The organism is Pedobacter vanadiisoli (assembly GCF_042684385.1).
Classification (GTDB): domain Bacteria; phylum Bacteroidota; class Bacteroidia; order Sphingobacteriales; family Sphingobacteriaceae; genus Pedobacter; species Pedobacter vanadiisoli.
In genome coordinates this window covers 346029-461371 of record NZ_JBHULL010000008.1, presented here as the reverse complement: position 1 = coordinate 461371, position 115343 = coordinate 346029, and the positions used below count along the sequence as shown (strand labels likewise).

The window sequence follows — 115343 nt, the reverse complement described above, 5'->3', positions numbered from 1 at the left end:
AAAGAACATACCATGAAAATGATAAATCCTAATGGTTGATACCATACATTCCAATTAAGACCATGTTGTTGTGCTACGATTTCTTTTAAGCTTAAAGTATTGGTCATCAAAAGCAAAGCAATGATTGATAGACCCATAGCAATTTCGTAACTGATATTTTGCGATGCAGCACGGATGGCACTTAATAAAGAATATTTGTTATTAGAGGCCCAGCCACCAATCATTACGCCGTAAACACCAAGCGAAACAACACCAAAGATATATAAAACGCCTACATTGATATCAGTAACCTGTAATGAAATGGTTTTTCCGGCAATTAATACGGGTGTTCCCCATGGAATAACTGCTGTACCAATACAGGCGCAAAGTAATGCCAAACCAGGTCCTACAATAAATAGCCATCTGTTCGAGGTGGTAGGAATAATTTCTTCCTTCATAAACATCTTAACCCCATCGGCAAGTGGCTGCAAAATTCCAAAGGGGCCGGCTCTATCCGGGCCTAAACGATCCTGTAAAAATGCAGCAACCTTACGCTCAGCATAGGTAGAATACATGGCAATTACCAAACTGATACCGAAAATTACCGCTACCAGAATAAATTTTTCTATAATAAAACCTGTATCCATTAGTATTTTACTGTTTTATGTAATTCAATTTCGTTTGCGGCCTGTAATGCTGCATTTGGTTTAATTACCGGCAATGGTTTTAAAGTTTCGTAGTGGTTAGATGCAATTACCGAAGTATCATCAATATGCGTTGGATGTTCGATAACCCAGTCAGATGTTGCTTTTTTATCGAAACGACAGGTATTGCAGATAAACTCTTCAACCTCTCCAAACTGGTCTTTACGTGCGGTAACACGGATAACGTCTTCTCCTTTGTACCAAAGGGTTACTTTACCGTTGCATTTTTCATGGTCGCAGTTTCGGTGTGCATCAACTGGTTTGGTAAACCAAACGCGGTTTTTGAAACGGAAAGTTTTATCGGTTAAAGCACCAACGGGGCAAACATCAATTACGTTTCCGGAGAAATCGTTATCAACAGCCTGCTGGATGTAAGTAGAAATTTCTGAATGATCGCCACGGTTCAAAATGCCATGAACACGTTTGTTGGTAATCTGATCGGCAGTAAAAACACAACGGTAGCATAAAATGCAACGGTTCATGTGTAACTGGATCTTATCACCAATATCAATACGTTCGAAAGTACGGCGCTCAAACTCATAACGAGTTTTTTGCAGACCGTGCTCGTAACCTAAATTCTGTAAATCGCACTCCCCTGCCTGATCACAAACCGGACAGTCCAATGGATGGTTAATCAATAAAATTTCCACTACACCGGCGCGTGCTTCCAAAACTTCAGGCGAAGTAATGTTAAGCACTTCCATCCCATCCATTACGGTTGTACGGCAAGATGCAACCAATTTTGGCATAGGCCGTGGATCTTTCTCCGAACCCTTTGTTACCTTAACAATACAGGTACGGCATTTACCACCACTGCCTTGTAACTTAGAATAATAGCACATGGCTGGCGGAACGATATCACCCCCGATTTGCCTTGCAGCATTCAGGATGGTGGTTCCGTTATCAACCTCTACTGTTATACCATCTATCGTAACCTTAACTTTTTCACTCATGGTTAATGATATTCTTTTATTTTTCCCTTGGTTCGTGTCAGCACGAATCAGTTGTATTTATTTAGCTTTCGTTTCATAAAGACACGAAATAGCTCGATTTTATTTCTCTTCCGTTACCGGGGCTTTTTCAATCGGCGTAGCATAGTTTGCTAAACCGTAATTCTGGCTCTGGCTCTTCACCGGTTCTTTAATGTGCCATTCAAACTCATCCCTGAAATGACGTATAGCACTGGCAACCGGCCATGCTGCAGCATCTCCTAACGGACAAATGGTATTTCCTTCAATTTTACGCTGAACATCCCATAACAAATCCACATCGTCCATCGTACCATGTCCGTGCTCAATTTTGTGCAGGATTTTTTCCATCCATCCAGTACCTTCACGGCAAGGTGAACACTGGCCGCAACTTTCGTGGTGATAGAAACGAGAGAAATTCCAGGTATTACGAACAATACACTGATCTTCATCAAAAGCAATAAAACCACCCGATCCCAACATGGTTCCGGTAGCAAAACCACCTTCAGATAACGACTCGTAACTCATTAAACGAGGTTCGCCATTTGCTAATTTTAATGTGAGGTTGGCCGGTAAAACAGGAACAGAAGAACCGCCTGCAACTGTTGCCTTAAGGCGTTTTCCGTTAGCAATACCACCACAATATTCATCAGAGTAGATAAATTCTTCTACTGGTAAACCGAGTTCGATTTCGTAAACACCTGGTTTTACTAAATTACCGGATGCCGATATTAATTTGGTACCCGTACTTCTACCAATACCGATTTTCGCATATTCATCACCACCATCGTTAATAATCGGCACCACTGCAGCAATCGATTCTACGTTATTTACTACAGTCGGACAACCATATAAACCTGCAATTGCAGGGAAAGGTGGTTTAATACGTGGATTACCTCTTTTGCCTTCAAGCGATTCTAACAAAGCAGTTTCTTCACCGCAAATGTAGGCACCGCCACCCGGCTGAACATATAATTCTAAATCGTAACCGGTTCCCAAAATGTTTTTACCTAACCATCCTGCCGCTTTTGCTTCAGCAATTGCTTTCTCCAGGATACGGATCTGAGGCATCATCTCTCCACGAACGTAGATGTATGAAACCTTCGCTCCTAAAGCAAAACTTGAAACAATCATGCCTTCAATTAAAGCATGTGGAATGTAAGTCATCAGGTAACGGTCTTTAAAGGTTCCCGGCTCAGACTCATCGGCGTTGCAAACCAGGTAACGGGCAACACCTTCAGGCTTAGCCAAAAAACTCCATTTCATTCCTGTTGGGAAACCCGCACCACCGCGACCGCGCAAGCCAGATTTCTTAACCTCTTCAACAACCTCTTCAGGAGTTAAAGTTTTAAGGGCTTTTTCAACGGCACGGTACCCGCCTTTCTGGCGATAGACCTCAAGTGTATTGATGCCTGGTACGTTTATATGCTCAAGTAATAATTTGCGACTCATTGTTTATAGATATGAGATGTGAGATATGAGATTTTAGACCAACTGCCTATTCTCATATCTCATATCTAGTTTCTCAAATCTTATTTATTTTTCAAATCTTCAATCAATTTATCTACACTATCTGTAGTCAGGTTTTCGTAGAAAGTATATTCCGGACTGATTTGTAAAACCGGACCGAAACCACAGGCAGCCAAGCATTCAACTCCTCTAAAGCTGAAAAGGCCATCAGGGGTAACTTCACCTTCTTTAACACCTAATTTATCTTCTAAGTGGCTTAATATTTTCTCGGCACCTACCAGGCAACAAGGTCCGGTACGGCAAACCTCCAAAGCGTATTTACCCTGAGGTTTTAAAAAGTACATGGTATAAAATGTTGCTACCTCATACACCTCAATTGGCTGAATATTTAAATATGCAGCTACCTGATCCATTGCCGATGTTGGTACCCAAAGAAATTCGGCCTGCACCAAATGCAACAATGGCAGCAAAGCTGATTTTTGTTTTCCTTCCGGATAACGGCTTTTTATCTCATCAAATTTGGCCAGCAATTCTGATGAAAACGTTACAGGTGTTTGTTCTTCTACTTTAAGCATCTAATTCTCCTGCAATAATGTTCATACTACTCATGTTGATAATGGCATCAGACAATAACATGCCCTCGCTCATCGGCGCAAACATCTGGTAATTTATAAAACTTGGTCTGCGGAAGTGTAAACGATAAGGGGTACGGCCTCCATCATTGATCAGATAGAAACCCAACTCGCCGTTTCCGCCTTCTACAGCGTGATAAACTTCTGCTTTTGGCGCATCAATTTCGCCCATCACAATTTTAAAGTGATAGATCAGTGCTTCCATATTGTTGTAAACTTCTTGTTTAGGAGGCAGGTAAAAATCAGGAACATCAGCGTGGAAAATACCTTTTTCTTCCGATTTTAATTTCTCCATGGCCTGCTCAATAATGCGGACACTCTGCCACATTTCTTCGTTACGAACCAGGTAACGGTCGTAAATATCGCCACTGGTACCAACCGGAACTTCGAAATCGAAATCCTGGTAAGAAGAATATGGGTCGCTCACGCGAACGTCATAATCAACACCGGTAGCACGTAAAAGAGGGCCTGTCCAGCTGTATTCTAAAGCAGTTTCTTTGGTAACTTCTGCAACTCCTGCAGTCCTGTCAATAAAGATACGGTTGCGGGTTAACAGGTTCTCGAATTCTTTTAATGCTGCAGGAAATTCTTTTAAGAATTTATTGATTTTGGCGAAAGCGATATCGTTAAAATCTCTTTCAAAACCGCCAATACGACCAATATTTGTGGTTAAACGTGCACCACAAACCTCCTCAAAAATCTCGTAAATGTGTTCACGAAACTGAAATAAGTATAGGAAAGTGGTCGTTGCTCCTGTATCCTGACCAATAATCGTGTTACAGATAATATGATCGGCAATACGCGAAAGCTCCATAACGATTACCCGAAGATAATCTACACGTTTTGGCATTTTAATATTCAGCAACTTCTCCACCGTCATGTGCCAGCCCATATTGTTTATAGGTGATGAACAATAGTTCAAACGGTCGGTAAGTGGTGTAATCTGATAGAACGGGCGGTGTTCGGCAATCTTTTCGAAAGCACGGTGAATATACCCAATAGTTGAAACGCCGCTTACAATACGTTCGCCATCTAATTGCAAAACGTTTTGAAAAACACCGTGGGTTGCAGGGTGTGTTGGACCTAAATTTAAGGTTACCAGCTCACTTTGCGGGTCGTTATCTGTAAATACCGGATGGTTATGGTTCATAAAATTACCTTCCAAAAAATTCGTCTTTTTTATCTACCCTGTTCGGGTCTTCCAATGGGTATTGTTTCAACATTGGGTGCACACCTAAATCGTCCATATTCAGGATACGGCGCAAATCAGGATGTCCTTCAAATTTAACCCCGAACAAATCGTAAGTTTCGCGCTCCATCCAGTTGGCACCTTTCCAAACCGTTGTTGCAGTTGGGATGGTTGGATTTTGCTCTGAAATAAAAACTTTGACTCTAATCCTCACTTTTTCTACCATGTTGTGCAAATGGTAAACCACTGCAATACCATGATCTTTGCCAGGGTAATGAACTGCTGTAATATCAGTTAGAAAATTGAATTTTAATTCTTCTTTAAGATATGAAAGCACATTGATGACCACATCTTTATAGGTTACAAAAGTTAATAAACCATAAGGTTCAGAAACGGCAGTAACTCTTTCACCAAACCTTTCAGTCAGCTTAACGTGGATATCGTTATTTAAAGTTGTTTCTTCCATTATTTAATGCCGTATTGACCTAAAAGTTCTTTGTAATAATCAGAATTTCTTCTTCTGCCAGATTCGTTTTTCACGAGATCCTGAATACGCTGAAAGCCATCAAGAATAGCCTCTGGTCTTGGCGGGCAGCCAGGAACATAAACATCAACAGGAATAACTTCATCGATACCCTGCAATACAGAATAAGTATCAAAAATACCACCACTGCTTGCACAGGCCCCAACTGCCATTACCCAACGTGGCTCTGCCATTTGGATATACACTTGTTTCAATACCGGAGCCATCTTTTTTGCGATGGTACCCATAACCATTAAAACATCAGCCTGACGAGGAGAAAAACTTAAGCGTTCGGCACCGAAACGACCTAAATCGTAGTGAGAACCCATGGTAGCCATAAATTCGATTCCACAACAAGAAGTTGCAAACGGCAATGGCCATAATGAATTTGAGCGGGCCAAACCAATCACTTTATCTAAAGAGGTGGCAAAATAGCCAGGCCCTTCGGTTCCTGGAGGCGCATCAACTATATTAATTTCACTCATGTTTATAAACAAAAAATGCTCATCCCTTTGCAGAATGAGCAACAAATTTACAATATTTTAAAGGCAATTAAACTAGCTTTACTCGATTTAGAACCTTTCTAAATAACAAAAATCTGACGTAGTTAGTGTAGTTGATACACATTCGGTTTGCAGTTGGCATTTTTCAGTTTACAATTTATAAATCAAGAACCACCGACTGCCAATTATGAACTGAAAATGATGAACTGAATTAGTTCCAGTCCAGAACTTTCTTTTTAATTACGTAGATAAATCCCAGTAACAAAGTACCCATGAAGATGAACATTTCAATCATCCCATCCATCTTTAATGCACGGAAATTAACCGCCCAGGGATACATAAAGATTACCTCCACATCGAAAAGCACAAACAAAATCGCTACAACGAAATATTTGATAGAGAAAGGTTGGCGTGCATTACCAATTGATTTAATACCAGCCTCAAAAGTTTCCAGTTTATCGGCTGTTTTACGTTTCGGACCCAATAAGTGAGTGGCTACCAACGTGAGTACAACAAAACCTAAAGCAACAATTACTTGAAATATAATTGGTAGAAAATCTATAGCCGAACTTTGCGCTTGCATATTAATTTATTTTATGGTTGCAAAAGTAAAAGAAAAAGGCAGAGTAACCAAACTCTGCCTTTTCTAAATTATTTAACTTTAAATTATTTTCCTTTACCTTTTGCAGGAGCAGGCGCTGCCAATTCTTTCAATTTAGCTGCTGCGAAAGTTCCGCTAGGGTAAACAGCTACACTTTTGTTAAAATATTCTCTAGCTTTTTCTTTGTCCTTATAGAAATAATAACCACCAATGGTATCATAAGCTTCAGATAATTTTTTAGCATTTGCTGTTGCTAATTCTGGCTTCTCAGTGATTTTTTTGATGTACTCTTCATAAAAAGGAATCATTAAACCTTTAGGGTCTTTTTCATCGTCTAATAAACTATTGATACGTGCTCTTGTTAGATAAGCATCATAAGTTTCAGGAGCCAACTGGGTTACTTTAGCAATTGATGAGTCGGCTTTTACCAAGATATCTTTTGAAGGGTTTTGCTTTGCAGTTAATTTAGCTGCATAATCGAAGTAATTAGCCATCGCATTATAATAATAGTTATATAACGCACCTTTTCCATTTGGATTAGCTTTTATCGCTTTTTCGTAAACTTGCGAAGATTTAGCATATTTTTTTGCGTCATAGAAACTCTTAGCTACTTCTGCCAATGCATCAGCATTTGTTGAGTCTTTTTCTACCGCTTTAGTAATGTTAATCAAAGCTAAGCTATCTTGACCTGCCTTTAACTGTGCTTTACCTAGGTATAAATAATCAAAACCAAGGATTTTATTTGGATCTTTCTCTTTTGAGAAAAATTCATTCATGCTAGTTAAAGCAGCTGGATAATTTTTATTCTCATAAGCAGCCCAACCTTTCATCCTTGATACAATAGCGCTTTTAGGGTCATTTGCAGGAGCCTGAATAGTTGATGCAACCTGTTCTAAAGCTGGAAAATCTTTTGCATAAAACAAGAATTGAGCAAAACGCAACTGAGATTCTAAAGATTTATCAGTTAAATCCATGTATTTTTTATAGTTCTCGATTGCTTTAGCCGCTTTTTCCTTATCAGTACCAAAGCTACTCCATTGCAAGTACAACTCACCCAATTCGCGGTAAGCCGGACCATAATTCGCGTCAGCTGCAATTACATCCTGTAGTTCTTTTTCTCCTTCAGGAAAAGCTCTCGATTCTTTGTACATTTTACCAATCTGAGTTTTAGCTCTTCTGTTATTTGGATCAATGTCATTAACACGCATGTATGGACCTAATGCTTCAGAATTTTTCTTTTGTAAAGCATAAGCATCGCCCTGTGCCAAGAATACTTCTGCATCTTTATCTTTCGCATCTAATTCATCTGCTTTGGTAATGTTAGCCAGTGCATTTGTAAAGTCAGGTTTTGACACATCGTCACTCGGTTTATCCTGAGCTAAATAAGCCTTACCGATATACAGATAAGTTTTGTAATCTTTCGGAGCCAAAGCCACCGCTTTATCAAAATTGGTTTTTGCAGAAGTTGGATTGTTTGATAGCATATCTGCTTCACCCAAACCAATCAGGTTTAAGTTATTCTTAGGATCGGCGGTAATGCCTTTTGTAAACACCGCTCTCGCCGAGTCGATATAACCAGTTTTTAAGTAAACCAAACCAAGATTGTAATAATTATTACCATCTGATGCTTTTGAGCTCACCAATGATTTAAGCATTGATGATGCTTTTTGGTACTGTTCAGCGTCAATGGCTTTTTTCGCGTCATTTAAATCTTGAGCAAAAACTGCAGAACCCATCAACACCAAACCTACATTTAAGGTTATTGCTTTCTTTAAAATTTTCATCGGATATTCTGTTTTTTTATTTAATAAAAATGAAGTGTCTCTTTAGATTTACTTCGTGGTTCAATTTATAATTTTTTATCTTAATTTCACTTTGTCAGGTGAAGTTCTCTGGGCATTAACTTATGTGGCCCCAGTCCAGATTTAAGTACAATCAATTGTCCTCTCTGGCTTCTTAACCATGTTGCAAATCCTGTGCCTAAACCATCTCTTCCCTCACAATCTATAATATTTATATTTCTCAAGAAAGGATAAACACCATTGATCAAATTATCCTGGGTTGGCTTATAAAACTGGTCATCTCCAACTTCGCCCTTCAAATTTTTCACTCCCAATACTTTTATCTGCGACAGGTATTGACTCGCTTCAGTATTCTGATCTGCAATCCAATTTACGCCCAAAATACCAATAAAATTCTTATCTTCTGCAATAAGTTTAATGACTTCTTTGCTAGAATTTTTAGAGTAAACACCTGTAGCTGGAAATTGATTGATTTTAGCAAGTTCCTTAAAGTATTGAAAAGTGCTTGAATAAGCGTTATCGAACACCAATTTTTTTTCTGATTTCTTCCCCTGTAATATATCGATCACTTCTTTAACGGTAATGGTGCTGTCAATATTGCCCTGATTGGTAATTAAAGCAATACCATCAATCGCAAAACGCGAAGAGTTAATCTTAATATTTCGCTGATTGTAATACTTTTCTTCAGCTTTGGTTAACAACCTTGGTAAAACAATTACCCTTACGCTATCATTCAAAAATGCAGGCAATAATTTCTCCTCGGGTTTTACGGTAGTCTGAAACTTTGCATCCGGATAATCCAAACTAAAAATATCGATCTGATTTTGAACAATCGGTCCGACACTTTCATCAACCAATATTTTTAAGGTCCCGCTGGTTCTGGTCTCTTTAACTGCATCAGCCTTATTTTTACTTTTGCAGGATACGAGTAAAGCTATTACACAAAATATTAAGAGGAAATTTTTCATTGAGGTGATTAATCGCGCCTACCCAGGCTTAAAAGTCTTACAAAAGCATAAATAATTAAGAAGATGCCGATTGCGATACGGCCCCATTGCGGAATAGTGCTTAAGCGGAGGGCTATTGGTTCGTAAAAGATGAATGCAAAGCCCAATACCACATAAAAGACAAACATGATAAGGCCTAAAATGAGCAAAAACCGCTGTTTAGGCGATTTTTGCTTAAAAATATCAAAATTTAACATCTACTATTAGTTCAATGTAAAGTTAACGTTGATGTTGTATTTTACCCTTACCGGCTTACCGTTTTGAATACCTGGGTTCCAACGCGGACTGGCTTTCAATACACGGATGGCCTCTTCATCGGTTCCACTACCTAAACCACGGGTTACTGTGATATCAGTTAGTTTACCATCTTTTTCCACAACGAAAGATAAAAATACTTTACCCTGAACGTTGTTTTCTTGTGCCATTGGCGGGTATTTTATTGCTCCTCCTAAGTACTTATAGAATTTAGCAATACCTCCCGGGAATTCTGGTTGTTTCTCGATACTAACAAAGTCATAAACCTTATTGTCATCAACTGCAACCGCAGCTTCCCTTTTTGGTCCTTCACCTACTGGCTCAGCAATTACAATATCAGCAGTTGGGTCACCTTTGATATCTCTCTGACCTGGATCAGCTTCTTTCAATTTTTCAACCGTAGGTGGTTCATCACGAACCTCGATATCCGGTTTTACAATTGGAGGTGGCATTTTTACCTGGTCAACCTTTGGTGGCGGTGGCTCTACCGGTGGTGGCGGAGGTGTTTCCGGGTTTACCGGTGGCGGTGGAGCTAAAATTACTTCCTGTGCTTTTACCTGCTCTTCTTCATGATCCATTGAACCTTTGATCAGGCTATAGATTTTTGGAGAGAAAAATAAAACAAGGAAGATTATAGATCCAATAATTAAGGCTCTTGTAGTGGTTGCACCATTGGTTTTACGCAATTGGTATGCACCATAGTTTTTGTTTTTATCGGCAAAAACCACTTCAAGCCATTCTTTTCTGAATATATCTAACTTCGACATAACTATTGGTTTTACTGATTATAAAATTCCTTTTTCTTTCATGAACTGCTTCTCATTGTCAAGGATGTTATCATCATCAATCTGACGAACCTTTACTTTAAGAATTTCCAACTCGTCCATAATATCAACAAAGTTCTGAAAGGTAGCACCCGATGTTGGTTTTACAAGCACAACAAAGTCGCCCGCAACACCTGAAGCATCAGCTGTTTTTCTATTTTTTACAATAGCATCTTCTATCTGTGAACCTGATTCGATTGTTGGTGCGCTCTCGCCAGCTACTCCCATGTACCATGCTACTTTATTGTTTTTACCCAATAAGATGGTCATCGTTTTACTCGCTTTCAGCTCTAACCTGTTTTCAGGTAACTTTTCGTTTTTATCCGGTTTTGCAATATCCATCGCCTGTGGCGTAGAGATTACTGTTGTTAAGATAAAGAATGTTACCAAAAGAAACATTAGATCCACCATGGGGGTCATATCAACCCTTGGCGTGGCTTTCTTCCCGCCTGTGTTTAATTCTGCCATTTCTTATTTCTTTTTAGCTTCAGAGTTAGTTACCAACAAGAATTTGTTTACACTTTGTTTCTGAAGTACATCAATAATCTTTTTAACTACAGGATATTCTTCCTTTGCATCACCTTTGATACTGATACGCATATCCTGATTGTTGATCTCTTTAGTAGCTTTACGCGCATTTAAAACCCATGCATTCAACTGGTTGTCAGTCGAATCTGAAGGTATACCCGGCTGAACTCCAGGTTTCATACGATCGCCACCATTCATAGCAATAAGCGACTTCAAGCTCTGGATCGGCACACCGAAACTCCCTATGTTTGAGAAACGCTGAATTTCTGTTGGAGTGAACGATATTTTATACTGTTCGCCCATTAGCTCTAATGTTTTCGCTCTTACTTTTGTACCTGCTACTTCAAAGAAAACTTTACCCTGCCCAATGGTTAATATCGCATTGTTTTCTACTGGTACCTTAAACTCATACGTTGATGAAGGTGTAGAAACAGTTAATGGTTCTGGTTGCCTTGCTGTAGCAGTTAAGATGAAGAAAGTAAGTAACAACGATGCCACATCACACATGGCGGTCATGTCTGTTACTGTACTTGTTCTTTTAACTTTAATTCTAGGCATAATATTTTTACTAGTTTTTTAATAATGATGATCTTTTTTCCGGTTTTCCATAAAGCCGGTAAAAATTTTTTCAAAATTCTTATTTATGCGAACTAGCGTATGTTTGAACGATGCTGAAACCAGCCTCATCGATTGCGTAAGTTAACTTGTCGATTTTAGAAGTTAATACGTTGTACATGATAATTGCCACAGTAGATACCAAGATACCAGTTGCAGTATTGATAAGTGCCTCAGAGATACCTACCGCAAGTGCTGATTGATCTGGAGCACCAGAGTTTGCCAAACCGGCGAATGCACGGATCATACCTGTTACTGTACCCAATAAACCTACCAATGTACCGATTGATACCAAAGTTGCAATTACAGTTAAGTTTTGCTCTAACATTGGCATTTCTAAAGCTGTAGCTTCTTCAACCTCTTTTTGGATGGCAACAATTGATTGCTCAACATCCATGTTGGTATCAGCTTCAACTTCGCTATATTTTTTCAAACCAGATTTAATTACGTTAGCAACTGAACCTTGTTGTTTATCACACTCAGCTTTTGCAGCTTCGATGTTTCCTGCGCTTAATAAGCCTTGTACTTTACGGATGAAAGTATCTAAGCTAGTTTTTCCACTCGCTTTACCAATAACGATAATACGCTCGATAGAGAATACAATTACTACCAATAGTAATCCAACCAAGATCGCTACGATAGGGCCTCCTTTGTATGCTGTTCCAAGATAGTTACCAGGTAATGGTAATTTTTCTCTGTCGCCATCGATAAAGTTGCTTCCTTCTCCGAATACGAATCTCCAAACACAGAATCCAATAACAATACAGATTGGAATAACGAATGTTGCAAATACATTTGAAGCGCTAGAAGAGCTCTCTTTTTTAACAGTTGTTGGTTTTGGTGCGTTTGCCATTTTTTTTGAATTTTTAGTTTTAGTTCTTGTTTTTAATTTTTAGCTGTTTTTTCCTATTGTATACACACAACGTTTCTTAACCGAAATTGTTGCGAAAAACAAATTTATAAATTGATTTTAAATTACAAATTAATAAATCAACAAGCAATTAAATCGTTACTTAGAATTTTGTTCCGGCAAATCATCTAGGGTGTATAACAAAAAAATTGCCCCAGCCGAGGCAATTCTTTCACAATAAAAACTAAAAAAAAATCGAATTGCAAATTTTTTGCTCAAAAAATGCATTTTAAACTACTTTTAACATAATTTTAACGCTTCATGTCTGCTTTTTGACACTTTTGTCAGTTCGAACTGCTTAAAATTTTCTTCGAAGGCATCAGATAGTTGATAGGCCTTTAAAAAATATTCTTCCTGGTTATCCCATGTTTTAGAAGGATCTAAAATATCGTCCGGAACACCCGGACAATTTAGCGGCATCATCAATTTAAATACATGGTGTTGTTTATAATGGTTGTGGTTTAAACTACCGTTCAAAGCAGCCCTGATCATGGCGCGCGTATAGCTTAATTTCATCCTTTTACCCACCCCATAGGCTCCCCCACTCCATCCGGTATTTACCAGCCAAACGTTTACCTCATGTCTTTTCATCTTATCGCCCAATAAAGCCGCATACCTGGAAGGATGCAGTGGCAGGAAAGCTTTGCCAAAGCAAGCCGAAAAAGTGAGCTGTGGCTCAGTAACCCCAGCTTCCGTTCCGGCAACTTTTGCGGTATAACCACTCATAAAGTGGAACATGGCCTGTTCAACATTTAATTTGGAAATAGGTGGCAGTACCCCAAATGCATCAGCTGTCAGGAAAAAAATATTTTTCGGCACTGCCGCTACAGAGGGCAGGATCGCATTATCAATATAGTCTATCGGATAAGCAACACGTGTATTTTCCGTTTTATCAATGTTGGAGTAATCCACATCTTTTGTTCCCGGGAAGAAGTTGATGTTTTCTAATAAGGAACCAAATTTAATCGCCTTAAATATCTGGGGTTCTTTTTCCTCTGTTAAATCAACACATTTTGCATAACAGCCGCCCTCGAAGTTGAATACAGAATCATTACCCCAGCCATGCTCGTCATCACCGATTAAACCACGTTCGGGATCGGCAGACAAAGTGGTTTTGCCCGTTCCGGACAAGCCGAAAAATATAGCTGTATCGCCATCTTTACCCACATTGGCCGAACAATGCATGGAAAGCGTATTTTTATATATAGGAAGTATAAAATTCAACACCGAAAATATTCCTTTTTTAATCTCTCCGGTATAGCCTGTACCACCTATAAGGATCATCTTCCTTGTAAAATTGATAATGGAGAAATTTCCCTGGCGGGTGCCATCCACCGAGGGATCGGCCGTAAAACCAGGCGCCGCAATAATAGTCCATTCGGGCGTGATCCCCAGCTGATGTGCTTCCGGGCGGATAAATAAATGATGAGCAAAAAGATTCTGATAAGCGGTTTCAGTAATTACCCTGATGGAAATCGAATAATCCGGATCTGCGCATGCCGAAGAATCGCGTACATAAATTGTTTTGTTACCTAGATAACCGGTAAGCTTACCATATAACTGGTCGAATTTTTCGGGGCTGATTTTAATATTTACATCACCCCACCAAACCTGATCTTCGGTTACCTCATCGCATACAATAAAACGGTCTTTAGGCGAACGTCCGGTAAATTTTCCCGTATCAATAGCCAGTGCACCGGATGCAGCCATGGTACCTTCATTATTTAATAAGGCTTCATCAATCAGCTCCTCTGGAGATAACTGGTACTTTACAGCAATGTTACCGCCTAGATTTAAATAACCTAAATCTGGCGTTTGCAGTTTCTTTTTGCTCATAACAATAAGTTAGTTAGTGCAGCAAAGGTAAAGACTTATCTTTCACAAAAACGAGTTTTAAAACGTAATTTTTTACATATTGTAGCAAATACACTATGACTTAAAATACTAACAATCAGAATATTAATTATATTTTTTGAACATAAAAAAATTTAAAAAAATACACTAAGTAAAAGATGGAAAATGATTTTAACCTGATTAATTTATCTTAAAATCAATTCATAAGGGATCTATCTCCTAAATGAGTATACCGGCTATCGCGCAGCTCTACAGTGAACTTAAGATCAATCGCAGGGCTGCAATGGTGTGAGCATTACCCAATATCACTTCGAATAAAAAGCCAGGGCATTAACTATTATATAAAAAACTAAGATGGAGAAGTAACCACAAAACCGCTCACCGCGCCATCGGGAAGTACCAGAAAGGAATATGGCTATTTCATTTGTTTAAACGTTTTAATAGAAATTTCGAAATAAAAATTAAAAAACATTTGCATTTTAAAAAAATAATCTCCTACTTTACAGTGTACAAAGTACACCAAGTAATGACAAATTTTAACACTTCAATTATTTCAACAATTATTATTACCACCGGTATAAACCAGCGGGACTAAATTGTTGTAGTTGAAAGAAACATAAAAAACACAAAAAGCGTCCCGATAAAAATCGGGACGCTTTTTTTTTAAACCCATGCTGAATGAAACCTGTACAAATGAGCATTAAACCACAGATCGGTACGGCAACAGACAGTTAAACCCAATATAGACTAATGAAAGTACTCAAATTCGGCGGCACATCCGTAGGTTCGGCCGAGAACATTAAAACCCTCTTGCGCCTGGTTGGCGAAGAAAAACAGAAGAACAATCCAGTAGTTGTATTATCGGCAATGAGCGGTGTAACCAATTTGCTAACCGATATGGCCGAAAAGGCTGAACGGGGCGAAGATTACGATGCACATTTAAAAGAAATTGAGGCAAAACATTTTGCCGTGATCCGCACGTTGTTGCCGGCAGCGGCGCAAAATCCTGTATTTACACGCTTAAAGATCTTTTTTAACGAATTGGAAGACCTGCTGCAGGCTGTAACCAATCTGCGCGAACTAAGTTTACAGACCAAGGATCAGATTATAAGTTACGGTGAGCGCTGCTCTACTTTTATGATCAGCCACATTGCTTCGCAGCAATTTGGCGATACCCTTTATGTGAACGGTGCAGATTACATCAAAACGGATAGCAATTTTGGTCAGGCAAAGGTCGACACCGAACTTACTGAAATGCTGATCAACAATTTTTATCAGGAAAATAAAAACAAGGTACTTTTTGTTACCGGTTTTATTGCCAGCAATGCTGCCGGACGGGTAACCACCCTGGGCCGTGGCGGATCTGACTATACCGCGGCAGTTTGGGGCGCAGCCTTAAATGCCGAAGAAATAGAAATCTGGACCGATGTAAACGGCATGATGACTGCAGACCCGCGGATTGTAAAAAAAGCTTTTTCTTTACCAGAATTAAGCTATACTGAAGCCATGGAACTGAGTTATTTTGGAGCGAAAGTAATTTACCCTCCTACCATGATCCCTGCTTTCATGAAAAAAATCCCGATTGTGATTAAAAATACTTTCGAGCCGGATTTTGCAGGAACCTATATCAAAAGCGACGTAAAATCGTCGAACTTACCCATTAAAGGCATTTCATCTATCGATCATATCAGCATCATCAACCTCAGCGGTAGCGGTATGGTTGGTAAAGCCGGTTTTAGCGGTCGCTTATTCTCACTACTCTCGCGTGAGCAGATCAACGTGGTTTTGATTACACAATCGTCATCAGAACACAGCATTACTTTTGCAGTTAAACCAACGGATGCTTCACAGGCCATTTCCTTGATCAAAAAAGAATTTGAACTTGAATTAGACGCCAAAAAGCTCGAATTACCGGAAGTTGAAAATAACCTGGCCGTTTTGGCCATTGTAGGCGAAAACATGAAACGTACCCCGGGTATGAGTGGTCGTTTGTTTAGTGCACTTGGCCGTAATGGTATCAACGTAAGGGCCATTGCACAGGGCTCTTCAGAGTATAACATCTCGGTTATCATCAGTAAAGACGATTTATCAAAAGCTGTAAATGCCGTGCACGATGCGTTTTTTACGGACCTGAAAAGAACCTTGAACATCTTTTGCCTGGGAACCGGAAACATTGGCAAAACTCTATTCAACCAGTTAAAAGAACAAATGCCTTTCCTGGCGGCCAATAACGACCTTCAGGTAAAGGTAGCCGGGATAAGCAATACACGTAAAATGATTTTTAACGCAGATGGCTTATCTCTCGACAGCTGGGAGGCAGAATTAGCTGACCATGGAGAACCGGCCAATCTGGCTGAATTTGTAGCTAAAATGAAAGCCATGAACCTGCCCAACTGTGTTTTTGTTGATAATACTGCAGCTGAAGCGCCAATTGAATTTTACCAGGGCATATTCGAAAGCAGTATTTCGGTAGTAACCTGTAATAAGAAAGGTAATTCGGCCGATTTTGCGCAATACAAATCGTTTAAAGATACCGCGCGAAAATTTGGGGTAGATTTTTATTACGAAACCAATGTGGGCGCCGGTTTACCAATTATCCGCACCTTAAAAGAATTAATGATGAGCGGCGATAAAGTGGCGCGCATCGAAGCCATATTATCGGGAACTATTTCTTACATCTTTAATAACTTTAAGGGTGAAGCCGGGTTTTATGAAACGGTAAAGGAAGCACAGGAACTGGGCTATACCGAACCCGATCCGCGTGATGATTTAAATGGAAAAGATTTTATGCGCAAAATGCTGATCCTGGCACGCGATGCTGGGTACCCTTTAGAAGCCAGCGACGTAAAAATCGATAATATTTTACCGGATGCCTGTTTAAATGCAACATCGGTAGAAGATTTCTATTCAGAATTACAGGCCAATGCCGCCTACTTTGAAGATCTGAAAAATACCGCCGCCAAGGATGGGAAGGTTTTACGATATATCGGCAAATTGGAAAACGGAAATGTAGAAATCAGTTTGCAAATGGTTGATGACAGTCATCCTTTCTTTATGCTTTCAGGAAGTGATAATATTATTTCTTTCACCACCGATCGTTATAAATCGCGTCCATTGGTAGTAAAAGGTCCGGGTGCAGGAGCAGAAGTTACGGCAGCGGGTGTTTTTGCCGATATCATTAATGTAGGAACTTTGAGCAATTAGAGATATGCATACAGTTTTAGCACAAAAAAATGAAATCATCCGCCTGGTGAACCAGGCAATGACTGATTTTGAAAACATTAGCGAAGAAGCCTGGAATGACAAGCCACAACCGCACAAATGGTCGAAAAAGGAATTGCTGGGTCATTTGATTGATAGTGCATCCAATAATATCCGCCGCCTCATTGTCGGCCAATACGAGCAGGGGGTTAAAATCATTTATCAACAGGATGAGTGGGTCGCCTATCAAAATTACCAGGCAGCTGATTTTGCAGAAATAAAGACCCTTTGGAAACTTTCGAATGACCAGATTTGCCGGGTTATTGAAAATATCCCTCCGGAAAAACTGCAAAACACCTGCGACACCGGAAAAGGAAAGACAGAGCTGCACAACCTTTCCTATTTTATTGAAGATTATGTTGTGCATTTAAAATATCATTTAAACCAAATCACTGCTTAACCTAGCGCTAAGCTAATTAATAATGAAAAATAGTATAAAAGTTTTCGCCCCAGCCACTGTTGCCAACGTAGTTTGTGGTTTCGATGTACTGGGATTTGCCGTTAATGAACCGGGCGATGAAGTTGAAATGCGTTTCACCGATACACCTGGCGTGGTGATTAAAAGAATTACCGGCGATGATGGCCGTTTGCCCTTAGATGCTGCAAAAAACACTGTTAGTGCCAGCGTACAGCACTACCTGAAACACGTAAACCGTTTGGATGTAGGCGTAGAAATTGAACTGCACAAAAAGATGCCTATTGGCAGTGGCCTAGGTTCGAGTTCAGCGAGTACAGTTGCCGGGTTATTTGCCATTAACAAATTAATGGGCGATTTGCTGACCACCAAAGAACTGGTTCCGTTTGCTATGAAAGGTGAAGAACTGGCCTGTGGTTATGGCCACGCCGATAATGTTGCACCTGCTTTACTGGGCGGATTTGTATTAGTTAGAAGCTACGAGCCGCTCGATGTAATTTCTTTGCCTACACCTGCAGGCATGTATGCAGCAATCGTTTATCCTGAGGTAGATGTGCCTACCAAAGATGCCCGCCAGATGATCCGCAGTAAAGTATTGTTAAAAGATGCGGTTACCCAATGGGGAAATGTAGCCGGACTGGTGAGCGGCTTGTTTATGAACGATTTTGATCTGATCGGGAGAAGTATGAAAGATGTACTGGTAGAGCCAACCCGATCGATCTTAATTCCGGGCTTTGAAGAAATGAGGACCCTGGCCATGGAAAATGGGGCCATTGGTTTCGGAATTTCAGGATCAGGCCCATCAGTGTTCGCCTTAACCAAAGATGAAGAAACTGCTAGAAAAATCACAAAATCTCAACAACAACATTTACATAAAATAAATATTAACAGCAAAGCTTTTGTTTCTCCTGTAAACGCGGAAGGACCAAGAGTGATGTAAGTAAGGTGTAAGGTAAAAGGCATAAGGCGTGGGACATACCTACTGCTCAGCCATAAACCTTACACCCTAAACCTTATACCTTAAAATGAAACTATACTCAACCAACAATAAAGATTTACGCGTTTCTTTTAAAGAAGCCGTTTTTAACAGCATGCCACAGGATAAGGGATTATATATGCCTGTCGAAATTCCACAGCTGGATGCTGCTTTTATCGAAAATATTGAACAGTATACTTTACCCGAAATCGCGTATCAGGTAGCTTCTGTATTGCTGAAAGATGAAATTCCGGCAGCTGACTTAAAGGACCTTATAGCTGATGCCATTAATTTTGAGGCACCAGCTGTTAAATTAGATGATAAAACCTTCGTTTTAGAGCTTTTCCATGGTCCGTCTTTGGCTTTTAAAGATTTTGGCGCCCGCTTTATGAGCCGTGTAATGGCCTATTTCTTAAAAGATGGCGAACAACTTTTAGATGTGCTGGTTGCTACTTCAGGCGATACCGGCGGTGCAGTAGCTTTGGGATTCTTAGGTGTACCCAATACCAGGGTAACGATACTATATCCAGAAGGGAAAGTGAGCCCGATACAAGAGCTGCAGTTAACCACCAACGGAGAAAACATCCGTGCCATTGAGGTTAAAGGAACTTTTGACGATTGCCAGGCTTTGGTAAAACAGGCTTTTGCCGATGCTGAACTAAATGCGAAATTCCGTCTCACCTCGGCCAACTCGATTAATATTTCGAGGTTAATCCCACAAACGTTCTATTATTTCAATACTTATGTACAGCTGAAAAAACAAGGGCTCAGTGATATAGTTTTCTCTGTACCAAGCGGAAACTTCGGCAATATTGGAGCAGGTTTACTGGCTTACAAACTGGGCTTACCTGTAAAACAATTTATTGCAGCTACCAATGTTAACGATACCGTTCCGCGCTTTTTAGAAACCGGCAACTATGAAACCAAACCTTCTACCCAAACCTATTCGAACGCGATGGATGTTGGTGCACCAAGCAATTGGGTAAGGATTATGGATTTATTTAACCAGGATGTTGAAGCTTTGAAAAAAGTGGTTACTGCTTATCGTTTTACCGACGAAGAGACGCTGGCCGGAATCAAAGCAATCGACAATCAGTTTAATTACGTGGCCTGTCCGCATACTGCCATTGCCTATTTAGCAGTAGAAAAATACAGAAATGAAAATCCGGCAGATGAAAGTGCTGCAGTATTTTTATCTACGGCGCATGCCTGCAAATTTCCGGATATCTTCCCGGAAGAGATTGCTGCCAAAATCGAAATCCCCGAACAGGTAAAAACTTTAGAAAGCAAAGCAAAACATGCTGATCAGTTAGGTGTGGATTTTGAAGGGTTTAAGGCGTATCTGCTAAAAGGGTAATAGTATGCTGTTAGGGATTTGTAATTTCTACTGTTGAAAAGATTTTAATCCTTTTAGAAATTAATCTAAACCAGATTACACATCAAAAAAACGATTGGTCCGGATTTTGCAATCCGGACCAATTTAAATTATTTAATTAACCGAAGCGAAAGCTGTAGAAGTAATACTAACATTATTAAATGTAGCGCTCCCCGAGCTGGTGGTAATCGCTTGCCCATTAAATCTAAAAGTGCGTGTACCTGGGGCCGCAGTATAAATAATAACCGTATAGGTACCTGCAGTCAACGGGCCATACGAACCTCCACTTGGACCAAAATAAGCACTAATTGGAGTAGGTCCGTACAGGTAAATAGATCCGTTATCGCCGGTTCCATTACTTAAATTTAAACCAATGCTAAAAAATTTACTGGCACTGTTTTCAGCCTTAGTCTTTTGCAAAGGTAACATAGCCAGCACTGTACAAAACAGGAATAATTGAATAAGCTTTTTCATAATAATTGTTTTTTAATTGTAGATTTATATCGGTTAGTTTTATAAAAATAAAAATTTAAGCGTTATACAGGATCTTTTTATATATAAAAAATAAAAAAGGCCAGAACATTACTCCTGGCCTGAATCAGCTATAAGACTAAAAAACTACTTTGTATTTCTGGATTTTAGACTGTTTAATTCTGCCTTTAATTGCTCTATTTGCTCTTGCTGCTCTTTTATACTGGCTACCAAAAGCGGTACCAGGCTTTCGTAGTCTACTTTGGTAATGGTGGCGTTTTTAAAAGCATTTTTGCCTGAACTGTACGCTTTTGCCTGTACCGAAACAATACCCGGAACAGCGGCCTTTGCATCAGCGCCTACAAAACCATATTGCGGCCTTGCAGATAATTTTAATTTTTCGGCCCAGGCTGTATCATAATTAAAACTTACAGGCTCCAGTTTAGTAACCTGCCCTATGGCATTTTCGATAGACTTAACATTCTGTTGCACAACTTCTTGCGCATTTAATTTTAAAGAGGCAGCGGCTAACAGCACTGCAAATGAAATTGCTCGTTTCATATATATTATATTGTAATTTTTGAAATAGGAAATTGGTTCCGTTTCTGTGAAACAGGAAATAAATCTAAAAGGTGTGTTTATATGGAAGGAGGTGGGGTTAAAACCTCTGGAAAGTAAGCCAACTGGAAAGAATGACCAGGGATAATTACCTTTTTTGAAATTTGAAGCGGGAAATATAACGCTCCTTGAAATACGACCTGCTGTACTGTATATTCACTTTCTACTTTTTTTTCTTCCTTCTCAGCTGCATCGTCATTTGTAGACAAAAGCTCAATATTGTTGATAACATGACTTAAATATGAAACCACATGGCTCGCTTTTAAGAAAAAAGCAGTTACCACGCAAACAATCAGTATATATTTAAGGCTATCGGACTTCATTTTTACAAATATAAATGATATACCATTAAAACAATAATTTTTAAGGTTAGCGTTCTGCAAGAATTTCAAGCATGGCATTCGTAGCGAGCTTAACATCAGCGACAGAGGTCTGCCAGTTTACAAAAGCAGCACGTATTCCTTTTTTCCCATTATAAAATGTTGGAGTCATGAATACTTTTCCTTTCGTGTTTAACTTTTCCAGGAATGTTACAACCAAACTTTCATCTGTTAACGAAAAACAAACGGTATTTAAACGTACCGGTGCTAGTAATTCGAAGGCCGGATGATTGTTAATGAAACCGGCAAACAGCAAAGCCATTTCAATATTGCTTTCCACAATTTCCTGATAGCCTTTTTTTCCATAGCTGGTAAGGGTAAACCAGGCAGGCAATGCTTTTAAACGCCTTGAGTTTTCTGGTAAGAAATTAAGGTAGCTAAAGTTTTCCATCGGATCGCCCAAATAAGCTGCATTTGAATTCTGAAACGTTTCTACCTGTAACAATTGGTGTTTTTCTTTCACGAAAAATACCGCACTTTCATAAGGTACATTTAACCATTTGTGACAATCAACGGTAATACTATCGGCATTTTCCCAACCTTTAAGCAGATGGCGGTATCTTGGTGAACAAGATGCAAAGCCGCCAAAAGCTGCATCGATGTGCCACCAGAAATTATATTTTTCCTTTAAGGTATTAATCGATTCAAAATCATCAAAATCTACTGTATTTACCGTTCCACCACTCGAGATTAAAATAAAAGGTTCGCCGTTTAAGGCTTTTATTTTTAATTCCAGATCAGCAACATCCAGCGCTTCGCGATTGCCTTCCATTACTTTTACCTGAATAAAATTACCGCTTCCTAAACCCAGCATCGACAAGGATTTTACAGACGATGAATGTGGGGTAGCCGATAATACTTTTATGGTTCCAGATACCCCTTCCCTTGCAAAATCTTTACCCAACTGTTTCCCGATCCATTGCCTGGCCACAGCCAAACAGGTAAAATTAGACATGGTTGCCCCGGTTACAAAACCACCAAAATAATCTTTGGGTAAGTTAAACAGGGAAAGCAACAACTGGATGGTTTCAAGCTCGATAACAGCAGAAATATCGCCAGTACCTATCGCACTCTGCGTATTTTGATCATAGATGGTCGATAGCCAATCGCCGGCAATGGCGGCAGGAGTTGTTCCTCCGGTAACAAAGCCCCAATACCTTGGGCCAGATGAAGCCACCATAAGAGGCTCGAAACGCTCGTTAAATTGGGCTAAGGCATTCTTAGCTCCTATACCTTCTTCATTTAAATCATAAACAATTCCCACTTCTGCGGAACTTGATGTTGTACGCTCTTGAATATGGTTTAAATAATCTATACCCTGTTGTTTAACTGCTGTGAGTAAAACATCAAGGTTTTGTTGGTCGGTATTTAGGTTATTCATTGATTTATTTCAATTTGCCGTTATGCTGATAGTTAAGGTTGCGGGATAATTCAGCCTGATGGCTCACTTATTAAAATATAGCTTTGGCAATCTTTTTGGTCTGCTCAGGGCGACCCATGGTATAAAAATGTAATACAGGTGCACCAAAGTCAATCAGTTCTTTACATTGTTTAATCATAGCTTCCGTACCTATTTCTTTTGCCTCGTTATTGTTTTTAGCGTGGGCCAATGCATCTGTTAACTCATCGGGTAAATCGATGTGAAAAACCTTAGGGAGCACATTTAACTGCGACAGGGTACTGATAGGTTTTAACCCCGGAATAATAGGAATGTTAATATCATTTTCCCGGCATTTCTTTACAAAATCGAAATACTTCTGGTTATCGAAAAACATCTGCGTTACGATAAACTCTGCACCTGCCTCTACCTTCTTTTTCAGGTATTTGAAATCGGTGCTCATATTAGGGGCCTCAAAGTGTTTTTCCGGATAGCCGGCAACACCGATACAAAAATCACTTTTAAAGGTTTCTACATCTTCGTGCAGGAATTTACCTTCGTTATGGTTCTTGATGTGTTCAATCAGGTCGGTAGCATAACTATGTCCGCCGGGAGTAGGAACAAAATTCCCATCCGCTTTACGGGCGTCACCGCGCAAGGCCAGTACGTTATCAATGCCTAAAAACTGCAGGTCAATCAGCGCATTTTCTGTTTCTTCTTTAGTAAAACCACCACAAATGAGATGCGGAACAGCATCAACCTTGTATTTGTGGATAATGGCTGCACAAATGGCAATGGTTCCCGGGCGTTTGCGGTAAGAAACCTTTTGCAATAAGCCATTTTCCTGTTCTTTATAAATATAATCTTCGCGGAGCGATGTTACATCGATAAAAGGCGGATTAAACTCCAAAAGTGGCTCTATGGCATCGTAAACCCATTGGATGCTCTGCCCTTTTACAGGCGGTAATAATTCAAAAGAAAATAAGGTTTTACCCTTCGCGTTTTTTATATGGTCTGTAATCTTCATATTCTAATTTAGTTGTCATGCTGAATGCAAATGAGGCATCTCGAACATAATGGCAGTTTTTATTTGTTGATGACTGCTGGCATCAAAATTATTATCCTTCACTCAGAGATCCTTTGTTGTCCTCAGGATGACAAAGTAAAGGGATTAATAAGCTAAATTCGGACTTAACCATCGCTCCACTTCTTCAATTGGCATATTCTTTCTGATGGAGTAGTCTTCAATCTGATCTTTGGTAATTTTTCCCAATCCGAAATACCTTGAATCCGGGTGTGCGAAATAAAATCCGCTTACCGCAGCAGTTGGGTACATGGCATAACTTTCCGTTAAACGAAGGCCAATTTTATTTTCGGCATCAAGTAATTCGAATAAGGTCCCTTTTTCAGTATGCTCCGGACAGGCCGGATAACCCGGTGCAGGGCGGATCCCCACATACTCTTCCTTGATCAGTTCCTGGTTAGTCAGTTTTTCATCCTGTGCGTAACCCCAATATTCTTTACGTACACGTTCGTGCATGCGTTCTGCAAAAGCCTCTGCCAAACGATCGGCCAGTGCTTTTGCCATGATGCTGTTATAATCATCATAATTGGATTCGAATTCATTCACCAACTCATCAATCCCAATACCTGCAGTTAAGGCAAAACCACCAAAATAATCCTGGATTCCACTTTCTTTTGGCGCAATAAAATCAGATAAAGCATAATAGGGCTGCCCATCTACTTTTTCGGCCTGCTGGCGGAGGGTGTGGATTTTGACTAGTTTGGAGTTTGGGGTTTGGGGTTGGGAGTCTCCCAACTCAGCACTCTCAACTCTCAACTCGATGTCGTCTTCAACCGAATTTGCTGGCCAGAAACCGATTACAGCCCTTGCGGTTAGCAGTTTTTCATCGAGGATGCGTTTTAGCAAAACCTGTGCATCATCAAAAAGTTTCCTTGCTTCGTCGCCTACATTTTTATCGTCGAAAATTTTCGGATAACTTCCACGCAGCTCCCAGGTATGGAAAAATGGTGTCCAATCGATATAAGGAACCAGTTCTTCCAGGGGATAATTATCGAAAACCCTTGTTCCGGTAAATTCGGGAACAGGTAGGCTGGGTTGAAAATCAATCTTAAACTTATTATTCCGTGCTTCTTCAAGCGTTTTAAAACGTTTATCAGATCGTTTATTCAAATGCGCTTCACGGGCTTTATCATATTCGGCCCGGATGCCTGCAATATATTCATCCCTGGTATCGGGATTCATCAAAGTGCTGCAAACCGTAACACTCCTCGAAGCATCCAGCACATGAATAGCTGGTCCAGAGTAATTTGGTGCCACCTTTACTGCAGCGTGGATCCTGGAGGTAGTTGCTCCACCGATGATCAATGGAATGGTAAAACCTTCCCGCTCCATTTCTTTGGCGAAGTGAACCATCTCATCCAATGATGGCGTAATCAACCCGCTTAAACCAATAATATCAGCATTTATTTCTTTTGCCTTTTTGATGATATCCTGTGCAGGAACCATCACCCCCATATCTACAATTTCGAAATTGTTACAGGCCAGTACTACACCAACAATATTTTTACCGATATCATGTACATCGCCTTTCACTGTAGCCATCAACACTTTACCTGCTGAAGAATTCTGATCCTGGTCGGGGTTGCTCAGTTTCTCCTGCTCAATATAAGGCAACAGGTAAGCCACTGCTTTTTTCATTACCCTGGCCGATTTTACCACTTGCGGAAGGAACATTTTTCCGGCGCCAAACAGGTCGCCTACAATGTTCATCCCATCCATCAACGGCCCTTCGATAACCTGTATCGGACGGTCGTATTTTTGCCTTGCTTCTTCAACGTCATCATCCAGGTACTCAACAAGGCCTTTTACCAATGAATGTGATAGTCTTTCCTCAACTGTTCCTTTACGCCACTCCTCATCTTTAACCACTTCTTTGCCTTTGGTTTTTACCGTATCGGCATATTCGACCAGGCGTTCAGTTGCATCTTCCCTACGGTTTAAGAGCACGTCTTCTACCCTTTCCAGCAATTCAGGTGGAATTTCCTGGTAAACCTCTAACATCCCTGCATTTACGATTCCCATATCTAAACCAGCCTTAATAGCGTGATAAAGAAAGGCCGAGTGCATGGCTTCGCGCACCACATTATTTCCCCTGAAAGAGAACGAAATGTTAGAAACCCCTCCGCTCACTTTAGCGTATGGCAGGTTTTCTTTGATCCAACGGGTTGCATTAATAAAATCAACCGCGTAATTATTGTGCTCTTCCAATCCGGTGGCCACCGTTAAAATATTCGGGTCGAAAATAATATCCTCTGCCGGGAAACCGATTTCGTTTACCAGGATATCGTAACTGCGCTTACAGATTTCTATCCTTCGTTCGTAATTATCTGCCTGCCCCTGTTCATCAAAGGCCATTACCACTACCGCAGCTCCATACTGCATAATTTTACGGGCACTTTCTCTGAATTTATCTTCGCCTTCTTTTAAGGAAATGGAGTTTACGATACCTTTTCCCTGCAGGCATTTTAAGCCATTTTCGATCACCGACCATTTCGATGAATCGACCATGATCGGAAGTTTGGCAATATCCGGTTCGGAAGCAATCAGGTTCAGGAATTTGGTCATGGCCGCTTCTGAATCCAGCATCCCTTCATCCATATTCACATCAATTACCTGTGCACCACCTTCAACCTGTTGCAGGGCAACGGCCAATGCAGCTTCGTAATCGCCGCCCAGAATCAGTTTTGAGAATTTCGGAGATCCGGTAATATTGGTTCTTTCACCAATATTTACAAAAATACTATCTGGGGTAATGGTTACAGGTTCCAATCCACTTAAACGCATGTAAGGCTCAATAACCGGTACTTTCCGTGGCGCTGCTTTTCTTGCGTTTTTAGCAATACAGCCAATGTGTTCCGGAGTGGTACCACAGCAGCCACCCACAATGTTAACAAATCCAGAGGCAATAAAATCATCAACCAGGTGTGCGGTTTCATGCGGTTGCTCATCGTAAGCACCAAATTCGTTTGGCAAACCGGCGTTAGGATAGGCTGATACATAACAGCCCGCTTTTGCAGCCAGTTCCTCAATATGCGGACGCATTTCTTTAGCGCCCAAAGCACAGTTAAAACCGATACTTAAAGGGTTGGCATGCCTTACAGAGTTTAAGAAAGCTTCAGCCGTTTGGCCTGAAAGTGTTCTTCCGGAGGCATCGGTAATGGTTCCCGAAATCATGATTTCAAGTTTACGGCCAATTACCTCCTCATATTTTTTAATGGCTACAATAGCCACTTTGGCATTTAAAGTATCAAAAATGGTTTCGATCAATAAAACATCTGAGCCTCCATCAACCAGGCCACGTACCTGCTCGTAATAGGCTTCTTCCAGCTCATCAAAATAAACTGCCCTGAAACCGGGGTCGTTTACGTTTGGCGACATCGAAAGGGTACGGTTTGTTGGGCCAATGGCACCCGCGACAAAACATTTGCGATCGGGATTTGCGGCCATGAATTCTTCTGCAGCTTCTTTTGCCACACGCGCACCTTCAAAACTCAGTTCGTAAGAAAGGTCTTCCATCTGGTAATCGGCCATGGAAATGCGCTGCGTACTGAAGGTATTGGTTTCGATAATATCGGCACCAGCCGCCAGGTACTCCAGGTGTATGGATTTTATAATATCCGGACGCGTGATGTTGAGCAAATCGTTATTGCCTTTCACATCACAGGGATGATTTTTAAAACGTTCTCCCCTAAAATCTTCTTCGGTTAATGTATAACGCTGAATCATGGTACCCATAGCCCCATCAATCACCAAAATACGTTTCTCTAATTCTTCTCTTATGCTCATTCTTGTTGTTAGATATGAGACGTGAGATGTTTGATATAAGATGTTAGATGTGAGATACGAGAATGGATAGACACAGTGTCCCAAATCTCAAATCTATTGTCTCAAATCTATTACTTTAAATCTATTGTCTCAAATCTCAAAAAAAGGCTTATTTAAAAAGTTGGTACGTGAATCGTAATCCTAAACTTATCTGTTTCCGCTATTTGCAGAATAGAATTTAGCACCTTGTAAGGTTACAGGTTGCTAAGACTTCGTTGGGTCTAATCCCTCCGTCTTTCTTAATAAGCATACAAAAATGCAACAAAGCAACATCAATTCCAAAAATTATCGCTTTGCAACCAAATAAAATTACAAAGGCCATGCAAAACTGCACGGCCTTAAGAATATTGTTCTGTTTTTGGAGGTTATCTTCTGCTACCGAAAATACGCAATAGCGACAAAAACAAATTAATAAAAGTGATATAAAGCGATAAAGCGCCTAAAATAGCAAGCTTTTTACCTTCATTTACAGCCAAAGTATTACCATTTTCGTCTAATCCCTGACCAATTCTTTTTAGTTCCTGTACTTTATAAGCAGTTAATGCCGTAAAAACAGCAACACCTATAAATCCCATAATGTAACTTAAAGTGGAGCTTCCTAAAAAGAAATTGATGAAACTGATGATTACCAAACCAATTACTCCGGCAAATAATATTGGTCCAAACTTACTTAAATCTGTATCTGTCGTATATCCCATTATAGCCATCACAGCAAATATTGCCGCTGCCGCAGCAAAACATATTACAACTGATGGCAAAGAATAAATTAACAAGATAAAGCTGAGCATTACCCCAGTTAATACAGAGTATAGCAAAAATACGCCTATTAATGCTTGATATGACATTCTTTGCATGCCAGCACCTAATAGTAATACTAAGCCAAGCGGGGCGAATATTGCAATATAACCGAGCACGGTAAATCCACCTTTCCCTGTTTCAGGATTAGATGTTACAAGATAATTCATTACGGCTGGTGTACTTGCTATAAAATATGCTGCTCCGGTAGAAACTACCAATGCAACAAACATCCATAAAAATACATTCCCAAAAAAACGTTTAGATTCAGGCCTAGTCTGTACAAAAACACTGTTGTCCTGATATTGATAATTTTGTTGTTCCATTTTAAATTTGTGTATTTAACTATATAAAAATAAATATTTAGTTCAGTCTTTTTGTCAGTAGTTCTTCAACTTTTTTAAAAACCTGCAGGGGTTTCAAAGTGCGCCATGGCAGGCTATCAAACGCACCGCCAAAGTTAATGTAATAATCGATATTATTATCGCGAAATTCAGCGATAACGTGTTCCTGAAAATTCACCCCAACAATCCAGCCATCTTCTACTTCCTGAAACCATTCTTCATAATAACTGTCATCAGAGGCATGAAAATTCAGCACATTTTCACCGATCAGGATAAATTTATTAATGCCTTCATCCATCATGAGCTCTAAAATATCGCGTTTCAGCAGCATGATATCGTTATTAATGGCATCGTTCCATTCGCCAATAAACTCTATAATGGTATAACCACGGTCGTAATCGGCATATAACACTTTTATGTAAAGTGTATTGGAACCAAACTCATCCCATTGCGGGTGCAATAAAAAATTATAAATCTGCTTATCGAAATAAAGCTCTGAATATTCGGTATTATAAAACGGCGAACGTTCATCTTCTGCCGAAATATAATCATCTCTCCACTGGTAATAAGGCTCTATCTCGTGCATATTTTAATTATTGAAGGATTGAATTTTGAATGAATAATGTTAGGTCATTTCTGCACCGCATCACTCTATCTTTCATTCAATCATACTATTCTCCTCTTATTTCTTAATGTCCTGCTTCTACTGCTTTCCGTACACTTCCGTAACGGTTTAGTAGTATGGCGGCTTCATCATAGGCAATATTCAGTTCATCGGCAACCATTTGCGTTCCACGGTCTACCAGTTTATGGTTGGTTAACTGCATATCAACCATTTTATTACCAACTACGCGCCCCAGCTGAACCATAACCGTAGTGCTTAACATGTTTAACACCATTTTCTGTGCTGTACCCGATTTCATACGGGTAGATCCGGTAACAAACTCTGGCCCAACTACTACTTCCACCGGGAAATCAGATTCAGCAGCTATTGGCCCACCGGTATTACAAACAATACAGCCTGTTAAAATACCATGCTTACGTGCCGTGTTTAATCCGCCGATTACATATGGAGTAGTGCCTGAGGCTGCCAACCCCACTAAACAATCTTTTTCATTGATATTAAATTCCTGAAGATCTTTCCAGGCCTGTTCGGCATCATCTTCAGCAAATTCTACCGCTCTCCTGATGGCAGTGTCTCCGCCGGCAATAATTCCTACTACCCAATCAAAAGGAACTCCATAAGTAGGCGGGCATTCTGAAGCATCTACTACACCCAAACGACCACTGGTACCGGCGCCGATATAAAAAAGACGACCGCCTTTTTTCATTCGCTCGGCAACAGCAGACGTTAATTTTTCGATCTGCGGCAAAGATTTTTCGACGGCAAATGCCACGGTTTTATCTTCGTTATTAATGCCCTGCAAAATTTCTAATACCGACATCTGATCAATGTGGTCATAGTTAGATTCTTGCTCGGTAACTCTATTCATAAATTTAATTTTGATAAAATTCGGTAAATTCTTTCTAAAAACTACGTTAAAAAAACAAAAATATCACTTCAAGCAACCAAGTAACGTTTCCCTGACGTTAATTTTTGTTAAAATATTATAAACAAAAGACACTTAAATGCAATTATAAAATACATCAACCCGCTAATTTTCATAAATTTGCAATAACGCTGATGAAAAAAAATACCCGTACCAATATACTGATCGCTGTAAGCTATTCTGTAATCTTAATAGCCGGGATGTTTTTGGGTATAAAATTCATTAAAGATCAGGGCTTTGGCGTTAAAAAAAGTACTCAGCTGGCCAGCAGTAATAGCGACGAAAAATTAAACGAAATCTTACACATCATCAACGGCAATTATGTTGATGACATCAATACTGATTCGCTTCAAAACTTACCTATCGACAGCGTTTTACACCAGCTTGATCCGCATAGTGTTTATTTGCCTCCAACCGATGCGCAAGACATGTCTGACAACCTGGAAGGAAACTTTGAGGGTGTAGGTATAGAATACTACATGCTTAACGATACCATGATGGTTACCAGCGTGGTAAAAGATGGGCCCGCTTACCAGGCAGGCATAAAACTTGGAGACAAAATTTTAAGTATTGATACTGCAACGGTAAGTGGCAGAAACTTACCAAAAGATCAGTTAACGGGGCGTTTTAAAGGCAAAGCCGGAACCGGGGTGAGTGTGGTACTCTTACACCCGGGAGCTACACAAAGTAACCGTATTATGGTTACCCGTGGAAAAGTAAACATCAGCAGCATTGATGCTGCCTATATGATCAATAATGAAACGGGTTATGTGCGCATTAGTAAGTTTGGAGCCAATACTGATAACGATTTCTCTGTAGCAGCCAACAGCCTTAAAGCCAAGGGAATGAAAAAACTCATCCTCGATCTTCGCGATAATGGTGGCGGCTATTTTACCGCAGCAACAGGATTGGCCGACCAATTTTTACCTGAAAATAAGCTGATTGTTTATACACAGGGTAAACACGAACCACGTACTGATTATTTTTCGACAGGTGCAGGTACATTCCAAAATGGAAAACTTGCCGTTTTGATCAATGAAAATACAGCTTCTGCAAGCGAAATCGTAGCTGGGGCTATCCAAGACCTAGGAAGGGGAATAATTGTTGGCCGCCGTTCTTTTGGAAAGGGCCTGGTGCAAGAACAATTTGCCTTTGGCGACGGCTCTGCACTTAACTTAACCATTGCCCGGTATTATACCCCATCGGGCCGGAGTATCCAGAAATCTTACAAAAAAGGTTATGATGCCTATAAACATGAACTGGATGAACGCATGATGGATGGGGAACTAACCGGCGACCGTACTTCATTTCAGGATTCTATAGAGAAAACAGAAGGTGTAAATATCCAGCCCGGCAAAAAAATTAAACCGCTGGGGGGCATCCAGCCTGATATCTTTGTTAAGTTAGACACCAATGGCTATAATAAATTCTACAGCAACCTGGTGAGTAAAAAAGTGCTTTCTGACTATGTTTTTAATGTATTGACCGCAAAATACAGCGCCAGTTTTGTAGAACAGAACATCAACATCTTCACCATAAACGATAACGATTTTAAAGATTTTATCGGTTTCCTTCAGCGCAAAAATGTGCCGATTGACCGTTTTCAATTATACAATGCCAAAAACGTAATCTTAAATGATTTAAAAGCGTTGCTTTGCAGGTATTATTTAGGCGATGTTGGTTATTATAAGGCCGCAAACCAAACCGACAATACCGTAAGGCAGGCATTGCTTAACCTGCAATAGCCATATTTTATACTTTACCAGGTTTAAAGAAGCTATGTTAAATATAATTATATTTTTAAAATCAACACAAAAACAGCATAATATTCTTATTCAGTCAAAAAAATAAAAATTATATTCCGAACCATTAACTTTGCCTGTAAATCATATTTTTATGGAAACAAACAGATTACAGGCAGAAGATCAGGAGGTTTTAGACCATTTGTTAGAAAAAGTTAAGGAGCAAACGGGATTGTTTCTTGGTTATCCCGTTTCTAAAGACTTCGATTATCAAACCCTGTATGATTTCTTAAAATACCCGATGAACAATCTGGGCGATCCTTTTGTGGCTTCCACATACGGCGTTGGATCGCGTGAGCTGGAAAAAGAAGTAGTACAATTTTTTGCCGAACTGTTTCGTGCCCCTAAAGATAACTGGTGGGGCTATGTAACCAACGGCGGCTCAGAAGGTAATCTTTACGGACTGTACCTTGCCCGCGAACTGCATCCAAAAGCAATGGTTTATTATTCTGAGGCCACCCATTACAGTGTACAAAAAAACCTGCATTTGCTCAATATGGGCAACATCGTAATCCGTACACAGGAAAATGGCGAAATCGATTATGAAGATTTGGAATATACCATCAGGATGAACCGCCATATGCCCGTAATCATTATGGCCAATATTGGCACTACCATGACCGAAGCCCGTGATGATGTGGCTAGGATTAAAGCTATATTAAAAAAACTAGCCATTCAACATTATTATATCCATGCTGATGCGGCGCTTTCCGGTACCTACAGTGCATTAATTGAACCAAGACCAGCATTTGATTTTGAAGATGGCGCAGACAGCATTGCCATTAGCGGCCACAAATTTTTTGGCTCGCCAATGCCTTGCGGAGTAGTAGTTGCTAAAAAATCGAACCGCGACAGGATTGCCCGTTCGGTAGCCTATATTGGCAGTGTTGATACTACCATTACCGGATCGAGAAATGGCCATAGTCCTTTATTTTTATGGCACACCATTAAACGTTTGGGGATACCAGGTTTAAAAAGCAGGGCCATGCACAGCTTAGCAACTGCAGCTTATACCGAAATGAAACTTAAAGAGATCGGTATTGCTGCCTGGCGAAATCAGGATGCCATTACTGTAAATTTCCCAACCCCATCTGCAACGATCTGTAAAAAATGGCAACTAGCCGCAGAACAAGGGCATTCGCATATTATCTGCATGCCAAATGTAATGCAATCGCATATCGATCTGTTGATTGCCGACCTTGAAGCTGAAATGATATTGAGGGATTGACTTTATAAAAACATTTCAATAAGCACAACTGTTTAACCCGATACTAAATTAGTTTTTATACATTTAAACAGGTCTAGATGAAAATAATAATTGTAGGTGCAACAGGCACACTGGGCAAAAGGGTGGCTGAAGCTTTTGCACAAAAACACGAGATAATCCGTGTAGGAAATACCAAAGGCGATGTTCAGGCAGATATTACCAATGAAGCATCCATTAAAAATATGTTCGAGCAGATTGGCACTTTCGATGCCCTGATCAGTACCAGCGGAAAAGGTCCTTTTGTGCCCGCAAGTAAGATGACAGGAGAAGTATTTAAGGATGGCCTGCTGGATAAATTATTGGGCCAGGTTAATCTTGTGCTTATCGGTCAGCATTACATTAATAAAGGGGGCTCATTCACATTAACTTCTGGTATACTGGCCGAACATCCTGTTGCTGCAGGTGCAGCACTGAGTGCCATAAACGGTGGTTTAAATGCATTTGCTCTGGCTGCTGCTCCGGAACTCGAAAATGGGATACGCATAAACGTTATCAGCCCTAACGTGGTCGAAGATTCACCGGCTTATTTCGATGCCTTTCCAGGTGAAATTCCCGTTACCATGGAGAAAGTAGTTAAAGCTTATGAGAAAAGTGTATTGGGCATTGTAACAGGCCAGGTAATAAAGGTTTATTGATTAGGTCAGGCGTTTTGAAAAAATCTGAAAACTCCGTTTTTTTTAATAAAAGCTTATTATAAAATTTTGTTTATTAAAAACCCAAAGCTTTATATTGGCCTAACCAAGAAACCCGAGCATGATAGAAACAGAACGCCTCATTTTAAGACCGTTAACACATGATCAGCTTTTAAAATATATTAAAGATGACCATTCTTTAGAACAGGAGTTTGGCCTTTTGCCAACCAAGAAAAACATTTCTCCTTCTCTTAGAGATGCTTTGGAACAAACGATTTTACCTAACGTTTTTGACAAGGACAAGGATTATCTCTACCATACTTTATGGACAATTATATCTAAACCCGACCATAGAATGGTAGGTGATATCTGCTTTGTTGGGGAGCCTGATCCAAACGGAGAAATCGAAATAGGTTATGGCACTTATGAGGAATTCAGGGGTAAAGGTTTTATGACTGAGGCCGTGGGAAGATTGATAGCATGGGCCAGGGAACAACCCAAGGTGAAATCGGTTTTTGCCGCTACAACCAAAGATAACGTGGCTTCTTATTCTGTTTTAGAAAAAAACAACTTTATCCATATTGAGGAGGTTGATGACATGTTAAGCTGGAAAATTGAATTGAAGTAATTTAAATCAATTGCATCCGTTTGCATTGAAAGCATTTACCTTTCTTGAATCGATTATTAAAATTTACCCTATGCGTCACCTTTTTTCCTTTTTATTTTGTCTATCTGCATTTGTTTCTTTTGGACAAAATCCAAAATTAAAAATCAAACATTTAACCGGCAATCTATATACCTATACCACATACAACACCTATAAAGGTACCTTAACGGATGCAAATGCCGTGTATCTGGTTACCAATAAAGGTGTTGCCGTAATCGATGCCCCTTGGGATAGCACACAATTCCAGCCATTTTTAGATAGTATACAGGCCAAACACCACCAAAAAGTGGTGCTGGCCATTGCCACACATTCGCATGGCGACCGTGCAGGAGGCTTAGCATTTTTTAAAAGCAAGGGTATAAAAACATATACCAGTAAATTAACCGATGAGATATTGAAAACCAACAAGGAACCACGAGCCGCTTATGCTTTTACCAACGATACCACTTTTACAGTAGGACAGTATAAAATAAACACCTATTATGCCGGCAAGGGGCATACAAAAGACAATTTGGTAGTGTGGTTTCCAAAAGACAAAGTTTTATTTGGCGGCTGCCTGATTAAAAGCACTGAAGCTGATAACCTGGGCTATGTTGGAGAGGCAGATTTAGCCGCATGGCCAAAAAGCATCGAAAAGTTAAAGCAGAAATATCCAGACACCAAATTTGTTATTACAGGGCACGATGCATGGGGCAATCGTGAATCTTTAGATCATACACTAAAGCTTTTGAGGGAGAAATAAAGGGCCGAACAGATTTTTGGTCTTTATAGTGCGATCTCAAACAGACTTAAACTGATTCCTTCATAGTGCTTAGGTAGCCCGTTGGTTCTATCCATGGTTACTAGCCCAACATAATCAAAGCCACAACCTGTATAATATTCGAGCAGTTTTTTATTATCTGCCCAGGTGTCCATTCTGATAAATTTAAGACCCTTCTTCATGGCGTAATCTTTTGCCCATTTGATAATTTCCTTTACAAAAGCATAACCCCGGAATTCGGGATGGGTTACAATTCTGTGAATATAAATCGCATCCTGATCGCGCACTCCCCAAATTAACGGATCGTTAAACGTAACGGCAAATACACAGGCTACTACCCCATCAACAAGAATTTTATATTGGCGGTTTTCATCGATTTCGGCCTGCACCATTTCCCGGCCAAAGCCTTGCCAGTGTTTGTTAAATACTTTCTTTTGATAGGCAATAGCCATGTCATAAAACCCGAAAATGATATCGATATCAGCCGCCTCGCTGTTTAGAACTTGTAACTGCATAAACAAAGGTAAGGGTAAATTTTATCTCCCCGTTGATTGGGGATTTGGAATTTAGTCTTTCGTGGATTTCAAATCCACAGAAACAGCATGCCGAGATTACAAATCTCAGCGAACAAAGGCGTATTGCCAGTAATTAAATGATTCTTCACTGCGTTTAGAATAACAAAAAACAAAACAGGGCTGTTTCTTTTAAGAAACAACCCTGTTTTAATTGTTGAGTATCCCTACCTTAAACCTTCCTCCTTTAACTCCTTCACACCTAACCTATTTTTGCCTGAAATAAATCTGGATAGGAGCACCGGAAAAATCGAAGTTTTCCCTTAATTTATTCTCCAGGAAACGTTTATATGGATCTTTGATGTACTGTGGCAAGTTGCAGAAAAAGGCAAACATTGGCGAAGTTCCGTTAATCTGCGTGATGTATTTAATCTTAATATGTTTTCCTTTTAATGCCGGTGGCGGGAATTTATCGATCAGCGGCAACATTACATCATTTAATTTAGATGTAGGAATTTTCTTACTACGGTTTTTGTAAACATCCAAAGCCGCTTCAACAGCTTTAAAGATACGCTGTTTGTTTAGTACGGAGGTGAAAATGATCGGCACATCGGTAAACGGACGGATACGCTCCTGAATCTCATCTTCGAAAGCTTTCATCGTTTGTGTATTTTTTTCGATCAGATCCCATTTGTTTACCAGGATTACAATACCTTTTTTGTTCTTCTCGGCCAGGTGGAAAATATTGATATCCTGACTTTCAATCCCTTCTACCGCATCGATCATTAATACCACAACATCGGCTTCTTCTAAAGCTTTAATGGTACGCATTACGGAATAAAACTCCAGGTTTTCTTTAACCTTGGTTTTTTTACGTAATCCGGCAGTATCAATCAGCATAAATTCGTGACCGAATTGATTATAGTGGATTTTAATAGAATCGCGGGTTGTACCGGCATTTGCGGTAACAATATTACGTTCTTTACCAATCAATGCATTAACCAGGGAAGATTTACCTACATTCGGACGCCCAGCAATGGTAATTTTAGGCAACTGGTTTTCTTCTTCCTGGATATCTTCGAAATTTTTAACAATCTCGTCCAGTAATTCGCCCGTTCCGGAGCCTGTCATTGACGATAAAGGGTATACCTCACCTAATCCGAAACCATAAAAAGTATGTATTTCGTTATACAAAGCGGTATTATCCACTTTATTTGCGCAAACAAAAACTGGTTTATTACTTCTGCGCAATACCTGAGCAATATCGTCATCTAAATCGGTAATGCCTGTTGTTACATCTACCATAAAGATCAATACAGTAGCCTCTTCTATGGCAATCATTACCTGTTCGCGGATAGCAGCTTCATAAACATCTTCAGAGTTGGCTACATAACCACCGGTATCGATTACAGTAAATTGTTTATCAATCCACTCGCCCACACCATAGTGCCTGTCGCGGGTTACACCGCTCATGTCATCTACAATGGCCTTACGGCTTTCTGTTAATCTATTAAAAAGGGTACTCTTACCTACGTTCGGCCTGCCTACGATAGCTATAATATTACTCATGGGTGTTCTTTTGATAGTTAATGGCTATAGTTAATGGTCGTGGTGTTCAGGCAAGCTGCTCAAACTAATTGGCTATCAGCCATTGACTATCAACTACTAACCGATTTATTTCGGGCTGCAAAGGTACGGTTATTTTTCGTAACCTCTATTAATATTAATTTTTATACTTTTCTAAAAGTCCTTTTATTACTTCTTCGGTTAATTGGTTTCCCTGCAATAACGGGAAGCCCTCCCACCTTACAATTCCTTTCGGATCGATAAGGATAGCATGCGGAATGCCCTTAACCTGAAGCGAGTCTTTTACTACTCCCTTAGTATCTATGGCTTCGAAATAGTCGATCTTTGGATTATCAAAAGCTTCTACTTTTTCTGCAGTCTCATCAGAAAGCCCGATAATAGCCAGTTTATCCGCATATTTTTTCTGAAGGTCGTTCAAGGTCGGAATATAAGCCCGGCAAGGCCCACACCAGGTTGCCCAAAAATCGATCAGTACAAATTTTCCTTTGGTATCGGGCTGTTTTGAAATCCATTTCTCCACAACCAGGTCTGGTGCTTTTTCATTCAGGATTGATTTAGCCCACAATCTTTTACCATTGTTTGATTCCTGGGCGGCAACAACCGCACTCAAAAACAACAAAAAGATGGTTATGCTTTTCTTCATCCTTAAAAATCGAAATTAATTATCGTATCCGAAACTTTTTAAGTAGTTCTTTTTACTTCTCCAATCGGGAATAACCTTAACAAACAATTCGAGGAATACCCTGGTATCTAAAAACTTCTCGATTTCGAGCCTGGCTTCTGTACCTACTTTCTTTAACATGCTGCCACCGGTACCAATCAGGATATTTTTCTGCGAATCGCGCTCCACCACCACTTCGGCACTGATGCGCACCATTAAACCCTTACCGTTTTTAAGCGGCTCTTCTTTAAAACTCTTTACAATAACCTCTGTACTGTAAGGAATTTCTTTCTGGTAGTTTAAAAATATCTTTTCACGTACAATTTCAGAAACAAAGAAACGCTCAGAACGGTCGGTTAAATCTTCCTTATCATAGTATGGCGGATGCTCAGGCAACATTTCCAAAACACGGTCAAGCAAACCATTAACATTATGCTTATGTAGTGCAGAAATAGCGTAAATGGCAACCGGATTTAATTTTTCGTTCCAGTAAGCAATTTTCGCATCCACCTGCTCTTGCGTAGCCTGATCGATCTTATTAATTAAGACAATTGTTGGAATATTATGGTTCAGGATTTTCTCCAGAACGTCATCTTCATCGTGCTCCTCATTAATGTCAGTTACAAACAAAAGTACGTCGGCATCGGTTAAAGATCCGTTAACAAAGCTCATCATACTTTCTTGTAAACTGTATTTTGGCTTAATTATACCTGGTGTATCAGAGAAAACGATCTGATATTCTTCTTCATTCACAATACCCAAAATACGGTGCCTCGTGGTTTGCGCCTTAGGGGTTATAATACTAAGCCGCTCGCCTACAAGCACATTCATGAGGGTAGATTTACCTACATTTGGTTTACCTATTATACTAACAAAACCTGCTTTATGCGCCATTAAAATATTTTTTAAAAAAAATTTGCAGTACAAAGAAACGAATTATATCTTTGCATTCCAATTCGGAAACAGCGTTAAGGATTTAATTCAAGATAAAAACGAATTGTATAGAATGCGGGGTGGAGCAGTTGGTAGCTCGTCGGGCTCATAACCCGAAGGTCGCACGTTCGAGTCGTGTCCCCGCTACCAATTCAGTTGGGAGTTGAGAGTTTTTAGTTGGGAGTTACTCCAAACTAACAGCTCCAAAGTCAAAACTAAGATTATGGCCCGTTCGTCTAGGGGTGAGGACGCCAGATTTTCATTCTGGAAACAGGGGTTCGATTCCCCTACGGGCTACATAACCGGAATTTATTCCAAAAATTACAGGGCTGCTCCAAAAAGAGCGGCCTTTTTTATTTCAATTTCAATACATTATTTCAAATAACCTCATTCACGTAGGGATTTCTGCAGATGAAATTTGCTCATGTGATCTGGTTTTTGTTTTCAGGTCTACACCTCCTCATTGCCATATTGGAAATAAAACAATATCTTTATGATTAATTGGATTGTCATAACCATGGCAGGTTTTGATTTGCGCTTTTATGTTACCGGTCATTTGCAACAAGGTTAATCTAAATTTCATGTACATATTCGCTTTCGTCATTCTGATAACTTTCTCTAAAAAGATAAATGACATGGTAAGAGATCTTAGAAGAAAAGATATGGGTAAACTAAAAGCAGATGGCTTCTTTTTAATGCTGATGATCATAACTGTACTATTGGTTTACCTGGCACTTTCGAAATTCAGCCCTAATGTTTAAGTTACAGCCAATCACCTAATTATTACCTGATCTATCTTTTTTTGACTCAGGCTGAATACCCATCCAAAAGGCCTTTTACCAGCATTTTCCATTGTGGGTAAGAAAGTCCGAATTTAGCAGCCAGGCCCACAATAAGATTACGCCCCCTATCTAACAACTTACCTTCTGAAATATTAGGCAGTTCATTTCTACCGTGTTCTTCGGCTGTTATTATAGCGCCTTTTCTCCTGATCAGGAAAGTGGAAGTCGCCTCATCTTGTAAGAAATGTGCTGCAACTCCTTCATCTGATAAGGGAAATTCGGCTGGTCTGACCCGCATGGCCAAAAATTGTTCGTCTGCTTTGTTTTGAGATACGATTTCCTCGATTTTAACCCAATCATAGCCTGCTCCTGATGAAGGCTCCGGACCAGGAATATCAATGCGGATATAATCTCCTTTTTCAGCTTTGCGGGCAACTTTAGATCCGCCCGCATCAAATAATACAAATGCAGACATGCCCGAAATTTCTCCCCAGCTGTTTACAGCCAATAAACGATCGCTCGCTAACTCGAAACACTTTTTCGCAGCTATTTCATCTGACGCCACCCTCTCCTCCACCACATCCATCTGGCTACCTTTTTCCTGCTCAGGAATTACCGCTTCTGCTTTTTTCGATTTCATATTGGAGTCCTCCTGCTGTAAAAACCATCCCGAATGGTTAAAAGTTTGCAATTATGATCCTGACGATCTTTTTAAGACAAAAAAATCACCAGGCACTGAAGCTGGTAGATGTCCTGATTTGGTGCCCGGTAAATAACTATACTGTAGCGCATGGCACGTATAAATACGGGGAATGATATAAATACCCTAAATGTAAAAAGCCTAAACCAATACTCCATAAAGTTGTAATTAATAGGAATATAAATGATAATATGATATTAAGATCAAATGCATTTGTAATCGCATTAATGTTTCAGCGAAAAACTGTCACCAAAGCAAAAACAATAAATTAATTGCCATAAATAAACAAGACACATGAAAACATAAATACAAAATATTTACCTCATCACCCTAAATCTAAACTTATGAACAGAACAGAATTCAGTAAACTCGTCATTATTAATTCAAGCTCTTTACAAATGCACGCTATGCAATTTACCAAAGACCTGGATGATGCAAATGATCTTGTGCAGGATACCCTGGTAAAGGCCATTCGTTTCTTTCATAAATTTCAGGAAGGCACCAATCTGAAGGGCTGGTTGTTTGTAATTATGCGTAATACCTTTGTTAACCAGTACAGAAGCGACAGCAGGAGAAAATCCATAATAAGCAATGAGGAGGAAATTAACGATTCAAGCCTCAACCATAGCGCCGAATATAATGCAGCAGAGAACAAGCTGTTAATGGACGATATTAATAAGGCACTTTCAAAGTTACCCAATCAGTATAAAATTCCTTTTATCAGGCATTTTGAGGGTTATAAATATTGTGAAATTGCAGAAGAACTGGATCTGCCCCTGGGCACTATTAAAACGCATATCCACCAGGCTAGAATTATGCTCAAGAAACAGCTTAAGCGTTATTCGATAAGCCATAGCGGGTAATAAAAATGGCCTGTTGTAAATACCCCGTTCCTGGCTTTACAGTACCACTGGTAAAGAAATAAATAATGAACAGAACTTTTTTCTCTTGAAGTTGTTATAACTGGCATATAAGTCTTTTAGCTGGAATAGGCCCTCGCATTGCTACCAGGTCCAACACTGCATCAGCATTTTAACGCCATTCGAAAAAACAGGAAATAAAATTGAGTCACACTCAATAGGATTATTATTAATAATGTTTTGATTTTGAGGCTAAAAAAAACACGAAGAAAAGGACTGAGTAAAATCTCGAAAGAAGCAATTTTAACAGCACTCCGTTTAAGGGCAGAACAATTATCGGTTAAACAGCATGAATCTGACGACCAAAGGGGGACCGGAGAAATTGCAGCCTTATTAAATGAGCTGGAAATCCACGAGCTTGAACTGGAGATGCAAAAGGATGAGCTTAAGGCATCTTACAAGACTACAGAAATGGAGCATTCCAGATTCGTTGATTTTTTTGATTCTGCTCCGATCAGTTATTTCATATTAGATGATCAATGCGTTGTTAAAGAACTCAATCACGTTGCTTCTGAATTACTCGGGCAACAAAAATGGGAGGTTAAAGGCAGGCATTTTCCTTACTGGTTATTACCGGATGCACGGGAAGATTTTTATGAATTTATAAAAAAGATTAAATATTCAGACGGAAGAGACCGCTATGAAACAAGATTAAAAACAAGAGAAGAAAAGGTACTTTTTGTTCAGGTTGGTGGCACGGCAATAAAAAATCCTGGTACAGAGCAAATAGATTATTACATTACCTTAACCGACATTACGGAATCTAAAAATGTAGCCCAAAGCCTTAAAGATACAACCGAAAGGTTAAATCAAATACTTAAGGCATCACTTATGGGTACCTGGGGAATCTGGCCAAAGCAAAATCGGGTTTTCCTCGATGAATTCAGTAAAAATATATTACTAATTAACCACCAGGAGTTTAATAATACTACTGAAGCACTTTTAAAGCTGATTGTACCGCAAGACCACCAAAAAGTATATTCTATCTGTAAAATAAACGATTGTTCAAGGGAAGTAGACCTGGAGTTAGGTTTGCGAACCCAAAAGAATGAGCAGGTAACCATCCTGGTTAAAGGCAAAGAGGTTATTTCAAATGAAGGGGAGCATTATTTCACGGGTATTTTACTGGATATTTCGGAAAGGAAACGTTCAATTGCAAAAGAATATGAAGATAAAAGTGAGCAGCAACGGCTTTTAATCCAGGCTTCAATCAATGCCCAGGAAAAGGAGAGAAATAAAATCAGTGCTGCTCTTCACGATAGCATTTGCCAATTGCTTTATGGCATCCGCTTTAATTTCCATCGTTTAAAAAAAGTGGAATACCAGCAAGAAGAACTTAATCATATTACCATTTTAATTGACGAAGTTATCAGGGAGATCAGGGCGATCTCTTATGAGCTCACTCCCTCTATCCTTAAAGATTTTGGCTTTACCGCAGGTATAAAAGAAATGGCAGAACGGCTTAGCCACGAGACCTTCAAAATCAGCTGTAAAATAAATCATAACGCCGATAATTTACCTGCCAATGTGCAACTCTATATATTCCGGATTATACAGGAATTATTGAACAATAGCATAAAACATGCAGCAGCAAGTGAAGTTCAAATTACAGTATGCCTTGAAAATAACTTAGCCAGTATAGTGTTTTCAGATAATGGAAAAGGTTTTGAAGAAGATATTGATTTAGCCTTGCGCAAAGGTTCGGGGCTCAGGGGAATCAAAAACAGGGTATCGATGCTGAACGGAGAACTTAACATCTATAACCAGGCCGGTGCAAAGTTTAGGTTATCTTTTAACTTTTCAGATTTTAATGAAGTTTTTCCATGATAAATAAAGATGAAGCTAAATATTTTTTAACCTAAATAATAGAAATTGAAAATCATACTCGCAGAAGACCATGTTATTGTACGCAATGGCATTAAGATACTACTTGAGTCGCAGCCAGAAATTTCAGTAGTTGCTGAAGCAGCTAATGGTCTTGAAGTACTCTCCTACTTTGAAAATGGTGGCGACGGAGATATCGTACTTGCTGACATCAATATGCCGGAAATGAATGGTATCAGTCTGACAAAAGAACTCAATTTTTTGAAACCACAGGTGCATGTAATTATACTCTCCATGCTGGATAATGAAAAATATGTAGCTCAGGCTTTTATGGAAGGGGCATCGGGTTATTTACTAAAAAGTATTGGAGAAGATGAGCTTTCCTTTGCACTTAAATGGGTTTCAAAGGGAGGGCAATACCTTTGTGCTGAATTATCTCAAAAACTATTGGGGCAACTCATTAAAAATGCATCAAGACAAGCCGAAGAACAGAACATGCAAATCGATTTCTCACTAAGGGAAATGGAAGTGCTCAACCTTATTGCAGAAGGTTATACCAACAACGAAATGGCCGATAAGCTTTTTCTAAGCAAACGGACTGTTGAAGGGCACAGACAAGCGCTGATAGATAAAACCGGGTCTAAAAATACAGCTGCGCTGATCAGGTTTGCAATCCAAAATGGTTTCCTTCATTAATTAAATCAGCTCAAGAGATGCTTTCATCAGCTGGTGCTCTTCAGCAAGAAATTTTCCTGTTTTTTACCTGTACAATAACTTTACTGCGTCTGCAATTTCGACCGCAGCTATAAAAACCACAAGAAGAATAATGAAACTGAAATCACGATAATCTGATTTTCATCTGTAAAAACCTATAATACTTCCTGAATTTCCTTAAAATCCGTATTAATTCCCTAAATAACGGGTATTTGTTACGTTTCAAGAGCTAAATGATAACCTTAAATTTATATTATATCTATAGCCCATGAAAATAAATCACTCAATATCGCCCCCAGCCTTTACCGGGACGCAATTAGGAAAAAAAATCCTGCTGATTGAAAATGATTTGCCATTGCGCGAACTTTTGATAGAAATATTCGTCGATTACCACTTTATCGTAAAAGGTTTTGAATATACAGAGAACCTGTATGAACTGGCCGTACGTTTTAAACCCGATATCATTATCCTCGATTATCTGCTTCCAAAAATAAATGGCGATGAACTTTGCAGGCAAATAAAGACAAAAGCCTCAACAGCCACCATTCCAATAATCCTTTTTTCAGCTTTTAATAATGCAGTAAAATCAAACGAAACCCGCAATTGGGATGCTTTTCTTGCCAAACCTTTTGATTTGGATGTACTAATCAACACGGTTAAAACACTAATTTTTAAGCAAAAAAGCAAAAATAAGCTGCATTCTTCTTCTCGCACACATAGGCCTTACCTAAATCCTTTGTAAAACTAATGTATTTGTAGCAAACCGTTTTACAAGACTTTTGATAGAAGCGGTAAGTTTCATGATTAAAAAAGCATATAATTTATCCTGTATCCCTTTAATTGAATCCTGTTTAGTTTAACTGAACTGATCATACCCTTGTGTTCTACAGTTTTTTATAAATGCCGGGCAGTAAAAAGCGCATCGCATTGGAAATATTCAAAAGGCAGACGTATTAAATACGTGATTATATTTTTCCCTAAACCTTTTTAAAAAAGTGGCTGTTCTTTCATTAAACAATTATTCATTTAAACAAAAACGATATGGCAAATCAAAAAAACAATGCAGAAATGCCGAATGCGCATCTGCACGAACTATTTGTAGATGAACTGAGAGATATTCTTGGTGCAGAAAAGCAGCTTCTAAAAGGATTAAAAAAACTTGCCGGAGCTGCCGAAAGTGAAAAAGTCAGAGAAGCTTTTGAAACACATTACAACCAGACAGAGGGCCAGATAGAGCGTTTAAAAGAAGTATTTTCTTCAATTGATCTCACGGCAAGAGGAAAAAAATGTAAAGCAATGGAGGGACTTTTAGAAGAGGCAGATGAAATAATTGAAAGTTTTTCTGAACAACCTGAAGTGCTGGATGCAGCACTGATCTCTGCCGCTCAAAAAGTAGAGCATTACGAGATTGCAAGCTATGGCTGTTTGGTTACTTATGCCAAATTAATGGGGCATACAGATGCAGAACAATTGTTGGCAGCAACACTTGCAGAAGAAAAAGATACTGATGCGCTGCTTAGTGAAATAGCGATGAGTGAAGCTAATGTAGGAGCAACTGCTTAATTTCATCAACCAAATTATTTTGCCCCCTTTCGGCCGATTTTCAAGGATAGCGGAATTGACTATGGCTCAAAGCCATTGATCGCTATTTATTTTGGCCAAAAGGGGTTAATAGTTTTGGCTTAGCAGGTACCTTACCTTTCGGAAGTTTTGCTTAGCGGTATCTCTATCATTTTTTTAAAGAAAAATAAAAACTTAGGAGCAACAAAAATAATTCACTAAAAATCAAGCAGATAATTCAAAACACCAAATAAAAATCCGTGAAGTCTTTTGAAAGCTGAAAATAATATATACTTTTGCACTCCCTCAAACAGAGGGTTGATTAAGATAAAGTGCGGGGTGGAGCAGTTGGTAGCTCGTCGGGCTCATAACCCGAAGGTCGCACGTTCGAGTCGTGTCCCCGCTACCGATTCAGTTGGGAGTTGAGAGTTTTTAGTTGGGAGTTACTCCAAACTAATAGCTTCAAAGTCAAAACTAAGATTATGGCCCGTTCGTCTAGGGGTGAGGACGCCAGATTTTCATTCTGGAAACAGGGGTTCGATTCCCCTACGGGCTACAAACGGAAATTATTTCCCAAAACAGAAAAGGGTTGCTCCAAAAGAGCAACCCTTTTTTATTCGCTATCAGCTAGCCTTTCCATTTGAGTAGAAACAATTAGCTTAAGAAATGACCTGACAGGTTAGAATGTGAATCCTACCGCTTTTTTACAGAAAGCTTGTAACATCCACCTATATTATTTTGTCATATTGAACATGAAGTATTGTTATATCACATTATTGAGTTTGTTAGCTGTAACTGCCTGCGCCCAGGTCAACCCGCGTTTGGCAAAGACTATTGACAGTTTATACCAGGAAGATCAGGCTGTACAACTGAAATTAAAAGCTATGAGTGAAAGAAACGCGCCGAAGGACAGCTTAAAACTGCAGGATTCCTTGAAGAAACAAACTTATGTACGTGGTATACAAGCTGCCAAAGCGATCTATAATCAATATGGATATCCGACAGCGCAGATGGTAGGTGCAGATGCCGCGCACCATTTCTTTGTCCTGATCCAACATGCAGATAGTGACCCAAAATTCCAGGTAACGATGTTACCTGTACTCGACGAGCAATCTAAAAAAGGCAACATTACCCGTAAAGACTACGCCTATTTATATGACCGCGTACAGCGGAATACCGGCGGCAAACAATTATATGGCACCCAGCCAAGTTATGATAAAACCGGTAACCTGTTCGATGCCAACAATAAGATCATCTTTCCAGCAGACCTGGCCGATCCTCAACACGTAGATGATAGGCGAAAGGAAGTGGGGCTGGAACCCTTAGAAAAATACTACGAGGCCATTCTGCAAATGCTGGGCAGGCCCAGAAAGATATCATAATGTGAACAGTCAGTTGTATAATAAGGTTAGCAAACTTATCCAGGATGCCCGCTGCTGGTATTCCAGCAGAGCAATTTAGTTGTCAGATAGCCTTGTTCCTATAGCTTGGCTCTATTTTCGACCAGCAGTTTTTGTCTGAAATTTATCACCTCCTCCCAAGCAAGCCCCTCACTCTCATACATGAAAGAATAAGCCTAAGCTTCACTCATCCATTTAATGGCCCTGATGCCAGGCATAAAAAGATACATGCCGCCCTTTAATGTATTGAAAGTGGGCATTCCAATATAGCGCTTTGGTAAAGGATCAGCAGGCATCGTAAAAGTTCCCTTGCCTTCGTTTAGTCCTATCATAGGATCTTTTTCATTTTTGAGGCTAACAAAGTTTCCGTTGTTCACCCATTCTTTTTGCAAAAATTCAAGGGTCTCCATTGCTTTAGCACTGAATGCGATGAAGTAAAGCCCCCGCTCTTTACCGTCATCATTAGTGCTGCCATTTGGCAATACAGGCCCATAACCTACTCCTTTGCGTATAATGCGGTGCAGGTTCACATCAGACATTACCGCCATTTTACTGTCGCGCGGGTTCATCCGGCGCATATGGCTCGAGTAAGGCACTAACTTACCATTTTGGTCATTGCTGAAATCAAAATCATTGTTCTTCCTGGTATCTGCACCCAATGCCGCATTATCCTTAAAAGGACACATATTGAGTGGTGCTCCGCTGCGCCATCTGCCTACCATCTTTGCAGCAAGCAATTCCTGCTCATCTTTCGATTTTGCTTGTTGGATAAGGTATTTATTGAATGCTGCCACGTGGCTGTGATATTTTCTAAAAATTACAAATGTGCCATTCTTGGCAAATTCCATTGGTTGTGGCATAGGATAATGGTTGCCGGCTTCGTTGACATAGCCCATAATAAATTCACCGGCCTTTATGGGCCGTTCTTTTGAATTTAATTGCACTGCCCCGCTACCTTCAATTTCCGGATTGCTGATGCCATCGCGAAAGCCAAAATGATTGAAATTCCCCTCTATTGGTGTATCAAAATCGGCTTGAAAACGCAATTTAACACCCTTGTGTTTTTTCAATACCCGAAGCGCAAGCACTTTTTTGGAGTTCAGATCATCCATGTCCTTTGCAAAGATGGAAACGGCAATATGGTTACCTTTCGTCTTAAAAACAGCATCCCATTTTTCGGGGGCATTCTCATTGATATCCATTAGTTTTTCGCTGTGGGCAGCCATTCCCTTTTTAAAGGCATCAGGAAAACTCTCCATTGTGGAATGCGGAAGTCCAAGTTTCTTTAACCCCTCGTAAGTAAAGGCAATGGCAAGCCATGCATCATCATTATCCCACCAATTTTTGGCATTGGTAACATAAGGTACTATTTCTTTCAAAAATGCTTTGGCAGATACAGTGTCTAGAATTTCCAAAAAAACATTTACACCGTGATAAGGCAGAGGTCTATCGCGCAACATAATGGCTTGAATATCCTGCAAGTCTATTTTTTCGGCAGTGCGTTTAAATAATTTTTTTAAAAACATAACACTATTAAACTTAGAGAATTTGATGCTCAAAATATTTTGGCAGATCTTCAGCTTCTTGTGAAAACAAAATATATCCTGGCTTCATTGTATTTTTTCTTGAAGCTTTACAATTCCAAAAGTTTGTTTAAGCCATCGCCAATTTTTTCTAATCTCGTGGTGTCGGCAACTGTAAGTTTTGGATGGCTTACAAACCAGGCAGAAGCCGTAATTTGTTTGCTAAGTATAAATTCTTTTACGGTTGGAGATTTAATACCAGGCCAACCTTCAATATTTCCGAAAATTAAATCCATCATCTCCGGTATTTTGGTCGCAAAGTCATTGATATACGTATCCCAATCGCCATCATAGCAAGTACAGAAGAGTAACTTGGTATCGTTTTCTAAAAATACAAAGCGCATATCGTGAAGTGTGCCTACTTTTCTGGCGCCTGTAAGGTTGCCCTTTAATGTTTCAAAAATTAACCGCAGATTTCGGGCCCCATCGGGTTTCAAATCTGTGATAATGGTCAATTCAGAAAGTTCGCCACTACGCAACCCGGCGTCCCCGGCGCTGATTACATCGTGTGCTTTGTCCAGCGGTTCACCAAGAGTAGCTAAATATAATTTCAGCTTTAGTGCCACATCCTGTGTGAGTTGTTTGATATTCATATCCATTGAATTAGAGATAAATAAATTTAACTGAAAGAAATAATTTTCGTACTTACTGCTTTACCCAGTACATGGTTTTTGAAAAAATGCCTTTATGTGCTACTACTTTCAGCTTATTGCCCTGCAGGTAAATTTCGCAGTTGCCTTTCTAGCTGGTTTCGTGGTTTTCTACAGTGCCCTTCCATTCATCTTTTTCAAAGTGTACATTATAAAGCGTTGGACGGCCTTTGGGATCAACACCTGAAAATTTTCCGTTACTAATAGAAATGGTGATAATGACACCATTTTCGGTTTTCCATTTACCTGCAAAATTATCATTGGTGGATTGGGCAAAGCCAATAGCTGTTATAAACATCGCTATAAGGCAGAATAATACTTTCTTCATGATCTATTATTTTAATGATTCTGATACGGCAAAGTAAATTCAAAAAATCTGCAGTGTTTTTAATATATCTTAAAAAATGATTGATAGATTTGCTTTAAACAGATCAGCTTGGGATGGAATTGATAAAATATTTAAGTACAGTAGCAAAACTTTCCCCTAGTGAAGCAGAACACGTAGACCGGTTATTTTCAAAAAAGGAGTGTGCGAAAAATGTATTATTGGAACGGCCGGGAAACTTCTCTAAACAGGTATATTTTATTGAAAAGGGGCTGTTAAGAGCTTTTTATTACAAAGAAGAAAAAGACATCACGCATACCTTCTTTGATGAAGATAGTTTTATAGTGGCTTTTGAAAGCATTTTTTTTAATCGTGCACATCCTTATGGATTGGAGGTTATAGAGCAGTCAAGCGTACGGGCTATTTCTTACGCGCAGCTGGATGCATTATGTAATACCAGCCCTGCATTTAACAACCACAGACTATTTGTTGCCTTAAAGGTTATAAGCCGGTTGTCAGAAAAGATTTATTCTTTACAGTTCCATTCGGCAGGTCAACGGTACAAAGATTTATTAAATACGATGCCAAACATTTTATTGCGTGTTCCATTGGGGCATATTGCTTCCTACCTGGGCATTACACAACAAACATTAAGTGTAATACGGGCGGGAAAATAGAAATGGCATTTTTTTAAGTAAATCTTTAATTGTAAACCTAATAAGCTTCGGAAAAAAGCTTATTATGATTTATTTAAAATGCTGCTACATGGTGAAAAACCAATGCAAAAATATATCGAAGAAGCCAGGTTGCCACAGGCCTGCTGAAATGGCCACCTATAATATTTTCCTTTAGCAACAATATCGATCAATTGGCTCAGACCAAATGCTACTGAGGATTAAGGTATAAATAAAACAAACAGAATGTTAGATGAAATTAATATCAGAACCGAACTAAAGCCAGGAGATTTATCGTATGTGATCTACAAACAAACCCTGCTGTATCAGCAAGAACACAGCCTGCGGATTGAGTTTGAATCTTATGCCTTTGCCGGCATGCATGAATTTTGTGAGAGTTATGATCCTGAAAAAGACAGGGTTTGGGTTTGTGAGCACAAGAAAAAGATCATTGGCTTCATTTTACTCATGCACCGCGAAAATAACGCTTCGCAACTCCGTTTTTTTTATATCGATGTTGAATACAGGGGCATTGGCCTGGGTAAAAAGCTCATGCAGCTCTATATGGATTTTTTCAAAGAAAAAGGTTACCAATCTTCTTATTTGTGGACCTTCCAGGGATTGGACACCGCCATTTCCTTATATACGAGGCATGGCTTTAAACTTACAGAAGAAAAACTATCCAAGGCTTTAGGAAAACTGGTAAATGAGCAACGTTATGATTTATCGATCGATGAAGGAAGCTCTTTCCACCTTAAAGCCGAATAATGCTCCTCGTTCGAATTTTCAACATTTCTATCTAATTTAAGCATTTTTTCACTAATAATAAGGGTCTATATTGACCGTTATACAAGAAATTAAGTTATTTTTTTACTATTTTACAGGTTAATCGGCCACTTTATTCAAAAAAACCTTGCTATAAGTCACTTTTTATATAAATTAGTACAACTAAACGACTGTGGTTAAGTGAAGTCTACACCCATTATTGCTGAAAAGGAATTACTAACTGGACTAAAGGCCGGGGATAAGGTCGCCTTTAAACAGTTATACGAGGTATATTCCGGTAGACTTGCAAGTAAGTTGATTTATCTGTTAAAATCTGAGGAATTAGCCCAGGATGTTTTACAAGATGTATTCCTAAAGATCTGGATCAACCGCGAAATGATCGATACCGAACTCAGTTTTGGTGCATTTCTTTATAAGATAGCTACAAACCTGTCTAAAAATGTAATCCGCAAAAATGTATACGATCAGCTAATGCGCCATCAGATTGGCCAGGAAGAGGTTTACCACCCTATGGAAGAAGGAGATGACGCCGAACAGGCAAAGGCCATTCTGGACCAGGCTATGGATCAGCTTACAGACAGGCAACGGGAAGTTTACACCTTACATAAACTGGAAGGGCTCAGTTACCAGGAAATCAGCGAAAAGCTAAACATCAGTCTTTCTGCCATCAATCATCACATTCAAAAAGCCAATAAACAATTAAAGGCTGTCCTAAAATCGAGGTCATTTGAAATATTTATCCTCCTGCTGCCCAGCTTATTAAAAAAATAATTTAACAAGGGGTGCTATTTTTTCTTTTTCATGTGTATTCTACTTAAAAGGGCACAATCTCCCCTAGTTTAACATGAACAAACCAAGCAGAATTAACCTTTTATTTGACCAGTATCTTAACAATACCATCGCTGAAGATGAATTGGCCGAGTTATACCAATATTTTGAGGATAAGGGGCATGGGGCACAATTAGATGAAATAATCGGCCAGTATTTTGATTCGACATTACATACTGCTCATATAAAGTCTAAAGAAATTGGAGATTTAGCCTGGCAGGAAATTGCTCAACAGATAGAAGATACAGCACCGGTTAAAAAGCTAAGGTTATTTTCAATGTTCAAATTCGTGGCCGCAGCAGCTGCAATCGTGATTTTATTCTTCAGCATCTTTTACATCTATCAATTAAATCATACTCAGCACAATATCAGAATAGCTGCAGCCCATGATATTCCACCGGGAACCCATCGGGCAACATTACAGGCTGCCAATGGAAAGGTATACCAGTTAGTTGGCAGCAAAGAAGAAATTATTGCTGGCGAAAAAGCGATCCGTTATAAGGATGGTACTGTGCTGGAAACAGAAGCTCATGTCGAAACCTTTACTTTAAGCACACCAAAAGGTGGCCAATACCGCATTACCTTAAATGATGGTACCAAAGTATGGCTGAATGCTGCCTCATCACTTTCTTACCCAAGCCAGTTTACCGATAAAGAAAGACGTGTAGTGGTTCAGGGAGAAGCCTATTTTGAGGTAGCGCATAATGCCCGGAAACCTTTCATTGTCAGCACCGGAACGCAAGAAATAAAGGTATTGGGAACTATTTTTAATGTTAATGCCTATAAAAACGAAGGGATGACGGTTACCACCCTTGTTAATGGCCGGGTGCAACTCAATAGCCCAAATATTTCAAAAGCAGCATATTTGAACCCGGGAGAACAATCCGTACTTGACCAAAATACTTTCCGAATTACGCCCGTAGATGCAAGTTTTTACACCGCCTGGAAAGACGGAGAGTTCATTTTTAAAGCTACTCCGATTACCGAGGTACTCCGCCAGATTGAGCGCTGGTACAACCTGGATATTGATTACAGCGGCATACCTGAAGATATCCAGATCCACGCTTCCATACAGCGCGATAAACCTTTATCTGCCGTACTCACTGCGCTCGAAAAAATCACCAATCTAAAATTTGAAATTAAAGGAAGGAGCATGAAGCTGATGAGATAAACTGTACTAAACAGGCTAAACCAGGGTAAGGACAAAACTAATCCATCCCGTAGCCTGAAACCTAAAACCAATCAACAACCAATAACCAACAAACTAATCACATTATGAACGATTTCCTTTTTCGTAAGGAGTATAGCGGGCGTATGCCCAACCATGAAATTGATGGCAAGGTGGCCAAGACTGATCTGTCATTTTCTTTTCAATGGATCATCATTTTATTTTTTCTATTCGCTATTTCATTTTCAAACCAGGTACAGGCACAAACTGTAACTCTTGATCTCAAGAACGCGACAATTATTAAGGCAACAACAGAAATAAGGAAGCAAACCAAGTATGATTTCACCTATAACGATCTCATATTAAAGAAAGCAAAACCTGTTACCATAAAACTCGTTAAAGAACCGCTGAACAGCGCATTAAAAAAGTTGTTTTCAGGTCAGGATCTTGATTATGAAATCAAAGATCGGATCATCATTATTACGGAAAGAAAGGCTAGCGTGGCTAATGATAATAACACTTTGAATAGTCCCGTAAACGGAAGTGTAACCAATGAATTTGGTAAGCCGATGGAGGGTGTTACCGTAAGGGTGAAGGGTACAAAGTTCTCTACTCAAACTGATAATAGTGGTCATTTTACCATTCCTGCTCAATATGCAAGCAGTATGCTTGAAATTAATCATTTGGGGTATTATCATTTGGAGATTCCTGCACAACGGGCACGTGTAGTTTCACTTAAAATATCTGCATCCGATTTAAAGGAAGTCCTGGTCAGAACAGGTTATGAGGAGATTAATAGCCGTCAGCTAACCAGTTCAGTCTATACTGTTAAAGCCGAAGACATTCTTACACCCGGTGTTAATACCATTGATAAGCTACTGGAGGGAAGGGTACCTGGTCTGGTTTTTATGCAAAACTCAGGACAGGTTGGCGCTGCACCAAAGATTAGGATCCGTGGAACATCCACCATTTTAGGCAACCGCGAACCGCTGTGGGTTCTGGATGGAATCGTACTCCAAGATCCTGTAAACATCGATCCTCAATCTATTAACGATTTAGATTTTGTAAACTTATTAGGTAACGCCATTGCAGGATTAAACCCTGAAGACATTGATCAGATTGATGTGCTTAAGGACGCTTCTGCGACAGCTTTATACGGAGCCAAAGCAGGTAACGGTGTAATTGTAATTACTACAAAAAAAGGCAAACCTGGTAAACCAACTATTTCTTATTCGGCCAATACTACTTTCAACAGACGCCCGCGTTATTCTGACCAAAACATGTATATGATGAATTCTCAGGAGCGTATGGATGTTTCGCAGGAAATGGTAGAAAGAAGAATGCAATACAATAATATTACGCAGTTTTCTGGCTATGAGGATGTACTTCAGCAATATTATAAAGGAACCATCAATTATGATGAATTTAAACGCCAGAAAGATTACTATGCCAATGTCAATACAGACTGGTTAGGTTTGATCACTCAAGATTCCTATTCTCAAAATCATACCTTAACCCTTTCCGGAGGTTCTAACCGAATTAAGTTTTATTCTTCCTTAGGTTATTTAAATGAGAATGGAACAATTAGGGGAGAATATAACAAGCGCTATTCATCAGTGGTAAACGTAACCGCTGATTATGATAATTTTCTGGCTCAGGTAAGTTTTGCAGGTAACTATTCTTCGAGAAATTATTCTCCTTCTGATCTAGGTATCATGAATTATGCCTATAACACCAGTAGAACCCTGCCTGCTTACAATCCAGATGGCAGCTATTTTTATTATCCGGTTACCACCCCTTCAGGTCAAATCTTTAATTACAATATCCTGAAAGACAAAGAATACAGCGCTGATCATACCGATTTGCTTGCGAGTAACCTGAAAGCCTTAATAAGACTTAAAATTACCCCTAAGTTTAATTTGGAAGGTACCTTTGCTTATGCCATCAGCAACAACGACAGGCAATTATATTACACAAAAGATTCTTACTACATCAATAAACTTCGTGCTGATTTTAGCTTAAGAAGTGATTTGGCTCCGGTGGGGGGTGAGTGGACAAAAAGTGAAGTCCGTAATAACAACTATACAGGCCGTTTACAGGCAAACTATGCAACCACCTTTGGTGCTGAAAAAAGACACTCCCTTACCATTTCAGGAGGTACGGAAATAAAATCAAATGAATATAATGGTTTTGACATCACAAGAAGAGGATATTTCCCGGAAATGGGTGGTTACTTTGATATTGTACCGACTACTTATTCAGGATATTATAACCAATGGATGTCTACCAAGGCTGCTTTAGGATCATTCAACAGGCAGCTTACAAACGAATTTGCCTGGTACGGTACAACTGGGTATTCTTACCATGATAAATATATTTTCAATTTCCATTTACGTGGTGAACAATCTAACCTTTTCGGAACACGTTCAAATAATAAATTGCTACCTATTTACGCTTTTTCTGGTAGGTGGAACATGAGAGAAGATGTAGCCAGAAATACTTCGTGGATAAGTGATCTGGCCTTAAAGGCATCTTGGGGCTGGCAAGGCAATATGCTTCCGGGGCAGTCGCCATATATGATCATTAAACAAAATCCATCTACAGATCCTTATTATAATTCTCCATCTGCAACTATTTCTAATTATCCAAATCCTGACCTCACATGGGAAAGAACGTCTTCATCCAACGTTGCGCTAGATTTCGCGCTATTTGGCAATAAAGTAACCGGATCTGTGGGTTATTTCTATAAAAGAACTCAGGATGCCTTTCTGAATAAAACAGTATCAGAAATCAATGGTGTCCAATCTTACGTCATCAACAGCGGTACAATAGAAAATAAAGGGGTTGAAGTAGCTTTAAGTGTTACGGCCATTAATAATGTGGGTTTGGATAAGACTAGACGCGGTTTTGTTTGGCGTTTTGATCCGCAATTGGGCCAGGTGCTGAATAAAATTATTAACCAAGCCATTAACAACAGAAATAACGTACTTATAGACAACATCAGTTACGCCAATTACCTTAGCGGTAATGTTCAGCTGGCTGGTAAACCTATCAATACCTTTTATTCTTACAAGTTTAAAGGTTTGAGCCCTGTTGACGGTTCGCCCATTTTCTATGGGTTAGAAGCTGAAAAATCAGCAGAATATCAAAAACGTTATTTGGCTATGGATCGGCAAGACGTTTACATGGAAATCATGAGTGAATCAGGTCGTCGCGAGCCTTATATTCAGGGTGGCTTATCCAATTACTTTGGTTATAGAAATTTTGGATTATCCTTTAACCTCACTTATTCATTAGGAAACAAAATCCGATTGATGAAAATTGCTTCGGGTTATGCCACAACCAGTGCCTATCCGCAGCAGAACCTGCGTAAAGAATTTGTATACCGTTGGCGCAGGCCAGGTGATGAAGCTTATACCAACATCCCAGGTCTTCAGGTATCTGCTAATGTAATTAATCCATGGTGGTCAAACTATCCGATAAGTAGCCTTCAATTAGGCGGTAGTGCTTACGATATGTACGATAATTCTGATATCAGATTGGTGAGCGGAGATTACTTAAAATTACAATCGGCATCTTTCCGATACAATTTTTCAGAATCTTTAATGCGTAAATTAAAATTGAGTTCGGCCTATGTTAGCCTTACCGGCACCAATTTATTCACCCTTAGCAGCAAAATGTTAAAGGGACAGGATCCAACTCAATCAGGCTCTACACCAAACATCAATCTATCCATTAGACCTACTTATACCGCAAGTCTTAATGTTTCATTTTAAAAGAAAACAAGCTATGAAATATCTTTTAACCCTTTTAACATGCCTCCTGCTCCTGAGCTCTTGCAGCAAGTTTTTGGAAGAATATTCTACAGATCAGAAATACCTGGAAACCACCGATGACCTGAACAAGGTGATGATTGGCGAGGCTTTCATGAATAATGTATATAGTTTATCTTTTTATAATCCAGCAACCATGGGCAATATCGCTTCAGAGACCGACTTTTCTGCCCCATGGCTCCATGTGATGGATGATGATAGCGAAGCATTTGTACTTGGAGCTGCTGACAGAGATCAGTCTACTCCGCTTTACATGCTTTCTGGCTTTCACAACTGGGGGCAAAATCCAGCAGTTAATATTTCGGGCTTCGCCTGGACCGATGTAATGTGGAAAAAAGTCTACAAACGCATTGGCGCCATCAATGCGCTAATTTATCAAGGTTCACAAATTGCTACAAAAAATCCAACGGATGCAAACCTACAACATTTACGTGGCGAAGCCTATTTTCTTCGGGCCTATTACTATTTTTTATTGCAAAATATCTACGGATCTCCTTATCGTAAGGCAACTGCTTCAACAGATGAAGGAGTGCCATTAAAGATTTCAGAAAAAGTAGAAGATATCTATTTCAAAAGAACCAATAACGAAACCGTGTATAAACAGATTGAGGAAGATCTAAATCAAGCTGCAGATTTACTTCAAGGTTACAATCCTACAACTAAAATCAGGGTAGGTATTGCGGCTGTTAGATGTTTACAAAGCCGGGTATATCTGTTTACCGAACAATATGATAAGGTATTGCAAGTAACTAATGGGTATGACAATATGGGTTACAGCATCATTGATTTAAAGCGTTATGTGGCAAAGAGTAACTTTACTTATCGCAGCTCTACAGAAACCATATTCACCATGGGAACAAATTCTATTCCCGCCGTTTTTCCCAACGATTCTTTAGCATCTTATGCTCCCGTGAATCGTCTTGCATCTAGTTTTAAGGCTTCTGATAATCTGATCCAGAGCTTTAGCACTAACGATCTTCGATTGAATGCCTGTTTTATGCTATCGGCAAAAAGCAAAGCATATCTTCCGGCTAAATGGCGTACCTGGTCAACCTACAATGATCCTGAGCAGGTATCTTGCATCTTTTCTTTCCGTTTGCCAGAAATGTTGCTTAACCGTGCAGAAGCGCAAGCCATGCTTGGTGCAGATGGTGAGGCATGGAGCGAAATTCAGAAACTGCAGGCTATGCGCTTTAACAATAATGGAGGTAGCCAGCAACCGGCATCTAACCAGGCACTGGTTAATTTTATCCGGGATGAACGTAGGCGGGAATTTTGCTTTGAAGGGCATCGTTGGTTCGATTTGAGGCGGTACGAGGTCAATTCAAAGTATCCGCTTGGTGAAGGTTTTACCATTAAACACCCTACTTACAGTTATGATGCGCAAACCAATACTTACACCCGCGCAGGCAGTTATGTTTTAAATTCTATTGCCCAGGATGCCGCAAGCTGGCAAGTACCCATCCCTAATTATGCTATAGAATTTAACAGGGGATCGTTAACTAACCCAATTCGCAGCATCCGTAATATTCAACCTTAACTTGATCAAGATGAAAAATATTTTATTTGTGATAACAGCATGCTTTACGCTTACGCTGGTTTCATGCAGAAAAGAGCCTTTTACCGTATTCCCGGATTATGATAAAAACTGGTTGGCCATGGAAGATAATCCTAATGATGCGACAATCCATGCCAATTTCCAGTTTTATAAGGAAACCGGCATCCCGGTATTTGTTAATGATACCATTGGTTCACAAAAGCGTGTAGATGTTTTTGGGAAAACTTATACTTATTACGAAGTTTTATCATTAAGCTATTCGCTTGGTGGCATACAAAGTGGTCCGCCACCTGTGGTACAATCATTCACTTACTGTAATAAAACAGATGTGCCTAATGCACTAACGTTTTTAAGAACTGAAATTATACCCATAATAACAGGTAAAATCCATGTTCCAAGTATTCTTTTGGTTGAAAACATGAATACCAATGCTTTCGGAAGCTATGCTTATAAAGGATTTAATACCGTAGTAGTTGCTCAAGTTTCAAAAATCCCAGCAATGAGCGCAGCTACCAAAGCGGATTACAAAGCTGCCATATTAAGGTCTATGCTTACCAATTCAGTATTGGATAATAAATATGCGAGTATCCTGGATAAGTTTTATGCTGTTTCCAGAAAATATGTAACCGGTCGGGATGCTTATGGGTTAAATTCTTTCTACTTAACAAGCACTTATATTGTGGGCTTACCAGCCCCTTTCACCTTTCAGGCATTAGGTTTTCTTGGGCCAGACACCAGAATTACCTCATCATCACCCATATCTACCTGGCTAGATGTGAGTATGTATATAGAAGCCGCTATGGTGAATACTGATGATCAATTCAAACAAAAATATGCTGCATATCCCAATATCCTAACTAAATACGGTTACATCCGCCAAATTTTAAATGATTTGGGTATAAAATAATCATAACAAAGAATATAATCACTTGTCGGTAAGCACTATTGCGCTTGCCGACCTCAAAACAATTACTAACTTATAATGAAAAAAACACTAATTTTTTCTGTGATGCTGGCGGTATCTGCATCATCATGGGCACAAACCGCTGTTATTAAAGGAAAATTCCATAAGCTTTTGCCAAATGGCAGGGAAACCCAGGAGGTTTTCTTTTCTAAACCTGAAGATGGTGAAATTCAGGTTATTCTCCCGATGGTAAAAAGCAGACAAGACCAAATTTTCCGTGGCGAAGTGAAGAAGGAAGATCTGAATACCATCCGTTATGTAGGGGTATTTGATGAACAGTATGCTGTTTACCTGAAAGCTGGCGAGGAGCTGAATGTAGATGCCGGTGACGGACAAATTGTTTATTCAGGCAATATCAATAAAGAAAACCAAGTATTTGCAGACTGGTATAAAATGATAAAGCCATTGAGAAACTATGGTTATACCAAAGATGGCTATCGGTTACCATCTGCCGGTTATCTGAAAATCATCGATTCGCTTAAAGCCCCCGTAGAACAGTTTATCAAAAATATCAATACCGGAAATACAGCTTTCGATAAACAGGCTAAATATTTTTTAACTTATAGTTATAAATATGATGTGATTATCCCTACCGCTTCTGGTTTGAACATCGGAAAGAAAGATGAATATCCTGAGAGTCTGGTAAAATTTTATAATGATGAAAAATGGACGGACGCCAATATCTGGAACTTGCCTATGGGTTATCATTACATGCTTTACTTCGCCTTTGTGAAACATATCATCTATAATTCGAAACAAGGTATGGCTGCAGATATGCTTATCCCGGAAATTTCTAATAAAGAACTGAAAGCTAAATTTATTGTGGCACAGGCAGAAAGAGGTGCAAACATGAACTTTGTTCAATACCTGGAACGCAATGAGCAGTATATGCAAACCAACCAACAGCGAGACAAAATGAAAGCAATGTTGAAAAGAGCCCGTATGCAACAACCTGGTGGAGATTGGATTGACTTTTCTTATCCTGATGCAACCGGTAAGATGCACAAATTGTCAGAAAACCTTGGCAAAGTTGTGTTGATTGACGTTTGGGCAACCTGGTGTGCACCCTGCCTAAAAGAACAACCTGCTTTGGAGGAACTTGAAAAGTCTTTTGAGGGCAAAGATGTTGTTTTCATCAGTCTTTCTATTGATACAGATAAAGCCAAATGGCAGAAAATGGTGGAAGAGAAAAAATTATCAGGTTTACATTTATTCACTAATAATCAAGGGTCGGTAGTTAGCGACTATGAAGTAACAGAAATTCCCAGATTTATTTTGTTTGATAAAAATGGTAAAACGGTAAACATTAATGCCCCGAGACCATCAGAAGCTAAATTAAAAACCCTTATTGAATCTACACTTAAAGGAGAAAACTTAAAAACAAAATGAGAAAATTAGTTATTATAGCTTTAATCTGCTTTACTGCATTAAGCTGGAGGTCTGGATTCGCCCAGGGAATAAATTTCGAAACAACCAGCCTTGCTGTGGCTATGGGAAAAGCAGGAAATCCGGCTGAACCAAAATTGATTTTAATAGACTGCTATACCACCTGGTGTATTCCATGTATAGAAATGTCACAACAAGAATTTCCTAAAAAAGTTGCTGGCGACTATTTTAATCCCAGGTTTGTATCTATCAAATTTGACATGGAAAAGGGAGAAGGCAAGGAGATCGGTAAGAAATACAATGTTACAGCGTATCCCACCTTTCTCATTTTAAATGCTCAAGGTCAGGAAATCAACAGGATCGTTGGTAAAGCAACAGCCGAAGAATTTATAGAAAAGGCAAAAAGTGCGCTGGATCCTAAAAACTCTTTGGCTGGTTTAAAAGCTGCTTATGAGGAGAGCAAAAATATGCAAACAGGATTTCCTTATGCCTTGGCGCTTTATCAAAGTTCAAAAGATCCTTCTCCTGTTCTTGAAGAACTATTCGACAATGCACAGGATTTTGAACGGTTCAGCAAAGCTTATTTGGAGTTGGCTTTTGGCATTACGAAGTTTGGTAGTCCTTTCTTCAGAAAATTAATGTTAGAGAAAGCAAATATTGATGCGGCCTGGGGTACCGAAGTAACAAATCGAATCATATTCGATAAAATACGTAAAGATATGTACCAAATTGCTAATGAAACTGCAGCAAAGTACAATATCGTTTATACTCCAAAAGAAGTGGAGGAGATTGCCTACACGATATCATTGCTGAAGTTACCTAAAGATAAAGCTGAAACACATATGTGCCGACTTGCACTTTATGTAATTAACCAGGATTTAGATGGATTAATTGCCTACTATAAGCGTCATATTGCACTGATACCAAATACTGACGTATTCAAAGACATGTTAGATGGGATGCTAATGCAAAAGATGGCTAAAGCTAATGAGAAGCAAAAAATCGCAATCAAAGAATATTTTAGTGGATTAGTGAAGATTCATGATAGGGAAGCGCAAAGGTATCGCTCTCTGGCTGAAAATCTGAATAAGACAGCCGGTAAATAGGTAACGCGTAAGATTGTAAGAAAGATGTTAGCAAAAAAAACACTTAAAAAAGGCATAAGTATAGCAACAGGTATATTTTTACTTGCTGTTGGTACTACCCATGCCCAGACCTTTACCGACGATGCAAAGATTTTAACCGACTACCAAAAGTCATTAGATTCTTTATTTCTTAAGGTGAAAACTATTACCGCTATCGATGCACAAACTCAATTGGCAGAAAATACGGGCTCTATTTCCCTGAATCTGATGAAGCCGAATAAAAAGGCACAAACCGGGAACGAAATCTATGAGCATGCAAAATCTGCAACGGTAACCGTAGGTATTGCCTACCTCTGCCCAAGATGCAGCAATTCCCACATCAGCGAATCTTCGGGATATGTAATAGATCAGAAAGGTATTGTGGTAACAAATTACCATGTAGCCGCAATGTATGCGAATATCAAAGATGGAAATAAGCCGCTGGGACTTACGGTTAGGATGGCTGATGGAAAAACCTACGCAGTAAAAAGTATACTTGCCTGTTCAAAAACCAACGATTTAGCGGTACTTGAATTACTAACCGGGGGAGAGAAAATTCCTGCTTTGTCATTAGCCCAAGCTGGCAAGGTAGGTGATCAGGTGTATGTGTTAGGCCACCCCAAAGGTATGCACTACTTTTTTAGTGAAGGGATAGTAACCAACAAGTACATGGAAGAGGCAGGAGAGCATGACAAGAAGTTTTTCCGTGAAATGATGGCTATTTCGGCTGATTATGCTACTGGTTCAAGCGGTGGCCCGGTCATGGATCGTTATGGTAATGTAATTGGTACAGTATCCAATACCAAAATGTTTACCCATAGCGAAATGAATCCCAGCGTGCAGATGGTAGTGAAGAATACCGTACCTGTAGAATCACTATGGAAACTGGTTAATACCGGATCAAATCACTAAAATTATAAACAAAACTGTTTAGTCTTACCACCAAGCTCAGATACCCGCGATTAAAAACCGCGGGTATTTTAATTTAATTTCTAAAAAACGAGCCTATTAGCACTTGAAAGCTATAGCTCAAATGGCTCAAACCACCCTAAAATTGTCTGTTATAGGCACCTTATTTCAAAGTAGCTTATTTAGATTTGTTTAGCAAAATTTTAAACTGATGCAAACATATAATAAAGCCGGGTATGAAAAGGTAAATGGCATTAACATGTATTATGAAATTTACGATGAGGGAGAAATTCCACTGGTATTGATACATGGTGGCGGTTCAACCATTCAATCTACATTCAGGAGGTTTATTCCGTTCTTAGTAAAATCTGGCCGCGTTATAGCTGTAGAGCTTCAGGCGCATGGGCGTACCAGCGACCGTGAGCAGGCAGAATCTTTTGAACAGGATGCGAAAGATGTGATTACGTTATTAAATCAGCTAAAAATAGCAAAGGCCAACTTTTTAGGTTTCAGCAATGGTGGTACAACCACTTTGCATATTGCAGCACATCATCCGGCGGTGGTGAATAAAATCATTGTTATTTCGGCCAATTACCAAAGAGAAGGCTTAATTGATGGCTTCTATAATGGCTTTGGAGACGCAACCATAGCACATATGCCCGAGCCGCTTAAAGCGGCTTTTTTAGCTGTAAATCCTGATCAAAATGCATTACAGACAATGTTCGAAAAGGACAAGCAGCGTATGCTGGATTTTACCGATCTGAGCGATAATGACCTGAAGGGCATTACTTCTGATACACTTCTAATGGTTGGGGATAAAGATGTAATTAAACCCGAACATATAGTTAAAATGTCAGGATTGATTACAAATGCCCAACTGGTTATTTTACCCGGTGTGCATGGCGCCATGATTGGCGAAAACCTTAATCCCAATGTAAGTGACAAAACGATACAGATTACTGCCTACCTGGTGGATACTTTTTTAAACCAATAGGTAAGCTGTGAGGAGCTGAACAGGTTAATCCATATAAAAATTACCCCCGTCTGATGAAGCATTTAATATCTTTACCAGATGGAACACGTATTGGATAATCCGATTTATTATGCCCTATCATCTGCACACAGCCATATGGCAAAAGGATCTGATCGGGTAAAGTACTATGTTGAAGACATCACCGCATTTGCCGGTTTAAAAGATAATTCGCAGGACGATCTAAATACCCTTTATCAGATCAGTCCTGCAGAAAGCTTTTTCATATTTTTCTCAAAAACACCTGTAGAAATACCTGAGCAGTGGAAACTGTTAACCCAAATCGATATGTTTCAGTTGGTTTTTCGAGGCAAGGAAATGCCAATAGCAGACGTAAGAGGTATAACAGACCTCGATCTGAAACATGTTACAGAAATGATCGACCTGGTAGAGCTGACCAAACCAGGACCATTTCTGGCCAAAACCATCGCACTCAGCAATTACACGGGTATATTTGTTAATGACAAATTAGCCTCGATGGCCGGGCACCGTTTTTTCCCAAGTCCCTATCGCGAAATAAGTGCGGTTTGTACCCATCCCGATCATTTGGGTAAAGGTTATGCATTTAAAATTTTGCAGGAACAGATTAAAAGAATACTGCTCCGTTCAGAAATACCTTTCCTGCATGTTAGAAACGACAATGAGGGTGCAATTAAACTTTATCAGAAACTGGGTTTCGAGATCAGGACAGATATGATTGCATACGTTATCAAAAAAGAAGCTCAAACCAAATAGAGAATGGTTCTAAATAGAAATCTCGCCAAAAATTGCGGTTTCTATGTCTTAGTTTTGCAGCAAACAAACACATACATGTCTAAAACAAAACTTACCATTAACAATAACGGCTCAGTTAAAATTGAGGGCGATTTCGAAATTGTGGATAGAGACGGAAATGCTTATGGCTTACAGGGTAGAGAAGTAGTTTCGATCTGCCGTTGTGGTTTATCCAAAAACAAACCTTTTTGCGATGGCGCACATAAAGGCCATTTTGAACACGAAGCAGTTGCATTCGACCTTCCCCCTAAAAAAGTTTAATAAATAGCAATTAAAAGCATCAATCTATTAAGATTGGTGCTTTTTTGTTTTATGCTCAACAAAGAAAATTATTAACCGATCTGTATCCAAAGCAGGTTGGCCAAGCAGGAAAAACTCGGCTTAAAACTCAATTTACCTGGTTGATCGGTTCGCTACATTTTTACTGGAACTTTTTATACAATTCAATGTTAAATGAATAGATAACCTGTTCATTATGGCAAAAGAGAAGAAAAAAAGCAAAAGGAAAAAAGATAAAAAGAAAGGCAAGAAAAAGAATAAGTTAGGCGTTAAAAATTCGCTGGTAAACAATATTAACGCCCGAAAGAAAAAAGGCAAATCAAGATCAAAGAAGAATTCAAAAATTAGTAAAAAAGCATACAAAAAAATGCAAGAAGGCTGGAAGAAATAATTAGCGGCTTATGTGCTTGCTCAGTGAAGGGTAGATAATGATAAAATTCGGCTATCTTTGTACAAAATAAAATCGATGGCGGTATTACATAAAAAAGAAGAAAAAATTCAGGCAGTACTGGGTAGGTTGCCTAAAAAATATACAGACGAACAATTTGTAGAGATGTTCATTAAGCTTTACTCTAAAGATTGGGGCAAAATTAAATCAGCGTATATCAAACAATCGCAGGATAAAGAGCCTGGAGCCATCATTAATATGCCTAAACCAGAGGTATACTTACGACAGATCCTCTCCACTTACCTGCAACAGGATCATGCTCCTAAGGCTGTAGAAATTAAAGAAGAGCCTGTTACCGAAGTTACAAAAACGAAAGTACCTGCAAAGAAAAAGACCGAAGCCGCTGAACAAAACCAGGCAGTTGAAAAGAAAGCAAAAACAGCGATTAAAAAAACAACAATAAAAAAATAAAAAATATTTTTCATCAGATATAATAAATCACCTTTTTGGTTGTTTATATATATGAGAGCGTTAATTTAGATGACGGGGATAGGTCGGTATGATTTATCCCCGTTCTTTTTTTAAGCTTTTTTCCCTTTTTATCTTCTCTGTTATTCTGATCGAAGCGAAGAATCTTGAGCTTTCAGTTCATACCATAATTCATTTACATAGGCCTGGTTTTACATCCAATTGTAAACTTTATTCTTTTAATTGGCATATCGGGAAAAGTCGATATACATTTGCAGCATGGATCAAGTAGAAATATTTAAAGCCCTTTCGAACAAAACGCGTTTAGAAATTCTAGGCTGGCTGAAGGAACCTGCAATACACTTCCCTGATCAGCCAAATCCCAACTTCGAAGCTGTTGGTGTTTGTGTGGGTCAGATTCAGATTAAAAGTGGCTTGTCTCAGAGTACCATTTCAGAATACCTTTCTATTCTGCAACGTGCTGATTTAATAAGCTCTACCCGTGTCGGACAATGGACTTATTACAAGCGTAACCAGGAAGGTTTGGAAAAATTAAGTAAAATCATCAATACAGAATTGTAATTTAGAAATATATGAACACAGATAGTTTATTCAGGCCTTTTAGCCTTAAAACATTAAATATCAAAAACAGAATAGTAATGGCACCTATGACGAGGTCATTTTCTCCGGGAGGTGTACCAACAGCCGAGGTTGCAGCTTATTACGCAAAGAGAGCAGCTGGAGAAGTAGGCTTAATTTTATCTGAAGGAACAGTAATTAACCGTCCATCTTCATCTGCAGATCCTAACATCCCGCATTTTTACGGCACCGAAGCATTAGCAGGCTGGGAGAATGTGATTAAAAGTGTGCACCAGGCTGGCGGACAAATGGGTCCACAGATCTGGCACCAGGGTATTCATGCCAATCATGCTTCCGGTTGGTTACCAAGTGCTCCATTTGAAGGCCCCTCATCTTTTAACAGTCCGGGATTCGAAAACGGCGTAGCGATGACCGATGCTGCCATTGCTGATACCATAGCTGCTTTTGGTCAGGCTGCTGCAGATGCTAAAGCCCTGGGTTTCGATACCGTTGAAATACATGGTGCACATCAATACCTGATTGACCAGTTTTTCTGGGATGCGACCAATAACCGTACGGATATTTATGGTGGTAAAACATTGGCAGAACGTACCCGTTTTGCAGTTGAGGTAATTAAAGAAGTGCGCAAAAGAGTTGGAGAAGATTTCGCTTTGATTATTCGCTTATCACAATTTAAGCCTGCTGCTTACGATTTCAAACTGGCTAAAAACGAACAGGAATTGGAACAATGGTTAACCCCGTTGGCGGAAGCAGGAATTGATATTTTCCATTGTTCGCAACGCCGTTTCTGGGAGCCTGAGTTTGAAGGCTCTGACTTAAATTTTGCTGGATGGGCCAAAAAAGTAACAGGAAAAACCACAATCTCAGTGGGCTCAGTTGGTTTAGACGGCGATTTCTTTGGTGCCTTCGCAGGTCAAAGCTCGCAGCCTAGCTCACTAGACGAACTGGTACGTAGAATGGACCGGGGCGACTTCGATTTAATAGCAGTTGGCCGTCCGCTTCTGGCAGATCCGAACTGGGTAGAAAAAATTAAACACAACCGCACAGAAGATTTGAAAGGCTTTAGCAAAGAAGCTTTAGCACAATTGGTTTAATTCCCTATTTTTTTCTTTTTAAGTTTAGAAGAGCATCCCTTTCGGGATGCTTTTTTTGTTAGTTGTGATGTCAGATGTTACATATAATTCTGGATTTAAATCTCATTTATCTTTTACAGAAGCACTGATAAGAATGAAATCTTTTCCTTATAATCAGTTTTGCAAAAAGTATAAAAAACGCTTTAATTAGCGGTAGGCCCTTCAACAAGCTCAGGGTGACATTTCCGCTTTTATGGTATCAATCCCAGCCTTTTTCCTTAAATTCACCCCAATAAAATTGATTATCCCATGTCGAACATTAAACTCATTATAGAAGAAAGACCTGCAAATATTGGTAATTTCATGGTTGGCAGGCTCCTCCCTTTCAGGGAGAAACGTATGGTCGGCCCATTTTCCTTTATTGACCATATGGGACCTGCTGCAATGAGCGATCATGAAAATCTCGATGTTCCACCCCACCCGCATATCGGCTTATCTACTTTAACCTTTTTGTTCGAGGGCGAGGTTGCACATAAAGATAGTTTAGGATCAGATATTGTGATTAAACCCGGGCAGGTAAACTGGATGACATCAGGCAGCGGTATTGTACACTCAGAAAGAACACCGGAGTACCTGCGTCACTCCGATAAAATGTTACATGGTTTACAAATCTGGGTGGCTTTACCTAAGGCCCTGGAACAAATGGAACCAGAATTTTTCCATGTGGAAGCTACCGATATCCCTGCATGGGAGCAAGATGGCGTTGCTGTTAAATTAATTGCAGGAGAAGCTTTTGGCCGTAAATCGCCCGTGCCTGTTTATAGTCCGCTGTATTTTTTAGAGTTAAAAAGTACCGATCGCCAAAAGGTAAATATCGGCAGCTCTCTCTTCGGAGAAAGTGCGCTGTATATTTTAGAAGGCGCTATTGAGAGTGATGGGCATATTTTCGAACCCCGGCAGATTTTAATTGCCAACGATGCCAAACTCTGCGAATTTACCATGCAGGCAAATACCACGATTTACATTTTCGGTGGCGAACCTTTTCCTGAAGAACGCTTTATTTACTGGAATTTTGTGGCCTCGGACAGAGAATTGATTGAAAAAGCAAAGCAAAAATGGTTAGAACAAAGCTTTAAACCTGTACCAGGTGAAACAGACTTTGTGCCTTTGCCCGATCCAATCAAAAATATTAAGCATTAATTCTTTTTAAATAGGTTCATGTTTACCGAAATGGCCACACCTGTTGATGACAGTTTAGCATTTCCATAGCCTATATCCGTTAACGGAATTTTCATAAAAGGTTTAGCGCTGATGCTTAAATTATTATTTATTTTGTGCTGAAACTCCAGGCCAACATTGGCAATACCCAAATAATGCTGGTTCTGGTTTCTTACTGTATAATCTTTTGGTCCCTTGTAAGCAGCTCCATCATAAGAATAGGTGTATTGCTCTTTTAACATTAAATAGCTGGATAGGCCGGTACTTACCGAAATCGAATTTCTCCGCCCATTAAAAACTTTATAGTTTACGTTTAAAGGGATATCGATCACATCACAGTTGGCGTGGATATTTGATGGCGCAACATTAAAAACATAATTCGTATTAGGTTTGTATAAGCTAAAATCTGAGTTATAAATTTTCTTGGCATAAGCGGCTCCCGTAGTAATGCTTATCCTTTTTGTAACCGCATAAGTTGCTTCTACCCCAAAACTACCGCTCAAACTACTTTGCCCAGATTTTTGCACACTGGTTAAATCTGGCGCAGCTAAAATACTCAACGCAAATCTCGATTTTTGCTTCAAAACCGGAGTTTTGACCCGATCAGGCCTGCCTGTTTCAACACTGGTGCTTAAATGCTCTTCTTTAAATTGAACCTCATTAATTTTTGAGTTTAGTACTGGCTTAAACGGTATGCCAGCCAGCATGTTGCCATTATTTGCCAAAATTTCATCCGTTTTTTGCCCATTTTCTACTTCCGGAGCAAAAATATTCTTGTTATCCTGTTTTTGTACTACCCCGATACTTCTTTTATTTATGGATAATGGGTTCGGATCTGAATTTACTCCCTGATCAGTTGGTTTTACAGGTATTTCAGTCGGTTTTACAATATTATCACTCGATTTTTTAATATTATTTTGGTTTCCTTTATCTGTTTTGGCCCCTGCTATCGCCTCAATTTTATCGCTAGGTTTAACTAATAAAAATACGATCAGTAACATTGCCGCAATTCCGGCCACAGCGGCATACCAAAACAAAGGTATTATCCTTCTTTTTGGTGATGGATGCAATCTTTCCTCCAGATTATCCCAATCTAAATCATTAAAGGGCAGATCAGGTGTTTCCAAGCCATCCTTAAATAATTTATCTATATCTTTTCCCTCTTTCATTGCATATTTGTGTTTAGCCTTACCTGTAAAAGGTTTCTATCTACTTCCGAACTTCCAACCTGGTAAGTTTTCGCATCTGTTGCTTTTAGCATTTCCTGTAATTTCTGTCGTGCCTTAAACAGGTTCGACTTTGAAGTTCCGACAGATATACCAAGCATTGCTGCTATTTCTTCGTGGTTATAACCATCTATTGCAAAAAGATTAAAAACCGTTCGGTAGGCTGGGCTTAAGTTTTGAACCATGGCTAGCAGATCCTGGTAAGCCAGTTTATCGTATACAGAATTTGCCTGTGCAATATTTTCATGGTCCTGTATATCTGTATGATCTGCAAATTTTAAATTGGCGCGGTAATAATCAATGGCAGTATTGGTTATTATCCGGCCCAGCCATGGCATAAAAGCCTTTGAAGTTTCATATTTAGCTATATTCTTGAAAGCTTTAAAAAAGCCATCGTTCAATATTCCCGCAGCATCTAGCCTATCATTTGCATATCGCAAACAAATTCCCATAGCAAAGCTATAGAAATGCTTGTATAGCGCTTTCTGACTATCTCTTTCATTTCTAATACAGCCTTGGATATACTCTTGTACAATATCTTCACTATCGCGGGTAGCGGTCACAAGTTCTCCTTTCAAAATGCATTACGATGAAGAACAACGAAAGGTTGCTTCAAAAATTACTTTTCTAAAAATATTTTACATTATTCATTTTGGTTCAAAAATCTTCATTGCGCAGGCAACCGTTTACAACTATAGGGCGTAATAGCTACATATCAATTTTTACTAAAGTTAAAACTAAAAACAAAAATCTTATGCTAAGTGACTTAAAAAAGAATCTATTGGCTGTTGTTTGTATAGCCATAGTGCTTACTGCCTGTAAGAAAAATAGTTCAGACGAACCTACAACTCCGCCTGCTAACAATAATAAGGGAATCCAATTGGCAACCGACACCAAATTCGGATCAGTATTAACAGATAAAGATGGCAAAACCTTATACTTTTTTGCATCAGATGCTGCGGGTACACCAACCTGTGTTGGTGGCTGCGAAACAGCATGGCCCCTTTATTATTCTGCTGATGCCAGCACCGATTTAAACCTGAATAAAGCAGAAGTTGGTGAGGTAACCCGGGCCGATGGGCGTAAACAAAGTACTTACAAGGGCTATCCGCTTTATTATTATGCTGGTGATGCGGCAAAAGGCGACATTAAAGGTGATGGGGTTGGCGGAATATGGTTTGTAGCAAAGCCCGATTATTCGTTAATGCTGGCCAATGCACAGTTGTTTGGGAACAACACCAATTATACCAGCACTTATGCCGTAGGTACTGGCAACACCATTTACCTAACTGATAGCAAAGGACGCACCTTATACGCTTTTGCACCAGATAAAAACGGTGTAAATACTTATACAAAGAGCACTACACAAGAAGGTATCTGGCCGGTTTATGAATCTGATGTGCTAAGCGTGCCCTCTGCTGTTGCAAAAGCTGATGTTAGCGTAATTACTGTGGCCACAATAGGCAAAAAACAGTTAACTTATAAAGGATGGCCATTATACTACTGGATATCAGATCTAAAAAGAGGCGATAACCTCGGCATAGTAATTGGAAAAGGTCCGGGTTTAACCTGGCCTGTATTACAACTGAATGCCACTGTTGCTCCGGCACCATAAAAATACTTGGGTTAGACGGGTAGAATGGTCGGCTGAGGTTTTCACAGCCGGCCTTTTTTATACCTCCAGCAAGGCCTGCCTGATTTTTTCAGCTGCCTCAGCCAATTCCTCATTGGTTGGCTTTAATTTTTCTTTACTGAAGTTCATATCGCTTACATTATTCATTGGAATTAAATGAATGTGTGCATGCGGAACCTCCAGTCCAATTACCGAAACGCCTACTTTTTTGCATGGAAAAGCTATTTTTACACCTTTTGCTACAATTTTAGCGAACATCCATAAACCAACATACAGGTCTTCATCCATATCGAAGATATAATCAACTTCAATTTTCGGAATTACGAGTACATGGCCGGCCGTTAATGGCGAAACATCTAAAAACGCTAAATATTCTACAGTTTCAGCAACCACATGTGCAGGAATTTCGCCCGCAACAATTTTTGAGAAAATAGTCATTTAAGGTATAGGGTTTAGGGGGTGTAAGGCTTAGGGTTTTTATAGCGGAGTGTAGACCTTAAGCCTTAAACCCTCCGCCTTTTACCTTATCTCGAAATCTCGAGCACTTCGAACTGCATTTTACCTGCAGGCACTTCAATTTCGGCAAATTCGCCTACCGATTTACCCAGTAAGCCCTGTGCAATCGGCGATTTAACCGAAATTTTTCCGGTTTTTAAATCTGCTTCACTTTCTGCAACCAATTGGTAAGTCATGGTCGCACCATTTTTAACATTCTTTATTTTAACAATGGATAGCGCAAGTACTTTTGATAAATCCAAACGCGATTCATCAATCAAACGTGCATTTGCTAACGTGTTCTGTAATTTCGCTATTTTCGCTTCGTGCAAACCCTGCGCCTCTTTTGCCGCATCGTATTCTGCATTCTCCGATAAATCACCTTTATCCCTCGCTTCTGCAATTGCTTTAGATATTAGCTGACGACCGGTGGTTGTTAAATAATGAACTTCTTCCTTTAATTTATCTAACCCCTCTTGGGTGTAGTATGTTACCTCTGTCATTGCTCTATTAATTTTATTCAAACGCTATAAAAAACAAACAAGACTATATAGTTGGCTTGCTACATAGTCTTGCTTCAATTATAACGAAGATAAAATGTGGAAATTACAAAAGCAAATAAATACTCATGATTTTTACGATTTAAGGATTAATCAGGCTTAATATCCCCTGATCACTTAAATAAATGCAATAGATACTACCTGTGCCAGCCCACAACAGATGCAGCTTTATATACTAAAAACATAACATTTACTCATACAAGCATTTAAAATTCATTAATTTTACTTTTAACTCAAATTATTCTTTAAAAATGAAAAAGTTATTCTCTATTGCCCTGCTCGTTTGCTTGAGTACTTATATTGCTTCTGCCCAGGAGCTTTATATGCCCCGGAATATTAAAGCAGCGTATGCTAAGGGTACACGTGCCATGAATGGACAACCCGGCCCAAATTATTGGCAAAACCATGGTAAATACAATATGGATATTAAGGTAGATGCCGAAACCAAAGTAGTGAGTGGTAATGAAGAAATTTTATACAGCAACAACAGTCCCGATACTTTAAGAACCCTGGCTATCCGTTTCGTAAACAACCTGCATAAACCAACCTCGCCAAGAGGAGGAGCCGTGAGTGAAGATTTTTTGACTACCGGTTTAAATATTACTGCTTTTTCCGTAGATGGCGAAACATATAAAGTTGACAGCAAAAGTTGGGGAACAGTGGGTAAGGTAACGCTGAAAAAACCTTTATTGCCAAAATCGAAAATTACAGTTAAAATAGAATGGGATTATCCATTATCGAAAGAAAGCGGCCGCGAAGGGCAAATTGATCCAAACTCTTTTTTTGTGGCCTACAGCTACCCGCGTATTTCGGTATATGATGATTATAATGGTTGGGACCGCATTCCACATACAGACAGGGCCGAATTTTATAACGATTTTAACGATTACGAATTCTCGGTTAAAGCACCTAAAAACTATATAGTTTATGCAACCGGCGATTTTCTCAACCCGGATGAGGTGTTGCAACCAGAAATTTCTGCCCGGTTAAAAAAATCGTATAATGGTGATGAAATAATCCATATTGCTACCGGGGAGGAAATGAAAAATGGTAAAGTAACGCAGCAAAAAGACTGGAATACCTGGAAATTTGCGGTAAACCACATTACCGATGTTACTTTTGCCATGAGCAACCACTACGTTTGGGACGGTGCGAGCGTAATTGTAGATAAAAAGACCAACCGCCGTGCAAGTGCCCAAGCCGCCTATAACCCAACCACCGGAACAGATTTTATCAACTCGGTTAAATACAATCTTAATGCTTTAGATTGGTTCTCAAACAACTGGCCCGGAATCCCTTATCCTTATGCTAAAACAATTGCTTTTCAGGGTTTTGCAGATATGGAATATCCAATGATGGTTAACGATTCCCAATTTGGGGATCCTGTTTTCGCACAGCTGGTACAGGACCATGAAGTTGCACATACGTATTTTCCTTTTTATATGGGGATTAATGAAACCCGTTATGCTTATATGGACGAAGGCTGGGCCACTACATTCGAATATTTAATCGGCATTGCCGAACACGGTAAACAGGCTGCCGATAATTTTTACAAAAAATTCAGGGTAAACGGCTATATTAATGATAAATCTACCGAAGAAGACCAACCTGTAATCTCAATGTCTGATCAGGTTTCGGGATCAGGTTACGGGAATAACTCTTACGGAAAGGCCTCATTATCTTATCTGGCGCTTAAAGATCTGTTAGGAGACGATTTATTCAAAAAAGCGCTTCACACCTACATGAGCAACTGGAATGGTAAACACCCAATTCCATGGGATTACTTTAATTCAATGAATGCGGGTTCGGGGCAGAATTTAAACTGGTTTTTCCAAAATTGGTTTTTCACAAATAACTATCTCGATTTAGCCATTGGCAAAGTAACACCTGCAAAAGGAAAATCAACCATAACAGTTAAAAATATAGGCGGATTTGCCATCCCATTCGATGTTGTGGTTACTTACTCTGATGGAAAAACTGAAACTATCCATAAAACCCCGGTAGTTTGGAAAGCAAATCAAAAAGAAACCAGCATAACGATTAATACGGCTAAAAAAATAAAATCAATTACTTTAGATAATGGTATTTATGTAGATGCTACGCCTAATGATAATATTTGGTAAGTGAAATAACAAACAGTTTTCAGTTGGTAGCCTGATATAACTACCAACTGAAAATTGTTTGTTGAAAACTGCAAGCTAATAACTGAGAACCGGCTCGTGTTTAACCGGAAAATTTAATGAATTGGCAATGAAACACATTTTATTAGCCTCTTGATGCAGCGCTTCTGCCAGTTCGTAATGTGCCTGATCTGCAATTAAAACCTGGGGATGCAGGGTAACTTCTCTAAAACGGCCGCTTCCATCACCCGATTCTTCCATTATGCCTACTGCCTCATCTTTATAATCGATTACTACAATCTCGTTTTTAGAGCATAGGTGTAAATACCAGAGCATGTGGCAGCTTGATATTGATGCCAGCAAAAGATCTTCCGGGTTATATTTAGATTTGTCGCCCAAAAAAGCAGAATCAGACGAACCATAAATATCGGCTTTACCTTTTACAGAAATTACATAATCGCGATCATACGAACGGTAATCCATTGTACCCGAGCCTTTATTGCCCGTCCATGTAACAGTAGTTGAATATAAGTGATCTTTCGGCATGATAAAATTGGTTAGATTGTATAGCCAATTTAAGAAATAAAACTAACTTTTTTAAAGGCCTTCCGTGTTTAAGACTGTCAGCTGTAAATGTTAATCTTCTCGCTCAAATGTACTGATTGCTAAAAAAGTAAATAATTAATTTTGAAAAGCACGGTTCGGCGCGCTTCAGAATCTCTAGGTAAATCTTCTGTTGATTGCCTGCTAAAAATTAAGCCCTTTTAACTTCTCGGCTAAAACTTCCGAAATCTTACGATACGAATCGAACGTCCAGCCACCAACATGTGGGGTTAAAATGACCTGATCATTATTCTTTAATTCATTGTACCAGGACTGTTCGCCTAAAGCCGGGAACTTTTCGGTTTGCAGCACATCCAATCCAGCGCCTAAAATCTTTCCGTTTTTAATGGCGTTAAGTACGGCCGTAGTCTTCACAATCTCTCCTCTTGCCGTATTGATAAAGAATATGGGCTTTTTAAAGTGGAAGAAATATTCGTCATCTACCATCTGTCTGGTTTCAGCAGTTAAAGGGATATGCAAGCTCAGCACATCGCTGTGCTTCACAATTTCTTCCATGCTTACCTCGCGCGCAAAAGCATCAGAAAAACCGGTTTTATATTTATCATAAGCCATTACATCTACTTCAAAACCAGCCAGTTTTTTGGCAAAGCTCTGCCCCATGAAACCATAACCAATAATGCCGACTTTTTTGCCTTTCAATTCGTAACCGCGGTTTCCTTCACGATCCCACACGCCATTCCTGATTTCGATATCGGCCCTGCGGAAATTGTTCATTAACGATAAAAGCAAACCTGTTGCATGTTCGCCAACCGCATCACAATTGCCTTCAGGGGCATTAATCAGCTCGATATTTCTTTCAAAGGCAATCTTATCATCAATATTATCCAACCCGGCCCCTGCCCTTGCTACAAACTTTAGGTTTGGGGCTGCGGCAAAAATTTCAGCATCGATCCGAAATTTTGTCCGAACAGCAATACCGGTATAATCCTTTATTTTATCCAGTGTTTGTTGACGTGTAATCTGTGGTTCATCATCAACCTGGTAGCCCATAGCGATGGCCTGCTCTTTAAATGCAGGGTGTAAATCATCAACAATTAATATCCTCTTCATAATTAAGCAAAAGTAACATTTGCAAACTGTTCAATAGTCATATTCTTTTATTGTTTTAACAAAATAATATTGATTCCCATAATAGGGCTGGGAACAAAACCCACAAAAATATTACTATAAAATGGCTGTAATAAAATGGTTACGGCGGCTTAATTAAATATAGTTGCCGTTACTTTGTCTCCCTTTATAAAAACGATGCAAATTTTAATTTCTTAATGAGACTTTTACAATTAAAAACAATACAGATAACCCTTTTACTTTTAAGCTTATCTTTTGGTCTTTTCGCGCAAACAGGTGGAAAAGCAAAAATTACCGGAGTACTTAAAGACGCAAAAACACAAGAAACCATTCCATTTGCTACAGCAGTTTTGATTGATAAGGCCACGGCCAAAAACGCAAAAATAGTGCAGACCGATGTAAACGGTGCTTTTGTATTGGCCGATATCCCTGCCGGTACCTTTACCTTTAAAATAAGTTTCGTGGGTTACCAAACCATGGTGAGGGATAATATAGCCATCACCAGTGCTACAGGAACGTTAAACTTTGGCGAAATCAAGATGAATGCTGCAAAAGGCAATGTACTGAGCGAAATCACTGTAACGGGCCAAAAACAGGGCATGCAGATGGGTATCGATAAAAAGATTTTCGCAGTAGATCAGAGTGTTATCAGCGAGGGCGGTTCAGCAGGCGATTTATTGCAGAATGTTCCTTCTGTTTCTACTGATATGGATGGTAATGTGAGCCTGCGCGGATCAACCGGGGTAAAAGTTTTAATTGATGGAAAACCTTCTTTAATTGCAGGCGGTAATGTGGCACAGATTCTTCAGTCGATACCAGCCAGTTCTATCGAAAGTGTTGAGGTAATTACCAATCCGTCAGCTAAATATGATGCAGAAGGCCAGTCGGGCATTATTAACATTGTGTTAAAGAAAAACACAAAACTTGGCTTTAATGGTTCGGCAGCCCTAACTGCAGGTAACCGTAATAATTACAATGCCAACACCAACTTAAGTTTTCAAAACAGTAAAGTTAATATTTACGGAAACTATGGCTACCGTTATGGAAACCGGGTTGGAGGCGGTTTTCAGGACATTACCTATAAATCAGACTCGTTAAGAACAAGGTTTGCCAGTCAAAATACAGTTTCCAGTTCATTGGATAAAGGACACAATGCCAAAGCGGGTATCGATTATTATTTAGCACCAAAAAGTGTAATCAGCTTATCCGGAGGTTTTAACTCAAGAGATAATGAGCGTAATGATCAACTCAACATCAGGCAATTAGATAAAAACCAGTTGCCGGTTTTACTAAGTAACAGAACCAATAACACCGATGGTTTCGGGACAAGTTATGATGCCAATCTGGATTACGTACAGAAGTTTAACAAACCTAAGGAAGAACTAACCTTTAATTTTGGTTATTCTTATGGGACCAACAACAGCAATCAGTATTATAGCACCAATACCACTAATCGCAATGGAGTACCTATTGACGAAACCTTAAGTTTACAGCGCGTATTTAATACCGGTAATAACACCAACTACAATATACAAACAGATTATGCCTTACCTGTAGGTAAAGCGGGTAAAATTGAAATGGGTTACCGCAGCCAGATCCGTTTAGGGGAAAATGATCAATATGCAGATTCGATCTTAACCAATAGCAGTATCTACATCAGTAATAACAAACTGATTAATGGTTTTAACAGTAAAGATCAGGTGCATGCCCTATATTTCAATTACCAGAACCAGATTAAAGATTTTGGTTATCAGATAGGTTTAAGGGGAGAAGATGCACGTTTAGACACACATTTAGAAGGCTATTCTAACAATGTATTAACCACTGCCGAAGGAAATATTCACTATAAAAGGATATACCCAAGCGTATTTTTAACCCAGAAACTAAAAGGCGACAATCAGCTTCAACTGAGTTATACCCGTCGTGTAAACCGCCCACGTCCATGGGATACCAATCCATTTTTAGATGTTTCTGATCCATTAAACTACAGAGGTGGTAACCCGAATTTATTGCCGGAGGATGTACACTCTTTTGAGTTGGGTTATAGCAAATACTGGAAAAAAGTAACCTTAACTTCAAGCCTGTATTTCCGTCAGACCAACGACGTGATCCAGCGTGTAAGAAGCACACCGGTTAACGGGATTATTACTTCAACCCCTCAAAACTTATCGCACCAAATTAATAGCGGATTAGAATTAATTGGCCGTTTTGACCTGGTTAAAGCCCTAAACTTTACCACCAATGTAAACTTATATCAGGCCAGGTTTGCCGGAGATGCGAGGTTTGATATTCCATCAAGCAGCGGATTTAGCTGGAATGCCAACCTGACCGGAAATTTAACGGTAGTTAAAAATTTATCGTTACAGGTGCGCGGCGACTACAGGGCGCCGGAGGTTATGGCACAGGGAAAACGTAACGCCATGTACGGTGTTGACGGCGGAGCCAAATACGATTTCCCGAATAAAAAAGCATCTTTAAGCTTCAATGTCAGGGATGTGTTTAATACCAGGAGATGGAGCATGACCACTGAAGATAGGGCAACAATTGTTGATTTTGAACGCCAGTTTCAGGGAACAATGGGAAATTTAACTTTCTCTTACCGCTTTGGAAAAACAACCTTTACCGGCACGAATAAAAAGAAAAAAGACGATCAACAGGACAACCGTCCTGATGAAGGATCATTTTAATAGCCAAAGGGCCGTATCATAAATATAGCTCACCAATCGTCATTTAACAGCAGTGGAGAAATCTTTAACATTAGTTTAAAGATTTCTCCATTTTCGAGACGTTCCAGTCTACCCCTGATTTTGGTACAATTTTTTTCTACATAAGCCAATTAAAGAAATCTTCGTTAACCATCGTAAAATAAGATCATTTCTTATCTTGCAGGCATGGAAGAGATCAATCCCTGGAAAACGCTTGAGAGCGATATAAAATACGATAATAACTGGATCCGCTTAACCGAACACCAGGTCATTAATCCCTCCGGTGGGCAAGGCATTTATGGTACCGTTCATTTTAAGAACCTGGCCATCGGAATCCTTCCTTTGGACGAAAACTACAATACCTGGCTGGTTGGCCAATACCGGTATGCACTTAATGCCTACAGCTGGGAAATCCCTGAAGGTGGAGGCCCATTCCACGAAGAGCCATTGGAAAGTGCCAGAAGAGAATTACTGGAAGAAACGGGAATGAGCGCCAAAAACTGGAAAGAGATACAAAGAATGCATCTTTCCAATTCAGTAAGTGACGAATTAAGTATCATCTATATCGCTACCGGTCTCATTCAAGGCATTGCCATGCCCGAAGAAACAGAACAACTTGTTATCAGAAAACTCCCCTTTAACGAAGCTTATCAAATGGTTTTAGATGGAACGATTACCGACTCGGTGAGCGTTGCCGCTATTTTAAAAGCAAAGCTGATGATAATAAATGGGGAATTATAATAATCACCAAATGTTCCTAATACATCAATCTATTAAAAATGTTTGAGATTGAATATGAAGAAAAATACATCTTCAAAGAACCAGAATAATTTATTATTATCTTTGTCCCCTATTAAATCAACCTGATGAGCAAGCTTTTTGGATATATTTTAAGCCCTATTTTTTATATTTTCTTTGGATTAATCCTTTGTATCTTCCATCCCATACAATGGCTTTGTTTTAAGCTTTTTGGTTATAAAGCACATAAGGTTTCTGTAGATATTCTTAATTTTTTTCTAACCTATTGCCAGATTTTCCTTTTTAACTCTATCAGTTTTAGAAACGAATATGATCTGCCGACAGATAGGCCCATCATTTTTGCAGCAAACCACCAAAGTATGTACGATATCCCTTCGCTAATTTGGTTCTTAAGAAAACACAGCGCAAAATTTATCTCTAAGATTGAGCTTACCAAAGGCATTCCGTCAATATCCATTAACCTGCGTTTGGGTGGTGGTGCAAACATTAACCGGAAAGACAACAAGCAGGCTATTTCTGAAATTATAAAACTTGGCCGTAGAATGAAAGAGAATAATTGGAGCACTGTTATTTTTCCGGAGGGAACCCGCGCGAAAGATGGTCAATTGAAAACATTCCAGTATGGGGGTATCGCTACCATATTAAAAGTAGTACCCAATGCGTTGATCGTTCCGGTGGCCATAGAAAATTCGTGGAAAATTGTTCGTTTTGGCAAGTTTCCATTATCCACAGGAAATGCCTTAAAATGGACAGTTTTAAAACCTATTGAACCCGGAGTAAAACCGCCGAACGATATTACACTGGAAGTAGAAAATGAAATCAGAAAGGTTTTGGGCCAACCCATGGCACAGCCCTCTTCCCAGTCAGTTTAATTGCTTTATTTGGTTAATCGATTGCTGCCAGGCGCACATTATTCATTTTACATTTCCCTTCTTACATCACCCTGTTAGATGTTCTTATTTCCGATCACCCTGAAAAATTCATCACGGTAGGTATCGCCAACAGGGATAATTTTTTGGTTAATGGTAATGCGGCTGCGCTCAATGCTTTCTATCTTATCAACCGCTACAATATAAGACTTATGTACCCTGATAAACTGGCTTTGAGGCAATGCTTCTTCCATTTTTTTCATGCTCTGTAAAGTAATTACGCGCTCATCTTTGGTAAAAATGGAAATGTAATCTTTTAAGCCCTCAATGAATAAAATATCGTGCAGGTAAATTTTTTGGATCTTATGCTCCGTTTTAACAAAAATATAATCCTGAACGGGATTTGGCGGGGCTGAAAACGACGCTGGTGTAACAATCGGTTGTGCCACGCTGGCAGGAGCTTCAACCGGTTTTACCTGGTTGTGTACTTTTTCTACTGCTTTATAAAAACGATCAAACGCAATGGGCTTCAACAGATAATCCGAAACATTCAGATCGTAACTTTCTAAAGCATACTGTGGGTAAGCGGTAGTTAATATATAGTGACATTTATTACCGGCAATTTTCAAAAACTGGATTCCGGTTAACTCCGGCATCTGAATATCCAAAAACACCAGATCTATCCCTCCGCCCTGAACAATCTGCAGCGCTTCAATAGGGTTTTCGCATCTTTTAACCAGGGTTAAAAATGGTACTTTCGAAATATAATCCTGTAAAATATCTAGCGCTAAAGGCTCATCATCAACAACAATACAGTTTAAATTCATTTTTAGGTTATTATTTTAATTAATGATTTTATACCCGGTTTATGCTTGGTTATCGGATTATATATCAATCATCAGTTCACAGGTATAGTGAGTAGCCGAATTTACAACATTTAATTTATATCTGTCAGGATAAACCAATTGTAACCGACGTTCTACATTGGTTAAACCAACTCCGCCCTGTGCGTCTTTATTCTGCTGATTCTTTTTATTAACTACACTAAAATGCAAAATCTTTTGGTTGGCAATGATATTGATTTTAACCGGTTCGGCCGGATCGGTTACCACACCATGCTTAAATGCATTTTCAACAAACGAAATCAACATTAAGGGAACAATCTTTTGATTGTCAATTTCACCATTTAAAGTAAGCTCAATATAGGCACCATCTTTAAACCGTATTTTCTGCAGTTCGATATAACTGGTTAAATAATCTACTTCTTTGCTCAAGGCTACCGTTGGCGTATTACTCTCATAAATCATGTAGCGCATAATTTCTGAAAGCTTCATAATTGCATCGGCAGTTTTATCTGATTTTTGATAGGCTAACGAATAGATATTATTGAGCGAATTGAAAAGAAAATGTGGATTTAACTGCGATTTTAAAAACTGCAGTTCCATTTCCCGGCGCTCTCTTTCGAGGTTACGCTGGATCCTTTCACTTGCAAACCAATCGATGGTGAATTTGATAATACAGCTACTAATCATGAAAAAGCCACCAACAAAAGCTTTACCAGCGAAATACTCATTCACATGATATTCTGCCTTCCGGCCCCTTACCATCATCATATCCACTGGATTTAAAACTGCAATGATTGTCTTGATTAAGGCAAACACCGCAATCATCAGAAAAAAAGCAAAAACATAAAGCCAATACTTTTTTCTCCTCTTAATGAGTTCAGGAATCAAAAAAATGTAGTTGATGTAGAAAAGTGAAACATTTAGGATGCCAAATAAACCAAACGAGATAAACTCCCGCTTCATCGTTATTTCCGAGCCAGTTGTTATGATGGTAACTACAGCACCTATTATCATAGTCGCCCAAAAAATGCTGTGCAATATTAAAGCTCCCTTACCTTCTTTCATTTACAAAGTGTTTACGGTTAATAGCAGTTGGTCATATATTTTAGAACTGCTTTTTCATGCATCCAAAATAAATAAAGTTTTATCGATTTACTTACACAATCTACCAACGGGCATTTTTTTTCTACCAACGGCCCAATGGGCAAATTTTATCGACCAACGCCAAAAATGTCTGTTGATCTAGAATCTTGAACGCTTGGTATAATAGATTTTAGCAGGTTATTTTTCTTGAGTTTCTTTGAATCATCAAAACGAAAACAAAATGAAAACTACATCAGCAATCAACTTAAAAAATCAAACCGTAATTACTGATGGTATTTTCGAAACCGCTCAAATAAAACAAACCATCATGAAAAAGTTAGGAAACACATCGCCATTTTTACTTTTATTATTACCAGTATTTATGATGATCATTTTAACACTTACAGTAAGCACCGATAAAAATGATGCAGAAATAGTGGTTAAACCTGCTAAAACCTCAAGCACTATCGTAACACAGGCCACAGCTATTTTTAAATAATAGCAATGTCCAATTACGCTATCGAAACTGTAGGCCTAAATTTTAACTTTGGCAACCAAACCATCGTAAAAGACCTCTCGCTGCAAGTACCTAAAGGGAGCATATATGGTTTTTTAGGCCCAAATGGAGCTGGAAAAACAACCACTATAAAAATTTTGCTCAACCTGCTTAAATCGCCATCCGACCAGGTTTTTATATTCGGCAAAGAAATAAACAGCAACCGCATAGCTATTTTAAAACGTATAGGTGCACTGGTTGAACAACCTGCCATTTACGGGCATTTAACAGGCCGCGAAAACCTGATTAACCGCTGTATCCTGTTGGGCATAAAAAAAACCAAAGCCGATGAAATGCTTTCGCTGGTGGGCCTGGCAGAAGCATCAAATAAAAAAGCCAACAATTATTCATTAGGCATGAAACAACGGCTAAGCATTGCCCAGGCACTAATTTCAGACCCAGAGTTACTTCTGCTTGACGAGCCTACCAATGGTTTAGATCCTAATGGAATTATCGAGGTTAGGAACCTGATGATTGATTTAGCTACGAAACATAAAAAAACAATACTGGTTTCGAGCCACTTATTGGCAGAAATAGAAAGAACAGCAACTCACGTGGGAATAATTAATAAAGGCCAGTTGTTATTTCAGGGCACTATTAACGAACTTCATTTGCTGAGCAAACCTATGCTCGAAATCGAAGTAGACAATATCGAAAACGCAAGCGCCTTGTTAACCAGGTATGGTCATGAAGTTGCAGCAAAAACCGATAATATAATTACAGTACCGTTTACCTCTTCGCAAAAAAGTGGAGAACTAAATACGTTACTGATCCAAAATGGTTTTAGGATTAGCAGCCTTTATCAGCAAAGGAAAGACCTCGAAAATTTATTCCTCGACATTACCAAAACCAACTAACATGCGCGCGCTCTATATTTCGTTAGTATCAGAATTTTACAAATCCAGAAAAACTTTAGCTTTTTGGGCGGCCATATTGCTGCCTGTTATTATTTGTGGCTTAATTAGTTTTGGTTTTTATCACGACGCTGAGAAAATTATTGCCAGCCACTATCCTTCAATGATATTATGGGCAAAATACAGTGGAGCAGCCCTTGGCGTAATGGGATTCTTAATCATGCCTTTTTATGTGATATTCATGGCCTTTTCGGTCAACAACATTGAACATAAGAACGATACCTGGAAAATGTTGTTTGCCCAACCTTTAAATAAATTTTCAATTTATGCAGCCAAATACCTTTATGCCGTATTTTTAATATTTACCTGTTTATTATTGTTTGCCACACTTACCTATTCATTTGGTCAGTTATTACAGGTATTGATTCCGAAGTTTAATTTTGATCAATACAACCCTTTAAATATTCTCATTAACTCTTATGCTAAATTATTTTTAGCTTCTTTGGGCATTTTATCGCTGCAGTTTATATTAAGTCTGCTATGGGGTGATTTCCTTAAACCGATGGGAACTGGTTTTGTTGGCACCATTATGGGCATTATTACGGCAAACGTAGGTTGGAAATACGCTTACCTGATCCCTTATTCGTTACCTACACTGGCTTTGAGAATCACCAGGGTAAAAAAAGGAGGTAGCCTCCCTGATTTTGTAATTTTTACAGAGGAAATATGGACAAGTTTGATTTATGCTTCGGTACTTTTCATTATTGGATATTTTATCGTAACCAAAAAGAGCATAAAATAGTAGCTGCTGAAAATAAAAATTACTACGAAAAGCATACCCACAAACAAAAGCCAGCTGATTTGATTTAGCGTCAAATAGCTGGCTTTCTAGTTTAAAAATGAGAGGTTATATATACTTTAAGTCCTTAAAAGGATAATATTCTTTCTTTAAATGCCCATACGATTAATTGATAAGAATTTTTTAAATCAAGCTTTCTTACCATATTCCTTCGATGTGTATTAACAGTATGTTCGCTGATAAAAAGCATCTCGCCTATTTCTTTACTGTTATAACCCATTGATAGCAGGTGTATAATCTCAACTTCCCTTTCACTGATGGAACTGTGATTTTCCTGTAGTAGGATATTGTTTGTCATATCTGAAAGAATAAATAGGTTTAATACTTATAATCAAATTTTTATCTTAATAGACTCATTTACAAATAAGTTCAAAATAGCTTTTTTTTCAGTACCTGAAACAGTAATATGCTGTAACTGCAAATTATTCAGCCGTTATCATATACCAAAAGTAGTGGTACCGTTCAATTCAGCGTTAACGTAAAACACCCTAAATGAAAGGGTGTTTTTACGGTATTTTTAGATTATTCTCATATTGGTTAAATTAATAATAGGCTATAAATGTATCCACCTGATAAGAATCCGAGCATTCTCTATTTTTGGTAAAAAGAACTTCTTTAAGTTAGGGTACATTTTTTTTATCAATTTAACTTTACAAGTTAATATCCTACTAATAAAAAAGACATAAATCGAGTATAACACCAATTATTTACCATAAAATAAACAAAAAAGTATAATTTAGTTTCTTAATTCACCAATCAAACAATGTTAGAAAAAGACTCTAAAAACAGCACAACAAATACGGTACCAGTGGGTATTGCTAGCCAAATGACGGCTGCTTTCCGGAAAAGCCAAAATGCAGAAAAAGGTACTTTTACCGAGGCAGCATGGTTTCCCGCGGAACAAATTATATCATTAACAAAAAAATTAGCAGAATTTGAAGGAGATGGTATCAGAATTTATTTTGGGAGATATACTGATGATATTATTAATCAGATCAATAGCCTTGAGTACGGTGATAAAATCCCTCCAACTTATGCTGAAATGAATACATTACTTTTAGTGGTAACCAAAATAATTGATGGCAAGCCCCGTGTGGATTATTTTATCGATAAAAGCGATATCTGCGAGGGAGACATACCATCACCTACTGACCCGGAAAACAGATCTGCATTGTGTCCACAGGTATGTGACGATGACAGTCAATTAATGCTATAAATAAATGATAGCAAAAACTACCACTCACTCTGACATACAAAATATTTTAAAATTTATTGTCCCAACCAGCAGCTCATATATAGAGCTGCTGTGCCTTATTTTTGCAATATACTTTTTAGCCAAGGACAAATCGACATTTTGGCTAATAACGATATGCTATATGGTAGTGGTAGTTGCAACTGAAATAGCTGGAAGGTACTTCGCTATAACCTACCACACAAATTTATGCGTTTACAATGTTTATTCAATATTTGAAATTTCTTTCATTACTTACGGATTTTTTAATTTCATAAAACAATACACAAACATAAAGTACTGGCTAACGGCAACATATATAGCGATAATGATAATCTATACCATATTTACTTTTATGCATGGTATAAATGTTTACAATGCTTTTACGATAAGTATAGCGTCGGTGATTTTTGTAATTTATGGTCTGTTGTATTTTTATTTGTTGCTCAAAGACGAAAATTATATTGATTTAAAGTTTCACCCTGCATTTTGGTGGGTAGGTGGAACATTAATATTTTATTTTGGAAGTACACTTGCTAATTTTTTTGATGACATTATTCAGCAAAAATTTTTGGGAAAATATAATACACGAATAATAATATATACAACACTAAATCTTTTTTTATACGGCTTTTGGGCCTATTCATTTATATGCAGAGCTCGTCAACGGAAAACATGTCCCTAATAATATTGGCATCGCTGGTTTTTCTCTTGATGCCAATATTTCTGTTACTTTACATCAGATCATACAACCGGCATAAAAAGAACCATTTTCTGGAAAAGCTGAATATGCAGCAGAAATTTGAATCCGAAATGCTTCAGACCCGGGTTGAAGTACAAGATCAAACCATGCAAAGCATTGCTACAGAATTACATGATAATGTTGGTCAGTTACTTAGCCTTACCACCCTTACCTTAAACTCTGTAAATTTAAATGATGCAGAAAAGGCAAAAAAGAAAATCGACAATTCATTATCACTTGTTAATAAATCCATTAAAGAATTAAGGGAGCTGGCCAAGCTGTTACACGGAGAGCAACTGGTAGAAAATGGCATTGGCCATGCGATACATCAGGAAATTAACTGGCTCAATAAGACAGGAGCATACGAATTAAAGATTAACAACCAATTGTTAGACGTGCAGGTCACATCTCCCGATAAGGATCTGATCATTCTCCGTTTATTACAGGAAATCATTAATAACATTATAAAACACGCCCAGGCAAAACATATACAAATCGATTCATATCTCGAAAAAAATGCTTTACATTTAAGGGTAAGGGATAATGGCGTTGGTTTTGATCCAAATGAAATTAAGGTTAAAAAATCGGGAATGGGATTAAATTCTATTTATAAAAGAATTGAGATGATCAATGGAAAATTAGCACTAAATTCGGCGCCGGGCGAAGGCACCTCTATTTCAATTGAAATCCCCTACCCTTAAATATGCAGAACCAACGTATTTCTATCGCAATTGTTGATGATCACACTCTTTTCCGCTCGGGATTAGCGAGTTTATTAGAAGAATTTGATGAAATAGAAGTCATGTTCGAAGCCGTTAACGGCATCGATCTTCAGGCAAAGATCAACCAGAATCCTGAAGTCCAGCTCATTTTAATGGATATTAATATGCCGGTAATGGATGGTTTTGACGCTACCAAGTGGGTTAAGGCGAACTACCCAAATGTTCATGTACTCGCACTAAGTATGCTTGAGGATGAAAAAGCAATAATCGGGATGCTCAAATCCGGTGCCGGAGGTTATATGCTTAAAGAATCAACACCGTCTGATTTATTAACAGCCATTAAAGTAATTGTAGATAAAGGCTTTTATGTAAACGAGCTCGTATCGGGCAGGCTTCTGGTAGCTTTAAAAGACAGTGATATTAAACCAACCTTTTCTGCCCGGGAGCTTACCTTTCTGCAGCATTGCAGCACAGAGCTTACCTATAAGGAAATTGCAGATATTATGAATGTCAGCCCCCGAACAGTTGATAACTACAGGGAGTCTCTTTTTGCCAAACTGAATATTAAATCACGTACCGGCTTAGTGGTATATGGCATCAAAAACAACCTCATCACCATCTAGTCCACACCACTACCCAAGTGGATCAACAATAAAGTTATACATTTAAGTTCAATCAGTTCTTCCTAAAAAAAGCCCCTAAAGCAGAAGAAAAGCTTTAACTCATTAATTTTTAAAATAATTAAATAAAATTTGGATAACTAATTAATTAGTTTTAATTTTAGTTAAGGCAAAACAATTTGCCATCATCCTTATTATTATTAACCACTATGGAAATTAAAGATTTAACCAAAGCCGAAGAACAGATCATGCAGGTTTTATGGCAGTTGGAGAAAGCGTTTGTTAAAGAAGTTATTGATGAGCTACCCCTTCCTAAACCTGCTTACAATACCGTATCAACTATTATTAGAATTTTAGAAACCAAAGGTTTTATTGGTCATGAAGCGTTCGGTAAGGCGCATCAATATCATCCTTTAATCAGCAGGGAAGAATACAAACGCCATGCAACTGAAAAACTGCTGGGCAATTACTTTGAAAATTCGGTAGAAAGTATGTTCTCTTTCTTTGTTAAAGAAGAAAAACTGGATTTAAGTGATGTTGATGAAATTTTAAAAATGATTAATAAAATTAAACATAAACCAAAATGAGTTCGGCCCATTACCTATTACAGGTGAACTTATACTTAATTGTTTTTTTTGGTTTTTACAAACTACTGTTAGATAAGGAAACCTACTTCACTTTAAACCGCATTTACTTAGTATCTGCCGGTGTTTTGTCCTTATGCATACCATTTATCCGTTTAGAATGGCTAACAGAGCAGAAAGCGGCCCAAAAGGTTTATACTTCTGTTAATTGGGAAGCTGTATTGGCACAGGCAACAGTTGTAACGGAGCCCAATGCCGGTTTTCACTGGGGAAATGTATTCGTTTATATTTATTGTGCCGGGATTTTGTTTTTCTTTGGCAGGTTGATATTTAACCTGTTGGCAGTTAAAAAACTTATTACTTTAAATAAGTCTGGGTCGGCATTTGCTTTTTTTGGGAAAAAAGTAATTGATCGGGAATTACCACAAATGGATGTGGTTGATATCCATGAAGAAGCACACATCAAACAATGGCACACTGTAGACATTCTATTCTTCGAAATTATAGGGATTATTACCTGGCTAAACCCGGTTATTTATCTTTATAAAAAAGCTATTAAAAATATCCATGAATTTTTAGCAGATGAACTTGCTGCCGAATTTCAGGGCGATAAGGCCGAATACGCCATGCTATTACTAAGTAAGTCTTTTGGCATTTCGCCAAATACCTTAACAAATGGCTTTTTAGAAAAATCGTTGATTAAAAAAAGGATTTTCATGCTTCACAAAGACCGGTCTAAAAAGATTGCCATTGTGAAGTATGGAATTTTTATTCCTCTATTTGCGCTTCTGATTGTGTTTTCGTCAGCTACTGTCCGTAAAAGCCAGAAGTTATTATCCATTGCTGATCAAATCCCTATGGAAAAACCGATCGAGATGGTTGAAAACATGGTTACTGCCCCTGAAAAAACAACTATAGCCCCTAAAATTTCAGTTGATGGTAAAACAGATCCAAACTGGAAAGGATTTTATCAGTTTTTAGGCCGAAAAATCAAATATCCAAGTGAAGCCAATAGCGGTCAAATTCAAGGAAACGTCCAAATAAGGTTTAATTTAAAAGACGGCAGGATTACCAATGTCAGATCAAACATAGAATTAGGCGCAGGCTGTGATGAGGAAGTAATGAAGGCAATTTTAGCTTATAAAGGATTCAAAACCCTAGCCAGTGGCAAATATGCTTTAACAGTAAGTTTTAGAATTCCCGAATCATCAGAAGAGTTTAAGAATAAATTATTACCTAAATCGGGCGAATATGTAAACCTGAACCAGATCAATGTCATATCTTATCTTCCTAAAACTACCGAAACCGAAACCAACTCCCTTAAATCTGAAAATATAGACAAGGTATATGATTTCGTTTCGATCGAAAAACAGCCCGAATTTCCGGGTGGTATAGCCAAATTTTATAAATATATCGGAGGTAGCATTAAGTATCCTAAGCTGGCGCAGGAGAATAATGTTCAGGGTAAGGTTTTCCTCAGCTTTGTAGTTGAAAAAGACGGTTCATTATCGGATATCCAGATTACACGAGGTTTAGGAAGCGGTACAGATGAAGAAGCCATCAGGGTTTTAAAAGAATCGCCAAAATGGAACCCGGGCATCCAGAATGGTTTAGCGGTGAGGGTGAAATACAACATCAATGTTAATTTCATGCTTAAAGATCCCATAAAAGAGACGAATACAAACAATGTGCAAACAGATCGGGTTATACTTAAAGGTAGCGTAAACCAAGATGCCCTGATCATTTTAGATGGAGTCAGGCTGGCAAACAGTAGCTATTTAAGTAACATCAATCCAAATAATATAGAATCAGTTTCTGTTTTGAAAGATCAGGCGGCAATGAATCTATATGGACCAAAAGCCAAGGACGGCGTAATATTAATTACCAGCAAGGGAGCGAAAAGCGGTGCTTTCAGGCCGCTTGACCCAAAAGAGCTTTCTTTAGATAAAAACACTAATTTCTTGGAAACCAAAAGAAAATTCTAACCAGATTCAATATGAAAAACGTAATAATATTTAGCTTGCTAATGAGCTTTGGCTTAGCCGTTTTTGCTCAAAGCGCAGATAGTACGAAAACGCCTAAAATTACGCTCAGGGGAATATCAACGCCAGGGATTGAACCCTTAATCATCATTGATGGAAACAAACAATATACCAGGGGTACATCATCACTAAGCGGGGTTGACCCCAATAACATCGAATCTTTAAGTATCTTAAAAGATAGTTTAGCAACAGCCCGATACGGAGCTGATGGTTTTGCAGGGGTAATAGAAGTTAAAACCAAAAATGGTTTTCTGAGCAATAATTATGGGCTTAAAGCCGCTCCGATAAAAATTTACGGATCTGATTTAAAAGGAAAAGCATCAGGATTTAATGTACATCCCAATAGAGAAAAGCAAGTGATAAAGCGATACCTGCTGAACAGAGATTTCGATCCTAAAGCAAAGCCACTTTACATTGTAGATGGAAAAGAGGTAACCGATCTTAACATAAACCAAGAATCCATTAAATCGATAAAGGTGCTAAAGGATGCCGGTTCGCAAAAAATATATGGCGATAAAGGCAAAAACGGAGTGATCATTGTAACAACTCAAAAAGCAACCTCCGGGAAAAACTAATATTCAAAAACCTTTAATAAAAAAATAATGAGAAAGCTAATCATTTTAGCCCTAATGGGCATCGCCATGTGCTTTAATTTGGCAAAGGCACAAAATAATCGTAACAAAATTTACGATTACGTTTCTGTTCAAAAGCAACCGGCATATCCAGGTGGGATTACAGCATTCTACTCTTTTATAAGCCACGAAATTAAATACCCGGAGCTAGCCAGGAAAAATAAAACTCAAGGCAAGGTATTTGCCAGTTTTATAGTTGAGAAAGATGGTAGTTTAACTGATCCAGAGGTCATAAAAAGCCTTTCTCCTGAAACAGATGCTGAAGCACTAAGGGTATTGAGAAAATCGCCAAGATGGGCACCCGGTTTGAAAAATGGTGTACCGGTACGCGTTAAATACAACATCAATGTTAATTTTAAATTGCCTTAAAATTTAATTTTGTCAATTTCTCCAAACACAAAACCCCAGCAAAAATTGCCGGGGTTTTATGTTTTCTCTCCTGTCTCGGAGGACTAAATTTAGAAAAATTTTAACGCATCTGCAAATATAACCGAATAAAATTTCTAAAAATATAAAATTTTAATATGCAAACATAAGATTATTGATACTTTCGCAAACTTTTATTTCGAAGCGTCTTTGTTGTGCAAGCTTTCGGTTTTTAAAATCAAAAGTTTCATTTGTTTTCATAATAGCCGGCAAATGTTAAATATGTATCAGTTTTAACTACAGGCTTGCTAACAAATCATTAAAAATTACTGATTATTATATTTTTATTATAACAACAATCCAGTAGGATTATTGTGCTATAGCCATAATTAACCATTAAACTAAAAAGCCCCCAAAAAGTGGAGGCTCAAGAACTCAGCGATTAAGCTGAGTGCACAGTATATTTTTTAAACGGTTTCTTCTGAAATAAATTTCGCAGATGCAAAATCGCGGTTCATGCGGGCAATGTTTTCTAAAGAGATTCCTTTAGGGCATTCTGCTTCGCAAGCTCCTGTATTGGTACAGTTACCAAAACCTTCAGCATCCATTTGCGCAACCATACTTTGTACCCTGCGGTAGCGTTCTGGCTGACCTTGTGGCAACAATGCCAGCTGAGAGATCTTAGCAGATACGAATAACATTGCCGAAGCATTTTTACAGGTTGCCACACAGGCACCACAACCGATACAAGCGGCGGCTTCGAAAGCGGCATCTGCCTGCATTTTAGGGATTGGCAGGTTATTGGCATCTTGTGCATTACCAGTATTTACCGAAATAAAGCCACCAGCGGCAATAACCCTGTCAAATGCAGAACGATCTACCGTTAAATCTTTTACTACCGGAAAAGCAGCAGCTCTCCATGGCTCAACAACAATGGTATCGCCATCTTTGAAAGAACGCATATGCAACTGGCAGGTAGTAACCAGGTCTTTTGGCCCGTGCGGACGACCGTTGATAAACATGGAACACATTCCGCAAATTCCCTCGCGGCAATCGTGGTCGAATACAACTGGCTCTTCACCTTTATTAATTAGTTGCTCGTTTAATACATCAAACATCTCTAAAAAAGACATGTCTGGCGAAATATCGGTCAATTTATAATCTACCAAAGCGCCTTTGGTTTTGTTATTTTTTTGACGCCAAACTTTTAGCGTTAAATTCATATTTCCTGTACTCATGATATCTCAGATTTGAGATTTGAGACATCAGATATGAGAACCAAGATTTTCATCTCATGTCTCACATCTCACATCTCTTATCTATTTATAACTTCTTTGTGCTACTTTAATATTTTCAAACTTCAGTTCTTCTTTGTGAAGCTCGAAGTTTACACCTTCTTTAAATTCCCAGGCAGCTACATAAGCGTAGTTCTCATCATCACGTAGTGCTTCTCCTTCTTCTGTTTGATACTCTTCACGGAAGTGTCCTCCGCAGCTTTCGTTACGGTTTAAAGCATCGATACACATTAACTCTCCCAGTTCGATAAAATCGGCTACGCGGCCGGCTTTTTCCAACTCGGTGTTCAACTCATTGGCTGCTCCCGGTACGCGTACATTGCTCCAGAATTCAGCGCGTAAAGCCCTGATTTCTTCAATCGCTTCTTTTAAACCTTTTTCGTTACGGGCCATACCACATTTCTCCCACATAATGTGGCCTAAGCGTTTATGGAAATGATCTACCGATTTGGTTCCTTTGATGTTGATTAATGTATTTAAAATACCTACAGCTCTTTCTTCGGCTTCAACAAAGGCAGGGTGATCAGTCGGGATTGCTTTTACCGAAATCTCTTTCGATAAATAAGCACCAATGGTGTAAGGAAGAACGAAATAACCATCAGCCAAACCCTGCATCAAAGCTGATGCACCTAAGCGGTTTGCACCATGATCTGAAAAGTTCGCCTCTCCTGTACAATATAGGCCAGGTACAGATGTCATTAAGTTATAATCAACCCAAAGTCCGCCCATGGTATAGTGAACAGCAGGATAAATACGCATTGGCGTTTCATAAGGATTTTCGCCTGTAATCTGCGCATACATATCAAACAGGTTACCATATTTCTCCTTAATTACTGCTGTGCCTAAACGCATGCATGTTTCTTTATCCGGATTGTGATTCCCTGCTTTAGCAGCTTCAATTCGTCCGTAACGCTCGGTATTGGCTTTAAAATCCAGGTAAACAGCCAGTTTAGACGCCCCTACTCCATAACCGGCATCGCAACGCTCTTTAGCCGCACGAGAAGCCACATCACGTGGAACCAGGTTACCAAAAGCAGGGTAACGGCGCTCTAAATAATAATCTCTTTCATCTTCAGGAATTTCTGAAGCTTTACGGTTATCATCTTTCTTTTTAGGTACCCAAATTCGTCCGTCGTTACGCAACGATTCTGACATCAGGGTTAATTTAGATTGGTGATCGCCTGAAACGGGGATACAGGTTGGGTGAATTTGGGTGTAGCAAGGATTTGCAAAGTAAGCACCTTGTTTATGTGCTTTCCAGGCTGCCGTAACGTTACTGCCCATCGCGTTGGTAGAAAGGTAGAAAACGTTTCCATAACCACCGGTTCCCAATACCACTGCATGACCGAAATGACGTTCAATTTCGCCTGTAATTAAGTTACGGGCAATAATACCACGTGCTTTGCCATCGATCTTTACTACTTCAAGCATTTCGTGGCGGGTATACATTTCTACTTTACCCATACCGATCTGGCGTTCTAAAGCAGAATATGCACCTAGTAATAACTGCTGACCGGTTTGACCCGCAGCGTAGAAAGTACGTTGAACCTGTGTACCACCGAATGAACGGTTATCCAACAAACCGCCATACTCACGTGCCAAAGGAACCCCTTGTGCCACGCATTGGTCTATAATATTGGCACTAACCTCTGCCAAACGGTATACGTTGGCTTCGCGTGCCCTATAATCGCCTCCTTTAATCGTATCGTAAAATAAACGGTAAACGCTATCACCATCGTTCTGATAGTTTTTAGCGGCATTAATACCGCCCTGAGCGGCGATTGAATGTGCCCTGCGGGGTGAATCCTGAAAACAGAAACATTTAACTTTATAACCCATTTCGGCTAAAGTAGCAGCAGCCGAAGCACCCGCCAAACCCGAACCTACAATAATTACCTCAATAGTTCTTTTGTTCGATGGGTTTACCAAAGGCACAGAAGACTTATATTTTGTCCATTTACTGGCTAATTCGCCTTCTGGAATATTTGAATTAATATCTGACATATCTTTTGTGCTGAAAATTATTGAATAAGACCGAAATAAACTGCGATCGGCATGGCTGCGAAAAGGATCGAAATAATGATCGAATACCAAACACCTACACTTTTTATAATACCATTATATTTTGAGTGGTTCCAGCCCATTGTTTGGAAAGCTGAAGCAAAACCATGTAACAGGTGATAACACAAAGAGAACATGGCCAAAATATATACAGCTAGCCTTACCGGATCCTGAAATTTTTCTTTCATCACAGCATAAAGATCCTCATGGCCGTTGGCATCAACCGTTGGGATACCAGTAAAACGTGAAACCACCCAAAAATCTTTCAGGTGAACTACCAAAAAGATCAGTAAAAGTGTTCCCAGCAAGCCCATTGAGCGGCTATACCATTTGCTATTTGCATTTCCATTGTTTACGGCATATTTAACTGGGCGCGCTTTTTGATTCTGCAACGTTAAGCGTAGCGCCTGAAAAATGTGCGCAAGCAAACCAATAAACAATACGATTTCACCTGCCCGGATAATCCAGTTGGTGGCCATAAAGTGTGCGCCAATGTTGAATGTTAAACCACCGTCGTTAATAAAAATTAAAGCATTAATACCGCAGTGTACAATTAAAAAAAGTATCAGGAACAAACCTGTAATACCCATGATGAATTTCTTCCCTATTGATGAAGAAAATGCATTTCCGAAACCACTCATTTGATTAGGATTTATATCTAAATTTCTTGCAAAAATATCTAATTATGAGTTTAATTTATAAACGAATATGACAAAACAACGATAAAACATTTATTTAGAAACATTCTAAAGCATATTCGGAATTAATCGAAAGATTGAGGGGTTATTTACGGTTTAGATGTTGATGATGGGCATGAAAAGAAAATTTAACTGAGAGAAACAAAATCAACTAATCTTTTCGTTATATTGTATTACTAAACCTTCATAAATGAAAAAGTACCTCTATATCATTACTCTATCTGCCTGTTTATTTACCGCTTGCGATCCTAAACCTGCCGTATTTAAACTCAAAACCAAAAACTTTGGCCCTAACGCTGTGGTCTCTATACAAAGTTCGGAAAACAACGAAACCTTAAAAGCCGAAAATATCACCAACGGCAATCAAACATTTAAGATCAATATACCAATAAAGGGCTATGCCATATTAAAAACTCAAGACGGTGAAAATAAAGAAGAATTTTATTTTTATCTGGACAAAGGTAATTATGAAGGTATTCTCGACGGCGCAAAAAACAACGTCTATCCATTCACTAATGTTCCAGCACAGCAAGGAGAAGAATTTATCAATTTCTATAAGCTAAAAAAAGACATGGGCAAAAGCCTGTTTGATAGTTTGGCCATCGCAGAACATGAATTTGACATTGCTACACGCAGTAATATAATGGAAAAGGCAAGAAAAGTAGATATATGGAGGGAGAAAAAAATTCAGTCCGAGCTGGAGGAGATTAAAGCTTTTGCTAAAAAATATCCAAAATCTGAGGCAACCATTTTTTTTCTGGACAGGTTCGGAAGAGCAGATTCTGAAACCAAAAAATACCTGTCTATTTTTAAAAGTTTAGACCGGGATGTACAGGAAAGCAAAATGGGTAAAAAGCTGTTCTCAGAAATTATGCAGGCCAACCAAATGATGGCCGGAAACAAAATGCCAAATATTGAGGGTGAAACACCCGATGGGAAAAAATTTGACCTGGGTATTCTGAAAAGAGTAAACCTGGTGATCTGCTGGGTTTCCTACAGTGGGAAAAGTAGAAGGGATAATAAAGTATTGGTTGATCTGTACGAAAAATACAGGCATCAGAACGTAGAATTTATAGGGGTATCATACGACAAGAACAAAGATAGCTGGGAAAAAATAATTAAAGCCGATAAACTTATCTGGCCGCAATATGCTGACCTCTTGGGGGCAAAGTCGCCTAATGCAAAAAACCTGAGCAATTATAACGCAACCTACTTTTTTTTAGTCGATAAAAATGGTATTGTGCTCAGCAATAACGACCTATCACTGGATTTTGTTGACAGTGAGCTCAGTAAATATCTAGACCGGAGGAAATAAATAAAATCTGATGCCATAAAAAAGTCCTGGCTTGTACCAGGACTTTTTACGATTTATGTGTTCGAGTTTTCTTAAGCTACTTTAACATTTACCGCGTTTAGGCCTTTTCTACCTTCTTCTACATCGTAGTTTACGGTATCATTCTCACGAATGTTATCGACTAAGCCTGAAGCATGAACAAAAATTTCGGCATCGCCATTTGAAGGGATGATAAATCCGAAACCTTTAGTTTCATTAAAAAATTTTACTGTTCCTTGTTGCATTATATTGTATTTTAATTTGCACCAAAGATATGCTTAAATACCTATAGATCAATTTTTTATTTTTTTTATTTAAATATCTCTTAAATATATTGACTATATGCCCTTTAACTACCAGCTAACCACATTGTTTAACTCAGCGATGCCTCATTAATCGCCTGGCTTTATCAATAATACAGGTTTAAAACCACCTTTCCTTCCTGCCTTTCTACCCGGAAAAAGCAATAACTATAAAAATAAGTACCGGTAGATGGCAGCAAAAAAGTCAGGAACAAAAGTAAATCCTGCTACCGCTTAAGTTTAGCTATAAATCAGGCTTTCGTGCTGCTCATAATTCACTGTCAGGTTTTCGGTAATTTTTACCACAAGGGTTTCCTCTTCCCTGCCGCTATAACTTAGAATCATTAAATCGCCAATGATTTCGTGAAGGATTAATTTTGGACTGGTATAAGTAATGGAAACCACATGAGCACCTTTATTAAGCAGGTCGGAATCATAGATATGCAATTCGGCCCAATCAAAAAGCACCGGGCGCTCTTCCAGATCATTTAGCACCGGCATTTTACCTTCTAATGCCGTGATATTATTCATTACTGCATATTGTAGTTTCTGATGCAAAGCATTGGCTTTACTATTGGCCTGTTGCATTTGCGAGAAAGTGTGCAGGTGCCTGTTTAGGTTATATGTTTTTGACTTTTTTTGAAATTCTTTATAGGTATCGTGAAATATTCGTCTTTCAAAATCTGTTCTGCACATAAAATTGAAATATTGTATTACACTGAGGTTGATGTGAGCTAAAGCCATAATAATACGGTTCTTGTTGTTGATTCAAATATGTAACAATAAAAAAAAATAATCGATAACGTGTCGGTAAACACTGACTATCAATCGGTAAACAGCTAAACTAAATCATGATTATGAAAAACGGATGAATATTGGTTTGCGTATAAAAAACACTACTCCCCTGCAAAGATTTAAGGTATTTTAACAAATTAAACCCTGTAAATAATCAGGTGTAAAAGCCGCTTCTATTACACTTAGTATAACAACCCGATCAGCAAAAAAACACTATATCGGGACTAGAGGATATGTCTACCTGCTCATCCACTCATTTCCTAGCGAAAAGATAACGCCATTGATTTTTTAAAACCGTTTTGTTGGTCAGAAGGTTATTACTATACAAAACATTTATAACTAAATAATTACCGATATGGAAACGAGAAACAACCATGCTTTGATCCAGGCTTTATTGGATTGCGCTTTAGCATGCGAACATTGTGCATCATCGTGCTTAAAAGAAGAAGATATTAACATGATGGTTGACTGCATTAAACTCGACAGGGATTGTGCTGATATCTGTACCCAGGCGGCCAGGTTATTGCAGAGAGATTCGGTTATTGCTCGCCAGTACCTGTTGCTCTGCGAAGAGATATGCAGGCTTTGTGCGGAAGAATGCAGCAAACACGACCATGAACATTGCAGACAATGCGCAGTAGCTTGCGAAGAATGCGCAGAGGCTTGCCATGCCAACCATGAACTGATTAATCAGGACTAAAAAAAAGCCTCCTGATTTTACATCAGGAGGCTTTATCAAAATTGATTACAACCAATTATTGTGCAGGGAAACTGTAGTTATACGAACCTTGTTCGCCAACACCAGAAATACTCACCATATTGTTTCTACCTAAAGGCAATGCTTTTTGAACATCAGCCACAGAATTTACCGGTTGTCCGTTTACTTTGGTGATAATTAAACCTTTTTCTACGCCAATATTGTCAAAAGCTTTGCCAGTAGTAACCGATGTTACCACCACACCGCTGTTAATACCATATTTTGCTTTTTGTGCCTGGCTAGCCGGAGCGAAAGTTGCACCTAATTTACTTACTTCAGCACCTTTACTTGCATTATTATTTGCGGTTAAACCTACGCTGGCTTCGCCTTTAAGCGTAACAGTATAGTCTTTTAAGGCACCATCACGCAATATTGTCAATTTAACTTTATCTCCAGGGTTTAAACGGCCAACTCTTTCCTGAAGATCAGGTGAATCATTGATAACCACACCGTCAACTTTTTTGATTACGTCGCCAGATTTGATACCTGCTGCAGCCGCACCGCCACCAGGAACTACATCATTTACATATAAACCACTGATTTCGTTTGTTTTAATACCTTCTGGTTTTTCTTCACCACTTAGCGGCACGAAATTAACACCGATATAACCACGTTTTACTGATCCGTATTTCATAAAATCGTCAACGATTTTACGGGCAAGATTAACTGGAATTGCAAATCCATATCCCTGGTTATAACCACTTTGCGAAGCAATTGCCGAGTTGATTCCTACAAGTTCGCCATTTGCATTTACTAAAGCACCACCGCTGTTACCCGGGTTAATGGCAGCATCAGTCTGGATAAATGATTCGATGCTGGTATTTGCCGGACGGTCTGGTCTTTTACCGGTACGTTGGTATTCGCGGTATTCTTCTTCCGTAATCTCATTACCTTGCTGCTCGCGACCGATAATACCAATACTACGGTTTTTAGCACTTACAATACCTGCAGTTACTGTGGTATTTAAATCCAATGGGAAACCAACAGCCAAAACCCACTCTCCTACCTGAACATTATCAGAGTTACCCATTTTCACTACCGGTAAACCTGTTGCATTTACTTTAATTAAAGCTAAATCTGTATTTGGGTCGCGACCGATTACTTTCGCTTCTACTTTGCGTCTATCTGTTAATACCACTTCAACCTTCTCTGCATTTTCTACCACGTGGTTGTTGGTTACAATATAACCGTCTTGGCTGATAATTACACCCGAACCTGAAGCTGCTCTCGGCTGACGTTGCATCCGGCCGCCGCCACCACCGAAGAAATCTTCCATCATATCAAACGGAGAAGAACTTCTGCCTCCACTCTGCGCAGCGTAAGTGGTTTTAATGTGTACCACTCCTGGTGCAACTGCTGCTGCTGCCTGAGTAAAATCAGCTGTACCTGCCGATGACACCTTAAGTGGATTATTGGCAAAGTATAAGTTCTGTTTTTCAGTAATGGTACTGCCTGTTCGATTACGCTCAAATAGCTTGTAACCTCCTATTGCTGCTGCCCCACCTATAAAAGCAGCCAACACTGTAATTCCTAATATCTTTTTCATGTTTCTGTATATTATTTTTTATTTAAAGTCATGAATATATAATAAGCCAATTGCTAGCTAATTGTTTGTCTAGCTTATCATATTTCATTTCTAAAATGTTATTATTAGCAAGAGCCTATTCATTTTTGATTTAAGCAGAGTGCTCCGGCAGTTTTTATCTGCTCAAATTTTCTTTAGTAAATTTATTCAAATTTAATACCATATAAACGATATTTGCATCCTCAAAGCACTTAGTTTTGTGTTAAAAAATGTTAAATTAAAAAACACAATCTGCTTAATTACCTTTTGCAACTCGAATATTGCATAAAAAAATGAAGCTTTCATGAAAATTAATTTTTATAAATACCAGGGCGCAGGCAACGATTTTATTTTAATTGACCACACATCGGGTCCATTAAAAAATATTGACAATCAATTAGTTGAACAGTTATGCCATAGAAGATTTGGCATTGGTGCCGATGGATTAATGTTCATTACAAAGCACGAGAATTATGATTTTGAAATGCATTATTTTAATGCTGACGGTAAGCTGGGTAGTATGTGTGGAAATGGCGGCAGGTGTATCGTTGCTTTTGCCAAACACCTCGGAATTATTGATAGCGAAACCAACTTTTTGGCAGTAGACGGACCTCACTATGCCAGAATTTCAGAAAATGGCGAATGGGTTGACCTACAGATGATTGATGTAGATAGTATTACCAAAGATGGGGAAGCTTATGTGCTTAATACCGGTTCGCCACATTATGTTGCTTTACAAAATGGCTTAAAAGACCTGGATGTTTTTACAGCAGGAAAAAATATACGTTATAATGCAACTTATGCAGAAAAAGGAATAAACGTAAATTTTGTTGAGGATAAGGGAGACCATTTGTTTGTACGTACCTATGAACGTGGTGTTGAAGATGAAACCTATGCCTGTGGTACAGGGGTAACCGCGGTTGCCATGGCGATGGCGAAACATAAAAATCAAACCGGTCATATTAAAACCAACATTAAAGTTTTAGGCGGAGATATTAAAATAGAATTCGACTATGATGGGAAAGCATTTACCAATGTGTTTTTATGCGGACCTGCCAAATTGGTTTTTGAGGGAGAAGTAGACTAGTCTTTTGATGAAGCTCGCGGCTTTTTGAAACTTAACGAGGTTTGATGGAGATCCAAATATCTCGTGTAAAACAGACAGCATCAGCATTCTTTGTTCGCTAAAATAAACAGAATTAATCGCTTAAAAAAAGCTTCGATACAAGCGATTTTAACACCATTTAACATCTGTCGCAAGATATTTACACATTGTTTTTAACGGCTTAAAATTGTTTTAATCACCTAAAAAACAGCTATTTAATCCATTTAAATGGCATTTCCAATCAAAATATAAATCAATCGATTGATTAAATTGACAGAATTCGGACGGATTTATTTTTGGTTAGGCTCTATTTTTGGGCGATTATTGGCACGAATTGAAGTCCTAAATTTTGACGACGCCCTTAATTCCGGAAATTTAAATTTATACACACAGAAATAACCCATGAGAAAAGTAACAACTCTCTTTTTTAGCCTGAGCATTGGTATGCTTTTAGCATCCTGCGGAAATAATGATGCAGCTAAAAAAGCTGCTGCCGCTGCAGCAGCTGGCCCTCAAGCCTATCCGGTTTTTACCGTAAGTACACAAAACACCACTTTAGATTCTGATTATCCGGCAACGATTGAAGGGATCCAAAATATCGACATCCGGCCAAAAGTTGACGGTTTTATCGAAAAGATTTTTGTAGATGAAGGCGCAGTAGTTAAAAAAGGTCAGTTACTTTTCACAATTAACGCACCACAATATGAACAACAGGTACGTACAGCAAGGGCTGCCATCAGTAGTGCAGAAGCAGATGTTAACGCAGCCCAGTTAACCGTAAATAAAACGAGGCCTTTGGTAGAGAAAGATATCATCAGTAAGTATGATCTTGATGCTGCTCAATTAACACTCCAAAGCAGAAAAGCAGCGTTGGCACAGGCTAAAGCCGAATTGGTGAATGCCCAGGTTAACTTGGGTTACACTTCTGTTAAAAGCCCGGTTGATGGCGTAGTTGGCAGCATCCCTTTCAGAAATGGAAGTTTGGTAAGCAGTACCAGTACACAACCTTTAACTACGGTATCTAACATATCAAAGGTTTATGCTTACTTTTCTTTAAACGAGAAACAGCTTTTAGATTTTTCTAAAACCTATAAAGGAAAAACCCTTGCAGAGCAAATGAAAAATATTCCGCCGGTTAGCCTGGTTTTAGCAGATGGAACAGTTTATGCACAAAATGGCAAGATCGAATCCATCAACGGGCAGATTAATACCAGCACAGGCTCTGCAAGTTTAAGGGCAACTTTCCCCAATCCTACTTCTATATTAAAAAATGGTGCAAGTGCATCCGTAAGGATTCCTCAGCACATCGAGAATGCAATTTTAATCCCTCAAAAATCAACCATTGACCTACAGGGCAAAAAATTCGTTTATGTTCTGGGCGATTCTGCAAAAACCATTAACACCGAAATCGAGATTATGGATTTGGCTAAGGGCAAGTTTTATGTAGTAACTAAAGGACTTAAAGCCGGAGACAAAGTTGTTTTGGAGGGTTTCCAATCGTTAAAGGATGGTACAAAAATCAAACCTGAAGAAAAAAGTGCCGATTCAGTTTATGCTGATATCAGGAAATAGCAATATAATCAGTGCCAATCACACTATAATAGTGTAATCAATATTAATTATGTTTAAGAAATTTATAGAAAGACCGGTTTTATCAACGGTTATATCCATCATCATCGTTATACTCGGTGTTTTAGGTTTAGCTACGTTACCGGTTTCCCAATATCCGGAAATTGCCCCGCCAACGGTGCAGGTTTCTACTTCATACCAGGGTGCAAATGCTGATGTGGTTATGAACAGCGTGGTAGTCCCGCTGGAAGAGCAGATAAATGGTGTGGAAGACATGACCTACATGACCTCCAGTGCCAGTAATGATGGTACCGCAACCATTACTGTAAACTTTAAACTGGGTACCAACCCTGATCTTGCGGCGGTAAACGTACAGAACAGGGTTGCACGTGCTACCAGTTTATTACCTGCAGAGGTAACCAGATCGGGGGTTATTACGGCGAAAAGACAAGCGAGTAATGTATTAATCTTTGGTTTATACAGTGACGACCCTTCTTACGATCAGAAGTTTTTGCAGAACTATGCCAATATCAACATCATCCCGCAGATTAAACGTATCAATGGTGTGGGTGATGCAAGTGCATTCGGAACATTGGATTATACCATGCGTATCTGGTTAAAACCTGATGTGATGGCCACTTATGGCCTGGTTCCGAATGATATTAACGTTGCACTTGCCGATCAGAATGTGGAGGCAGCACCAGGTCAGTTTGGCGAGCTTGGTAATCAGGCATTTCAATATACCTTAAAATATACAGGCAGGTTAAAAGATGAGACGCAGTTTGGCAACATTATTATCCGCACTACCGATAACGGCCAGATTCTACGTTTAAAAGACATTGCAAGAATAGAACTTGGTGCGCAAAGTTATGCCAGTTCGGTTAAATTCAACGGAAAACAGGCTTTAGGTATTGCAATCAACCAAACAGCAGGATCAAATGCTAAAGAGGTAATCGAAAACTCCATTAAAACCCTCGATGAGGCTCAAAAATCTTTTCCAAAGGGCGTACATTACTCAACGCTGGTTAACGTAAACGACTTTTTGGATGCATCTATTGAAAAGGTACTTCACACTTTGATCGAAGCGTTTATTTTAGTATTCCTGGTGGTGTTTATCTTCTTGCAGGATTTCCGTTCAACCCTTATCCCTGCAATCAGTGTGCCGGTGGCGATTATCGGAACGTTCTTCTTCCTGAGTTTATTTGGTTTTACCATCAACCTGCTCACCTTGTTTGCCCTTGTACTTGCCATTGGTATTGTGGTAGATGATGCGATTGTGGTAGTAGAGGCCGTGCATGCGAAGCTGGATGAAGGTTATACCGATGCCAGAAAAGCAACAATAGACGCGATGGACGACATCAGTGGAGCGATTATTTCGATTACTTTGGTCATGGCTGCCGTATTTATTCCCGTGAGTTTTATCTCGGGATCGTCCGGTGTGTTTTATAAACAATTTGGTTTAACACTGGCCATTTCGATCATTTTATCGGCCATTAACGCCTTAACTTTAAGTCCGGCGCTATGTGCCCTGTTCTTAAAGCCACACAAAGATGAGCATGAAAAATCCAAAAACTTTTTAACCCGTTTTTACGATGCTTTTAACACTTCATTCGATGCTGTAACCGGAAAATATAAAAAAACGATAGGTTTTCTATCCAGAAAAAAATGGATCGTTGGATTGGCCATTACCTTCTTTGCGGTGGTATTGGTTTGGACGATGAATACCACGCCGAAAGGTTTCGTACCGAATGAGGACTTGGGAACCATCATGAGCGATATTTCATTGCCGGCAGGAACTTCGCAAGAGGAAACCAGCGTTATAATTACCAAGATCGATAGTATTGCGCACAAAATCCCTGAAATTAAAAACACTTTAAGGGTTGTTGGCCGGAGTATGATCAGTGGTTCGGGAAGTTCGTATGGTATGGTAATTTCGCGTTTAATCCCTTGGGATGAACGCAAGGGCAGGGATGTAAAAACAATAATCGGCGAATTGTTTGCAAAAACAGCAGGCATTAAAGGTGCGAGGATTATTTTCTTTGCGCCGCCAACTATCCAGGGTTTTGGTACCAGTGGTGGTTTTGAATTCCAGCTACAGGATAAAACCGGTGGAGATATTAAAAAGTTCAACGAGATTGGAAACGGATTTTTAGCCGCGCTGAGTAAACGTCCGGAGATCCAATATGCTTCTACCTCTTTTAATCCAAATTTCCCACAATATCAGATTGATGTAAATGTGGCAAAGGTTAAACAGGCGGGCTTAACGGTTAACGATGTACTGGGCGTAATGCAGGGTTATTATGGCGGTGTTTATGCTTCAAACTTTAATAAATTCGGTAAACAGTTTAGGGTAATGTTCCAGGCAGATGCCCAGTACCGTGCCAATGAACAAACTTTAACCCGTATTTTTGTTAGAAATTCATCAGGGGGAATGGCTCCGATATCGGAGTTTATTACCTTGACCAAAGTATACGGACCACAGGCCATTTCGCGTTTCAACCTGTTTACTTCAATTTCCGTAACAGGTAACCCAAATGCTGGCTACAGCTCGGGCGACGCTTTAAAGGCTGTACAGGAAGAGGCGGCTAAAAACCTTCCGGCAGGATATGGTTATGAATTTTCGGGTTTATCACGCGAGGAGATGGCAGGCGGAAGCCAAACGGTTTTCATCTTTTTACTTTGCGTAATCTTCGTTTATTTCCTACTTGCCGCACAGTATGAAAGTTATATTTTACCATTAGCGGTTTTATTCTCTTTACCGGTGGGTTTAGCGGGCGTATTCATTTTTGATAAAATTTTCGGGGTTGATAATAATATTTATACGCAGATTACCCTGATCATGCTTGTAGGACTCCTGGCCAAGAACGCCATTCTGATCGTAGAGTATGCGGTAGATAGAAGAAGAAAAGGCATGAGTATAGCCAACGCAGCAATTGATGGAGCAACGGCTCGTTTACGCCCAATTTTGATGACCTCTTTTGCTTTTATTTTGGGTTTATTACCACTGATGTTATCGTCGGGTGTTGGCGCGGCAGGTAATACCTCGATCGGTACAGGTGCTGTAGGTGGTATGTTGATCGGAACAATTTTCGGGGTTTTCGTTATCCCTGCCCTGTTTATCATATTCCAATCCTTACAGGAACGCATCAGTAATAAATCACCTTTTAACGAAGGCATCGATCGTGAACAAACGCCTGAGGAATATAAATTGGCAACTGCGAACAGCAAACATTAATATTAAGAAAATGAATTTTAGATATAAGCATTCCATTTTAACCGGTTTAGCCATTGTTACCCTGAGTGCCTGCGTAACTAAAAAATACGAACGCCCCCAGTTAAAAAGCGAGGGTTTATACCGCGATAATAATACAACAGATACTACTACAATGGCAGATCTGCAGTGGAAAACGTTGTTTTCTGATACGACCTTACAATCGTTGATCCAGCAGGGCCTAAATGAAAATTTAGACCTGAAACAAGCGATTGAGCGGATCAAAATTGCAGAAGCTACTTTAATACAAAGCCGTGGGGCATTATTGCCAAGCCTACAGGCCGATGTAAACGTAACCGATAATAAACAATCGCAAGCCTCGTTGAACTTCCCTCCAGGGATTAACATTAATTTAGAAACCCAAACCTATAAAGCACAGCTGAGTACCAGTTGGGAAGCCGATATATGGGGAAAGCTTAGCAGTGCGAAACGCGGTGCTTATGCAACTTTATTGCAAAGTGATGCAGCAAAAAGAGCTGTCCAAACGCAATTAATTGCCACCATTGCCAACAATTATTATGCTTTACTGGCACTCGACAAACAATTGGCCATTACCGAGCAAACCATCAAGGTGAGGGCGCAGGATGTGGAAACCATGAAAGAGTTAAAAAAAGGGGCCGTGGTAAATGGTGCGGCAGTTGTACAAAGTGAGGCGAATTTATATGCTGCCCAGGTAACCTTGCCCGATTTAAAAAGAAGCATTAAAGAAGCCGAAAATGCACTAAGTGTTTTGGTTGCAAAAGCACCAGATGCGATTAACCGTACCTCCTTAGATCAGCAGACCCCTTATGCGAATTTACAAACAGGGGTTTCCGCACAACTGTTGAAAAACCGTCCGGATGTGATCGCTGCTGAATTTGGTTTCAGATCGGCTTTCGAAAACACCAACGTGGCCAAAGCTTATTTTTATCCTGCTTTAACCATTACCGCTACTGGCGGATTGTCGAGCCTCCAATTACAGGATTTCTTCAGCAAATCGATCTTCTATAATTTAGTGGGTGGTTTAACGCAGCCAATTTTTGCAAAAGGAGCCAATAAGGCCCGTTTAAAGACTGCGGAAGCTAATCAACAGATTGCATTTTACACTTTTCAACAAACGCTTTTAACCGGCGGACAGGAGGTGTCAAATGCCTTGTATGCTTACCAAACCGCCGCTGAAAAGGAGGAAACAAGGACTAAACAAATCGCTTCGTTAACCAAAGCGGTTGATTTTACCAAAGAGTTGTTGCGTTACAGCTCAGCAACCAATTATACAGATGTATTAACTTCAGAACAAAGTTTGCTAAGTGCACAATTAAGCGGCATTAACGATCGCCTACAAAAATTACAGGCCGTGGTAAACCTGTACCGTGCTTTAGGTGGTGGTTGGAAATAAACAATAATTAACTGGCACATGAAGGCATTCTGATTTTCAGGATGCCTTTTTTGTTTTAGGCCGTTCGTTATGACTGTTTTCTAACTTATAAAATCCAAGAATTAACCGTTTTTTAAAATTCTATAAAAACTAATGATTTTTTATCCCAAAAATCATCAGTTCTTTTGATGTATTCCCAAAATATTGTAAGTTTAAAGTTTTTTAAGCGCTTAGCTTACAAAAATTTTAAGCCCATCAATGTTACGTGTCGATAGTTTTAAAGCCTGTAAAGTGGTGTACTCTTTGTGCAAACACGAGTACCTTGGCTATTTGATTGAACCTCATGTAGTTCAGCTCAACCCACAGGGCGATTTTTCTTTTACTTACCAGCGGATTTTTACCCATACCGCCGAAGAGTTTAAAGCCTGTTTGAGCGATATCGATTACAAACTGATCAAAATTTTAGACGATATTGAACAGGATTCTCTGATTAAAAAATATTACAAGAAACTTATAAGACCAACCGAGTTTTTCACCAAAGTTTTCGACGATAAGTTCTATGAGAATGTGCGGCCGAAAATTGAAAAGAAACTCGCTGAAGCTTTAGAGCTTTTGAAGGTTAAAAAAGAGCTTTATGTAATGGATAAAGATGGCTGGCCTGTAGAACGTAAAATCGAACTTGCGGAAGAACCAGCATCTATCCTTTTCCATTTTAGGAGGAATGAAACCGAAACCCGTTATTTCCCGACCATTAAATATCAGAACCTGAGGATCGAGTTTATGTTTAAAGAAGCACAGATCATCAGCAACAAACCTGCCTGGTTACTACTGAATGATATATTGTACTTTTTTGATCAGGATATTGAAGGAAAAAAATTACAGCCTTTTTTAAATAAACGCTTTATTGCCATACCCAAAACTACCGAAGCCACATATTTCGAAAAGTTTGTAGCGCCATTGATCGAGAAACACCATGTATATGCAGAGGGTTTCGAAATCAGGACGGAACAGTTTGAGGCCAAACCGGTAATCAAGATTTTATATGTTGATGGCGGCCTTTCCCAGATACAGCTATACTTTAAATACGGCGAATATACTTTCCCGGTCGAAAATGCACATAAAGTAACTGTACGCTTAGAAAAAACGGCCGATAACTATATTTTCCACCGGATAAAACGCTCGGCAGACTGGGAGAAAAAACAGTTTAATTTTTTATTGTCGTTAGGGCTTAAAAAAACAAGTTCTTTATTCAGTAACCTCGAAGTAAGCGCAGATGAAGAAAACCCGAGTTATGCTGCCATTAACTGGGTAAATGAGCATATAGAGCTTTTAGAAGCGTCGGGTTTTGAGATTGAACAGGCCACCGGACAGAAAAAATTTGTATTCGGGGCCAACAAAATAGATCTTGAAGTTAAAGAGGGGAATGACTGGTTCGACATTCATGCTGTGGTATGGTTCGGGAAATACCAGATTCCATTCCTGTCCTTAAAACAGCATATTTTACATAAAAAACGAGAGTTTTTACTTCCCGATGGAGAAGTAGCCATCATCCCTGATAAATGGTTTACCCAATACGGCAGTCTGTTCAGCCTGGCAGAAGCCGGACAATCACTGAAATTAAAAAAGCACCATATCGGTTTAATTAACGATCTGGCCGAAGATAGTTTGGCAAATGTTATGCTCGAGCGTAAACTTCAGCGGTTGTCAGACTTTGAAGACATTGTTGATACACAGATGCCCGTTCACTTTAAAGGCAGTTTGCGCGATTACCAAAAAGCAGGCTATAACTGGTTCAGCTTTTTACGCGAATACAATTTTGGCGGTTGTTTAGCTGATGATATGGGTTTGGGTAAAACCATCCAAACATTGGCAATGCTGCAAAAAGTTAAGGAAGATGATCAGTTATTGAAATTACAATCAACATCACTGATTGTAATGCCAACTTCATTAATTTACAACTGGTTAACGGAAGCGAAAAAATTTACGCCAAAGCTTAAAATACTGGCACATACGGGTACCAACAGAAATAAGGATGTTGCTAATTTTGCGAATTACGATATTATTATTACCACCTACGGCGTAACCAGGGTAGATGTAGATGAATTGAAAAATTTCTATTTCAATTATATCATTCTTGATGAAAGCCAGAACATTAAAAACCCGGCATCAAAATCGTTCAAGGCTATCAGAAGCTTAAAATCGAAACATAAACTGATTCTGAGCGGTACACCTGTAGAAAATTCGGTAAGCGATTTATGGTCGCAATTAACTTTTTTAAACCCTGGTTTGCTGGGTACACAGGCATTCTTCAATGAAGAATACGTGCAGGCGATAGAAAAGAAAAAAGATGAAGAAAAAGCGCGTAAGCTTCAATCAATCATCAAGCCTTTTGTTCTTCGCAGAACGAAAGAGCAGGTGGCTGCAGAATTACCTCCCAAAACAGAACAGGTAATTTATTGCGACATGAGCGAGGACCAGGCAGCTTATTACGAAAAAACAAAATCAGCCTACCGCAACGATTTATTACAGAGTATGGATGACGGAACCTTTGCACAAAAGCAGGTGCAGCTTTTACAAGGATTAACAGCCCTGCGCCAGTTGGCCAACCACCCTGTGATGATTGATGGAGAGTACATCTCCGATTCGGGTAAATTTGAAAATGTGATCCATACTTTAGATAACGTGCTCAAGGGCGGACATAAGGTTTTGGTCTTTTCGCAGTTTGTAAAACACCTCGATATTTTTAAAAAACATTTTGAGAGTGAAAATATCCCATTTGCTTATTTAGATGGCGCTACACGTAACCGTGGCGAAATTGTGGCCGAATTTCAGCAAAACAGCGATCTGAAAGTGTTTCTTATTTCGATAAAAGCCGGTGGCGTTGGTTTAAACCTAACACAGGCCGATTACGTCTTTATTCTCGATCCGTGGTGGAACCCTGCGGTTGAACAACAAGCTATAGACAGGACACACCGCATTGGCCAGGATAAAAAGGTTTTCATCTATAAATTTATTGCTAAAGACACCGTTGAAGAGAAAATTTTGGCCTTGCAAAATCGCAAAAAATCACTGGCCAATTCACTCATCACTACCGAGGAGAGTTTCTTTAAATCGTTAAGTAAAGAGGATATTAGAGATATATTGAATTAAGATCAGTTGTCATGCTAAATGCAACGAAGGATCTTTTATTAACAGAACTAGCTTCTTGTCTTTCATAAAATAGAGATTCTTCCATGCGTACAGAATGACAGATTTACTTATGCCCTTATGTGCCTCAGGTGGTAAAATAATGGTTATTAGCTCAACAATTTAAATTACTTCAAACTCATTCCCTCCCAACTTGTTATAATGTAGAATACAAATTCTACCATCATGACAAATCAAGATTTTAATACCGCAGTAAACAATGTTAAAGAAGCCTGGAAATATCCCGAACTATTTCAGAATGTTTCCAAATCCGAACGTTGGTTATCAGGCGTTACAGGCACCTATTTATTATTTAAGGGCCTTACAAGTATTTTTTCGCATCCGGTAATCGGTTTAACCGGTGCCGCTGTTGGCGCAGGCCTGTTATACCGAGGCATTACAGGTTATTGCCCGCTACGCGATCTGGCCGAACAAAACAAAGAAGGCATTGCGCCCGACGAAGTGATTATCAGTGAAACCTATGTTGTTGACGATTTGGGGTAATATTTTAAATACTAAATTTCCATTTCTTAATAAACTGGTTAACTTTAAAAAGTTAAACCACAATTATGAACAAGTACACACTTTTATTTATTCCTGTTTTATTTGCAGGTCAGGTTATGGCACAGGATAAAAAACCAGATCCTTCCAAAGATCCCAAAACAACTGAAGTTTGGGAGCCGGTTCCTAAAATCGTTACGCCAGGCAAATTACCTCAGGACGCCCCGTCTGATGCAATCATTCTTTTTAATGGTCGCAATTTAGATGCTTGGCATTCAGTAAAAGACCCCTCAAAACCAGCTGCATGGACTGTAGATGATGGATTTTTTACCGTAAAAAAAGGCACAGGAAATATCGAAACCAATAAAAAGTTTACCGATTACCAACTTCATTTGGAATGGAAAATTCCCGAAAATATTTCTGGCGAAGGACAGTCGCGTGGAAACAGCGGCATATTTTTAGCTTCAACAGGCGGTGGCGATGATGGTTATGAAATCCAGATTTTAGATGTTTACAACAACAAAACTTACGTAAACGGACAAACAGGCAGCATTTATAAACAGGGAATTCCTTTAGCAAATGCCAACAAGAAACCGGGCGAATGGCAATATTATGATATTATTTGGAATGCACCACGTTTTAACGAAGACGGAACAGTACAAAAACCAGCAAGTGTTACCGTATTTTTAAATGGAGTGCTTTTACAAAATGGGTTTGTATTAAAAGGTGCAACGAGGTATATCGGTGCTCCTGAATATAAAAAACATGGTCCTTCTTCGATCAAATTACAGGATCACGGCGACCCAAGTCCTGCCATTAGCTTTAGGAACATTTGGGTAAGAGAGCTATAATTTCAACAAAACAACAATATGGAACCTGCAGGGCAAAAGCCTGCAGGTTTTGTTTTATAAAATAATTTGATTGATAATTGTAGTAAATCTAATACCAGGTATTTATGAACAAAGGCAGATTGGAAGCATTTAGCGATGGTGTGATAGCCATTATCATCACCATTATGGTTTTGGAGATTAAAGTCCCTGAGCACGGCGAAACTTTAGCTACTTTAAAGCCATTGATCCCTAAATTCATCAGTTATGTCTTAAGTTTCATTTATGTTGGTATTTACTGGAATAATCACCACCATTTATTACACGCCGTTAAAAAAGTGAACGGATCAATACTTTGGGCCAACTTAAATTTTCTTTTTTGGCTTTCGCTGTTCCCATTTACGGCAGGCTGGATGGGCGAACACCACTTTGCCCTGTGGCCCGTTATTACCTATGGCACAGTGTTACTTCTTGCTGCCATTTCATATACTTTATTGGTGATTATTATTAAAAAAACCGAAGGGCAACACTCTTTAGTGGTGCATGCTATTGGCAATGATGCCAAAGGAAAGCTTTCACTACCATTCTATATTGTTGGTATTGCATTAAGCTTTATCAACCCCTGGATCGGTTTTGCACTTTATTTCCTGGTGGCCTGCATTTGGTTTATTCCCGATAGAAGAATTGAAAACGCCATACGCGAGCAAAGTTTAATTGATGATAATAAGTTGCATTAACTTAAGGTTTACCTGAAGACGAGCGTTCGGCAATGCTTCCGAACCGGAATTGCTACTTACGGGTAGTAAGAAAAATTAATTTTGATACCATACAACTTCAATCCACCTTCGCTTTAAGGCGACTGAAGCATTTGCATATACAACTCCCTGCTGATCATTTCAGCACCTAAACTCATCAAATGGTCATTTGGCAATTGGCAATCGATTAAATCGATGTTCATTTTGCTTAAAAAAATAAGGGCAGCTTTTGAGCTATTGCTGACGTGGCTAAACATGCTCTCACCACAAAACACACGGTTAACCTTTACGCCATATAAACCGCCCACTAATTTACCTTCCTGCCAAACCTCTACACTGTGCGCATAACCCTGCCGATGGAGGTTGATGTAAGCCTGCTGCATTTCATTGGTAATCCAGGTTCCATCCTGCCCTTTCCGTTCTGTGGTAGCACAGTTCCTGATCACTGCTGCAAAAGCCTGGTTAAAAGTAATTTTAAAAACCTCCTGTTTTAAAATTTTCTGCATGCTTTTACTGATCTTAATTTTAGAAGGATATATCACACACCGCTCATGGGGAGAATACCAGAGGATCGGTTCCCCCTCGCTAAACCATGGAAATATGCCATTAGAATAAGCAATCAACAATCTTTCCACACTTAGATCTCCACCAATGGCCAACAAACCATCCTCTTCGGCCAGGGCTGGGTCTGGAAAGCCCGGATTGTCATCAAGTAACTGAAAAAACATAAACAAAAATAAGAAAGAAAACAAAGATTAAACCCTGGCGTTTTAAATAAGTCATACTGTAAAACAGTCTATTATGAGCACAAAAGATAATTTTTTAAAAGTAAAACATCTTTACAACAGGGCAGGTTTTGGGATTTCTTATACCGACTTACAAAAATTAAGCAGGAAAAATCTCGATAAAGTGGTAGATAACTTGCTTAAAAATTCTCAAAAAGACGATCCGATCAACCTGGTAAACGATTTTGAATCAAGACGACAGCTTTTGGTACAGGCTGGCTTATATGCCAAAAAAGACCTGACCGATGATGAAAAGAAAATGCGTCAGCAGATTATAAGCGAACAAAACGAAGTAAGCCGCGATCTGAATATTGCCTTCATTACCAAGATGATCAACACAGATGCCCCGTTGAGAGAAAAGATGACACTCTTTTGGCACGGACATTTTGCCTGCCGCAGCAATAACCCGTTTTTTGCACAGCAACTGAACAACATCCAAAGAAAAAATGCCTTAGGGAGCTTTAAAACCTTGCTGGTTGAGGTTTCGAAGTCGCCTGCAATGCTGCAATACCTGAATAATCAGCAGAACAGAAAGGGGAAACCAAATGAGAATTTTGCCCGCGAACTGATGGAGCTTTTTACTTTAGGAAGGGGAAATTATTCGGAGCAGGACATTAAAGAATCTGCCCGCTCATTTACCGGCTGGATGTATGATAAAGATGGTTCTTTTATTTTTAGGGAAAACCTGCACGATACGGGAACCAAAAGCTTCTTTGGCAAAATCGGGAATTTTGAAGGCGAAAACATCATTGATATTATTCTCGAAAAACCAGAAACTGCACAGTTTATTGCCTGGAAAGTATATAAGTTCTTTG

The 115343-nt window shown here is 39.1% G+C and carries 109 protein-coding genes, 4 tRNA genes and 1 riboswitch (2 of these 114 cut by a window edge); of the genes, 64 read left to right on the top strand and 49 right to left on the bottom strand.

Annotated features, from left to right (window positions below; genetic code table 11):
• The 16 genes from nuoH to pckA form a co-directional block, all read right to left on the bottom strand.
• A protein-coding gene (gene nuoH, locus ACFSR6_RS10660) for an NADH-quinone oxidoreductase subunit NuoH (protein WP_379078490.1) crosses the window boundary here: on the bottom strand, positions 1–626 show its 5' portion. Its footprint begins 412 nt before the window's first position; the window shows 626 of its 1038 coding nt (coding positions 1–626); the start codon lies at positions 624–626; its stop codon lies beyond the left edge, outside the window.
• Positions 626–1636, bottom strand: a complete 1011-nt coding sequence (locus ACFSR6_RS10655; protein ID WP_379078488.1) for a 2Fe-2S iron-sulfur cluster-binding protein — start codon at positions 1634–1636, stop codon at positions 626–628. The genes nuoH and ACFSR6_RS10655 overlap by 1 nt, the downstream gene beginning before the upstream one ends.
• A 99-nt stretch (positions 1637–1735) precedes the next feature.
• Complete coding sequence (gene nuoF / locus ACFSR6_RS10650) at positions 1736–3103, bottom strand: NADH-quinone oxidoreductase subunit NuoF (RefSeq protein WP_183765724.1); 1368 nt, start codon at positions 3101–3103, stop codon at positions 1736–1738.
• Positions 3104–3183: 80 nt separating this feature from the next.
• A complete protein-coding gene (locus ACFSR6_RS10645) occupies positions 3184–3696 on the bottom strand; it encodes an NADH-quinone oxidoreductase subunit NuoE family protein (protein ID WP_379078486.1) in 513 nt (170 codons plus the stop codon).
• On the bottom strand, positions 3689–4903 hold the full coding sequence (locus tag ACFSR6_RS10640; protein ID WP_379078741.1) for an NADH-quinone oxidoreductase subunit D: 1215 nt from the start codon (positions 4901–4903) through the stop codon (positions 3689–3691). Before ACFSR6_RS10640 ends, ACFSR6_RS10645 begins: the two co-directional genes overlap by 8 nt.
• A gap of 4 nt (positions 4904–4907) precedes the next feature.
• Positions 4908–5408 (bottom strand): NADH-quinone oxidoreductase subunit C, encoded by a 501-nt coding sequence (locus tag ACFSR6_RS10635; RefSeq protein ID WP_379078484.1) that lies wholly within the window; start codon positions 5406–5408, stop codon positions 4908–4910.
• The gene (locus ACFSR6_RS10630; protein WP_039472971.1) at positions 5408–5950 is read right to left on the bottom strand and encodes an NADH-quinone oxidoreductase subunit B; all 543 of its coding nucleotides are present in this window, start codon (positions 5948–5950) and stop codon (positions 5408–5410) included. The genes ACFSR6_RS10635 and ACFSR6_RS10630 overlap by 1 nt, the downstream gene beginning before the upstream one ends.
• 229 nt (positions 5951–6179) lie before the next feature.
• A complete protein-coding gene (locus ACFSR6_RS10625; RefSeq protein WP_183765739.1) occupies positions 6180–6551 on the bottom strand; it encodes an NADH-quinone oxidoreductase subunit A in 372 nt (123 codons plus the stop codon).
• Positions 6552–6634: 83 nt separating this feature from the next.
• The gene (locus ACFSR6_RS10620; protein ID WP_379078738.1) at positions 6635–8305 is read right to left on the bottom strand and encodes a tetratricopeptide repeat protein; all 1671 of its coding nucleotides are present in this window, start codon (positions 8303–8305) and stop codon (positions 6635–6637) included.
• A gap of 134 nt (positions 8306–8439) precedes the next feature.
• Complete coding sequence (locus ACFSR6_RS10615; protein ID WP_379078482.1) at positions 8440–9339, bottom strand: PstS family phosphate ABC transporter substrate-binding protein; 900 nt, start codon at positions 9337–9339, stop codon at positions 8440–8442.
• 8 nt (positions 9340–9347) lie between these two features.
• Positions 9348–9575 carry a hypothetical protein gene (locus ACFSR6_RS10610; RefSeq protein ID WP_113949917.1) on the bottom strand — a complete coding sequence of 76 codons (228 nt, stop codon included), beginning with the start codon at positions 9573–9575 and terminating at the stop codon, positions 9348–9350.
• 6 nt (positions 9576–9581) lie between these two features.
• The gene (locus ACFSR6_RS10605) at positions 9582–10400 is read right to left on the bottom strand and encodes an energy transducer TonB (protein ID WP_183765748.1); all 819 of its coding nucleotides are present in this window, start codon (positions 10398–10400) and stop codon (positions 9582–9584) included.
• A gap of 18 nt (positions 10401–10418) precedes the next feature.
• Entirely contained in the window at positions 10419–10925 is a 507-nt protein-coding gene (locus ACFSR6_RS10600; RefSeq protein ID WP_379078480.1) for an ExbD/TolR family protein, read from the bottom strand.
• Positions 10926–10928: 3 nt separating this feature from the next.
• Positions 10929–11543, bottom strand: a complete 615-nt coding sequence (locus ACFSR6_RS10595; protein WP_379078478.1) for a biopolymer transporter ExbD — start codon at positions 11541–11543, stop codon at positions 10929–10931.
• 79 nt (positions 11544–11622) lie between these two features.
• Complete coding sequence (locus ACFSR6_RS10590; RefSeq protein WP_183765754.1) at positions 11623–12453, bottom strand: MotA/TolQ/ExbB proton channel family protein; 831 nt, start codon at positions 12451–12453, stop codon at positions 11623–11625.
• Positions 12454–12750: 297 nt separating this feature from the next.
• On the bottom strand, positions 12751–14346 hold the full coding sequence (gene pckA, locus ACFSR6_RS10585; RefSeq protein WP_379078476.1) for a phosphoenolpyruvate carboxykinase (ATP): 1596 nt from the start codon (positions 14344–14346) through the stop codon (positions 12751–12753).
• Positions 14347–15114: 768 nt separating this feature from the next.
• On the opposite strand from pckA, the gene thrA reads away from it, so the two are divergent.
• The 4 genes from thrA to thrC all read left to right on the top strand — a co-directional run bounded on the left by thrA (position 15115) and on the right by thrC (position 20373).
• Positions 15115–17568: a bifunctional aspartate kinase/homoserine dehydrogenase I gene (thrA, locus tag ACFSR6_RS10580; protein ID WP_379078474.1), complete on the top strand. Its 2454-nt coding sequence runs from the start codon at positions 15115–15117 to the stop codon at positions 17566–17568.
• Positions 17569–17572: 4 nt separating this feature from the next.
• A complete protein-coding gene (locus tag ACFSR6_RS10575) occupies positions 17573–18025 on the top strand; it encodes a DinB family protein (RefSeq protein ID WP_379078472.1) in 453 nt (150 codons plus the stop codon).
• Positions 18026–18047: 22 nt separating this feature from the next.
• Positions 18048–18980 (top strand): homoserine kinase, encoded by a 933-nt coding sequence (locus ACFSR6_RS10570; protein ID WP_379078470.1) that lies wholly within the window; start codon positions 18048–18050, stop codon positions 18978–18980.
• A gap of 85 nt (positions 18981–19065) precedes the next feature.
• A complete protein-coding gene (gene thrC, locus ACFSR6_RS10565) occupies positions 19066–20373 on the top strand; it encodes a threonine synthase (RefSeq protein WP_379078468.1) in 1308 nt (435 codons plus the stop codon).
• Between the two features lie 132 nt (positions 20374–20505).
• Here the strand turns inward: thrC and ACFSR6_RS10560 are convergent, their stop codons facing one another.
• The 9 genes from ACFSR6_RS10560 to murQ form a co-directional block, all read right to left on the bottom strand.
• A complete protein-coding gene (locus tag ACFSR6_RS10560; RefSeq protein ID WP_379078466.1) occupies positions 20506–20865 on the bottom strand; it encodes a hypothetical protein in 360 nt (119 codons plus the stop codon).
• A 144-nt stretch (positions 20866–21009) separates the two neighbouring features.
• Complete coding sequence (locus ACFSR6_RS10555; protein WP_379078464.1) at positions 21010–21423, bottom strand: tail fiber domain-containing protein; 414 nt, start codon at positions 21421–21423, stop codon at positions 21010–21012.
• Positions 21424–21500: 77 nt separating this feature from the next.
• Positions 21501–21803 carry a hypothetical protein gene (locus ACFSR6_RS10550; RefSeq protein ID WP_379078462.1) on the bottom strand — a complete coding sequence of 101 codons (303 nt, stop codon included), beginning with the start codon at positions 21801–21803 and terminating at the stop codon, positions 21501–21503.
• 46 nt (positions 21804–21849) lie between these two features.
• Positions 21850–23241 (bottom strand): pyridoxal phosphate-dependent decarboxylase family protein, encoded by a 1392-nt coding sequence (locus ACFSR6_RS10545; RefSeq protein WP_379078460.1) that lies wholly within the window; start codon positions 23239–23241, stop codon positions 21850–21852.
• Positions 23242–23311: 70 nt separating this feature from the next.
• Positions 23312–24265, bottom strand: a complete 954-nt coding sequence (metF, locus tag ACFSR6_RS10540) for a methylenetetrahydrofolate reductase [NAD(P)H] (protein WP_379078458.1) — start codon at positions 24263–24265, stop codon at positions 23312–23314.
• A gap of 144 nt (positions 24266–24409) precedes the next feature.
• Positions 24410–28108 carry a methionine synthase gene (gene metH, locus ACFSR6_RS10535; RefSeq protein ID WP_379078456.1) on the bottom strand — a complete coding sequence of 1233 codons (3699 nt, stop codon included), beginning with the start codon at positions 28106–28108 and terminating at the stop codon, positions 24410–24412.
• Between the two features lie 183 nt (positions 28109–28291).
• Positions 28292–28396: riboswitch (SAM riboswitch) on the bottom strand.
• 116 nt (positions 28397–28512) lie between these two features.
• Positions 28513–29268: a Bax inhibitor-1/YccA family protein gene (locus ACFSR6_RS10530; RefSeq protein ID WP_379078454.1), complete on the bottom strand. Its 756-nt coding sequence runs from the start codon at positions 29266–29268 to the stop codon at positions 28513–28515.
• 37 nt (positions 29269–29305) lie between these two features.
• Complete coding sequence (locus ACFSR6_RS10525) at positions 29306–29872, bottom strand: hypothetical protein (protein ID WP_379078452.1); 567 nt, start codon at positions 29870–29872, stop codon at positions 29306–29308.
• Between the two features lie 103 nt (positions 29873–29975).
• A complete protein-coding gene (gene murQ / locus ACFSR6_RS10520; RefSeq protein WP_379078450.1) occupies positions 29976–30779 on the bottom strand; it encodes an N-acetylmuramic acid 6-phosphate etherase in 804 nt (267 codons plus the stop codon).
• A gap of 191 nt (positions 30780–30970) precedes the next feature.
• Between murQ and ACFSR6_RS10515 the strand changes: the two genes are divergently transcribed.
• From ACFSR6_RS10515 to blaB1PEDO, 5 genes are all read left to right on the top strand, one after another.
• Positions 30971–32581: a S41 family peptidase gene (locus ACFSR6_RS10515; protein WP_379078448.1), complete on the top strand. Its 1611-nt coding sequence runs from the start codon at positions 30971–30973 to the stop codon at positions 32579–32581.
• 151 nt (positions 32582–32732) lie between these two features.
• Positions 32733–33866 carry a histidine decarboxylase gene (locus tag ACFSR6_RS10510; RefSeq protein WP_379078446.1) on the top strand — a complete coding sequence of 378 codons (1134 nt, stop codon included), beginning with the start codon at positions 32733–32735 and terminating at the stop codon, positions 33864–33866.
• A 77-nt stretch (positions 33867–33943) separates the two neighbouring features.
• A complete protein-coding gene (locus ACFSR6_RS10505; protein WP_379078444.1) occupies positions 33944–34540 on the top strand; it encodes a short chain dehydrogenase in 597 nt (198 codons plus the stop codon).
• 118 nt (positions 34541–34658) lie between these two features.
• Positions 34659–35165, top strand: coding sequence for a GNAT family N-acetyltransferase (locus ACFSR6_RS10500; protein WP_379078442.1), 507 nt, complete (start codon positions 34659–34661; stop codon positions 35163–35165).
• 70 nt (positions 35166–35235) lie between these two features.
• Entirely contained in the window at positions 35236–35946 is a 711-nt protein-coding gene (gene blaB1PEDO, locus ACFSR6_RS10495) for a PEDO-3 family subclass B1 metallo-beta-lactamase (RefSeq protein WP_379078440.1), read from the top strand.
• Positions 35947–35969: 23 nt separating this feature from the next.
• Here blaB1PEDO and ACFSR6_RS10490 read toward each other — a convergent pair whose 3' ends face one another.
• The 4 genes from ACFSR6_RS10490 to era all read right to left on the bottom strand — a co-directional run bounded on the left by ACFSR6_RS10490 (position 35970) and on the right by era (position 39618).
• A complete protein-coding gene (locus tag ACFSR6_RS10490; protein ID WP_379078438.1) occupies positions 35970–36479 on the bottom strand; it encodes a GNAT family N-acetyltransferase in 510 nt (169 codons plus the stop codon).
• Between the two features lie 264 nt (positions 36480–36743).
• Complete coding sequence (gene der, locus ACFSR6_RS10485) at positions 36744–38045, bottom strand: ribosome biogenesis GTPase Der (RefSeq protein WP_379078436.1); 1302 nt, start codon at positions 38043–38045, stop codon at positions 36744–36746.
• Positions 38046–38199: 154 nt separating this feature from the next.
• Positions 38200–38706 (bottom strand): TlpA family protein disulfide reductase, encoded by a 507-nt coding sequence (locus tag ACFSR6_RS10480; protein WP_379078434.1) that lies wholly within the window; start codon positions 38704–38706, stop codon positions 38200–38202.
• Positions 38707–38721: 15 nt separating this feature from the next.
• The gene (era, locus tag ACFSR6_RS10475) at positions 38722–39618 is read right to left on the bottom strand and encodes a GTPase Era (RefSeq protein ID WP_379078432.1); all 897 of its coding nucleotides are present in this window, start codon (positions 39616–39618) and stop codon (positions 38722–38724) included.
• Between the two features lie 113 nt (positions 39619–39731).
• Between era and ACFSR6_RS10470 the strand changes: the two genes are divergently transcribed.
• The 3 genes from ACFSR6_RS10470 to ACFSR6_RS10460 all read left to right on the top strand — a co-directional run bounded on the left by ACFSR6_RS10470 (position 39732) and on the right by ACFSR6_RS10460 (position 40418).
• Positions 39732–39807: transfer RNA gene (locus tag ACFSR6_RS10470), tRNA-Met, on the top strand.
• Between the two features lie 75 nt (positions 39808–39882).
• Positions 39883–39954, top strand: a tRNA-Glu gene (locus ACFSR6_RS10465).
• 338 nt (positions 39955–40292) lie between these two features.
• A complete protein-coding gene (locus ACFSR6_RS10460) occupies positions 40293–40418 on the top strand; it encodes a hypothetical protein (RefSeq protein WP_379078430.1) in 126 nt (41 codons plus the stop codon).
• A gap of 46 nt (positions 40419–40464) precedes the next feature.
• On the opposite strand, the gene ACFSR6_RS10455 is transcribed toward ACFSR6_RS10460, so the two are convergent.
• Positions 40465–41079, bottom strand: a complete 615-nt coding sequence (locus ACFSR6_RS10455; RefSeq protein WP_379078428.1) for a hypothetical protein — start codon at positions 41077–41079, stop codon at positions 40465–40467.
• 404 nt (positions 41080–41483) lie between these two features.
• Here ACFSR6_RS10455 and ACFSR6_RS10450 point away from each other — a divergent pair, with 404 nt between their 5' ends.
• The 8 genes from ACFSR6_RS10450 to ACFSR6_RS10415 all read left to right on the top strand — a co-directional run bounded on the left by ACFSR6_RS10450 (position 41484) and on the right by ACFSR6_RS10415 (position 47539).
• Positions 41484–42002 (top strand): RNA polymerase sigma factor, encoded by a 519-nt coding sequence (locus ACFSR6_RS10450; protein WP_379078426.1) that lies wholly within the window; start codon positions 41484–41486, stop codon positions 42000–42002.
• Positions 42003–42245: 243 nt separating this feature from the next.
• Positions 42246–43886: a PAS domain-containing sensor histidine kinase gene (locus ACFSR6_RS10445; protein ID WP_379078424.1), complete on the top strand. Its 1641-nt coding sequence runs from the start codon at positions 42246–42248 to the stop codon at positions 43884–43886.
• A gap of 45 nt (positions 43887–43931) precedes the next feature.
• Positions 43932–44579, top strand: coding sequence for a response regulator transcription factor (locus ACFSR6_RS10440; RefSeq protein WP_379078422.1), 648 nt, complete (start codon positions 43932–43934; stop codon positions 44577–44579).
• 286 nt (positions 44580–44865) lie between these two features.
• Positions 44866–45339 carry a response regulator gene (locus ACFSR6_RS10435; RefSeq protein ID WP_379078420.1) on the top strand — a complete coding sequence of 158 codons (474 nt, stop codon included), beginning with the start codon at positions 44866–44868 and terminating at the stop codon, positions 45337–45339.
• A gap of 299 nt (positions 45340–45638) precedes the next feature.
• A complete protein-coding gene (locus ACFSR6_RS10430) occupies positions 45639–46160 on the top strand; it encodes a YciE/YciF ferroxidase family protein (protein ID WP_379078418.1) in 522 nt (173 codons plus the stop codon).
• A 330-nt stretch (positions 46161–46490) separates the two neighbouring features.
• Positions 46491–46563, top strand: a tRNA-Met gene (locus tag ACFSR6_RS10425).
• 78 nt (positions 46564–46641) lie between these two features.
• Positions 46642–46713 (top strand) — tRNA-Glu (locus tag ACFSR6_RS10420).
• 196 nt (positions 46714–46909) lie between these two features.
• Complete coding sequence (locus ACFSR6_RS10415) at positions 46910–47539, top strand: DUF6624 domain-containing protein (protein WP_379078416.1); 630 nt, start codon at positions 46910–46912, stop codon at positions 47537–47539.
• A 194-nt stretch (positions 47540–47733) separates the two neighbouring features.
• Here ACFSR6_RS10415 and ACFSR6_RS10410 read toward each other — a convergent pair whose 3' ends face one another.
• The 3 genes from ACFSR6_RS10410 to ACFSR6_RS10400 form a co-directional block, all read right to left on the bottom strand.
• Positions 47734–49083 (bottom strand): Dyp-type peroxidase, encoded by a 1350-nt coding sequence (locus tag ACFSR6_RS10410; protein ID WP_379078414.1) that lies wholly within the window; start codon positions 49081–49083, stop codon positions 47734–47736.
• A gap of 107 nt (positions 49084–49190) precedes the next feature.
• Positions 49191–49733, bottom strand: a complete 543-nt coding sequence (locus tag ACFSR6_RS10405; protein ID WP_379078410.1) for a hypothetical protein — start codon at positions 49731–49733, stop codon at positions 49191–49193.
• Positions 49734–49881: 148 nt separating this feature from the next.
• Positions 49882–50118, bottom strand: coding sequence for a DUF2147 domain-containing protein (locus ACFSR6_RS10400; RefSeq protein WP_379078408.1), 237 nt, complete (start codon positions 50116–50118; stop codon positions 49882–49884).
• A 113-nt stretch (positions 50119–50231) separates the two neighbouring features.
• On the opposite strand from ACFSR6_RS10400, the gene ACFSR6_RS10395 reads away from it, so the two are divergent.
• The 18 genes from ACFSR6_RS10395 (at position 50232) to ACFSR6_RS10310 (ending at position 69157) form a co-directional block, all read left to right on the top strand.
• A complete protein-coding gene (locus tag ACFSR6_RS10395; protein WP_379078406.1) occupies positions 50232–50792 on the top strand; it encodes a Crp/Fnr family transcriptional regulator in 561 nt (186 codons plus the stop codon).
• A 243-nt stretch (positions 50793–51035) separates the two neighbouring features.
• Positions 51036–51557 (top strand): GNAT family N-acetyltransferase, encoded by a 522-nt coding sequence (locus tag ACFSR6_RS10390; RefSeq protein ID WP_379078404.1) that lies wholly within the window; start codon positions 51036–51038, stop codon positions 51555–51557.
• A 198-nt stretch (positions 51558–51755) separates the two neighbouring features.
• The gene (locus tag ACFSR6_RS10385) at positions 51756–52346 is read left to right on the top strand and encodes an RNA polymerase sigma factor (RefSeq protein WP_379078402.1); all 591 of its coding nucleotides are present in this window, start codon (positions 51756–51758) and stop codon (positions 52344–52346) included.
• A 73-nt stretch (positions 52347–52419) separates the two neighbouring features.
• Positions 52420–53574: a FecR family protein gene (locus tag ACFSR6_RS10380; RefSeq protein WP_379078400.1), complete on the top strand. Its 1155-nt coding sequence runs from the start codon at positions 52420–52422 to the stop codon at positions 53572–53574.
• A gap of 104 nt (positions 53575–53678) precedes the next feature.
• Positions 53679–57347 (top strand): SusC/RagA family TonB-linked outer membrane protein, encoded by a 3669-nt coding sequence (locus tag ACFSR6_RS10375; protein WP_379078398.1) that lies wholly within the window; start codon positions 53679–53681, stop codon positions 57345–57347.
• 13 nt (positions 57348–57360) lie between these two features.
• The gene (locus tag ACFSR6_RS10370; RefSeq protein WP_379078396.1) at positions 57361–58944 is read left to right on the top strand and encodes a RagB/SusD family nutrient uptake outer membrane protein; all 1584 of its coding nucleotides are present in this window, start codon (positions 57361–57363) and stop codon (positions 58942–58944) included.
• A 10-nt stretch (positions 58945–58954) separates the two neighbouring features.
• Complete coding sequence (locus ACFSR6_RS10365) at positions 58955–59869, top strand: hypothetical protein (RefSeq protein ID WP_379078395.1); 915 nt, start codon at positions 58955–58957, stop codon at positions 59867–59869.
• Between the two features lie 75 nt (positions 59870–59944).
• Positions 59945–61315 carry a TlpA family protein disulfide reductase gene (locus tag ACFSR6_RS10360; protein WP_379078393.1) on the top strand — a complete coding sequence of 457 codons (1371 nt, stop codon included), beginning with the start codon at positions 59945–59947 and terminating at the stop codon, positions 61313–61315.
• Positions 61312–62418, top strand: a complete 1107-nt coding sequence (locus tag ACFSR6_RS10355) for a thioredoxin family protein (protein ID WP_379078391.1) — start codon at positions 61312–61314, stop codon at positions 62416–62418. The genes ACFSR6_RS10360 and ACFSR6_RS10355 overlap by 4 nt, the downstream gene beginning before the upstream one ends.
• 24 nt (positions 62419–62442) lie before the next feature.
• Positions 62443–63348 carry a S1 family peptidase gene (locus ACFSR6_RS10350; protein ID WP_379078389.1) on the top strand — a complete coding sequence of 302 codons (906 nt, stop codon included), beginning with the start codon at positions 62443–62445 and terminating at the stop codon, positions 63346–63348.
• A 208-nt stretch (positions 63349–63556) separates the two neighbouring features.
• Positions 63557–64339 (top strand): alpha/beta fold hydrolase, encoded by a 783-nt coding sequence (locus ACFSR6_RS10345; protein ID WP_379078387.1) that lies wholly within the window; start codon positions 63557–63559, stop codon positions 64337–64339.
• A 78-nt stretch (positions 64340–64417) separates the two neighbouring features.
• Positions 64418–65110, top strand: coding sequence for a GNAT family N-acetyltransferase (locus tag ACFSR6_RS10340; RefSeq protein ID WP_379078385.1), 693 nt, complete (start codon positions 64418–64420; stop codon positions 65108–65110).
• A gap of 75 nt (positions 65111–65185) precedes the next feature.
• On the top strand, positions 65186–65410 hold the full coding sequence (locus ACFSR6_RS10335) for a CDGSH iron-sulfur domain-containing protein (protein ID WP_183765915.1): 225 nt from the start codon (positions 65186–65188) through the stop codon (positions 65408–65410).
• A gap of 214 nt (positions 65411–65624) precedes the next feature.
• Positions 65625–65819, top strand: coding sequence for a hypothetical protein (locus ACFSR6_RS10330; RefSeq protein WP_379078383.1), 195 nt, complete (start codon positions 65625–65627; stop codon positions 65817–65819).
• Between the two features lie 75 nt (positions 65820–65894).
• Complete coding sequence (locus tag ACFSR6_RS10325; protein WP_379078381.1) at positions 65895–66287, top strand: hypothetical protein; 393 nt, start codon at positions 65895–65897, stop codon at positions 66285–66287.
• A 276-nt stretch (positions 66288–66563) separates the two neighbouring features.
• Positions 66564–66866 carry an ArsR/SmtB family transcription factor gene (locus ACFSR6_RS10320; RefSeq protein WP_379078379.1) on the top strand — a complete coding sequence of 101 codons (303 nt, stop codon included), beginning with the start codon at positions 66564–66566 and terminating at the stop codon, positions 66864–66866.
• Between the two features lie 11 nt (positions 66867–66877).
• Positions 66878–67978 (top strand): NADH:flavin oxidoreductase, encoded by a 1101-nt coding sequence (locus ACFSR6_RS10315; RefSeq protein ID WP_379078377.1) that lies wholly within the window; start codon positions 66878–66880, stop codon positions 67976–67978.
• 288 nt (positions 67979–68266) lie between these two features.
• A complete protein-coding gene (locus ACFSR6_RS10310; protein WP_379078375.1) occupies positions 68267–69157 on the top strand; it encodes a pirin family protein in 891 nt (296 codons plus the stop codon).
• Here ACFSR6_RS10310 and ACFSR6_RS10305 read toward each other — a convergent pair.
• Together ACFSR6_RS10305 and ACFSR6_RS10300 are read right to left on the bottom strand one after the other, a co-directional pair.
• Positions 69154–70344, bottom strand: a complete 1191-nt coding sequence (locus tag ACFSR6_RS10305) for a hypothetical protein (RefSeq protein ID WP_379078373.1) — start codon at positions 70342–70344, stop codon at positions 69154–69156. The genes ACFSR6_RS10310 and ACFSR6_RS10305 overlap by 4 nt on opposite strands.
• Positions 70341–70979, bottom strand: a complete 639-nt coding sequence (locus ACFSR6_RS10300) for an RNA polymerase sigma factor (protein WP_379078371.1) — start codon at positions 70977–70979, stop codon at positions 70341–70343. The genes ACFSR6_RS10305 and ACFSR6_RS10300 overlap by 4 nt, the downstream gene beginning before the upstream one ends.
• A gap of 176 nt (positions 70980–71155) precedes the next feature.
• Here ACFSR6_RS10300 and ACFSR6_RS10295 point away from each other — a divergent pair, with 176 nt between their 5' ends.
• The gene (locus tag ACFSR6_RS10295; RefSeq protein WP_379078369.1) at positions 71156–72016 is read left to right on the top strand and encodes a hypothetical protein; all 861 of its coding nucleotides are present in this window, start codon (positions 71156–71158) and stop codon (positions 72014–72016) included.
• 57 nt (positions 72017–72073) lie between these two features.
• Here the strand turns inward: ACFSR6_RS10295 and ACFSR6_RS10290 are convergent, their stop codons facing one another.
• Positions 72074–72472: an HIT family protein gene (locus tag ACFSR6_RS10290; protein ID WP_183765932.1), complete on the bottom strand. Its 399-nt coding sequence runs from the start codon at positions 72470–72472 to the stop codon at positions 72074–72076.
• An 86-nt stretch (positions 72473–72558) separates the two neighbouring features.
• A complete protein-coding gene (gene greA, locus ACFSR6_RS10285) occupies positions 72559–73032 on the bottom strand; it encodes a transcription elongation factor GreA (protein WP_039472782.1) in 474 nt (157 codons plus the stop codon).
• 308 nt (positions 73033–73340) lie between these two features.
• Here greA and ACFSR6_RS10280 point away from each other — a divergent pair, with 308 nt between their 5' ends.
• The gene (locus tag ACFSR6_RS10280; protein ID WP_379078366.1) at positions 73341–75212 is read left to right on the top strand and encodes a M1 family metallopeptidase; all 1872 of its coding nucleotides are present in this window, start codon (positions 73341–73343) and stop codon (positions 75210–75212) included.
• A gap of 75 nt (positions 75213–75287) precedes the next feature.
• On the opposite strand, the gene ACFSR6_RS10275 is transcribed toward ACFSR6_RS10280, so the two are convergent.
• Together ACFSR6_RS10275 and ACFSR6_RS10270 are read right to left on the bottom strand one after the other, a co-directional pair.
• Positions 75288–75755, bottom strand: coding sequence for an OsmC family protein (locus ACFSR6_RS10275; protein ID WP_379078365.1), 468 nt, complete (start codon positions 75753–75755; stop codon positions 75288–75290).
• 201 nt (positions 75756–75956) lie between these two features.
• Positions 75957–76883, bottom strand: coding sequence for a 2-hydroxyacid dehydrogenase (locus tag ACFSR6_RS10270; RefSeq protein ID WP_379078363.1), 927 nt, complete (start codon positions 76881–76883; stop codon positions 75957–75959).
• A gap of 215 nt (positions 76884–77098) precedes the next feature.
• Between ACFSR6_RS10270 and ACFSR6_RS10265 the strand changes: the two genes are divergently transcribed.
• The 3 genes from ACFSR6_RS10265 to ACFSR6_RS10255 all read left to right on the top strand — a co-directional run bounded on the left by ACFSR6_RS10265 (position 77099) and on the right by ACFSR6_RS10255 (position 81237).
• Positions 77099–79588, top strand: a complete 2490-nt coding sequence (locus ACFSR6_RS10265) for a TonB-dependent receptor domain-containing protein (protein ID WP_379078362.1) — start codon at positions 77099–77101, stop codon at positions 79586–79588.
• A gap of 204 nt (positions 79589–79792) precedes the next feature.
• On the top strand, positions 79793–80347 hold the full coding sequence (locus ACFSR6_RS10260; RefSeq protein ID WP_379078361.1) for an NUDIX domain-containing protein: 555 nt from the start codon (positions 79793–79795) through the stop codon (positions 80345–80347).
• Positions 80348–80472: 125 nt separating this feature from the next.
• Positions 80473–81237: a lysophospholipid acyltransferase family protein gene (locus tag ACFSR6_RS10255; protein ID WP_379078360.1), complete on the top strand. Its 765-nt coding sequence runs from the start codon at positions 80473–80475 to the stop codon at positions 81235–81237.
• Between the two features lie 74 nt (positions 81238–81311).
• Here ACFSR6_RS10255 and ACFSR6_RS10250 read toward each other — a convergent pair whose 3' ends face one another.
• Positions 81312–82061 carry a LytR/AlgR family response regulator transcription factor gene (locus ACFSR6_RS10250; RefSeq protein ID WP_379078358.1) on the bottom strand — a complete coding sequence of 250 codons (750 nt, stop codon included), beginning with the start codon at positions 82059–82061 and terminating at the stop codon, positions 81312–81314.
• A gap of 57 nt (positions 82062–82118) precedes the next feature.
• The gene (locus tag ACFSR6_RS10245; protein WP_379078356.1) at positions 82119–82847 is read right to left on the bottom strand and encodes a sensor histidine kinase; all 729 of its coding nucleotides are present in this window, start codon (positions 82845–82847) and stop codon (positions 82119–82121) included.
• A gap of 556 nt (positions 82848–83403) precedes the next feature.
• Here ACFSR6_RS10245 and ACFSR6_RS10240 point away from each other — a divergent pair.
• Genes ACFSR6_RS10240 through ACFSR6_RS10230 form a run of 3 tightly spaced genes read left to right on the top strand, consistent with a single transcriptional unit; the run spans position 83404 to position 85374 of the window.
• Positions 83404–83661: a hypothetical protein gene (locus ACFSR6_RS10240; RefSeq protein ID WP_379078354.1), complete on the top strand. Its 258-nt coding sequence runs from the start codon at positions 83404–83406 to the stop codon at positions 83659–83661.
• 5 nt (positions 83662–83666) lie between these two features.
• Positions 83667–84575, top strand: coding sequence for an ABC transporter ATP-binding protein (locus ACFSR6_RS10235; protein WP_379078352.1), 909 nt, complete (start codon positions 83667–83669; stop codon positions 84573–84575).
• A 1-nt stretch (position 84576) separates the two neighbouring features.
• Positions 84577–85374: an ABC transporter permease gene (locus tag ACFSR6_RS10230; protein WP_379078350.1), complete on the top strand. Its 798-nt coding sequence runs from the start codon at positions 84577–84579 to the stop codon at positions 85372–85374.
• A 124-nt stretch (positions 85375–85498) separates the two neighbouring features.
• On the opposite strand, the gene ACFSR6_RS10225 is transcribed toward ACFSR6_RS10230, so the two are convergent.
• Entirely contained in the window at positions 85499–85729 is a 231-nt protein-coding gene (locus ACFSR6_RS10225; protein ID WP_379078348.1) for a response regulator transcription factor, read from the bottom strand.
• Positions 85730–86194: 465 nt separating this feature from the next.
• On the opposite strand from ACFSR6_RS10225, the gene ACFSR6_RS10220 reads away from it, so the two are divergent.
• The 7 genes from ACFSR6_RS10220 (at position 86195) to ACFSR6_RS10190 (ending at position 92373) form a co-directional block, all read left to right on the top strand.
• Positions 86195–86647, top strand: coding sequence for a hypothetical protein (locus ACFSR6_RS10220; protein ID WP_379078346.1), 453 nt, complete (start codon positions 86195–86197; stop codon positions 86645–86647).
• 690 nt (positions 86648–87337) lie between these two features.
• The gene (locus ACFSR6_RS10215) at positions 87338–88105 is read left to right on the top strand and encodes a sensor histidine kinase (RefSeq protein WP_379078344.1); all 768 of its coding nucleotides are present in this window, start codon (positions 87338–87340) and stop codon (positions 88103–88105) included.
• 2 nt (positions 88106–88107) lie between these two features.
• Entirely contained in the window at positions 88108–88749 is a 642-nt protein-coding gene (locus ACFSR6_RS10210; protein WP_379078342.1) for a response regulator transcription factor, read from the top strand.
• A 206-nt stretch (positions 88750–88955) separates the two neighbouring features.
• A complete protein-coding gene (locus ACFSR6_RS10205) occupies positions 88956–89333 on the top strand; it encodes a BlaI/MecI/CopY family transcriptional regulator (RefSeq protein ID WP_029280636.1) in 378 nt (125 codons plus the stop codon).
• 23 nt (positions 89334–89356) lie between these two features.
• Positions 89357–91315 (top strand): TonB family protein, encoded by a 1959-nt coding sequence (locus ACFSR6_RS10200; protein WP_379078340.1) that lies wholly within the window; start codon positions 89357–89359, stop codon positions 91313–91315.
• Between the two features lie 11 nt (positions 91316–91326).
• Positions 91327–91947 carry a TonB-dependent receptor plug domain-containing protein gene (locus ACFSR6_RS10195; protein ID WP_379078338.1) on the top strand — a complete coding sequence of 207 codons (621 nt, stop codon included), beginning with the start codon at positions 91327–91329 and terminating at the stop codon, positions 91945–91947.
• Between the two features lie 27 nt (positions 91948–91974).
• Positions 91975–92373 carry an energy transducer TonB gene (locus ACFSR6_RS10190; protein ID WP_379078336.1) on the top strand — a complete coding sequence of 133 codons (399 nt, stop codon included), beginning with the start codon at positions 91975–91977 and terminating at the stop codon, positions 92371–92373.
• A 464-nt stretch (positions 92374–92837) separates the two neighbouring features.
• On the opposite strand, the gene ACFSR6_RS10185 is transcribed toward ACFSR6_RS10190, so the two are convergent.
• The 3 genes from ACFSR6_RS10185 to ACFSR6_RS10175 form a co-directional block, all read right to left on the bottom strand.
• Positions 92838–93608, bottom strand: coding sequence for a succinate dehydrogenase/fumarate reductase iron-sulfur subunit (locus ACFSR6_RS10185; RefSeq protein ID WP_379078334.1), 771 nt, complete (start codon positions 93606–93608; stop codon positions 92838–92840).
• Positions 93609–93689: 81 nt separating this feature from the next.
• Positions 93690–95669, bottom strand: coding sequence for a fumarate reductase/succinate dehydrogenase flavoprotein subunit (locus ACFSR6_RS10180; RefSeq protein ID WP_379078332.1), 1980 nt, complete (start codon positions 95667–95669; stop codon positions 93690–93692).
• 17 nt (positions 95670–95686) lie between these two features.
• Entirely contained in the window at positions 95687–96367 is a 681-nt protein-coding gene (locus ACFSR6_RS10175; RefSeq protein WP_379078330.1) for a succinate dehydrogenase cytochrome b subunit, read from the bottom strand.
• 247 nt (positions 96368–96614) lie between these two features.
• On the opposite strand from ACFSR6_RS10175, the gene ACFSR6_RS10170 reads away from it, so the two are divergent.
• Complete coding sequence (locus tag ACFSR6_RS10170; RefSeq protein WP_379078328.1) at positions 96615–97739, top strand: TlpA family protein disulfide reductase; 1125 nt, start codon at positions 96615–96617, stop codon at positions 97737–97739.
• Between the two features lie 71 nt (positions 97740–97810).
• Here the strand turns inward: ACFSR6_RS10170 and ACFSR6_RS10165 are convergent, their stop codons facing one another.
• Both ACFSR6_RS10165 and ACFSR6_RS10160 read right to left on the bottom strand, forming a co-directional pair.
• Complete coding sequence (locus tag ACFSR6_RS10165) at positions 97811–98002, bottom strand: cold-shock protein (protein ID WP_379078326.1); 192 nt, start codon at positions 98000–98002, stop codon at positions 97811–97813.
• 297 nt (positions 98003–98299) lie between these two features.
• Positions 98300–98755 carry a hypothetical protein gene (locus ACFSR6_RS10160; protein ID WP_379078324.1) on the bottom strand — a complete coding sequence of 152 codons (456 nt, stop codon included), beginning with the start codon at positions 98753–98755 and terminating at the stop codon, positions 98300–98302.
• A gap of 454 nt (positions 98756–99209) precedes the next feature.
• Between ACFSR6_RS10160 and ACFSR6_RS10155 the strand changes: the two genes are divergently transcribed.
• The gene (locus ACFSR6_RS10155) at positions 99210–99554 is read left to right on the top strand and encodes a four-helix bundle copper-binding protein (RefSeq protein WP_379078322.1); all 345 of its coding nucleotides are present in this window, start codon (positions 99210–99212) and stop codon (positions 99552–99554) included.
• 55 nt (positions 99555–99609) lie between these two features.
• Here the strand turns inward: ACFSR6_RS10155 and ACFSR6_RS10150 are convergent, their stop codons facing one another.
• Complete coding sequence (locus ACFSR6_RS10150; RefSeq protein WP_379078320.1) at positions 99610–101157, bottom strand: trypsin-like peptidase domain-containing protein; 1548 nt, start codon at positions 101155–101157, stop codon at positions 99610–99612.
• Positions 101158–101479: 322 nt separating this feature from the next.
• Between ACFSR6_RS10150 and dapF the strand changes: the two genes are divergently transcribed.
• From dapF to ACFSR6_RS10110, 8 genes are all read left to right on the top strand, one after another.
• Positions 101480–102262: a diaminopimelate epimerase gene (gene dapF / locus ACFSR6_RS10145; RefSeq protein WP_379078318.1), complete on the top strand. Its 783-nt coding sequence runs from the start codon at positions 101480–101482 to the stop codon at positions 102260–102262.
• Between the two features lie 420 nt (positions 102263–102682).
• Positions 102683–103852, top strand: coding sequence for an efflux RND transporter periplasmic adaptor subunit (locus tag ACFSR6_RS10140; protein WP_379078316.1), 1170 nt, complete (start codon positions 102683–102685; stop codon positions 103850–103852).
• Between the two features lie 49 nt (positions 103853–103901).
• Positions 103902–107084, top strand: a complete 3183-nt coding sequence (locus ACFSR6_RS10135) for an efflux RND transporter permease subunit (RefSeq protein WP_379078315.1) — start codon at positions 103902–103904, stop codon at positions 107082–107084.
• Between the two features lie 10 nt (positions 107085–107094).
• Positions 107095–108495, top strand: coding sequence for an efflux transporter outer membrane subunit (locus ACFSR6_RS10130; RefSeq protein ID WP_379078313.1), 1401 nt, complete (start codon positions 107095–107097; stop codon positions 108493–108495).
• 237 nt (positions 108496–108732) lie between these two features.
• Positions 108733–111624 (top strand): DEAD/DEAH box helicase, encoded by a 2892-nt coding sequence (locus ACFSR6_RS10125; RefSeq protein WP_379078311.1) that lies wholly within the window; start codon positions 108733–108735, stop codon positions 111622–111624.
• Positions 111625–111846: 222 nt separating this feature from the next.
• Positions 111847–112164, top strand: a complete 318-nt coding sequence (locus tag ACFSR6_RS10120) for a YgaP family membrane protein (protein ID WP_379078309.1) — start codon at positions 111847–111849, stop codon at positions 112162–112164.
• A 65-nt stretch (positions 112165–112229) separates the two neighbouring features.
• On the top strand, positions 112230–113012 hold the full coding sequence (locus ACFSR6_RS10115; RefSeq protein WP_379078307.1) for a 3-keto-disaccharide hydrolase: 783 nt from the start codon (positions 112230–112232) through the stop codon (positions 113010–113012).
• Between the two features lie 104 nt (positions 113013–113116).
• Positions 113117–113725, top strand: a complete 609-nt coding sequence (locus ACFSR6_RS10110; RefSeq protein WP_379078305.1) for a TMEM175 family protein — start codon at positions 113117–113119, stop codon at positions 113723–113725.
• Positions 113726–113838: 113 nt separating this feature from the next.
• Here ACFSR6_RS10110 and aat read toward each other — a convergent pair whose 3' ends face one another.
• Positions 113839–114471, bottom strand: coding sequence for a leucyl/phenylalanyl-tRNA--protein transferase (aat, locus tag ACFSR6_RS10105; protein ID WP_379078303.1), 633 nt, complete (start codon positions 114469–114471; stop codon positions 113839–113841).
• A gap of 73 nt (positions 114472–114544) precedes the next feature.
• Here aat and ACFSR6_RS10100 point away from each other — a divergent pair, with 73 nt between their 5' ends.
• On the top strand, positions 114545–115343 hold the 5' portion of the coding sequence (locus tag ACFSR6_RS10100) for a DUF1800 domain-containing protein (RefSeq protein ID WP_379078301.1). 644 nt of this gene lie beyond the right edge of the window; only the first 799 of its 1443 coding nucleotides appear in the window; it begins with the start codon at positions 114545–114547; the stop codon falls past the right edge of the window.

Excerpts from the sequence above, each read along its gene's own strand:
- ACFSR6_RS10655 (WP_379078488.1), bottom strand. The coding sequence starts at position 1,636 with ATGAGTGAAAAAGTTAAGGTTACGATAGATGGTATAACAGTAGAGGTT.
- nuoF (WP_183765724.1), bottom strand. The coding sequence starts at position 3,103 with ATGAGTCGCAAATTATTACTTGAGCATATAAACGTACCAGGCATCAAT.
- ACFSR6_RS10645 (WP_379078486.1), bottom strand. The coding sequence starts at position 3,696 with ATGCTTAAAGTAGAAGAACAAACACCTGTAACGTTTTCATCAGAATTG.
- ACFSR6_RS10640 (WP_379078741.1), bottom strand. The coding sequence starts at position 4,903 with ATGAACCATAACCATCCGGTATTTACAGATAACGACCCGCAAAGTGAG.
- ACFSR6_RS10635 (WP_379078484.1), bottom strand. The coding sequence starts at position 5,408 with ATGGAAGAAACAACTTTAAATAACGATATCCACGTTAAGCTGACTGAA.
- ACFSR6_RS10630 (WP_039472971.1), bottom strand. The coding sequence starts at position 5,950 with ATGAGTGAAATTAATATAGTTGATGCGCCTCCAGGAACCGAAGGGCCT.
- ACFSR6_RS10625 (WP_183765739.1), bottom strand. The coding sequence starts at position 6,551 with ATGCAAGCGCAAAGTTCGGCTATAGATTTTCTACCAATTATATTTCAA.
- ACFSR6_RS10620 (WP_379078738.1), bottom strand. The coding sequence starts at position 8,305 with ATGGGTTCTGCAGTTTTTGCTCAAGATTTAAATGACGCGAAAAAAGCC.
- ACFSR6_RS10615 (WP_379078482.1), bottom strand. The coding sequence starts at position 9,339 with ATGAAAAATTTCCTCTTAATATTTTGTGTAATAGCTTTACTCGTATCC.
- ACFSR6_RS10610 (WP_113949917.1), bottom strand. The coding sequence starts at position 9,575 with ATGTTAAATTTTGATATTTTTAAGCAAAAATCGCCTAAACAGCGGTTT.
- ACFSR6_RS10605 (WP_183765748.1), bottom strand. The coding sequence starts at position 10,400 with ATGTCGAAGTTAGATATATTCAGAAAAGAATGGCTTGAAGTGGTTTTT.
- ACFSR6_RS10600 (WP_379078480.1), bottom strand. The coding sequence starts at position 10,925 with ATGGCAGAATTAAACACAGGCGGGAAGAAAGCCACGCCAAGGGTTGAT.
- ACFSR6_RS10595 (WP_379078478.1), bottom strand. The coding sequence starts at position 11,543 with ATGCCTAGAATTAAAGTTAAAAGAACAAGTACAGTAACAGACATGACC.
- ACFSR6_RS10590 (WP_183765754.1), bottom strand. The coding sequence starts at position 12,453 with ATGGCAAACGCACCAAAACCAACAACTGTTAAAAAAGAGAGCTCTTCT.
- pckA (WP_379078476.1), bottom strand. The coding sequence starts at position 14,346 with ATGAGCAAAAAGAAACTGCAAACGCCAGATTTAGGTTATTTAAATCTA.
- thrA (WP_379078474.1), top strand. The coding sequence starts at position 15,115 with ATGAAAGTACTCAAATTCGGCGGCACATCCGTAGGTTCGGCCGAGAAC.
- ACFSR6_RS10575 (WP_379078472.1), top strand. The coding sequence starts at position 17,573 with ATGCATACAGTTTTAGCACAAAAAAATGAAATCATCCGCCTGGTGAAC.
- ACFSR6_RS10570 (WP_379078470.1), top strand. The coding sequence starts at position 18,048 with ATGAAAAATAGTATAAAAGTTTTCGCCCCAGCCACTGTTGCCAACGTA.
- thrC (WP_379078468.1), top strand. The coding sequence starts at position 19,066 with ATGAAACTATACTCAACCAACAATAAAGATTTACGCGTTTCTTTTAAA.
- ACFSR6_RS10560 (WP_379078466.1), bottom strand. The coding sequence starts at position 20,865 with ATGAAAAAGCTTATTCAATTATTCCTGTTTTGTACAGTGCTGGCTATG.
- ACFSR6_RS10555 (WP_379078464.1), bottom strand. The coding sequence starts at position 21,423 with ATGAAACGAGCAATTTCATTTGCAGTGCTGTTAGCCGCTGCCTCTTTA.
- ACFSR6_RS10550 (WP_379078462.1), bottom strand. The coding sequence starts at position 21,803 with ATGAAGTCCGATAGCCTTAAATATATACTGATTGTTTGCGTGGTAACT.
- ACFSR6_RS10545 (WP_379078460.1), bottom strand. The coding sequence starts at position 23,241 with ATGAATAACCTAAATACCGACCAACAAAACCTTGATGTTTTACTCACA.
- metF (WP_379078458.1), bottom strand. The coding sequence starts at position 24,265 with ATGAAGATTACAGACCATATAAAAAACGCGAAGGGTAAAACCTTATTT.
- metH (WP_379078456.1), bottom strand. The coding sequence starts at position 28,108 with ATGAGCATAAGAGAAGAATTAGAGAAACGTATTTTGGTGATTGATGGG.
- ACFSR6_RS10530 (WP_379078454.1), bottom strand. The coding sequence starts at position 29,268 with ATGGAACAACAAAATTATCAATATCAGGACAACAGTGTTTTTGTACAG.
- ACFSR6_RS10525 (WP_379078452.1), bottom strand. The coding sequence starts at position 29,872 with ATGCACGAGATAGAGCCTTATTACCAGTGGAGAGATGATTATATTTCG.
- murQ (WP_379078450.1), bottom strand. The coding sequence starts at position 30,779 with ATGAATAGAGTTACCGAGCAAGAATCTAACTATGACCACATTGATCAG.
- ACFSR6_RS10515 (WP_379078448.1), top strand. The coding sequence starts at position 30,971 with ATGAAAAAAAATACCCGTACCAATATACTGATCGCTGTAAGCTATTCT.
- ACFSR6_RS10510 (WP_379078446.1), top strand. The coding sequence starts at position 32,733 with ATGGAAACAAACAGATTACAGGCAGAAGATCAGGAGGTTTTAGACCAT.
- ACFSR6_RS10505 (WP_379078444.1), top strand. The coding sequence starts at position 33,944 with ATGAAAATAATAATTGTAGGTGCAACAGGCACACTGGGCAAAAGGGTG.
- ACFSR6_RS10500 (WP_379078442.1), top strand. The coding sequence starts at position 34,659 with ATGATAGAAACAGAACGCCTCATTTTAAGACCGTTAACACATGATCAG.
- blaB1PEDO (WP_379078440.1), top strand. The coding sequence starts at position 35,236 with ATGCGTCACCTTTTTTCCTTTTTATTTTGTCTATCTGCATTTGTTTCT.
- ACFSR6_RS10490 (WP_379078438.1), bottom strand. The coding sequence starts at position 36,479 with ATGCAGTTACAAGTTCTAAACAGCGAGGCGGCTGATATCGATATCATT.
- der (WP_379078436.1), bottom strand. The coding sequence starts at position 38,045 with ATGAGTAATATTATAGCTATCGTAGGCAGGCCGAACGTAGGTAAGAGT.
- ACFSR6_RS10480 (WP_379078434.1), bottom strand. The coding sequence starts at position 38,706 with ATGAAGAAAAGCATAACCATCTTTTTGTTGTTTTTGAGTGCGGTTGTT.
- era (WP_379078432.1), bottom strand. The coding sequence starts at position 39,618 with ATGGCGCATAAAGCAGGTTTTGTTAGTATAATAGGTAAACCAAATGTA.
- ACFSR6_RS10460 (WP_379078430.1), top strand. The coding sequence starts at position 40,293 with ATGGTAAGAGATCTTAGAAGAAAAGATATGGGTAAACTAAAAGCAGAT.
- ACFSR6_RS10455 (WP_379078428.1), bottom strand. The coding sequence starts at position 41,079 with ATGAAATCGAAAAAAGCAGAAGCGGTAATTCCTGAGCAGGAAAAAGGT.
- ACFSR6_RS10450 (WP_379078426.1), top strand. The coding sequence starts at position 41,484 with ATGAACAGAACAGAATTCAGTAAACTCGTCATTATTAATTCAAGCTCT.
- ACFSR6_RS10435 (WP_379078420.1), top strand. The coding sequence starts at position 44,866 with ATGAAAATAAATCACTCAATATCGCCCCCAGCCTTTACCGGGACGCAA.
- ACFSR6_RS10430 (WP_379078418.1), top strand. The coding sequence starts at position 45,639 with ATGGCAAATCAAAAAAACAATGCAGAAATGCCGAATGCGCATCTGCAC.
- ACFSR6_RS10415 (WP_379078416.1), top strand. The coding sequence starts at position 46,910 with ATGAAGTATTGTTATATCACATTATTGAGTTTGTTAGCTGTAACTGCC.
- ACFSR6_RS10410 (WP_379078414.1), bottom strand. The coding sequence starts at position 49,083 with ATGTTTTTAAAAAAATTATTTAAACGCACTGCCGAAAAAATAGACTTG.
- ACFSR6_RS10405 (WP_379078410.1), bottom strand. The coding sequence starts at position 49,733 with ATGAATATCAAACAACTCACACAGGATGTGGCACTAAAGCTGAAATTA.
- ACFSR6_RS10400 (WP_379078408.1), bottom strand. The coding sequence starts at position 50,118 with ATGAAGAAAGTATTATTCTGCCTTATAGCGATGTTTATAACAGCTATT.
- ACFSR6_RS10395 (WP_379078406.1), top strand. The coding sequence starts at position 50,232 with ATGGAATTGATAAAATATTTAAGTACAGTAGCAAAACTTTCCCCTAGT.
- ACFSR6_RS10390 (WP_379078404.1), top strand. The coding sequence starts at position 51,036 with ATGTTAGATGAAATTAATATCAGAACCGAACTAAAGCCAGGAGATTTA.
- ACFSR6_RS10380 (WP_379078400.1), top strand. The coding sequence starts at position 52,420 with ATGAACAAACCAAGCAGAATTAACCTTTTATTTGACCAGTATCTTAAC.
- ACFSR6_RS10375 (WP_379078398.1), top strand. The coding sequence starts at position 53,679 with ATGAACGATTTCCTTTTTCGTAAGGAGTATAGCGGGCGTATGCCCAAC.
- ACFSR6_RS10370 (WP_379078396.1), top strand. The coding sequence starts at position 57,361 with ATGAAATATCTTTTAACCCTTTTAACATGCCTCCTGCTCCTGAGCTCT.
- ACFSR6_RS10365 (WP_379078395.1), top strand. The coding sequence starts at position 58,955 with ATGAAAAATATTTTATTTGTGATAACAGCATGCTTTACGCTTACGCTG.
- ACFSR6_RS10360 (WP_379078393.1), top strand. The coding sequence starts at position 59,945 with ATGAAAAAAACACTAATTTTTTCTGTGATGCTGGCGGTATCTGCATCA.
- ACFSR6_RS10355 (WP_379078391.1), top strand. The coding sequence starts at position 61,312 with ATGAGAAAATTAGTTATTATAGCTTTAATCTGCTTTACTGCATTAAGC.
- ACFSR6_RS10350 (WP_379078389.1), top strand. The coding sequence starts at position 62,443 with ATGTTAGCAAAAAAAACACTTAAAAAAGGCATAAGTATAGCAACAGGT.
- ACFSR6_RS10345 (WP_379078387.1), top strand. The coding sequence starts at position 63,557 with ATGCAAACATATAATAAAGCCGGGTATGAAAAGGTAAATGGCATTAAC.
- ACFSR6_RS10340 (WP_379078385.1), top strand. The coding sequence starts at position 64,418 with ATGGAACACGTATTGGATAATCCGATTTATTATGCCCTATCATCTGCA.
- ACFSR6_RS10335 (WP_183765915.1), top strand. The coding sequence starts at position 65,186 with ATGTCTAAAACAAAACTTACCATTAACAATAACGGCTCAGTTAAAATT.
- ACFSR6_RS10330 (WP_379078383.1), top strand. The coding sequence starts at position 65,625 with ATGGCAAAAGAGAAGAAAAAAAGCAAAAGGAAAAAAGATAAAAAGAAA.
- ACFSR6_RS10325 (WP_379078381.1), top strand. The coding sequence starts at position 65,895 with ATGGCGGTATTACATAAAAAAGAAGAAAAAATTCAGGCAGTACTGGGT.
- ACFSR6_RS10320 (WP_379078379.1), top strand. The coding sequence starts at position 66,564 with ATGGATCAAGTAGAAATATTTAAAGCCCTTTCGAACAAAACGCGTTTA.
- ACFSR6_RS10315 (WP_379078377.1), top strand. The coding sequence starts at position 66,878 with ATGAACACAGATAGTTTATTCAGGCCTTTTAGCCTTAAAACATTAAAT.
- ACFSR6_RS10310 (WP_379078375.1), top strand. The coding sequence starts at position 68,267 with ATGTCGAACATTAAACTCATTATAGAAGAAAGACCTGCAAATATTGGT.
- ACFSR6_RS10305 (WP_379078373.1), bottom strand. The coding sequence starts at position 70,344 with ATGAAAGAGGGAAAAGATATAGATAAATTATTTAAGGATGGCTTGGAA.
- ACFSR6_RS10295 (WP_379078369.1), top strand. The coding sequence starts at position 71,156 with ATGCTAAGTGACTTAAAAAAGAATCTATTGGCTGTTGTTTGTATAGCC.
- ACFSR6_RS10290 (WP_183765932.1), bottom strand. The coding sequence starts at position 72,472 with ATGACTATTTTCTCAAAAATTGTTGCGGGCGAAATTCCTGCACATGTG.
- greA (WP_039472782.1), bottom strand. The coding sequence starts at position 73,032 with ATGACAGAGGTAACATACTACACCCAAGAGGGGTTAGATAAATTAAAG.
- ACFSR6_RS10280 (WP_379078366.1), top strand. The coding sequence starts at position 73,341 with ATGAAAAAGTTATTCTCTATTGCCCTGCTCGTTTGCTTGAGTACTTAT.
- ACFSR6_RS10275 (WP_379078365.1), bottom strand. The coding sequence starts at position 75,755 with ATGCCGAAAGATCACTTATATTCAACTACTGTTACATGGACGGGCAAT.
- ACFSR6_RS10270 (WP_379078363.1), bottom strand. The coding sequence starts at position 76,883 with ATGAAGAGGATATTAATTGTTGATGATTTACACCCTGCATTTAAAGAG.
- ACFSR6_RS10265 (WP_379078362.1), top strand. The coding sequence starts at position 77,099 with ATGAGACTTTTACAATTAAAAACAATACAGATAACCCTTTTACTTTTA.
- ACFSR6_RS10260 (WP_379078361.1), top strand. The coding sequence starts at position 79,793 with ATGGAAGAGATCAATCCCTGGAAAACGCTTGAGAGCGATATAAAATAC.
- ACFSR6_RS10255 (WP_379078360.1), top strand. The coding sequence starts at position 80,473 with ATGAGCAAGCTTTTTGGATATATTTTAAGCCCTATTTTTTATATTTTC.
- ACFSR6_RS10250 (WP_379078358.1), bottom strand. The coding sequence starts at position 82,061 with ATGAATTTAAACTGTATTGTTGTTGATGATGAGCCTTTAGCGCTAGAT.
- ACFSR6_RS10245 (WP_379078356.1), bottom strand. The coding sequence starts at position 82,847 with ATGATGATGGTAAGGGGCCGGAAGGCAGAATATCATGTGAATGAGTAT.
- ACFSR6_RS10240 (WP_379078354.1), top strand. The coding sequence starts at position 83,404 with ATGAAAACTACATCAGCAATCAACTTAAAAAATCAAACCGTAATTACT.
- ACFSR6_RS10235 (WP_379078352.1), top strand. The coding sequence starts at position 83,667 with ATGTCCAATTACGCTATCGAAACTGTAGGCCTAAATTTTAACTTTGGC.
- ACFSR6_RS10230 (WP_379078350.1), top strand. The coding sequence starts at position 84,577 with ATGCGCGCGCTCTATATTTCGTTAGTATCAGAATTTTACAAATCCAGA.
- ACFSR6_RS10225 (WP_379078348.1), bottom strand. The coding sequence starts at position 85,729 with ATGACAAACAATATCCTACTACAGGAAAATCACAGTTCCATCAGTGAA.
- ACFSR6_RS10220 (WP_379078346.1), top strand. The coding sequence starts at position 86,195 with ATGTTAGAAAAAGACTCTAAAAACAGCACAACAAATACGGTACCAGTG.
- ACFSR6_RS10215 (WP_379078344.1), top strand. The coding sequence starts at position 87,338 with ATGTCCCTAATAATATTGGCATCGCTGGTTTTTCTCTTGATGCCAATA.
- ACFSR6_RS10210 (WP_379078342.1), top strand. The coding sequence starts at position 88,108 with ATGCAGAACCAACGTATTTCTATCGCAATTGTTGATGATCACACTCTT.
- ACFSR6_RS10205 (WP_029280636.1), top strand. The coding sequence starts at position 88,956 with ATGGAAATTAAAGATTTAACCAAAGCCGAAGAACAGATCATGCAGGTT.
- ACFSR6_RS10195 (WP_379078338.1), top strand. The coding sequence starts at position 91,327 with ATGAAAAACGTAATAATATTTAGCTTGCTAATGAGCTTTGGCTTAGCC.
- ACFSR6_RS10190 (WP_379078336.1), top strand. The coding sequence starts at position 91,975 with ATGAGAAAGCTAATCATTTTAGCCCTAATGGGCATCGCCATGTGCTTT.
- ACFSR6_RS10185 (WP_379078334.1), bottom strand. The coding sequence starts at position 93,608 with ATGAGTACAGGAAATATGAATTTAACGCTAAAAGTTTGGCGTCAAAAA.
- ACFSR6_RS10180 (WP_379078332.1), bottom strand. The coding sequence starts at position 95,669 with ATGTCAGATATTAATTCAAATATTCCAGAAGGCGAATTAGCCAGTAAA.
- ACFSR6_RS10175 (WP_379078330.1), bottom strand. The coding sequence starts at position 96,367 with ATGAGTGGTTTCGGAAATGCATTTTCTTCATCAATAGGGAAGAAATTC.
- ACFSR6_RS10170 (WP_379078328.1), top strand. The coding sequence starts at position 96,615 with ATGAAAAAGTACCTCTATATCATTACTCTATCTGCCTGTTTATTTACC.
- ACFSR6_RS10165 (WP_379078326.1), bottom strand. The coding sequence starts at position 98,002 with ATGCAACAAGGAACAGTAAAATTTTTTAATGAAACTAAAGGTTTCGGA.
- ACFSR6_RS10160 (WP_379078324.1), bottom strand. The coding sequence starts at position 98,755 with ATGTGCAGAACAGATTTTGAAAGACGAATATTTCACGATACCTATAAA.
- ACFSR6_RS10155 (WP_379078322.1), top strand. The coding sequence starts at position 99,210 with ATGGAAACGAGAAACAACCATGCTTTGATCCAGGCTTTATTGGATTGC.
- ACFSR6_RS10150 (WP_379078320.1), bottom strand. The coding sequence starts at position 101,157 with ATGAAAAAGATATTAGGAATTACAGTGTTGGCTGCTTTTATAGGTGGG.
- dapF (WP_379078318.1), top strand. The coding sequence starts at position 101,480 with ATGAAAATTAATTTTTATAAATACCAGGGCGCAGGCAACGATTTTATT.
- ACFSR6_RS10140 (WP_379078316.1), top strand. The coding sequence starts at position 102,683 with ATGAGAAAAGTAACAACTCTCTTTTTTAGCCTGAGCATTGGTATGCTT.
- ACFSR6_RS10135 (WP_379078315.1), top strand. The coding sequence starts at position 103,902 with ATGTTTAAGAAATTTATAGAAAGACCGGTTTTATCAACGGTTATATCC.
- ACFSR6_RS10130 (WP_379078313.1), top strand. The coding sequence starts at position 107,095 with ATGAATTTTAGATATAAGCATTCCATTTTAACCGGTTTAGCCATTGTT.
- ACFSR6_RS10125 (WP_379078311.1), top strand. The coding sequence starts at position 108,733 with ATGTTACGTGTCGATAGTTTTAAAGCCTGTAAAGTGGTGTACTCTTTG.
- ACFSR6_RS10120 (WP_379078309.1), top strand. The coding sequence starts at position 111,847 with ATGACAAATCAAGATTTTAATACCGCAGTAAACAATGTTAAAGAAGCC.
- ACFSR6_RS10115 (WP_379078307.1), top strand. The coding sequence starts at position 112,230 with ATGAACAAGTACACACTTTTATTTATTCCTGTTTTATTTGCAGGTCAG.
- ACFSR6_RS10110 (WP_379078305.1), top strand. The coding sequence starts at position 113,117 with ATGAACAAAGGCAGATTGGAAGCATTTAGCGATGGTGTGATAGCCATT.
- aat (WP_379078303.1), bottom strand. The coding sequence starts at position 114,471 with ATGTTTTTTCAGTTACTTGATGACAATCCGGGCTTTCCAGACCCAGCC.